Source organism: Streptococcus sp. SR4 (assembly GCF_000517725.1).
Taxonomy (GTDB): Bacteria; Bacillota; Bacilli; order Lactobacillales; family Streptococcaceae; genus Streptococcus; species Streptococcus salivarius_F.
The window spans coordinates 1-95,518 of sequence record NZ_AZYW01000010.1 but is presented as its reverse complement, the minus strand read 5'-3'; the positions used below and the strand labels follow the sequence as shown (position 1 = coordinate 95,518).

At 40.5% G+C, this 95,518-nt stretch carries 76 protein-coding genes and 2 pseudogenes; 73 read left to right on the top strand and 5 right to left on the bottom strand.

Annotation, left to right across the window (positions count from 1 at the left end):
- The first annotated feature begins 204 nt into the window (after positions 1–204).
- Complete coding sequence (locus tag HMPREF1519_RS01915) at positions 205–924, top strand: alpha/beta fold hydrolase (protein ID WP_022495803.1); 720 nt, start codon at positions 205–207, stop codon at positions 922–924.
- Entirely contained in the window at positions 921–3,476 is a 2,556-nt protein-coding gene (mprF, locus tag HMPREF1519_RS01910) for a bifunctional lysylphosphatidylglycerol flippase/synthetase MprF (RefSeq protein WP_037611000.1), read from the top strand. The genes HMPREF1519_RS01915 and mprF overlap by 4 nt, the downstream gene beginning before the upstream one ends.
- Positions 3,477–3,530: 54 nt before the next feature.
- Here mprF and gatD read toward each other — a convergent pair whose 3' ends face one another.
- Positions 3,531–4,319: a lipid II isoglutaminyl synthase subunit GatD gene (gene gatD / locus HMPREF1519_RS01905; RefSeq protein ID WP_022495801.1), complete on the bottom strand. Its 789-nt coding sequence runs from the start codon at positions 4,317–4,319 to the stop codon at positions 3,531–3,533.
- A complete protein-coding gene (gene murT, locus HMPREF1519_RS01900) occupies positions 4,319–5,662 on the bottom strand; it encodes a lipid II isoglutaminyl synthase subunit MurT (RefSeq protein WP_014634270.1) in 1,344 nt (447 codons plus the stop codon). The genes gatD and murT overlap by 1 nt, the downstream gene beginning before the upstream one ends.
- A gap of 101 nt (positions 5,663–5,763) precedes the next feature.
- Between murT and cdaA the strand changes: the two genes are divergently transcribed.
- The 32 genes from cdaA to HMPREF1519_RS10105 all read left to right on the top strand — a co-directional run bounded on the left by cdaA (position 5,764) and on the right by HMPREF1519_RS10105 (position 34,460).
- A complete protein-coding gene (cdaA, locus tag HMPREF1519_RS01895; protein WP_037600527.1) occupies positions 5,764–6,615 on the top strand; it encodes a diadenylate cyclase CdaA in 852 nt (283 codons plus the stop codon).
- Positions 6,612–7,577, top strand: coding sequence for a CdaR family protein (locus HMPREF1519_RS01890; RefSeq protein ID WP_037610998.1), 966 nt, complete (start codon positions 6,612–6,614; stop codon positions 7,575–7,577). Before cdaA ends, HMPREF1519_RS01890 begins: the two co-directional genes overlap by 4 nt.
- Positions 7,578–7,797: 220 nt before the next feature.
- Positions 7,798–9,150, top strand: coding sequence for a phosphoglucosamine mutase (glmM, locus tag HMPREF1519_RS01885; RefSeq protein ID WP_037610996.1), 1,353 nt, complete (start codon positions 7,798–7,800; stop codon positions 9,148–9,150).
- Positions 9,151–9,152: 2 nt separating this feature from the next.
- Complete coding sequence (locus HMPREF1519_RS01880) at positions 9,153–9,593, top strand: GtrA family protein (protein ID WP_013990768.1); 441 nt, start codon at positions 9,153–9,155, stop codon at positions 9,591–9,593.
- A gap of 98 nt (positions 9,594–9,691) precedes the next feature.
- Positions 9,692–10,378, top strand: coding sequence for a tRNA (adenine(22)-N(1))-methyltransferase (locus HMPREF1519_RS01875; RefSeq protein WP_022495796.1), 687 nt, complete (start codon positions 9,692–9,694; stop codon positions 10,376–10,378).
- On the top strand, positions 10,368–11,156 hold the full coding sequence (locus HMPREF1519_RS01870; protein ID WP_022495795.1) for a Nif3-like dinuclear metal center hexameric protein: 789 nt from the start codon (positions 10,368–10,370) through the stop codon (positions 11,154–11,156). Before HMPREF1519_RS01875 ends, HMPREF1519_RS01870 begins: the two co-directional genes overlap by 11 nt.
- Before the next feature lie 12 nt (positions 11,157–11,168).
- Positions 11,169–11,996, top strand: a complete 828-nt coding sequence (locus HMPREF1519_RS01865; protein ID WP_022495794.1) for a ZIP family metal transporter — start codon at positions 11,169–11,171, stop codon at positions 11,994–11,996.
- A gap of 64 nt (positions 11,997–12,060) precedes the next feature.
- Entirely contained in the window at positions 12,061–13,149 is a 1,089-nt protein-coding gene (locus HMPREF1519_RS01860; protein WP_037610993.1) for an NAD(P)/FAD-dependent oxidoreductase, read from the top strand.
- Between the two features lie 186 nt (positions 13,150–13,335).
- Positions 13,336–14,682, top strand: a complete 1,347-nt coding sequence (locus HMPREF1519_RS01855) for an acyl-CoA thioester hydrolase/BAAT C-terminal domain-containing protein (protein WP_022495792.1) — start codon at positions 13,336–13,338, stop codon at positions 14,680–14,682.
- A gap of 211 nt (positions 14,683–14,893) precedes the next feature.
- Positions 14,894–15,763, top strand: coding sequence for a glucose-1-phosphate thymidylyltransferase RfbA (rfbA, locus tag HMPREF1519_RS01850; protein WP_002883992.1), 870 nt, complete (start codon positions 14,894–14,896; stop codon positions 15,761–15,763).
- Positions 15,763–16,356, top strand: a complete 594-nt coding sequence (locus tag HMPREF1519_RS01845; protein ID WP_022495791.1) for a dTDP-4-dehydrorhamnose 3,5-epimerase family protein — start codon at positions 15,763–15,765, stop codon at positions 16,354–16,356. The genes rfbA and HMPREF1519_RS01845 overlap by 1 nt, the downstream gene beginning before the upstream one ends.
- 271 nt (positions 16,357–16,627) lie before the next feature.
- Positions 16,628–17,674, top strand: a complete 1,047-nt coding sequence (rfbB, locus tag HMPREF1519_RS01840) for a dTDP-glucose 4,6-dehydratase (protein WP_002884100.1) — start codon at positions 16,628–16,630, stop codon at positions 17,672–17,674.
- Positions 17,675–17,738: 64 nt separating this feature from the next.
- Positions 17,739–18,827, top strand: a complete 1,089-nt coding sequence (locus HMPREF1519_RS01835; RefSeq protein ID WP_022495734.1) for a hypothetical protein — start codon at positions 17,739–17,741, stop codon at positions 18,825–18,827.
- Positions 18,828–19,040: 213 nt separating this feature from the next.
- On the top strand, positions 19,041–19,781 hold the full coding sequence (locus HMPREF1519_RS01830) for a hypothetical protein (RefSeq protein ID WP_037610991.1): 741 nt from the start codon (positions 19,041–19,043) through the stop codon (positions 19,779–19,781).
- Positions 19,782–19,875: 94 nt separating this feature from the next.
- Entirely contained in the window at positions 19,876–21,012 is a 1,137-nt protein-coding gene (gene hemW / locus HMPREF1519_RS01825; protein WP_037610989.1) for a radical SAM family heme chaperone HemW, read from the top strand.
- Complete coding sequence (locus HMPREF1519_RS01820; protein WP_022495925.1) at positions 21,013–21,756, top strand: acyl-ACP thioesterase domain-containing protein; 744 nt, start codon at positions 21,013–21,015, stop codon at positions 21,754–21,756.
- Position 21,757: 1 nt separating this feature from the next.
- On the top strand, positions 21,758–22,531 hold the full coding sequence (locus HMPREF1519_RS01815; RefSeq protein WP_014634285.1) for a TIGR01457 family HAD-type hydrolase: 774 nt from the start codon (positions 21,758–21,760) through the stop codon (positions 22,529–22,531).
- Positions 22,521–23,165, top strand: coding sequence for a TIGR01906 family membrane protein (locus HMPREF1519_RS01810; protein WP_022495926.1), 645 nt, complete (start codon positions 22,521–22,523; stop codon positions 23,163–23,165). The genes HMPREF1519_RS01815 and HMPREF1519_RS01810 overlap by 11 nt, the downstream gene beginning before the upstream one ends.
- 8 nt (positions 23,166–23,173) lie before the next feature.
- Positions 23,174–23,908: a PHP domain-containing protein gene (locus HMPREF1519_RS01805; RefSeq protein ID WP_037611006.1), complete on the top strand. Its 735-nt coding sequence runs from the start codon at positions 23,174–23,176 to the stop codon at positions 23,906–23,908.
- Between the two features lie 161 nt (positions 23,909–24,069).
- On the top strand, positions 24,070–24,993 hold the full coding sequence (locus tag HMPREF1519_RS01800; RefSeq protein WP_037610986.1) for a phosphodiester glycosidase family protein: 924 nt from the start codon (positions 24,070–24,072) through the stop codon (positions 24,991–24,993).
- Entirely contained in the window at positions 24,974–25,363 is a 390-nt protein-coding gene (locus HMPREF1519_RS01795; protein WP_037610984.1) for a hypothetical protein, read from the top strand. Before HMPREF1519_RS01800 ends, HMPREF1519_RS01795 begins: the two co-directional genes overlap by 20 nt.
- A gap of 749 nt (positions 25,364–26,112) precedes the next feature.
- On the top strand, positions 26,113–27,165 hold the full coding sequence (hisC, locus tag HMPREF1519_RS01790; RefSeq protein ID WP_037610983.1) for a histidinol-phosphate transaminase: 1,053 nt from the start codon (positions 26,113–26,115) through the stop codon (positions 27,163–27,165).
- Entirely contained in the window at positions 27,162–28,142 is a 981-nt protein-coding gene (locus HMPREF1519_RS01785; RefSeq protein ID WP_014634291.1) for an ATP phosphoribosyltransferase regulatory subunit, read from the top strand. Before hisC ends, HMPREF1519_RS01785 begins: the two co-directional genes overlap by 4 nt.
- Positions 28,135–28,785 (top strand): ATP phosphoribosyltransferase, encoded by a 651-nt coding sequence (gene hisG, locus HMPREF1519_RS01780; protein ID WP_014634292.1) that lies wholly within the window; start codon positions 28,135–28,137, stop codon positions 28,783–28,785. Before HMPREF1519_RS01785 ends, hisG begins: the two co-directional genes overlap by 8 nt.
- Complete coding sequence (gene hisD / locus HMPREF1519_RS01775; RefSeq protein ID WP_037610980.1) at positions 28,782–30,065, top strand: histidinol dehydrogenase; 1,284 nt, start codon at positions 28,782–28,784, stop codon at positions 30,063–30,065. The genes hisG and hisD overlap by 4 nt, the downstream gene beginning before the upstream one ends.
- A 19-nt stretch (positions 30,066–30,084) precedes the next feature.
- A complete protein-coding gene (gene hisB / locus HMPREF1519_RS01770; RefSeq protein WP_002888923.1) occupies positions 30,085–30,669 on the top strand; it encodes an imidazoleglycerol-phosphate dehydratase HisB in 585 nt (194 codons plus the stop codon).
- Positions 30,666–31,274 (top strand): imidazole glycerol phosphate synthase subunit HisH, encoded by a 609-nt coding sequence (hisH, locus tag HMPREF1519_RS01765; protein WP_037610978.1) that lies wholly within the window; start codon positions 30,666–30,668, stop codon positions 31,272–31,274. Before hisB ends, hisH begins: the two co-directional genes overlap by 4 nt.
- 48 nt (positions 31,275–31,322) lie before the next feature.
- On the top strand, positions 31,323–32,042 hold the full coding sequence (gene hisA / locus HMPREF1519_RS01760) for a 1-(5-phosphoribosyl)-5-[(5-phosphoribosylamino)methylideneamino]imidazole-4-carboxamide isomerase (protein WP_037610977.1): 720 nt from the start codon (positions 31,323–31,325) through the stop codon (positions 32,040–32,042).
- A gap of 1 nt (position 32,043) precedes the next feature.
- Positions 32,044–32,802 (top strand): imidazole glycerol phosphate synthase subunit HisF, encoded by a 759-nt coding sequence (gene hisF, locus HMPREF1519_RS01755; protein ID WP_037610975.1) that lies wholly within the window; start codon positions 32,044–32,046, stop codon positions 32,800–32,802.
- Positions 32,799–33,137 (top strand): phosphoribosyl-AMP cyclohydrolase, encoded by a 339-nt coding sequence (gene hisI, locus HMPREF1519_RS01750; RefSeq protein ID WP_002888928.1) that lies wholly within the window; start codon positions 32,799–32,801, stop codon positions 33,135–33,137. Before hisF ends, hisI begins: the two co-directional genes overlap by 4 nt.
- 8 nt (positions 33,138–33,145) lie before the next feature.
- Complete coding sequence (hisE, locus tag HMPREF1519_RS01745; protein ID WP_002884043.1) at positions 33,146–33,460, top strand: phosphoribosyl-ATP diphosphatase; 315 nt, start codon at positions 33,146–33,148, stop codon at positions 33,458–33,460.
- A 205-nt stretch (positions 33,461–33,665) separates the two neighbouring features.
- Positions 33,666–34,460, top strand: coding sequence for a hypothetical protein (locus tag HMPREF1519_RS10105; protein ID WP_051413947.1), 795 nt, complete (start codon positions 33,666–33,668; stop codon positions 34,458–34,460).
- 135 nt (positions 34,461–34,595) lie between these two features.
- Here HMPREF1519_RS10105 and HMPREF1519_RS01735 read toward each other — a convergent pair whose 3' ends face one another.
- Together HMPREF1519_RS01735 and HMPREF1519_RS01730 are read right to left on the bottom strand one after the other, a co-directional pair.
- Positions 34,596–35,279 carry a DUF4956 domain-containing protein gene (locus HMPREF1519_RS01735; protein ID WP_002884056.1) on the bottom strand — a complete coding sequence of 228 codons (684 nt, stop codon included), beginning with the start codon at positions 35,277–35,279 and terminating at the stop codon, positions 34,596–34,598.
- On the bottom strand, positions 35,272–36,051 hold the full coding sequence (locus HMPREF1519_RS01730; protein WP_002884127.1) for a polyphosphate polymerase domain-containing protein: 780 nt from the start codon (positions 36,049–36,051) through the stop codon (positions 35,272–35,274). Before HMPREF1519_RS01730 ends, HMPREF1519_RS01735 begins: the two co-directional genes overlap by 8 nt.
- A gap of 434 nt (positions 36,052–36,485) precedes the next feature.
- Between HMPREF1519_RS01730 and HMPREF1519_RS01725 the strand changes: the two genes are divergently transcribed.
- The 29 genes and pseudogenes from HMPREF1519_RS01725 (at position 36,486) to HMPREF1519_RS01590 (ending at position 74,607) form a co-directional block, all read left to right on the top strand.
- A complete protein-coding gene (locus HMPREF1519_RS01725; RefSeq protein ID WP_002884041.1) occupies positions 36,486–37,760 on the top strand; it encodes a carbohydrate-binding domain-containing protein in 1,275 nt (424 codons plus the stop codon).
- Positions 37,761–37,793: 33 nt separating this feature from the next.
- On the top strand, positions 37,794–38,816 hold the full coding sequence (locus tag HMPREF1519_RS01720; protein WP_022495763.1) for a glycosyltransferase family 2 protein: 1,023 nt from the start codon (positions 37,794–37,796) through the stop codon (positions 38,814–38,816).
- 273 nt (positions 38,817–39,089) lie between these two features.
- On the top strand, positions 39,090–43,571 hold the full coding sequence (locus HMPREF1519_RS01715) for a glycoside hydrolase family 70 protein (RefSeq protein ID WP_022495764.1): 4,482 nt from the start codon (positions 39,090–39,092) through the stop codon (positions 43,569–43,571).
- 426 nt (positions 43,572–43,997) lie between these two features.
- Entirely contained in the window at positions 43,998–48,557 is a 4,560-nt protein-coding gene (locus HMPREF1519_RS01710) for a glycoside hydrolase family 70 protein (RefSeq protein WP_037610974.1), read from the top strand.
- Positions 48,558–48,798: 241 nt separating this feature from the next.
- Entirely contained in the window at positions 48,799–53,598 is a 4,800-nt protein-coding gene (locus HMPREF1519_RS01705) for a glycoside hydrolase family 70 protein (protein ID WP_037610972.1), read from the top strand.
- 140 nt (positions 53,599–53,738) lie between these two features.
- A pseudogene (locus tag HMPREF1519_RS01700) lies at positions 53,739–54,908 on the top strand (FtsW/RodA/SpoVE family cell cycle protein); the annotation flags it as partial.
- A gap of 377 nt (positions 54,909–55,285) precedes the next feature.
- Positions 55,286–56,524, top strand: a complete 1,239-nt coding sequence (gene hflX / locus HMPREF1519_RS01695) for a GTPase HflX (protein ID WP_003096966.1) — start codon at positions 55,286–55,288, stop codon at positions 56,522–56,524.
- Complete coding sequence (locus HMPREF1519_RS01690; protein WP_014634309.1) at positions 56,517–57,158, top strand: cystathionine beta-lyase; 642 nt, start codon at positions 56,517–56,519, stop codon at positions 57,156–57,158. Before hflX ends, HMPREF1519_RS01690 begins: the two co-directional genes overlap by 8 nt.
- A 31-nt stretch (positions 57,159–57,189) precedes the next feature.
- Positions 57,190–58,119: a ribonuclease Z gene (gene rnz / locus HMPREF1519_RS01685; protein ID WP_002884122.1), complete on the top strand. Its 930-nt coding sequence runs from the start codon at positions 57,190–57,192 to the stop codon at positions 58,117–58,119.
- Positions 58,119–58,886, top strand: a complete 768-nt coding sequence (locus HMPREF1519_RS01680; RefSeq protein ID WP_022496515.1) for an SDR family NAD(P)-dependent oxidoreductase — start codon at positions 58,119–58,121, stop codon at positions 58,884–58,886. The genes rnz and HMPREF1519_RS01680 overlap by 1 nt, the downstream gene beginning before the upstream one ends.
- Positions 58,887–58,957: 71 nt before the next feature.
- Positions 58,958–59,095: pseudogene (locus tag HMPREF1519_RS10755) on the top strand (class I SAM-dependent methyltransferase); the annotation flags it as partial.
- Between the two features lies 1 nt (position 59,096).
- The gene (locus tag HMPREF1519_RS01675) at positions 59,097–59,501 is read left to right on the top strand and encodes a GNAT family N-acetyltransferase (RefSeq protein ID WP_022496514.1); all 405 of its coding nucleotides are present in this window, start codon (positions 59,097–59,099) and stop codon (positions 59,499–59,501) included.
- A 310-nt stretch (positions 59,502–59,811) separates the two neighbouring features.
- The gene (gene recJ, locus HMPREF1519_RS01670; protein ID WP_037611002.1) at positions 59,812–62,013 is read left to right on the top strand and encodes a single-stranded-DNA-specific exonuclease RecJ; all 2,202 of its coding nucleotides are present in this window, start codon (positions 59,812–59,814) and stop codon (positions 62,011–62,013) included.
- A 118-nt stretch (positions 62,014–62,131) separates the two neighbouring features.
- Complete coding sequence (locus tag HMPREF1519_RS01665) at positions 62,132–62,650, top strand: adenine phosphoribosyltransferase (RefSeq protein ID WP_002884049.1); 519 nt, start codon at positions 62,132–62,134, stop codon at positions 62,648–62,650.
- Positions 62,651–62,822: 172 nt separating this feature from the next.
- Positions 62,823–63,767 (top strand): homoserine O-acetyltransferase MetA, encoded by a 945-nt coding sequence (metA, locus tag HMPREF1519_RS01660; RefSeq protein WP_022496512.1) that lies wholly within the window; start codon positions 62,823–62,825, stop codon positions 63,765–63,767.
- A 72-nt stretch (positions 63,768–63,839) separates the two neighbouring features.
- Positions 63,840–64,538, top strand: coding sequence for a DnaD domain-containing protein (locus HMPREF1519_RS01655; RefSeq protein ID WP_004182658.1), 699 nt, complete (start codon positions 63,840–63,842; stop codon positions 64,536–64,538).
- Complete coding sequence (nth, locus tag HMPREF1519_RS01650; RefSeq protein ID WP_022496511.1) at positions 64,538–65,182, top strand: endonuclease III; 645 nt, start codon at positions 64,538–64,540, stop codon at positions 65,180–65,182. Before HMPREF1519_RS01655 ends, nth begins: the two co-directional genes overlap by 1 nt.
- Before the next feature lie 127 nt (positions 65,183–65,309).
- Positions 65,310–66,071 carry a hypothetical protein gene (locus HMPREF1519_RS01645; RefSeq protein WP_022496510.1) on the top strand — a complete coding sequence of 254 codons (762 nt, stop codon included), beginning with the start codon at positions 65,310–65,312 and terminating at the stop codon, positions 66,069–66,071.
- Between the two features lie 186 nt (positions 66,072–66,257).
- Positions 66,258–67,586, top strand: a complete 1,329-nt coding sequence (xseA, locus tag HMPREF1519_RS01640; RefSeq protein ID WP_022496509.1) for an exodeoxyribonuclease VII large subunit — start codon at positions 66,258–66,260, stop codon at positions 67,584–67,586.
- Positions 67,576–67,791, top strand: coding sequence for an exodeoxyribonuclease VII small subunit (locus tag HMPREF1519_RS01635; RefSeq protein ID WP_002884058.1), 216 nt, complete (start codon positions 67,576–67,578; stop codon positions 67,789–67,791). Before xseA ends, HMPREF1519_RS01635 begins: the two co-directional genes overlap by 11 nt.
- Positions 67,791–68,663, top strand: coding sequence for a polyprenyl synthetase family protein (locus HMPREF1519_RS01630; protein ID WP_022496508.1), 873 nt, complete (start codon positions 67,791–67,793; stop codon positions 68,661–68,663). The genes HMPREF1519_RS01635 and HMPREF1519_RS01630 overlap by 1 nt, the downstream gene beginning before the upstream one ends.
- Positions 68,656–69,483 (top strand): TlyA family RNA methyltransferase, encoded by an 828-nt coding sequence (locus HMPREF1519_RS01625; protein WP_022496507.1) that lies wholly within the window; start codon positions 68,656–68,658, stop codon positions 69,481–69,483. The genes HMPREF1519_RS01630 and HMPREF1519_RS01625 overlap by 8 nt, the downstream gene beginning before the upstream one ends.
- The gene (locus HMPREF1519_RS01620; protein WP_004182652.1) at positions 69,470–69,916 is read left to right on the top strand and encodes an arginine repressor; all 447 of its coding nucleotides are present in this window, start codon (positions 69,470–69,472) and stop codon (positions 69,914–69,916) included. The genes HMPREF1519_RS01625 and HMPREF1519_RS01620 overlap by 14 nt, the downstream gene beginning before the upstream one ends.
- Positions 69,917–69,924: 8 nt before the next feature.
- Positions 69,925–71,595 carry a DNA repair protein RecN gene (gene recN, locus HMPREF1519_RS01615; protein ID WP_022496506.1) on the top strand — a complete coding sequence of 557 codons (1,671 nt, stop codon included), beginning with the start codon at positions 69,925–69,927 and terminating at the stop codon, positions 71,593–71,595.
- Between the two features lie 69 nt (positions 71,596–71,664).
- Positions 71,665–72,501: a DegV family protein gene (locus tag HMPREF1519_RS01610; protein WP_022496505.1), complete on the top strand. Its 837-nt coding sequence runs from the start codon at positions 71,665–71,667 to the stop codon at positions 72,499–72,501.
- Entirely contained in the window at positions 72,494–73,369 is an 876-nt protein-coding gene (locus HMPREF1519_RS01605; RefSeq protein WP_022496504.1) for an SGNH/GDSL hydrolase family protein, read from the top strand. Before HMPREF1519_RS01610 ends, HMPREF1519_RS01605 begins: the two co-directional genes overlap by 8 nt.
- Positions 73,362–73,934 carry a YpmS family protein gene (locus HMPREF1519_RS01600; protein WP_022496503.1) on the top strand — a complete coding sequence of 191 codons (573 nt, stop codon included), beginning with the start codon at positions 73,362–73,364 and terminating at the stop codon, positions 73,932–73,934. Before HMPREF1519_RS01605 ends, HMPREF1519_RS01600 begins: the two co-directional genes overlap by 8 nt.
- Before the next feature lie 137 nt (positions 73,935–74,071).
- A complete protein-coding gene (locus tag HMPREF1519_RS01595) occupies positions 74,072–74,347 on the top strand; it encodes an HU family DNA-binding protein (protein WP_002884048.1) in 276 nt (91 codons plus the stop codon).
- A gap of 59 nt (positions 74,348–74,406) precedes the next feature.
- Positions 74,407–74,607 carry a hypothetical protein gene (locus tag HMPREF1519_RS01590; protein ID WP_002883994.1) on the top strand — a complete coding sequence of 67 codons (201 nt, stop codon included), beginning with the start codon at positions 74,407–74,409 and terminating at the stop codon, positions 74,605–74,607.
- Between the two features lie 61 nt (positions 74,608–74,668).
- On the opposite strand, the gene HMPREF1519_RS01585 is transcribed toward HMPREF1519_RS01590, so the two are convergent.
- A complete protein-coding gene (locus tag HMPREF1519_RS01585; protein WP_022496502.1) occupies positions 74,669–75,604 on the bottom strand; it encodes a dihydroorotate oxidase in 936 nt (311 codons plus the stop codon).
- Between the two features lie 256 nt (positions 75,605–75,860).
- Here HMPREF1519_RS01585 and HMPREF1519_RS01580 point away from each other — a divergent pair, with 256 nt between their 5' ends.
- The 10 genes from HMPREF1519_RS01580 to HMPREF1519_RS01535 all read left to right on the top strand — a co-directional run.
- Positions 75,861–76,553: a phosphoglycerate mutase gene (locus HMPREF1519_RS01580; protein ID WP_002884137.1), complete on the top strand. Its 693-nt coding sequence runs from the start codon at positions 75,861–75,863 to the stop codon at positions 76,551–76,553.
- A 346-nt stretch (positions 76,554–76,899) separates the two neighbouring features.
- Complete coding sequence (locus HMPREF1519_RS01575) at positions 76,900–78,456, top strand: 2-isopropylmalate synthase (protein WP_004182645.1); 1,557 nt, start codon at positions 76,900–76,902, stop codon at positions 78,454–78,456.
- An 18-nt stretch (positions 78,457–78,474) separates the two neighbouring features.
- A complete protein-coding gene (gene leuB / locus HMPREF1519_RS01570; protein WP_037610968.1) occupies positions 78,475–79,512 on the top strand; it encodes a 3-isopropylmalate dehydrogenase in 1,038 nt (345 codons plus the stop codon).
- Positions 79,513–79,516: 4 nt separating this feature from the next.
- Positions 79,517–79,798, top strand: coding sequence for a DUF1294 domain-containing protein (locus tag HMPREF1519_RS01565; protein ID WP_022496500.1), 282 nt, complete (start codon positions 79,517–79,519; stop codon positions 79,796–79,798).
- A 30-nt stretch (positions 79,799–79,828) separates the two neighbouring features.
- Positions 79,829–81,220, top strand: a complete 1,392-nt coding sequence (gene leuC / locus HMPREF1519_RS01560) for a 3-isopropylmalate dehydratase large subunit (protein ID WP_022496499.1) — start codon at positions 79,829–79,831, stop codon at positions 81,218–81,220.
- Between the two features lie 11 nt (positions 81,221–81,231).
- Entirely contained in the window at positions 81,232–81,822 is a 591-nt protein-coding gene (gene leuD / locus HMPREF1519_RS01555; protein ID WP_002884116.1) for a 3-isopropylmalate dehydratase small subunit, read from the top strand.
- 214 nt (positions 81,823–82,036) lie between these two features.
- A complete protein-coding gene (locus tag HMPREF1519_RS01550) occupies positions 82,037–85,147 on the top strand; it encodes a DNA polymerase III subunit alpha (RefSeq protein ID WP_022496498.1) in 3,111 nt (1,036 codons plus the stop codon).
- Between the two features lie 93 nt (positions 85,148–85,240).
- A complete protein-coding gene (pfkA, locus tag HMPREF1519_RS01545; RefSeq protein ID WP_022496497.1) occupies positions 85,241–86,260 on the top strand; it encodes a 6-phosphofructokinase in 1,020 nt (339 codons plus the stop codon).
- 70 nt (positions 86,261–86,330) lie between these two features.
- Positions 86,331–87,833, top strand: coding sequence for a pyruvate kinase (pyk, locus tag HMPREF1519_RS01540; protein ID WP_022496496.1), 1,503 nt, complete (start codon positions 86,331–86,333; stop codon positions 87,831–87,833).
- Between the two features lie 740 nt (positions 87,834–88,573).
- Positions 88,574–95,518: CshA/CshB family fibrillar adhesin-related protein (locus tag HMPREF1519_RS01535; RefSeq protein WP_051413948.1), on the top strand; the 6,945-nt coding region annotated here is incomplete at its 3' end.

Below are 95,518 nucleotides of genomic sequence, written 5' to 3'. Positions count from 1 at the left end.
CCACAATAAGAAGAGAAGCCTGAAAAGGCTTTTTCTTTTTGCAGAAAATGCACAAATATTCTGACTCTTTCCTAGTGGAAGTGTTATAATGGAGTGAAGAGGGTTAGATGGTTTTGGAATGAGATAAGTCCAATTCATCAGCCTCAATGCCTTATAAGACTAATTATCGTATAAGAATGCGTTAGTGAAAAGGTAGGTAATATTATGGAATTCAAAGTGAAAGATGGTCAAATCATCTATTATCGTGATCTCGGTAAAGGCTTTCCAATTGTTTTTTTGCATGGCAATAATTTGTCAGGGAATTACTTTGGTAAGCAAGGAATTCTGTATCGAGACTATCGTTTAATTTTCATTGATAGTCGTAATCACGGCAGGTCCAGTCGTCAGAGTGTCAAGATGACCTTTGAACAGATGGCTGCCGATTTGGAGGAAATTTTGCAATATTTGAATATTAAGAAGGCCTTATTTGTCGGTCATAGTGACGGTGCTAATTTGGCTATGGTTTATGCTAGTCGTTATCCTGACCGGATTGCAGGGCTCTTGCTTAATGCGGGAAATATGACCTTTAATGGGTTGACGAGACGCTCAAGATTCGCGGTCTATATACAATATCTTTGCTTAAAAGCCTTGTCACCATTTTCATCTAAAATGGATATCATGGCTCAGGTAACGGGTCTGATGCTTCATGACTTGCCACTAGATAGGGAACGTCTACATCAGGCTGCCTATCCTGTTTGGGTAGTTATGGGGCAAAGGGATGTTATCAGTATTAGGCATTCTAGAGAGATTTCAGAACTCTTTCCTATTCATAAGCTCTATGTCCAACGTCGAGAAGGACATCGTCTAGCTCAACGTAAATATAAGGTCTTTAATCAAATGATTCGTGAACTTGTGAGAATTAGTCGAAAAGAGGTGGTGGCATGAAGCGTCTTTTAGAGAGACTTCAACCTTTAAAAGCGGCCGTTAAATCCATCTTCTTTATCTCGATTACGGTTCTTGTCGTCATAGAATTGGTTCGTCTAAAACGGACCATCACTTTAGAGTCACTGGAGTCAGCTCTGTCCGGTTTGTCTATTTGGCATCTTGTTTTGATGGCTGTCATCGGACTAGTCGCTGTCTCCCCCATGCTCTTTTATGACATCATACTGAATAAGGAGCTAGAAACGGATTATTCCAAATCCTATATCTTAGAAACAAGTTGGGCTGTCAATACCATTAATAACTTGGCTGGTTTTGCTGGTTTGGTCGATGTGGGTCTGCGATATTCCTTTTATTCTGAGGATGGGCAGGAAAAGACAGGTGTTAAGGCACTTTCTCGTTTATTGCCTTATTTTATGTCGGGTCTATCCCTTTTAAGTGGTTTGGTATTCGCTGTCTTTTGGTTCTTCCCTCTAAGTCCAGACTTAAGAAAATATTGGTTACTCTTATTGGGTATTTTCCTTTATCTGCCTTTTATTTTCTTTGTTTCTAGTCGTGAAAAGTTAACTTATTTTGGTCAAGTACCGTTGAAAACGAGGCTAAGTCTTCTTTTAGCTTCGACAGCTGAATGGGGAACGGCCCTAGGGAGCTTTGTCAGTGTGGCTTATTTAATGGGCTTACATGTTCCACTTTATAATCTGGTTCCACTTTATTTCCTAGCGGTTATTATTGGTATCTTCTCTATGATTCCGGGTGGTATTGGTAGTTTCGATTTGATTGTGATTACCGGTCTGACCTCTATGGGGGTTAGCAATGCTCTTGCGGTTAGTCTGCTCTTGCTCTTTCGTTTAACCTACTACGTTATTCCCTTCATGCTTGGTGTTGTCTTCTTTTTCAAACACATGGGAGGACGTATCAACGAGAAATACTTCAAACTTTCTTCACGAGTATTTGGTGGAAGTCTCCACCGTTTTCTCGTCTATTTGCTACGTTTTTTAGGGATTTTCTTGATTTTGTCTGCCCTAATCCCTGAACGCTTGGCTAATGTCTACTTTATTAGCCGTTTTGATCCTATTCAGGAGCAGTTGATTTGGCAATTCCCAAGTATCCTATTTGGTACCCTATTCATTTTCATGGCTCGTCTCATTAGACGTCGGGTTAAGGGTGCTTTTGTTGCCTCCTTGATAACCTTTGTCTTGGCCTTAATTTATGTCAATCTCAATGGTATTTCTTGGGCTATGTCTTTCCTAATTGTACTCTCTTTGGTGCTTATGTTGGTCATCAGAAAGAGGTTGTATCATCGTTACTTTGTTTATAGTTGGGAAGACAAAACAAAGGATTTCCTTTTCCTAGCCTTTACTATTCTGGTTCTTCTTGTTCTGGGTGGCAGCGGTTTTTGGTCTCATTTATTGCCACCTAAGAACCGGGATGTTCTTGGACATTTTGTTCATATTTGGTTTGATATTTTACTGGCATCAGTTATCATTGCAACCATTGTTTGGGGAGTCTTGAGAATTTTGGCACCCCGCAGGCCTTTTGGTCAAAGCATGGATGATGAGCGCTTTACAGCTCTCCTTGAGAAATACGGAGGTGCATCAGAAAGTGCCTTGGCTTATTTACATGATAAACGCCTCTTTTGGTATCGTGTTGATGGACAAGACCAGGTAGTTTTCCAATTTGCACAAACCAGCAATAAGTGTGTGGTTATGGGAAATCCAATTGGTAATGAAAACTATTACCGTCCAGCTTGGGAATCTTTCTTGAAGACTTTATCGGATTGGAATTTACAAGCCTTGTTTTATGAGGCAGACGAGAGTATTACCCTGATGCTTCATGATTATGGCTTTGATTTTATGAAATTTGGGGAAAACGCCATGGTTGATTTGACGACATTCTCTGTCGATGGTAAGCATGGTAAGAAGTTCCGTAAACCAACCAATCGTGTCGAAAAAGCAGGTTTTCAGTTTAAGTTACTTCAACCTCCATTTTCAGAGACTCAGATGCAAGAAATGAAGGCTGTCTCAGATATTTGGCTTAACGGCCGTAAGGAGAAGGGGTTCTCTCTTGGTTTCTTTGATGAAGCCTATCTGCAGCAAGCACCGATTGCTATTGTGGAGAGTGAGGAAGGAGAAATTGTAGCCTTTGCTAATATCATGCCAACCAAAAACAAACGGGTGGCGACGATTGACCTTATGCGTTATGATTTTGAAAAGGCACCTGAAGGTATCATGGATTACCTCTTTGTCAAACTCTTCCAGTATTTCCAAGCAGAAGGAAAGCAGTACTTCGATATGGGAATGGCTCCACTCGCGAATGTGGGTACTGAAGAAGATAGTTTTTTGGAAGAGAAGGTTGCCAATTTGGTCTATGTCTTTGCGCAGCGTTTTTACTCTTTTAGTGGGCTCCAACGTTATAAGGAGAAGTTCTCTCCAATTTGGTCTCCCAAATACATTGTTTATCCTAAACGTACTTGGCTCTTGTTTGATATGATTGCCATTCTAAGGATTGATAATCGAAAAATTGAAGACAGATTGAAGAAAAGACGACTTTGGAAATAGATATGAAAAAATAGCGAAACCCTTAGGGTTTCGCTATTTTGCTATGTCATAGAATTATTTTTCAAATTCTACTTTTGATTTAGTATCTGCGTATTCTTCAGCGACTTCGCTTGAAAGAATGTCATTGTAACTTGGCAATTTAATGTCTTGGCCATATTTGTTACGAAGGGCAGTAGTGACCAAACGGTAGGCCAGGTTGGCGTTACGAGAAAGAATTGGTCCATGGAAGTAGCTACCATAAACATTTTTATAGTGGACACCCTCAGAACCGTCTTCCTTGTTATTACCATTACCGTAGACCACTTTTCCAAGTGGTTTTTCATCATCAGAGAGGAAGGTACGCCCTTGGTGATTCTCAAAGCCATAGTAAGTTTCATCGAACTCTTCGTTATGGATCTTGATGTCACCAATATAACGATTATTTTCTTGATTAAGGGTGTAGTGGCCCATAACACCGATACCATCAATGCGGACACCATTAGCTTGGATGTAATATTGACCAAGAAGTTGGAAACCACCACAGATGGCAAGAATTACTTTGTTATCTTGGATGAATTGACCAATAGCTTCACGCTTAGTTGGGAGGTCTTTAGCAACGATGGATTGTTCGTAGTCTTGACCACCTCCAAAGAAGACCATGTCGTAGTGGTCCTTGTCGAAGTCATCACCAACTGAAACGATGTCGAAGGTCATCTTAGCACCAAGTTTTTCACCCACGTATTTGATCATAAGAACATTTCCGTTGTCACCGTAGGTATTGAGTAGATTACCATAAAGGTGGGCAACATTTAGGTCATAGGTGTAGTCACGATTTTCTGGAGATTTGAGTGAAGTATAAGTCATTAGTTCATCTCCTTTCCGACAGCATGACGTTGAGCAAGAATATCACGGAATTCAAGCATGGCAGTGTAGGTCGCTAAGATATAGGCATGATCGCAATCTTGTTTTTCAATCAAGGCCATAATATCTTCAAGTTTTTCTGCTTGCGTAATCTTTTCTTCTGGATAGCCGGTTACACGAAGACGGCGGGCGATTTCAGAATGGCGAACACCACCAGCGTTAATCTCAGGGATATCCATCTCGATAATGCTTTCAAAGTTGGCATCCCAAATCCAGCTAGTATCAATACCATCAGCATAATTGGCGTTAAGAAGGACTGACAAGCTAAACGGATAATCTGCAAGTTTAATCATATCGAGAGCTTGGCTGGCTCCTACTGGATTCTTAATTAGTACGAGAGTACATGATTTGTCACCAATCTTAAAGGTTTCTTGGCGACCAAAGACAGCACGACTCTTATCAAAACCAGCTTTGATTTGCTCTGGAGCCACTCCGAAGAATTCAGCGACAGAGACTGCAGCAAGGGCATTGTAGATGTTATAAAGACCACCGACATTAATCTTGTAATCTTGTCCATCAATGACAAATTCAGAAGTAGTGTTAGTGATTTTAGTCAACTCTGTTAGCTTATAGTCTAATTCTGGACGGTGAAAGTCACAGTTGAGGCATACATAGTCACCCAAATTAGCATAAGTATTGAGGCGATACTGAAGAATGCTCTCACATTTAGGGCAGACAATTCCTTCGGTATTATAATGTGCCAGCTCTGGAGCGTGTTTTTCAGTGTCAAAACCATAGAAGCGTACAGGATTGACCACTTCTTTAGAATTAAAGAGAGGACTGTCCCCATTGGCCAAAATAGTGGCCTCAGGTGCCTTAGCAGCACCATCTAAAATCATCTGATAAGTGGTATAGATTTCACCATAGCGGTCCATTTGGTCACGGAAAATATTTGTGAAGACAAAAAGACTTGGAGTGATGTATTCAGTGATTTTTGGAAGGCTAGCCTCGTCAATTTCCAAGACAGCGATTTTCTTACCAGACTTGGCTTTTTTAGCTGTTAGGAAAGTAGAAGTGATTCCTGTGATCATGTTGGCTCCACTAGGGTTGGTCACAATCTCACCAAAAGCTTCTTTAAGAATTCCTACTGTTAAAGCTGTTGTCAGAGTCTTACCATTGGTTCCAGTGACAACGACAATCTCGTAATCCTTGGCTAAAGTGTCTAAAATATCTTTGTCAAATTTAAGGGCGATTTTTCCAGGCAGGGTTGAGCCACGTCCCAATTTTGAAAGGACGAAATGGCTAGCTTTACCCGCCAGAATTCCCATGGTAGTTTTCATAGTCATGAATTTATTTTATCACAAAAAGTAGTGATTGTAGTCTCAAAATAGTTAGAATTCGTGGTATAATAGAAACTGTTTAAAAATTAAAAGAAAGTGTGATATGTATGGGAATACTTTCGTCCATTGATATTGATTTTTGGCGGTCACTCTTTGATAGTCCGCTGAAAGTTATCGTCAATAGTTTGGACATATTGATTGTTGCTTTTTTAATTTATCGCTTTATTAGGGCCCTACGAGGGACAAAAATTATGACCCTTGTTCAAGGGGTTGTCTTATTTATTTTAGTCAAACTGATTTCTGATTTTATAGGCTTCACGACGATTTCTTATTTGATGAATCAGGTTATCAACTATGGGGCCATTGCGGCGGTTGTAATCTTTGCGCCAGAGCTTCGTTCTGCACTTGAAACCTTTGGACGGACACCTCAGCATTTTTTGCAAAATAAAGAGGTTAGCTCAGACGAGAAGTTGGTTCAAGCCTACGTTAAAGCTGTTAAGTACATGAGTCCTCGTAAGATTGGGGCGCTGGTTTCTATTGAACAGACTCAGACCTTACAAGAGCAGATTGCGACTGGAATTCCACTTGATGCGGTGGTGACTGGGGAACTTTTAATTAATATATTCATCCCAAATACACCGCTTCATGATGGGGCAGTTATCATCAGAGATAACAAGGTTGCGACGGCTTGTTCTTATCTGCCATTGACGGAATCTAATAAGATTTCCAAAGAGTTTGGGACTAGACATAGGGCTGCCATTGGTCTTTCAGAACAGACAGATGCACTGACCTTTGTTGTGTCTGAGGAAACTGGTGCGATTTCAATTGCGTACAAGGGAAATTTCATCCATGATCTCTCTGTTCAAGAATTTGAACAAGAGTTGAGTCTTATCTTGTTGAAAGAACAAGAACCACGTCAGTCATTCTTCCAACGTTGGATGGGAGGTAGCAAAAAATGAAGCGTTTCGTAAATTTCTTTAAAGACGATCGTTTATGGCAGATGCTAGTTGCTCTCTTCTTTGCTGTGGTACTCTTTTTCACGGCATGGTCGGGAAATACGCAAAATAAAAACAATAGCTCAAGTGCATCTAATACCTTTACACAAACCGTTGAATCGGTTCCTGTGGATATTAAATATGATAGTGATAAGTACTTTATCAGTGGTTATTCCTATGATGCCGAAGTCTATTTGACAGCGACAACACAGCTGGCTTTAACGACTGAGACAAGTAGTGATACGCGTCACTTTAAATTAGTTGCTGATTTGTCGAATCTGGGTCAAGGAACCAGTCGAGTACCTATTCAGGTTAAGGATCTTCCAGCTGGAATGTCTGCGCAAGTATCGCCATCAACCTTGACGGCGACTATTGGTAAAAAAGCCAGCAAGACCTTTGACGTCGTAGCTAACATCACATCAGATAAGTTAGCAAATGGCTATGAAGTAAAAAAAGTTAGCCTGGATGCAACCAAGGTAGAGGTGACGTCGAGTGAAGATATCATTAACCAGATTGATCATGTTCAAGCAGTATTGGAAGGTGATTCCAACCTGTCTGAAGATTATGATGGGAACTTGGTCCTTCAAGCAGTTTCGACAAATGGAACAGTCCTAGCAAGTTCAATCTCACCAGCTAAGGTGCATGCCAAGATTAGTTTGCGAAAATTAAGCAAATCTGTTCCTGTCAAGGTCGAACTGACTGGAGATAAGGCTAGCAATGTGTCTAGTATCAGCTACAGCTTTAATCGTGGGCATGTGACTATTGTTGGTAGCCAAGAAGCTATAGATAAGATTGATAGCATCACAGTTCCTGTGGACATTAGCCAAGTGACTAAGGACACATCAAAAACAATAGACCTTAAGGCAGAAGGTGTTACGGTTCAGCCTGGCACTGTTAAGGTTAACTTAAAAGTTACGCAAAAATAGGGGAGTTACATTTTTCCTAAATTCATGTATAATGGATGGGATTGAGAGGGACTAATCTCATAAAAATGTAACCAATTAAAAATGTTTAAAATCAAGGGTTGAAAATATTGGCGAAATTTTATAAAGTTAGATTATCTAGATAGATTTCACTAGATTGACTCTTGCTAAACAGCATCACAGTTTAAGGAGGATTTAGTGCTTAAGCACTAATATTAAAATTATGGGTAAATATTTTGGAACAGACGGTGTTCGTGGAGAAGCAAACGTTGAACTTACGCCTGAATTGGCCTTTAAATTAGGTCGTTTTGGTGGTTATGTGCTTAGCCAACACGAGACTGGCCGTCCTAAAGTTTTTGTGGCACGTGATACACGTATCTCTGGTGAGATGTTGGAATCTGCCTTAGTAGCAGGTTTGCTCTCAGTGGGTATTGAAGTCTACAAACTTGGAGTACTTGCAACACCTGGCGTCTCATATTTGGTTCGCACAGAAAATGCAAGTGCCGGTGTTATGATTTCAGCCAGCCATAATCCAGCTCTTGATAATGGTATCAAGTTCTTTGGTGGTGATGGCTTTAAATTGGATGATGCGCGTGAAGCGGAAATTGAAGCCCTTCTCGATGCTTCAGAAGATACACTTCCACGCCCTTCAGCTGAAGGACTTGGAACACTTGTGGATTATCCAGAAGGTCTTCGTAAATACGAAAAATTCTTGGTAGCTACAGGTGTTGACCTTGGTGGCATGAAGGTTGCCTTGGATGCGGCTAATGGTGCGGCTGCGGTATCTGCACGTAACATTTTCCTTGATTTAAACGCAGAAATCGCTGTAATTGGTGACCAACCTGATGGCCTTAACATCAATGCTGGTGTTGGTTCGACACACCCAGAGCAGTTGCAAGCCTTGGTTAAAGAAACTGGCTCAGCTATCGGTCTTGCCTTTGATGGTGATAGTGACCGTCTCATCGCTGTTGATGAAAATGGTGATATTGTTGATGGTGACAAGGTGATGTACATCATCGGTAAACATTTGTCACAAAAAGGCGAGTTGGCTAAAAATACCATTGTGACAACAGTTATGTCAAACCTTGGTTTCCACAAGGCACTTGACCGTGAAGGCATTAACAAGGCAGTGACTGCTGTTGGTGACCGTTATGTTGTCGAAGAAATGCGTAAAAACGACTACAACCTCGGTGGTGAACAGTCTGGACACGTTATTATCATGGATTACAACACAACTGGTGATGGTCAATTGACAGCAATCCAATTGACTAAAGTCATGGTTGAAACAGGTAAGAGCTTGTCTGAATTGGCTTCAGAAGTGACTATCTATCCACAAAAATTGGTTAATATCCGTGTGGAAAATAGTATGAAAGATAAGGCTATGGAAGTTCCTGCAATTGCGGCTATCATTGAAAAAATGGAAGCTGAGATGGCTGGAAATGGCCGTATCTTGGTTCGTCCAAGTGGTACAGAACCTCTCCTTCGTGTTATGGCAGAAGCACCAACAGATGATGAAGTGAACTATTACGTTGATACGATTGCTGATGTTGTTCGTGCAGAAATTGGATTGGACTAAGTATGATAGCTAAACTGAGAGCCTTCATGGCTACCGAAGTTTTCAAGTACCTTTTCTTTGGGGTTTTGGCAACTTTGGTCTATATGGTCAGTCGTACTTTGATTTTTCAGTTTACCCAACAAGGAACACTTTCAGCAGTCTTAGCAAATGCGATTGCCATTATCTTTGCCTTTTTTACAAATGACATGTTTGTCTTCAATCAGGAAAAGACAGGTATGGTCACGCGCTTTGTTAAGTTCGTGGGAGCCCGCCTCTTGACCTTGGTCTTAGATTTGGCTCTGGCCTATTTCTTGGTTGATACCTATCCAGAAATTATTGGTCAATTTGTTGGTCATAGTCATGCTTGGGTAAATGGTATCGAGAGTTTATTCTCTCAGGTCCTTATCATTGTATTGAACTACATTATTTCTAAATTCTTCGTCTTTACAGGCGAGAAAGTATAAACAAAAAGGAAGTTGTTAGGAAATGTGTTAAAACCATTTCTTACCAACCTCCTTTTTTGATATAATTGAAGAGACTTAAAAAAATAGAAAGATGAAACATGTACGTACAATTATCTCAACGCCTCAAGGACGTAGCAACCTACGTTCCGAAAGGCGCAAAACTCTTGGATGTAGGCAGTGATCATGCCTATCTTCCGATTTATTTACTTGAAAAAGGTTTGATTACTTCAGCTATTGCTGGTGAAGTGGTAAAAGGCCCTTATGAATCTGCTCTTGCTAATGTCTCAGCCTCTGGTTTCCAAGATAAAATCGATGTGCGCTTGGCTAATGGCTTGGCTGCCTTCGAACCTGCTGATGAGGTAACAACTATCACGATTTGTGGTATGGGAGGACGTCTTATTGCGGATATCCTAGATGCTGGAAAGGACAAACTAACAGGCGTAGACCGTCTGATTTTACAACCAAATAATCGTGAAGATGATCTCCGTATTTGGTTGATGGAAAATGGTTTTGAGATTATTGCCGAATCCATCATGACTGAAAATGGCAAATACTACGAAATCATGGTGGCAGAAGCTGGACATATGAGCCTTTCAGACAAGGAAGTGCGTTTTGGTCCTCATCTCATGAAAGACCTATCTCAGGTTTTCCAGCTCAAATGGCAGAGAGAAATCAATAAACTAGAGATTGCTTTAGGCTCCATTCCTCTTGCCAATCAGACTGACCGTGCAGCTATTGAAGATAAAATTCAAACCATTAAGGAGGTTTTGAACCATGTTAGCTAGTGAACTTATCAAGACTTATGAAGAATTTTGTCCACAGGAGCTTTCCATGGAAGGTGATGTGGTTGGTTTGCAGATTGGTAGTCTGGACAAGGAAATTCAGAAGGTCATGGTTACCTTGGATGTTCGTGAAAATACAGTAGTTGAAGCTATTGAAAAAGGTGTGGACCTCATCATTGCTAAACATGCTCCAATTTTCCGTCCAGTTAAGGATTTGGTGTCTTCGCCTGACCGAGATATTTTGCTCGACCTGGTTAAGCATGATATTGCAGTCTATGTGAGTCATACTAATATTGATGTTGTTAATGATGGCCTTAATGATTGGTTCTGTGACTTACTTGACATTAAAGACACCACATATTTAACGCAGACTTCTGAAAATCATGGAATCGGTCGAGTGGGTGATATCGTGCCACAGACCATTGAAGAACTTGCTCTTAAAGTAAAAGCAGTTTTTGGTTTGGACAGTGTTCGCTTGGTTCGTTATGACCATGATAATCCTCTTGTTAGCCGTGTGGCTATTTGTGGGGGTAGTGGTCAAGGATTTTACAAGGATGCTTTGAAAAAGGGCGCACAAGTCTTTATCACTGGTGATGTTTACTACCATACAGGGCAAGAAATGATTACTAATGGTCTCTTGGCTATTGACCCTGGGCACCATATTGAAGCCCTCTTTATTTCAAAGATTGCTGAGAAACTCGAGGCTTGGAAACGTGAGCATGATTGGAATGTGATCATACTTGAAAGTCAGTCCTCAACCAATCCTTTTGACCATTTGTAGGAGGATGTGTCTGTGACTTGGCTTTTACATCAAAATGTGGTCTTTTTGGCCTTGCTTGCTGGTCTTTTTACTTGGGGTTGCACCATTGTCGGCTCGGCTATTGTTTTCTTCTTCAAGAATATTAGTCGTAAATTATTAGATATCATGATGGGCTTTGCGGCTGGAGTCATGATTGCGGCCTCTTTTTGGTCACTTTTGGATCCCTCTTTAACTTATGCGACTCAAAATGGCTATGGGAAATGGTCCTGGTTCCCTGCGGCAGCTGGTTTCTTGCTTGGTGGTGTTGCCCTTCGTTTGATTGATGCCGTCGTTCCTCATTTGCATTTAGGAAATGACATCTCAAAAGCAGAAGGGATTCAACCTCGTAAGAAAAAGTTGTCCAAAACAGCCCTACTCTTTTTGGCTATCACCATTCATAATTTTCCAGAGGGATTAGCGGTTGGTGTTACCTTTGGTGCCCTAGCTGGTGGGAATATGACACTTGCAGGTCTTATGGGAGCTATTGGCCTAGCTATAGGTATTGGTTTGCAGAATGTCCCTGAAGGTGCAGCCCTCTCTATTCCTATTCGGGCAGATGGAAAATCTCGTATCAAGGCCTTTTATTGGGGCTCTATGTCAGCCATCGTGGAGCCTATAGGGGCTGTTATGGGAGCTGCTCTTGTTATGTTGATGATGGCGATTATTCCTTATGCTTTGGCTTTTGCGGCTGGTGCCATGATCTTTGTGGTAACGGAGGAATTGATTCCTGAATCACAAACCAATGGAAATACTGACGTCGCCACCTTAGGGCTCATGGTTGGCTTTGTTGTTATGATGGTCATGGACGTGGCCTTAGGTTAAAAATACTAGAGAGCTGTGCCTATTGATATAGGACTCAGCTCTTTTCAAATAGATGGAGTAAAAAATGAAAATTGCAATTGTTGGTGCAGGTATCGTCGGTTCAACGGCTGACTACTACTTATCAAAAGAAAAAGACGTAGAGGTTACAGTATTTGATCATGGTCTTGGGCAAGCAACTAAGGCGGCAGCAGGGATTATCAGCCCCTGGTTTTCCAAGCGTCGTAATAAAGCCTGGTATCGAATGGCCCGTTTGGGAGCCGATTTTTACCAAGATTTAGTTTCAGATCTTGAAAATGATGGTTATGACACGAGCTTCTATGATCAGTCTGGTGTAGCCCTTCTCAAGAAAGATGATAGTAAGTTGGACGGTTTGTATCAGCATGCAGAAACTAGGCTAGAAGAATCACCCATTATTGGTGAACTCTCTATAAAAAATGCTGCCGACCTCCCGGAATTTACTGGATTTGACCGTTATCTCTATGCTTCTGGAGGTGCCAGAGTGGAGGGAGCAGAATTGACAGCGACTTTGATTGAGGCCTCAGGTTTTGAAAAGGTAGAGGGTCTAGTCACACTATCTCCTCTTGATAATGGCACTTACGAGATTAATGGTCAAACTTTTGATAAGGTTATTCTTTCTTGTGGTGCCTGGCTAGGTCAAACACTCGAACCTCTTGGTTTCGAAGTAGACGTTCGCCCCCAAAAGGGGCAATTGCGTGACTATTTCTTTGAGGGCATGGATACTGGTAGATTACCTGTTCTGATGCCAGAGGGCGAATTGGATGTCATTCCTTTTGCTGGTGGAAAGATTTCGGTAGGGGCCAGCCATGAAAATGACCAAGGCTTTGATTTGACAGTTGATGAGACTGTACTTGCAAGTCTGGAGGAAGAGGCTAAGACCTATTTCCCTGACTTAAGTACGGCTAAGTCCATCTCAGAACGTGTGGGAACAAGAGCCTACACGAGTGATTTCTCACCTTTCTTTGGAGAAGTTCCAGAACTTGAGGGTGTCTTTGTCGCCTCAGGTTTAGGATCTTCAGGGCTTACGACGGGGCCACTGATTGGAAAAAATCTGGTTGATTTGGCTATGAACCGACCTGGTAGTTTGGACAGTGCAGACTATCCAGTGGCTCAGTACGTTAAGAAAAAAGACTAATAGTATTAAAGCCCTCCAATATATTGAAATTTATGAATCAGTTAGCTATTTCTCTTTATTGAGGGATGCTAGCTGATTCTTTTTTTATTAGAACTCCTCATATCTATTTTTTATTTAATTAGAAGATGATAAAATAGTAACTGTTCATCGATTGTAGGTGAATACTAATAAAAAAGGGGAGGGACTATGTTCCAAAAAGTTAAAGTTTATGTGACAGTCATTGTTACTTTGCTAGCCATAAATTTAGGCCTATCTGTCAAAGCAGGGGCAGCAGAAGACTTGGCTGTTACAAAGACAAGTATTGTTCTAGAAAGTTATGAGTTTGGACCGGCTGTAACCAAAGTCATTTTTGAATTTAATCAGAAGGTCACGCCAGAGGTTGTCCACAGCTCAACTCAGGTTACAACAGCAGGAGTCAGTCGTCAGGTAACGAACTCTTATGTTTCTGATGATAAGGGGCATGTGGTCTATTATGACAATAGCAAGTACGTGACGCTTGAATTGAGCCTACCATCTTATAATCGCTACAACATGGGTGGGAATGCTGAACCTATGTATTTTAACCTTTCTACTTGGACCAATCAATGGCTGGAAAGTTATATGGTGTCGATGAAAGATTTGTCAGTAGTGGCAGAGGGTAGTAGTCAGTCGCAGATGGTTTCATCTGAGCAAGATGCCATCAACAATCGTTTGATGCCAACGACGGAGGTTTTCGATGAGCGAGGACAGGTAGGTAACATGCAGTATGCGGCTTATAGTGCTCAGACTGGTACGGGGAATAGCACCAAACCATTGTTAGTCTGGTTACACGGCATTGGTGAGAGAGGGACAGACATGAATATTCCGCTTCTTTCAAATGACGTCTATGCGCTTACTCAGCCTGATATTCAAGGCCATTTCTTAACAACTGGTGATCAGGCGCGTGGGGTTAATGTTCTGGCTGTTCAAACACAGACACCTTGGGGGTCAGATAATGCAGCCCAACTCAAAGAGACCATCGATATCTACCTAACTTATCACCCTGAGGTAGATAAGGGACGAATCTATCTTGCGGGAGTTTCAAATGGTGGTGGTATGGTCTTGACCATGGGAGCAACCTATCCAGATTATTTTGCAGCTCTCGTTCCAATTGCAGCGCCATTAACTGTTGACCAATCTGGGATTGATAAACTGAAGAACCAGCCTATGTGGTTGATTCACACAAAGGCAGACGCAACAGTACAACCAGAAAATAGTGTCTTACCTTTATATAAGAGCTTGATTACCTCTGGAGCTACTAACAAGTGGTTCTCATACTTTGAAACAGCTACTGGGACTGATCTTCCTGGCACAGAGTATGATGGTCATTGGGCTTGGATTTATTTCTTCCATGACCAGGTGATTGGCGTTCAGCATCCTGAAAATACGAAAAATTGGGATGGTTATAGTGGTATGGTTGCCACTGATCCAACCAATGGAGGTGGCTCTCGTGCCAGTGTCAATGGACAAACTTATAACAGTATCTTTGACTGGATGAGTGCACAACGACACTAAGAGGATGATAATCACGCTCCCCAAGGGGAATATTGCGAGATATTATCTTCAATCGAAGGGGTTTCAAGTGAAATCCTTTTTTGATTGCATTAAGAAAATGGACACTTGTGATTTTCTTAATGAAAGCTTAAGAACATAGGGTTTACCGTGACAAGAGGGCTGAAAAATGCTAAAATATAGGTAATATATTAGAGAAAAAAGGAGCCTTCTTATGAAAGGTATTATTCTTGCAGGTGGTTCAGGGACGCGTTTGTATCCATTGACACGTGCTGCATCAAAACAACTGATGCCGATTTACGATAAACCAATGATTTACTATCCACTTTCAACGCTTATGTTGGCTGGTATTAAGGAAATCCTCATCATCTCAACGCCACAGGACCTTCCACGTTTTGAAGAGCTCCTTGGTGATGGTTCTGAGTTCGGTATTTCACTTTCTTATGCAGTACAACCAAGTCCAGATGGATTGGCTCAAGCCTTTATCATTGGTGAAGACTTCATTGGTGACGATAGTGTTGCCCTTGTCCTCGGGGACAACATTTTCCATGGCAATGGTCTTTCTGCCATGCTTCAACGTGCTGAAGCTAAGGAAAAAGGTGCCACAGTCTTTGGTTATCAAGTTAAGGACCCAGAACGTTTTGGAGTTGTTGAGTTTGACGACAATATGAATGCTATCTCAATTGAGGAAAAACCTGAGCATCCAAAATCAAACTTTGCTGTAACTGGTCTTTATTTCTATGACAATGATGTTGTGGAAATTGCCAAAAACATCAAGCCAAGCCCTCGTGGCGAACTTGAAATCACGGATGTTAACAAGGCTTACTTAGAACGTGGAGATCTCTCTGTTGAGCTAATGGGACGTGGCTTTGCTTGGTTGGATACAGGCACTCATGAAAGCCTCTTGCAAGCTGCTCAATACATTGAAACAGTTCAACGTTTGCAAAATGTCCAAGTAGCTAACCTTGAAGAGATTGCCTATCGCATGGGTTATATCACTAAAGAACAGGTTCTTGAATTGGCACAACCACTTAAGAAAAACGAATACGGACAATATTTGCTCCGTTTGATTGGAGAAGCATAATGACTGAACAATTTTTTGGTAAAGAACTAGCTGCCCGCAAGATTGATGCTATCCCAGGTCTGCTTGAATTTGATATTCCTGTTCATGGAGATAACCGTGGATGGTTCAAGGAAAACTTCCAAAAGGAAAAGATGTTGCCACTTGGTTTTCCAGAGTCATTCTTTGCAGAAGGAAAATTGCAAAATAACGTTTCTTTCTCACGTAAAAATGTTTTGCGTGGCTTGCATGCTGAACCTTGGGATAAATACATCTCAGTAGCAGATGAAGGAAAGGTTCTTGGAACATGGGTTGACCTTCGTGAAGGCGAAACGTTTGGGAATACTTATCAAACTGTTATTGATGCCTCAAAAGGAATCTTTGTTCCTCGTGGTGTTGCCAATGGTTTCCAAGTTTTGTCTGACAAAGTATCCTACAGCTACCTTGTGAACGACTACTGGGCACTTGAACTCAAACCAAAATACGCTTTTGTCAATTACGCAGACCCAAGCCTTGATATCAAGTGGGAAAACTTGGAAGAAGCAGAAGTCTCAGAAGCAGATAAAAACCACCCATTACTCAAAGACGTTAAACCCCTCAAACCAGAGGATTTGTAAGAATATAGCTCTTAAAACAATTAAGAAAATCATTATATAGTTTTTAGCTTTGTTATAAACGAGCGAAGCGAGCTATATGATTAGCTTTCCGCCGTGAGAAAAGCACCTGAACCATTGTGTTTCAGGTGCTCGGAGGTTTTGAGACATTAGGCTCAAAACTTAGTCATGGAACTTCTTCGAAGTTCGCTGACGTCCGTGCTCACCTAAGGAAAGCTAAAAAAGATTGATTTAAGGAACGATTAAGAAAAAAACAATATTTTTTGGAGATAAAATGACTGAATACAAAAACATCATCGTAACTGGTGGCGCAGGTTTCATCGGTTCAAACTTCGTACACTATGTCTACAACAATCATCCAGACGTGCATGTGACTGTCCTTGACAAACTCACTTACGCTGGTAACCGTGCTAACATTGAAGAAATCCTTGGTGACCGTGTTGAATTGGTTGTTGGTGATATTGCTGACGCTGAATTGGTCGATAAATTGGCTGCTAAGGCTGATGCTATCGTTCACTACGCGGCTGAAAGTCACAATGATAATTCATTGAACGACCCATCACCATTTATCCACACAAACTTTATTGGTACATACACACTTTTGGAAGCTGCTCGTAAATATGATATTCGTTTCCACCACGTTTCAACAGACGAAGTGTATGGTGACCTTCCATTGCGTGAAGATCTCCCTGGACATGGTGAAGGTCCTGGTGAAAAATTCACAGCAGAAACCAAATACAACCCATCATCACCTTATTCATCAACTAAGGCTGCTTCAGACCTTATCGTTAAAGCATGGGTGCGTTCATTTGGTGTTAAGGCAACTATTTCAAACTGCTCAAACAATTATGGACCATACCAACACATCGAAAAATTCATCCCACGTCAAATTACCAATATCTTATCAGGTATTAAACCAAAACTTTATGGTGAAGGTAAAAACGTCCGTGACTGGATTCACACTAACGACCATTCAACTGGTGTTTGGGCTATCCTCACTAAAGGTCGTATCGGTGAAACTTACTTGATTGGTGCTGATGGTGAAAAGAATAACAAGGAAGTGCTTGAGCTTATCCTTGAAAAAATGGGTCAACCAAAAGACGCATACGACCGTGTTACAGACCGTGCTGGTCATGATTTGCGTTACGCGATTGATTCAACAAAATTGCGTGAAGAACTTGGTTGGGAACCACAATTCACAAACTTCGAATCAGGTTTGGAAGAAACGATTAAGTGGTATACAGATCACCAAGATTGGTGGAAAGCTGAAAAAGAAGCTGTTGAAGCTAACTATGCTAAGACTCAAGAAGTGCTTAAATAATTGAAAAATCTATCACTTCCAATCTAGTGATAGATTTTTCTGTTAAGAACTGTTAGGAGAGATGATGAATAGAAAAGAATGGATTGAATATTTTGAAGCGATTAATAATCGTAAGCCCACCATCCAGGAGTGTCAGCAGGCCCTTCTAAATGGTGAATTTGTTATGGAAGGAAAACAAGCTACTTTTTCTAACAATGGAAAGTCTGTGACTGAAGGAGCCATGCCTTTACCAAATCAAATGACTGGTCAAATGGTCAACCCAGCTTATTCACAACAAATGGTCTTTGTTAAGAAGAAAAAGTTTGGCAAGAAGACTTTTATTGGTCTTGGGATTGCTTTATTTCTTGTTGTAGCAACAAGTCTTGGCCTCTTTTTGTTTTCTTCCAAAGGAACAAACTTGGGTGGCTTGTGGGTAAATGGTAATAATGCTGGTTTGGTTTATGAGTTAAGTGGGAAAAAGTCAAAACTTGTTGCAGGCCATAGGGAAGAAGAAATCAAAGAAATCTCTATTGGCCAGAAAGTAAGACAGAAGTTTGAAACAAGCTTAGAGGACGTCAGTGATTCAAAACTAAAAACGATTGCTGATTTTGACAAGAAATACCAATTACAGACAAAAGAGATTATCCTGGTAAAGACGAAAGTGTTTGGATACTATAATCTGATTCAGAAAGATGGGACAAACTTAGTTCTAGATTTATTCTTATCAGACCTCTACTATGGATCAAGAAGTACCAAAGATTTAAAAAAGACATGTCTTTTTCATAAGGCAGCGGTTCCAAAAGCCTTTGTTGGGCAATGGAAAAAATTTGATTCCGATGATGATTCAGAAGGAGAAGGGACTATCTCTGAAAATGGGGTTGTTACTACAGATTCTGATGGTAAAGATATCTTAATTGCTAAGACTTTAAAAGAATATCTGGTGGATCAATCAGGCAGTATAGATAATGATAAGGTGCAAAAAGAGTTTGCTAAAATACAGAAGTCTCTTAAGTCACATGGTTTTCAGGCTAAGAGTGTTAATGACATCTACCACGATGCGAGCAAGTCATACTATTATGTCCTTGTAGATGGTGGTAAGCGCATTATTCTCTTAGAGGATAGCTTTAACCTTCTCTCTTATAAAGGTTATCTTGAAAGAGAAGACACTCGCTAATCACAATATCTCTATCAGATAAGATAAGAAGTACTTAAATAATAGTCAAGAGTCTATCATTCCTCAAGGAGTGATGGACTTTTTTTTTACTAGTAAATACGACATTAACTTATGACAGCGGCACAAATAATTACATAAATGTTACAAAAGTTACAAAAAATACTTGATTTCTGTAACAGAATAGATATAATAGACATATAGAAAAAGAGGTTTATGAAAATGAAAAGAAAAGATATTCGTGTTTGCTCACTTGTTTTGTTATCTGTAGCTGTTTCTGGGGCTCTTATCGGATGTGGTTCTAAGTCAGAAAAAGACACTGCATCATCATCTACAACGTCAACTTCTAAAGTAGTGAAGTCATCAGCAAAGTCAAAAGCAGCTGAAAGAAAATCTGCTAAAAAGGCCAAGACAGAGAATTCAGCTTCAAAGGATTCTCAAGGTCAAGAAGAAGTGAGTGCTCCTGAAGCTAGCTCTTCAAAAAGTCAAGCCACAGCTGGAAATGATGCTCAAGCAGGAACAAGTAGTAGTGCTGCATCTGAATCAAACAAGTCTAGTCAAGCAACAACTAATACTCAAAGTGATGCTCCTGTTCCAGCAGCATTAGTGGGAACTTGGACTGGTACGAGTCCTCAAGCAACAGACATTAGTTTTACAGTTGATGCTGACGGCAACATTACTTCAAAGGCAAATTTCAATGTCGATTACGAACCCTATCGTCAAAGTTCAACAACTGCAAAAGCTGTTCAAATTTCTGGTAATCTCTACGTTTGGGAGGGTGGCGATTTTTCAACCTTGCTTCCTGGTATTACTGGACTAGGGGGAGCTGGTTTCCAAGCTAAGCCTGGTTTTATTCTTGAAAATGGAACCTACACGCCAGTGCAATTCATTTCAGACTTGGGCCCAACCTTTGATTATAGCAACTACAATGCTTTCCCATTCTCATTAACAAAATAATAGGAAGAGGCTATCTGAAGAGGTAGCTTCTTTTTTGCCTCAACTCTTATCATTCATGGTCTCGTTTCTGCTTAAAAAATGGTAGAATAGTTACATGCAAACAAAACCAACGTCAGCCTATGTGCATATTCCATTTTGCACACAAATTTGTTATTATTGTGACTTTTCCAAGGTCTTTATTAAAAATCAGCCCGTTGATGACTACCTACGGGCTTTGATTCGTGAGTGGGAGCTTTTAGATATCAAGGAGCTTCGCACCCTTTATATTGGTGGAGGGACCCCAACAGCTATTTCTGCCGAGCAATTGGACTACCTTTTAAGTCATCTTCAGAAAAACTTGGATTTGTCAAAGCTGGAGGAGTTCACCATTGAGGCCAATCCTGGTGATTTGACGGTTGATAAGATTGAGGTGCTCAAAAAATCTGCTGTTAATCGGGTGTCTTTAGGAGTTCAGACTTTTGATGACAAGCACTTGCGTCAAATTGGCCGCAGTCACAATCAAGCACAGATTTATGAAAGCATTGATAGCTTGAAGTCTGCTGGTTTCCATAATATTTCCATTGACCTCATTTATGCGCTACCTGGTCAAACCATGGATCAGGTCAAAGAAAATGTGAGAAAGGCACTGGAACTGGATATTCCACATCTAAGTCTCTACAGTTTGATCTTGGAACATCACACGGTCTTTATGAATAAGATGCGTCGGGGTAAGCTCAATCTGCCAACTGAGGATTTGGAAGCAGAGATGTTTGACTATATTATCCAAGAGTTGGAAAACAATGGTTTTGAGCATTATGAGATTTCCAACTTTACCAAACCTGGGATGGAGAGTCGTCACAATCTCATGTACTGGAATAATGATGAGTATTATGGTGTTGGTGCTGGAGCCTCTGGTTATGTCAATGGTGTTCGTTATCGCAATAGAGGACCTATCCAGCATTATCTAAAGGCTATAGCTGAGGATGGTCATGCTAGACTTCACGAGGAGCATCTGACTAAGGCGGAGATGATGGAGGAGGAGTTCTTCCTTGGTTTACGTAAAAAGTCAGGTGTGTCTATTAAACGGTTTGAAGAGAAGTTTGGTTTGTCATTTTCGGATACTTATGGAGACATTGTGAAAAAACTACAGGAAGATGGTCTCTTGGTCAAGAATCCAGAGGTGGTTCGTATGACAAAACGAGGACTCTTTCTGGGAGATAGTGTCGCTGAGCAATTTATCTTGGAGGATTAGATGGGATTAAAATTTAGTATTCCTTATCAGATTCCGTTTTATGAGACGGATATCACGCATCAGGTAAAATTACCACACTTACTAGCTTTTTCATTGCAAGTATCTGGTATGCAGTCAGAGTCTCTGGGTAATACGGATAAGGAAGTTTTTGATAAATATGGTCTAGTTTGGATTGTGACAGACTATGCGATTGAGATTGACCGTTTGCCTCGTTACAATGAAAAGGTGACCATTACAACGGAAGCCGTTTCCTATAATAAGATTTTTTGTTACCGTAATTTTTACATCACGGATGAGACTGGTCAACAAATCATGCTCTTTAAGACTACCTTTGCCCTTATGGATTATGAAACGCGTAAGGTAGCCGAAGTGCCAGATGAGGTGGTAGCACCTTATGGGGCTGATAAGACTAAAAAGTTGCTTAGAGGACCTCGTTATAAGGCTTTGGAAAATCCAATTGAGACGCTTTATCGTGTGCGTTATTTTGACCTAGACATGAATAGCCATGTTAATAATAGCAAGTACTTGGAGTGGATGTTGGATGTTTTCGATTTGGACTTTTTGACCAAGTACACACCGGCCCATATTGACCTCAAGTATGTTAAGGAAATTCATCATGGATCAGAAATTTATTCAGGTTACGAGTTTGACCAAGAAAGTTTGAGCAGTCAACACCAGATTTGTGTGGATGGTAATGTTCATGCTCAGGCTATTATCCAATGGAAAGAAATAGGAGACGAGTAGGATGACATATAAAGGTTATTTGATTGATTTAGATGGAACTATTTACAAGGGGAAGGACCGCATTCCTGAGGGAGAAGCCTTCGTTAAGGAGTTGCAGAAGCGTCAGGTTCCCTATCTTTTTGTGACGAATAACAGTATGCGTACACCAGAAATGGTCCAGGAACTTTTGCGTAATCAGTGCGAGTTGGAAACGCCTCTTGAGACCATTTACACAGCTACTTTGGCGACAGTTGACTACATGAACGATATGAATCGTGGCAAGACGGTTTATGTTATCGGTGAGACTGGGCTTAAATCTGCAATTGCGGAAGCGGGATATAAGGTAGATGAGGAAAATCCTGCCTATGTTGTGGTGGGCTTGGATCGTGAAGTCACTTATGAAATGTTGGTAAAAGCAACGCTTGCTATCCACAAAGGGGCTATATTTATTGGAACTAACCCAGATTTGAATATCCCAACAGAACGTGGTCTTCTTCCAGGTGCTGGTTCCCTCTTGGCCCTTATTGAGGCGGCTACCCGTGTGAAACCAATCATTATTGGTAAGCCTAAAGCTATTATCATGAATAAGGCTCTTGAAATCCTTGGGACAGAACGTAGCCAAACTATTGTGGTTGGTGACAATTACTTGACTGATATTACAGCTGGCATTAAAAATGACTTTCCAACACTACTTGTGACAACTGGCTTCACCAAGGCGGAAGAGGTTGCAGGTCTACCTGTCAAACCAGACCACGTACTTGCTAGTCTATCGGAGTGGGATTTTGATGCGAACTAAGATTGAAGCTGTACTGACTCCGATTTGGCTCCTGGCCCTGTCTATCCTAGTGACGATTTATCTGGCATGGGGCTTTTATTATTTTGATATTGATTGGATGCATCTTATGGATTATGTCATTATCGGAAAGACGGAGCTTTGGCATAATTTCAATGTCCTCATGCAGTACTTGACCTTTCCTTGGGTTGGTCATCTGGCCATGCCTGATTTTCCATCGTCGGAGAGTGGGCTAAAGCATTTTCATGATGTCAAGTGGCTCTTTCATTTGGTACAGGGGTTTGTTATTCTACTGGCTTATCCCGCAGCAACTTCTCTCTGGCGAAGTGTGAAGAAGGGCACCTTTGGTCTTTATCGTAGGCTTTATATGAGTCTAGCAATCTTACCAGTCTTTATTGGGGTTGTGGGAGTTTTTCTCGGATTTGATGAGTTTTTTACGCTCTTTCATGAAGCCCTCTTTCCTGGAGATAGCAGTTGGCTCTTTAATCCAATCTTGGATCCGATTATCAATGTTTTACCAGAAGAGTATTTCCTTCAATGTTTTGTGATTTTCTTTATTATTTATGAGGGGTTGATGGTGAGTTTGACCTGGTTGGCCCATAAGCAGCTTACAATGTATTTGAAAAATAAGGAGTAGTTATGTCTATTCGTGATAACCATTTGCATACCCATCATTCCTATGATTCGGATGCGAACTTTACTGACTATTTGACACATTTTGATGGGGAGATTGTAACGACTGAGCATTATGATCTCTCTAATCCTTATACCAAACAGGACGATGTGCCTGAGTACGAGGCCTATAGTCGTGAGATTGAAAGCCTTAACAGTAAGTATGGCAATCGTATTAAACGTGGCATCGAGATTGGTTATTATCAGCCTAGGGAAAAGGATATTTTAGACTTTTTGGATGGTAAGGACTATGATCTCAAACTGCTTTCTGTTCACCATAATGGGGTCAATGATTATCTTGATGATGAGATAGCTGATATGGACAAGGCAAGCATTATTCAAGAGTATCTGGACAAGTTGGAGTACGCTATTGGTCGTGTGGACGCAGATGTTCTGGCCCATTTTGACTATGGTTTCCGACTTTTTGACGTGACTGTTGATGAGCTAAAAGCCTATGAGGAGCAGCTCAAACGCATTTTCCAGAAAATGCTTGCTAATGATTTGGCTTTTGAGCTGAATGCAAAGAGTATGTATCTCTATCATCACGAAGATCTTTATCGTTATGCCTTGGGCCTTGTTAAGGATTTGGGATGTTGCAAGTATTCTATCGGCTCTGATGGTCATAAATTAGAGCATTTCCGTCTGAACTTTGATAAGATTCAGGAGCTCTTGAGAGAATTTGATATTACTGAAGATATGATTATATAGCGAAGATGGCTTCAACTGAAGCTGTCTTTTTCTTAAGGAAAACTTAAAGGAAAAGCGTGGTTGTGGGATTTATAGAAGATTTTAAGCTTTGCTTGTTATGCTAATTTCAATCAAAAGAAACTTATGGTTTCTATCTTATCTTTCACATTTGGAGGTTTTCTATGAAATTTCTCAAAAGGCATGCCTATGCCTTACTCTTTACCCTTTTTCTGATGGGGGCAAATGTCTACTCTCTCTTAAAGGTCTTTGTCATTCCGTCAGCAGTCTCAACGGTTTCAGCCAATACGACTAGCTCAAGCACAGCTTCGTCAACGGCGTCTACCAGCACTGGTAAGGTAACTAAGACAGATACGACCTATAAAGATGACAATATGGATATCAAAATCACGACGGGTAAAACCAGTGATACCACATACTATGTGGCAGATATCCAACTTTCGAGTGCAGATTACCTTAAAACGGCTTTGGCACAAAACACCTATGGCACCAATATTACTGATACCACTTCAAGTATTGCTCAGCAAAACAATGCTATCTTTGCCATCAATGGTGACTACTATGGGGCTAATCAGTCAGGTTATGTGATTAAGAATGGTCAAGTCTATCGTGATACTGATCGAAACAGTGATTACGAGGACCTTGCCGTTTACTCAGATGGTAGCTTCAAGACCTTTAAGGAAAGCGATACAACGGCTCAAAAATTGGTTGATTCAGGTGTGGTGAATACCTTTGCCTTTGGTCCAACCTTGGTTGAAAATGGTAAGGTAGCTGTATCAGAAAATGAAGAGGTTGGTCAAGCCATGGCTGACAATCCACGTACAGCCATCGGAGTTATCGAAGAAAATGACGGCAGTGTGCACTATATTGTCATTGTCTCTGATGGTCGTACCAGTGAGTCGTCAGGATTGACTCTTTATGAAATGGCAGAGTTGATGAAATCTTATGGCGTGACGACAGCCTACAACCTTGACGGTGGTGGCTCATCTACCATGTACTTCAATGGTCAGGTCATTAATAAGCCAACCACAAACGGAAACAAAATTTCAGAAAGGGCGGTGAGCGATATTGTTTACATCGGTTACTAAAAAATCAGCCAGCAAACACTTTTTCACCTACATCGGACTAACCATTTTTAGTCTAGTCTTTACCTTTGTTTATGAGCGCTTTTCTTATGGTGAATCATCCATGTTTATGCGCATGATGTTCTTTGCACCATTGGCTGGAGCATTTATTTATCTACTTACTGGACTGGGAATGTCTTGGGTGAAGAATCGTGCCTCAAAACTTCTCTTTAATTCAGCCATTGCTGTTGTCGCTAGTGCTTGTTTAGTTAAAGGTATTGTTGAAGTCTCAGGCCGTACGACTAGCGTGGATATGCCCTATTGGTATGTGGCAGCTGGACTACTTTGTTTGAGTCTCCTAACGGGATTTATCAGACCTAAAAGACTGGCTTAACAATGAGAGCTTGGAGCTGTGCTTCAGGCTTTTTGTCTTGCTTTGAAAAATTATTTAGGATAAATATACAAATTATAATATGAAGAAATGATTTCAATTTGGGAAATAGTCCAAAGAAATTGTCATAAAAAATAACTGAGCAAGATTTTTTGTGATAGGAATTTAGATAGAACGAGATCTTCTGTAGTGATGAAAGTACTTGAAAAAATAGTGGTTTCCAGTTAAGCTATCACAGTCAGAAGTCTCTTTAGGGATCCACTTGGTTTGTAAAAAGATACCGCATCAACTTTTTATTTATTTGAACTCAATTTCACAGCAGTTTGTTTTGGCTATTAAATATACAAGGAATTCAAGTTTTTATAAAAATATACAAAAAAGACTTGCTTTGTTCTGAATTTTTAGGTAAAATGAACTAAAATCTAAATCGTTGATAGAAAAAGTCAGATCGTTTCACAGAGAATGCGGGAAGCTGAGAACGCATGAGATCAAAGACGACACATTCTTGAGAGCGTATGCGAACTCTGGATGACAGTAGTGTACGACGGGTGGTTCCGTTAGAGACTAGGAGTTACAAGAGAGATTTTGTGACTTCATGAGGAAGAGGGGGCGACCCCTGTTCGAATTAAGGTGGAACCACGTGCCAACGTCCTTGCAAAAGTTGTTTTTGTGAGGGCGTTTTTTGTTACCCTTGCTTTTAGCATTTGTAGCTAGTAGTACAATTGGTCGGAGTTGAACAGAAAGGATAAACTATGGAAATCAAAGGATTACGAAAGATTGAACCCTATGTAGCGGGTAGTCAGCCTGCTGAGAAAAATATCATTAAGTTGAATACTAATGAAAATGCCTATGGACCAAGTCCAGCAGTCCATCAAGCTTTAGCATCCTTTGATGTCTATCAGTTACGCAAGTATTCGACTTTGGATCAAGCAGCTTTACGTCAGGCTTTGTCTGAACAGTTGGGTGTGCCTGCCGATCAAGTGATTATCGGAAATGGCTCAGACGATATCCTGTCAATGGCTTTCCTAGCTTTCTTTAATAGCGAGGAAGAAGTTTTGTTTCCAGATTTGACCTATGGTTTCTACAAGGTTTGGGCAGATTTGTACCACATCCCTTTTAGAGAAGTGCCTTTGAGCTCTTCGTTTGAGATAGCTACTCAAGATTATCTGGAGGAAAATGGTGGGATCGTCCTTACTAATCCGAACGCGCCAACAGGTATTTATAAACCGCTCGATCAAATTGAGGAGATTGTAAAGGCTAACCAGTCGGTTGTTGTGATTATTGACGAAGCCTATATTAACTTTGGTGGGGAGACGGCCTTACCACTCCTAGAAAAGTATGACAATGTGTTTATCACTAGGACCTTTTCTAAGGATGCCTCCCTTGCTGGTCTGCGTGTCGGCTATGGCATCGGAAGTCCTAAACTAATGGCTGTAATCAATGCCGTCAAAAATTCAGTCAATCCCTATAATGTGGATAGCATCGCAGAAGTTTTGGCGACTGCAGCGGTTAAGTCCTGGGACTACTATGAGGACACTTGCGCAAAGATTATGGCAACACGTGACTGGTTTAGCCAAGAATTGCAGGCGATTGGTTTTGATATCCTACCTTCAAAAACTAATTTTGTTTTGGTCAAACCTCACGGAGTGACTGCAGGTCAATTGTTTGACTACCTCCAAAGTAAGAAAATTTATGTCCGTTATTTTCCAAAAGTGGAGCGTATTTCAGATAGACTACGCATTTCTATTGGGACGCAGGATGAGATGGAGCGCGTCTTAATGACAATACAGGAGTTACAAGCATGAAAAAAACGACATTAGCCTTAGGAATGCACGATAAACTTTTCAAACGTGCACGTACTATGTATCAGATTGAACACCGTATCTGTGACTTGTTGATGACAAAGGGCTTTCTTCGAATTGAGACACCAACCTTAGAGCATTTTGAAGTCTTTAGTGATCTTGTGGACAATGGTTACTATAATTTCTTTGATAAAAATGGAGATCTTGTTAGCCTACGTCCTGATATTACCAGCCAAATTGGGCGCGTGATTGCTTCGACTCAAGTTCATACACCGATTAAATTTTCTTACTCCGGAAAAGTCTTTAACTACAATGAGGAGATGCGTGGCTTGTCCAATGAGCATACGCAGGCTGGTGTGGAAATCATTGGTTTTCCAGTTCATCAGGCATTGGAAGAAGCAATAGCTTCTGCTAAAGAGGCTCTAGATGCTGCAGGGGTCAAAAATTACAAGTTTGAATTTTCACATGCCCGCCTCTTGCAACTCATTTTTGAAGAATTAAACCTTCCAGCAGTAAAAGAAGCAGAGTTGGCGGCCTATATCCGTGATAAATCAATCACAGGCCTCAAGGAATTCACCAAAGAAAATCCAAGCCAATATGACAAGGTCTTGGAGCAGTTGCCCTTCCTCTTTGGTGAGACAAAGGCTGTCTTGACCAAGGCGAGACAGTTAACAGACAGTGAAGCTTTTTTGACGGCTTTGGATAGTTTGGAAGTCTTAACCAATCGCCTAGCTGATAGTCTCCCAGAGACGACACTTGATTTAGCGCAGTTGCCAGCAGTGCCTTACTATACAGGCATGATGTTTAAGGTCTTCGGTGACAAGGTACCAGATGCTTTTGTATCAGGTGGCCGTTATGATAAACTATTTGAACGCTTTGGTGCTACCGAGTTAACAGCGGTTGGCTGGGCCATTGATATCGACTCAGTTTATCAAGCAGTACATGACGATGTGGAATTTGGAGGTGACTTGGATGACTAGCAATCAAATCACAATTGCCTTGACCAAGGGACGTATTGAGAAAGATACGGTTACATTACTGGAAAAAGCTGGCTTTGACATGTCTTTCATGGCCGATAAGGGACGTAATTTGATTTTCGAGAGTCCTGACAACCGGTTCCGTTTTCTCTTGGTCAAAGCTCCAGATGTGACTACCTATGTTAGACACGGTGTCGCAGATATTGGGATTGTCGGTAAGGATGTTTTGGTCGAACATCCGACAGGCTATTTGGAAATGTTAGACCTTAATTTTGGTCTTTGTAAATTCTCCGTAGCATCAACAGAAGACTATAATCCTGATGACCATAAGCGTAAACGTATTGCGACCAAGTATCCAACCATTGCGACGGATTATTTTAATCAAAAGGGTGAGGATGTTGAAATTATTTCGATTCAAGGGAGTGTAGAGATTGCCCCTGTTATTGGTCTAGCGGATGCCATTGTTGATATTGTAGAAACAGGGAATACCCTTGTTGCAAATGGCCTAAAAGTTTATGAAGATATTTGCAGGATTTCAGCACGAATGATTGTGAACAAGGCTTCTTTGAAAAACAATAAGGAAGTCCTGCCATTCATTCGTAAGATTGAATCACTTGTAGGAAACGAGGAGGTACCGTTCGAATGAAACGATTAACTGGAACAAATAAAGAAATTGCTGAGCTTCTTTATCAGGAGCAATTGGAACTGTCAAAAGAAAATAGAGATGTTGAAAGCACGGTTCAAGCCATTATTGAAGACGTTAAAAAACGTGGAGACGAGGCCCTTCGTGACTATTCAGCTAAATTTGATAAGGTTGACTTGACTGATTTTGAAGTTGGACAGGACTTGATTGATCAAGCCTTTAAAGAGATTGATTCAGAGGTTTACCAAGCCCTAGTTAATGCTAAAGAAAACATTGAATCTTATCACAAACATCAGTTGGAGACTGGTTTTGAGGACCAACCAAGTGAGGGTGTTATTCGTGGTCAATTGATTCGTCCTATCAATCGTGTGGGTGTTTATGTTCCTGGAGGAACTGCGGCTTATCCGTCATCAGTTCTTATGAATGTTATTCCTGCCAAAATTGCTGGGGTTAAAGAGATTATTATGATTACGCCGCCTCAAGAACACTTTGTTCCTGCGATTCTGGTAGCCGCCAAATTGGCTGGTGTGGATAGCATTTACCAAGTTGGTGGGGCTCAAGGGGTTGCGGCTTTGGCTTTTGGTACAGAAACAATTCCAAAAGTGGACAAGATTACAGGTCCTGGTAATATTTTCGTGGCGACTGCCAAGAAACAAGTTTACGGTATTGTCGGTATTGATATGATTGCAGGACCATCAGAAATTGGTGTAATCGCTGATAGTAGTGCCAATCCAACCTATGTGGCAGCTGACCTCTTGTCTCAAGCAGAGCACGACACACGCGCACGCGCCATTTTGGTAACAGACTCTGAAGTCTTGGCAGATGCGGTTGAAAGTGAGATTGAACGTCAACTCAAGCTTTTGCCACGTGAGGCGATCGCTCGTCCATCTGTCGAAAATAACGGCCGTATTATTATTGCCAATGATACAGATGCCATGTTCGAACTCATGAACTTGGTTGCGCCAGAACATTTGGAAATTGCTATGGACAATGCTTATGATTACTTGAAAAAAGTGGAAAATGCTGGTTCCGTCTTTCTTGGTCACTTTACCAGCGAACCAATTGGCGACTACTATGCAGGTGCCAACCACGTTCTTCCGACGACAGCGACTAGCCGCTTTTCATCAGCTTTAGGCGTGCACGATTTTGTCAAACGTATCCAATATACGCAATATGATAAGGCAGCAGTCAATAAGGCTCAGCACGATATCACAACCTTGGCTTATGCGGAAGGCTTGCAGGCCCACGCCAAGGCAATTGAAGTCAGAAACGACAATAATTGAGAGAGTAGAGGAAGAAGTTATGAGACAAGCAGAAATTGAACGTAATACCTTTGAAACCAAAATTAAGTTAAGCCTCAATTTGGATGCTCAAGAACCAGTAGATATTCAAACAGGTGTCGGATTTTTTGACCACATGTTGACCTTGTTTGCCCGCCACGGTCGTATGTCTTTGGTGGTTAAGGCTGATGGCGACCTTTGGGTTGATAGTCACCACACTGTTGAAGATGTCGGTATTGTCCTTGGTCAAGCTCTTAAAGAGGCCTTGGGCGATAAAGCAGGTATCAACCGTTATGGAACGGCTTTTGTCCCTATGGATGAAACCCTCGGAATGGCAAGTTTAGACTTGTCTGGACGTAGTTTCTTGGTCTTTGATGCTAGTTTTGATAATCCAAAATTGGGTAATTTTGATACAGAACTGGTAGAAGAATTTTTCCAAGCCTTGGCTTTCAATGTTCAGATGAATCTCCATCTCAAGATTCTCCACGGAAAAAACAATCACCACAAGTCAGAAAGTCTTTTCAAGGCAACAGGACGTGCCTTGCGTGAGGCAATCACAATCAATCCTGACATTCACGGCGTAAACTCGACAAAGGGGATGCTATGATTATCGTCATTGATTACGATGCTGGGAATACTGCAAATGTTCTGCGTGCCCTTGAAAAGATTGGTGTGACTGCAGAATTGTCTGCCGATAAAGAAAAAATCCTAGATGCAGATGGGTTGATTTTACCTGGTGTAGGTGCTTATCCAACGGCTATGGCAGAGTTGGAGCGAAGAGGCTTGGTAGCTGTTATCAAAGAGGCTGTCGCACAGGGAGTTCCACTTTTGGGAATTTGCTTAGGCATGCAGATTTTAACAGAAAAAGGACTGGAACATGAAGAAACAGATGGTCTTGGCTTTATTCCAGGTGTCTGCCGTCCTATTCCAGCCAGCAAGGAGCAACCTGTCCCACATATGGGGTGGAATGATTTGGCTGTTAAGCAAGCCAGCCCTTTGACAGATGGTTTAGATGGCCAAGCTGTCTACTTCGTTCACAGTTATTTCACAGATGTCCCTAGCCAATACATTGATGTTACCGCAGATTATAGTATTGAGGTACCAGCCATGATTCATAAAGACAATGTTTATGGGGCCCAATTTCATCCTGAAAAATCAGGGGATATTGGTTTAGGTATTCTTGAAAAATTTGCAGGGTTATGTAAAGCCTAGAAGCTAGTGAGAGCAAAGACTTTTTAGTTAGAAAGGATGGTAGGGGAGATGCAAATTCTACCAGCAATTGATATTAAGGATGGACAGGCTGTTCGTCTCTTTAAAGGAGATTTCAACCAACAGACCGTTGTCAATCCAGATGTTATTGAGCAGGCAAAGACCTTTAAGTATGCGGGCATTCAATTTATTCATGTCGTCGACTTGGACGGTGCCCTTGATGGTCGTGCCACTAACCGTGACTTGATTGCAGAGGTCAAGAAGGTTTCTGGACTTGGCATCGAAGTTGGTGGCGGTATCCGTACCTTGGAGCAGATTCGTGACTATTTGGAAGTTGGCATCGACCGTATCATTATCGGATCAATGGCCGTTAAAAATCCTGACTTCGTTCGAGCAGCTTTAGAGGAATTTGGTGCCGATAAAATTGTCGTAGGTATTGATGCCAAGGCAGGGTTTGTCGCTACCGAAGGTTGGTTGGAAACCAGCAATGTGGACTATATCACCTTGGCCAAGGAAATGGAAAAGATGGGCGTAACCCTCTTTGTCTATACAGATGTTGATCGAGATGGCACACTGACAGGACCCAATCTTGATCACTACAAACGTTTGGTATCTGAACTCACAACCGCCAAAGTCATTGCTTCAGGTGGGATTGCAGAAGTAGCTGACTTAGATCACCTAAAAGAGATTGGTGTGGCAGGAACCATTGTCGGCAAAGCCTACTATAACGGCAATATCACCTTAGACCAGCTCAAGGCTTTCGGAGGTTAATATGCTTAAAAAACGTATTATTCCTTGCTTGGATGTCAAGGATGGTCGTGTCGTTAAGGGGGTTAATTTTGTGAATCTGACAGATGTTGGAGACCCTGTTGATTCTGCGCGTGCTTATTATGAGGCTGGTTGTGATGAACTTGTTTTCTTGGATATCACAGCGACTTCAGACAATCGTGAAACAACGGTTGACATGGTGCGTCGTGTTGCCGATCAGGTCTATATCCCCTTCACAGTTGGTGGTGGTATCCGTTCAGTTGAAGACATGAACAAGATGCTCAAAGCCGGTGCTGACAAGGTTGCGGTCAATTCCTCAGCTCTTGCCAACCCGCAACTAATCGCTGATTGTGCTCAAAAATTTGGGAACCAGTGTGTAGTCGCTGCTATTGATGCCAAAAAGATGGCTGATGGGAGCTGGCATGTCTTTGTGGCGGGTGGCCGTAAGGATACAGGTAGGGACCTCATCCAATGGGCTCAAGAAGTCGTCGCCTTGGGGGCTGGAGAAATTCTCTTAACCAGCATGGACAAGGACGGCACTAAGTCTGGTTTTGATTTGGAAATGCTAAATCGTGTGGCGGAAGTCGTCGATGTTCCTATCATCGCTTCTGGTGGCGCGGGAAATATCGAGGACATTGTAGAGGTCTTTGAAAAGACAACAGCAACTGGTGCACTGGCTGCCTCTATCTTCCACTTTGGTGAGGTAAATATAGGCGAAACCAAACAAGTCTTGGCAAATGCAGGAATTGAGGTGAGACGATGACAGAGGTTAAACTTGATTTTGATAAACAAGGGGGACTTGTACCAGTCATTGTGACCGATTACAAGACGGGGCAGGTGCTCATGTTGGCCTATATGAATGAGGAGTCCTATCAGTTGACACTTGAGACCAAACAAATGCATTACTGGAGCCGTTCTAGAAATGAGCTTTGGCATAAGGGAGCCACATCTGGTCATTTCCAACATGTCAAAAGCATCAAGACAGATTGCGATCAGGACACCCTGCTTATCGCCGTTGAACAAGAAGGAGCAGCCTGTCATACAGGAGCTTACAGCTGTTTCTTTACGGATATATATGATGACAATCAAGATAGATAGGAGTAGCTATGTTAGAAACACTTTATAAGGAAGCCTTAGATCGTAAAAAAAATCCCAAAGAAGGATCTTATACCAATTACCTTTTTGACAAGGGGCTAGACAAGATTCTTAAAAAGGTTGGCGAAGAAGCAACAGAAGTTGTGATCGGAGCCAAAAATGCTGATAAAGAAGAAATTGCCAACGAGACAGCAGACGTCCTCTATCACCTAGCAGTCATGCTCGTTGAAACAGGGGTCAGCCCTGAAGACGTTGAAGCCGTACTTAAAGCACGTCAAGGCAAGCAAAGCAATGTCCATGACCGAAAGGAAGTAACAGATTATTGAGGATTATCTCAACCGATTTGAACCAAGATGAAAAGTCTGAAGTGATGCTTCGGGCTTTTTTGCTAGAGAAATCCTAATCTTCTGCTTTCTAACCAGCATAAGAAAGCGCTTTAAAATACTATAATAGGAGTGAAGAAAGCTCGTTTATTTTGAAAGATTCGGTGTGCTTATTTATACAAATCATTGAGGAAAGGAAGGATGTCCTATGAAGAATAATACTCCTAATATTTTAAAGCTTTCTCGCTTAGCTATTCTCCTCCTTTGTTCTATTCTTTTAGTTCGTTGCACAGTGCTACTTCCAATTACTTACTCAAAAGCTAGGGAAAAAACGCAAAAAATCTTGGCTCATAATGGTTTTAAGGGAAAGGTCCAAGTTAAGCGTATCGAAAAGGTGATTCTAGATAGTGCAGGCATTTATGTCTATTATACCTATTCAGAGGAAACCTACGATAATCAACCCATAGTATTAGATGGAAAAATTACATTTCAACTGGACTGGACAGTTTATAGTGAAGAATATATGACTCCTGGCCTTTACTCGGAAACCTATTTACAACAAAAATCTGTAAAAAAAGAAGAGCAAAAACTCTTTAAAGAGCTTAAAAAGCAATCTTTAGGCTTTGATATCGAAGATTTCTCTTTCAAAGATAATACACTGATAGATCAAGAGGCTTCTGATAATTTAGTGCGCATAGCCAAAGAAAACCGTAAAAATGGCAAGCATGATTTTTATGGGTATTATCAAATTCCTTATCAAACAATGATTGATGAACATATTGTTACTATGTCAATAAGAGTAAGTGATACAGAAAATACCAGTAAGAAAGATTTAGAAGAGGCAGCGAAGAAACTGGATGCTAGCAAGCTACCAGACGGAGAGTACGAATTTTATTATTTCACAACTGATAAAGAAAATTCCGCTTATTATGACAATTCCGGATATATTGGCTATACCTTTAACATACAAGATGGCAAGGTTGTCCAAGATGAAGATGATTAGATGATACTTTGATTCCTGCGATAATCTCGCACTCCATACTGGCGGCATAGAAGTATAGGCTATAGCTAAGTGAAAATGTTAACCTCAAAGCATGCAAAAACATCTCCGAAAATCAGTCGGAGATGTCTTTTTGTCTTACAAATTCTTTTTCTTTTTAGCTTTTTTTGTTAGAGCCAGGTCACAATTTTTAATACTTGAGATAAGGTGATTCGTCAATTGGAAGTCATCCACTTGGGGATTCAAGTCCACTTCGTAGACCAGTTGCATGGTCTCACCCCCACCTGTGGTGTTAAGGGAAATCAGGTCGCATTCGCTTGTGAAATTGAGCAAGGTTTTAGTGATTTTTTGGTCAATCAAGTCTTGGTAAGGGACGTTAATGGTCAGGAGCCTACGACGTTGGTTGTCGGTACGACTTTGACGATTTTCCAAAAGAAGCCAAACAGCCAAAAGGAAGATGGTAAAGAGGACAGCCAGTAAGAGATAGCCTGTCCCAGATGCCAGACCAATAATCATGGCCATAAAGACAGCAATCAGCTCCCTGGAACCACTGGTAGCTGAACGAAAACGAATGAGGCTAAAGGTCCCAGCCACGGCGATAGAGGTCCCCAAACTCCCATTGACAAGGAAGATAACCAGGGTCATCAAACATGGAAGTAGGGTCAAACTAATGACAAATTCTCTGGTGTAGAGGGTTCGGTATTTATAAGTCCAGGTCAAGGCCAAACCTAAAACTAGGCTGACCAGTAAGGCCAGCATGAGTTGAAGAGGACTAGCGGTTGCGGTCGCATCATTAAAGATAGAATTGAAGAGATTAGACATAGGCAGCAGCTCCTTTTTCTTGTGCTGGACGTGGTCCATAGTCTAGACCTTGAGACTTATGATAGGCACAGCTGTATTTTGAGAATTTCTGCTCTTCCAAACCATGTTTGTCTAAGATAGTTTGAAGCCAGTCAGGCTTTTTGCCAGGTGCCTTGATTTCCATGATAATCGTATCTTCATCAAGAAGGGGAAAACCATGATTTCCCTTAAAGAGACTGACGTCTTCATCACGGTAAGTCAAATTTTGGTCAAGGGTAACACGAACTTTATTGTAGGCATAGCCTTCGATAGTCTCTTTTTCTTTCATCGAAAAACGGTCGTAGTAGATATACATACGAGGTTTAAGTCCCTCATCATAGCGTTGACGTAAGTGGTGGATATCCTGTAATAGCTGGCGGTCAGTGATTTGACCATGATTCTTACCGTCTGTCATCAAGTTAGTGATGACAAGCGGAGTTGAAACGAGACGAAACTTATGACCGATTCCTTCATCATCTTTGGCTTTAACCTCTAAAAAGACCTTACTATCAATTTTGGGATTGGCTAGGTAGGTACGCATGCGGATTTTCTCTTGACGGTGATTACCATCTAGGGCATCTTGGATGACGTCAAAATTATCCGTATCAAAGTAAATATTTGAAATGGTAGATGTCGGATAATCATCCTCTACCAAATACTCCTTAAGATCAGTGAGCAGGTCCTCAAGGTTTTCCTTTGAGACCACATATTTTGTTTCAATACGTTTAAAACGTGTTTCCAATTGTTTAACCATGAAAAAACTCCTTTTTTAGATAAGATACAAAGCCGTAAAGCAACTCCCAGGAAAATAGGGGGACCAGCCGAAGGAGTTTATCTCCAAGCAGGGCCCATCTTTTTCCCCCGAGTTGTAGGCGTGTTCAATTAGATAAGATACAAAGCCGTGAAGCAACTCCCAGGAAAATAGGGAATTTGTTGCAGGAACATCTGTTTTCAAACAGTCGACTTATTGTTTTAATTCTTTTTTATAATAGAAAAGTTGATCGCAAATGTACTATTTCTATAAAGCACTTACTTGCTTGCCTATTAGTCTATGGGACTTTTCTGAAAGTTTTCCTAAGCTAAACTTTCACCAAACTTAACTTAAGATAAGTTTTAGTTAACCTTTAGAAATGTTTTAGCTAAGTCCCGTAAACTGTAATCATCCAAACGAACCCGAGAGGAAAAAATATGAAATTAAAAAAACTAAAAAAATGGACGACTTTATTGACCTGTGCGACTGCCCTAACAGTAATGACAGCTTGTAGTCAATCAAGCAGTCAAGCAACTGGGACGATGTCAAGCTCAAAAACAAGTGCTGTAACAGCAACGACTAGTAAGAAAACAAATAAGAACAACAGCAACTATTTTACTTCTAAAGATTCTGATACCTCTTATAATGAAAGCTCAGCTACTAAGATTAAGTTATCAGGCTCATCTGCAGATGTTTCAGGTGATGGTGCAGCCCTATCAGGTTCAACCGTAACCATCTCCAAAGCTGGGACCTACGTCATTTCAGGAAAATCCGACGGTGTGCAAATCAAGGTAGACGCTGGTGATTCAGACGATGTCCATATTGTTTTAGATGGCGTTACCATGACAAATACAAATGCAGCAATCAACGCCACAAAAGCTGGTCATGTCTATCTGACACTTAAAGATGGCACTACAAACACACTTTCTGATTCAAGTTCTAATAGTGATGAAGATGCGGATGCTGTGATTTTCTCTAAAGGAGATTTGACCATTAATGGTTCAGGTACTCTAAACATTGATGCCAAGAAAAACAACGGTATTAAAGCCAATGACAGCCTTCATATGACTGGCGGTACCTATAAGATTTCCTCAGTCGGTGATGCCTTCAATGTCAATGATGAACTCAACATCACAGGAACAACTATGACCATTGAGGCTGAAGAAGATGCTGTTAAGGTCGATAATGATGACGACACCTCAGAAGGTACCATGTATCTGTCTGATAATACCATGACCATTAAGGCTGGTGACGACGGTATTCATGCGTCAGGGGACATGATTATTGATAGTGGTACTTACAAGGTTGAAAAATCAACTGAAGGTATCGAAGGAAAATCTGTGACCATAAATGGTGGAAATATCGATGTCTATGCAACGGACGATGGTGTCAATGCGGCCAATGCTAATGCCAGTCAAAGTGAGATTTTCTTCAAGATGACCGGTGGAACCCTAAATGTTGAGGTTGGCGAGGGCGATACCGACCCAATCGATTCTAACGGCGATATTATTGTATCGGGTGGAACGATCAATTTGACTGGTCAGTCTGGCTTTGACTTTGATGGTTCAGCGACCTATACCGGTGGTGACATTACTATCAATGGTGAGAAACAAACTAAGATTGAAAACTCAATGCCTGGCGGCGGTGGCCCTCAAGGTGGCGGTGGTCCCCAAGGTGGTGGACAACCAGGTGGCTTTGGAGGAGGTCACTAAAGAGTCATAGGATGAAACAGAAAGGAAGTGCCTATGTATATTATTATTCCAGCTTATGAACCAGACAAACGCCTGATTCAGGTGGTTCAAGATATTACCATAAAACTCCCTAAAGCCCGTATTATTGTTGTTAATGATGGGAGTGGCCCAGGCTATAACGACTATTACGACGAAACGGCTTTTATTGGAGCGACTGTCCTTACCCATCCTATCAATAAAGGAAAAGGAGCTGCTCTCAAAACTGCCTTTGCTCACATTCAAGAAGAAGTAGTCAGTCAGCACCTTTCGGCTCAACCTATTGTCACAGTTGACAGTGACGGTCAACATCTGATTAAAGATATTGTCCGTGTGGCCAAGGCAATCGAGGAAAATCCAAGTCATCTTGTCTTGGGTGCGCGTGCCTTTGTTGGTAAGGTGCCAGCACGTAGCCGCTTTGGAAATAAGGTAACTGCTGGACTTTTCCGTCTTGTAACTGGCCAGAAAGTCACAGATACTCAGACAGGGCTTCGAGGCATGTCAACTGACCTGATTCCATGGCTTCTTAATCTGGATGGCAATCGTTTCGAGTACGAGTTTAATATGTTGCTTGAAGCCAAAAAGTCAGGCTACCAAATCTCTGAAGTCCCTATCGAGACCGTTTATCTGGAGGAAAATAAAAGTTCACACTTTCGGCCTATTCGTGATTCCATCCGTATTTACAGCCCTTTTTTAAAGTTCTCTGGCACGGCCGTCTTGGCCTCAGTCATTGATGCAACAGCCTTATTTGTGCTCTTTGCCTTGACGAAGAATCTGCTCCTTTCGGTCGTGCTAGCTCGTGTGATTTCGGCTTCCAGCCAGTGTCTACTGAACGCTAATGTGGTCTTTAATCCGACAAGCTCCCTCTTTAGATCGAGTGTTCGTTACTTTATGTTGGTCCTGGTCCTCCTGGCCTGTAACTATTTCTTACTTAGTAGTCTAGTTGCTATTGGTTTAGGCCTGGTTCTGGCAAAATTGGTGACAGAAACCTTGCTCTTTTTAGTCAGCTACAGGGTCCAACATCACGTCGTTTTTGCTTAATAGCTGACTTGAAAATCGCTAACTGATTGAATAGAGATAGCTTATTTACCTCTCGATTACTTCTAAAAATTTTCCTAAAAAATAGAAAAAGACTACCGTTTTCGACATTCGGTAGTTTTTAATGATTGTCAAAATGTTTTTCAATTTACATTATGATTAAAAATTGAAATGACTTGATAAAGACTCGAAATGGCTGAAAAAAATATGCTATAATGAAATTGTTTGAATTATGTAGATTTCATTCAAACTAGGAAAATGAAAAGAGGACCTAAAATGGGAAAAAAGGTACATTATAAGCTTCACAAAGTTAAGAAGCAGTGGGTGACGATTGCCGTCACTTCGGCAGCACTTGCCTCTATCGTAGGTGGTGCTACAGTTGCCAATCAAAAGGTTTCAGCCGATGAAACAACTCAACCAGTTGCCTCTACGACAGCTGAAAGCGATGTTGTCGTTGAAACGCATGAAGTAGCCGCTCCTGCAGCAACTGCTACGACAGATGCGACAGCAACAACAACTGACAAGGCTGCTGATACTGCAACGGTCGAAACTCCTGCGGCAGTAACCACTGCAGCAGATACAAGTGCTAATACGGTGGCACCAGCAACAACTGATCGTGCAGCAGTAGCAAATGGTGCGACAACAGAAGCACCAGCTGCAACTGCGACTGCGACAGATACAACGCTTACAGTAGCTGAAAAACCAAAATCTGGTGTTACTGAAAAAGAAGAAACAGCAGCACTCTCTTTGGACAACATCAAACAAGTTGATGGTAAATACTATTATGTCAAAGAAGATGGTTCATACAAAACAAACTTTGCTGTTTCAGTTAATGGCCAGTTGCTTTACTTTGGTAAAGATGGTGCTTTGACAAGCACATCAACACACTCGTTCACACCAGGTACAACTAATCTAGTTGATGCTTTCTCTTCACATAACCGTGCTTACGATTCTAAGAAAGAAAGCTTTGAGTTGGTAGATGGTTATTTGACACCAAATAGCTGGTATCGTCCAGTCACTATTTTGGAAAATGGTGAAAAATGGCGTGTATCAACTGAGAAAGACTTTCGTCCACTTTTGATGGCATGGTGGCCTGATGTAGATACACAAGTTGCCTACCTCAATACTTTCTCTAAACACTTTAACCTTAACGCAACTTATTCAACCAGCCAAAGTCAATCTGAATTGAATGCAGCTGCTAAGACAATTCAAATTAAGATTGAACAAGAAATTTCAGCTAAAAAATCAACTGAATGGCTTCGTCAAGCAATTGAGTCTTTTGTAAAAGAACAAGACCAGTGGAATACTACAACTGAAAACTATACCCTTGCTGACCACCTTCAAGGGGGAGCTCTTCTTTATGTCAATAATGACAAGACACCTTGGGCAAATTCTGATTACCGTTTGCTTAACCGTACACCAAGTAACCAAGATGGTTCTCTAAATGGTACAGGAAGATACTTGGGTGGTTATGAATTCCTACTTGCCAATGACGTTGATAACTCAAATCCAGTTGTGCAAGCTGAGCAGTTGAACCAAATTCACTATCTTGTGAACTGGGGATCAATTGTTATGGGTGATAAGGATGCTAACTTTGATGGTATCCGTGTTGATGCAGTTGACAATGTCGATGCTGACCTTCTCCAAGTTTATACAAACTACTTCCGAGCAGCCTTTGGTGTGGATAAATCTGAAGCCAATGCACTCGCTCACATTTCTATCCTTGAAGCTTGGGATTTAAATGATAATGCTTATAATCAAAAACATGATGGTGCAGCCCTTGCCATGGATAATAACCTTCGTTATGCAATTATGGGTGCACTTTATGGATCGGGCTCTTCATTGAAAGATTTGATTACTAGCAGTTTGACAGACCGTACAAATAATAGTAAGTATGGAGATACACAAGCTAACTATATCTTTGCACGTGCTCATGATAACCTTGTTCAAGATATCATTCGTGATATTGTTCAAAAAGAGATCAATCCAAAATCAGATGGTTATACCATGACTGATGCTGAATTGAAACGTGCCTTTGAAATCTATAATGAAGATATGAAGAAGGCAGAAAAACGTTATACTATTAACAATATTCCAGCTGCCTATGCTTTGATTCTTCAAAATATGGAGCAGGTAACTCGTGTTTATTATGGAGATCTCTATACGGATAACGGCCAATATATGGCTACCAAGTCTCCTTACTACGATGCTATCACAACGCTCTTGAAGAACCGTATGAAATATGTTTCAGGTGGACAATCGATGAAAGTCGACACGTTCAATGGAAAAGAAATCTTGTCATCTGTTCGTTACGGTAAAGATATTATGACTGCTGACCAAACTACGGGTGTAGCAGAAACAAGTAAACATTCTGGTATGTTGACACTTATTGCCAATAATCAGGATTTCTCACTGGGTGATGGTACTTTGAAAGTTAACATGGGTAAACTTCATGCTAACCAAGCCTACCGTCCATTACTTCTTGGTACTGATAAGGGAATTGTCACTTACGAAAATGATGCGGCAGCAGCTGGAAAAATTAAATACACTGATGCTGAAGGGAACTTGACTTTCAGTGGAGATGAAATCAAGGGGTATCGAACTGTTGATATGAGAGGTTATCTTGGTGTTTGGGTACCAGTAGGTGCGCCTGATAACCAAGATATCCGTGTTAAAGGTTCAGATAAGAAACTTGAAAAGACATTTTCTGCTACTGAAGCATTGGACTCACAAGTTATCTATGAAGGTTTCTCAAACTTCCAAGATTTTGTTGAAAAAGATAGCCAATATACTAATAAATTGATTGCAGAAAATGCAGAACTCTTCAAGTCATGGGGAATCACATCATTCGAGATGGCTCCTCAATTTGTATCGGCTGATGACCGTACCTTCCTTGATTCTGTTATCCAAAATGGTTATGCCTTTACTGACCGATATGACCTTGCCATGAGCAAGAATAACAAATACGGTTCTAAAGAAGATCTTCGTGATGCACTTAAAGCCCTTCACAAGCAAGGTATTCAAGCAATTGCTGACTGGGTTCCAGATCAACTTTACCAATTGCCAGGACAAGAAGTTGTAACAGCAACACGTGCTAATAGTTATGGTACTCCAAAGGCCAATGCTTATATCAATAACACTTTATATGTTGCAAATTCTAAATCATCAGGTAAGGACTTCCAAGCTCAATATGGTGGTGAGTTCCTTGATGAGCTCCAAAAGAAATATCCACAGTTGTTTGAAGATGTGATGATATCAACTGGTAAGAAGATTGATCCATCTGTTAAAATCAAGCAATGGTCTGCTAAGTACATGAATGGTACTAATATCCTTGGTCGTGGTAGTCGTTATGTTCTCAGTAACGATGCTACTGGTCGCTACTATCAAGTTACTGAGAATGGCATCTTCTTGCCAAAACCTTTGACAGATCAAGGTGGTAAGACAGGTTTCTACTATGATGGTAAGGGTATGGCCTACTTTGATAATAGTGGTTTCCAAGCTAAGAATGCTTTCATTAAATATGCTGGAAATTACTATTACTTCGATAAAGAAGGTTATATGTTAACTGGTCGTCAAGATATCGATGGTAAGACTTATTTCTTCTTGCCAAACGGTATCCAGCTTCGTGATTCTATTTATCAACAGGATGGTAAATATTATTACTTTGGTAGCTTTGGTGAGCAGTACAAAGATGGTTACTTTGTATTCGATGTACCGAAAGAAGGTACTTCAGAAACAGAAGCTAAATTCCGTTATTTCTCACCAACTGGAGAAATGGCTGTTGGCTTGACTCATGCTGGTGGAGGATTGCAATACTTTGATGAAAATGGCTTCCAAGCTAAAGGTACTAAGTATGTTACTCCAGACGGAAAACTCTACTTCTTCGATAAAAATTCAGGTAATGCCTACACAAATCGTTGGGCTGAAATCGATGGTATCTGGTATGAATTCAATGATCAAGGCTATGCACAAGCTAAGAAGGGTGAATTCTACACAACAGATGGCTCAACATGGTTCTACCGTGATGCAGCTGGTAAAAATGTGACAGGTGCTCTTACTTTGGATGGTCACGAATACTACTTCCGTGCAAATGGTGCCCAAGTTAAAGGTGAATTTGTTACTGAAAATGGCAAGATTAGCTACTACACTGTAGATAATGGTTACAAGGTTAAAGACAAGTTCTTCGAAGTAAACGGCAAATGGTACCATGCTGATAAGGATGGTAACCTCGCCACAGGTCGTCAAACAATTGACCACCTTAACTATTACTTCAATGCTGATGGAAGCCAAGTCAAATCTGATTTCTTCACTCTTGATGGTGGTAAGACATGGTACTATGCCAAAGATAATGGTGAAATCGTGACAGGTGCCTATAGCATTGGCGGTAAAAACTATTACTTCAAAGAAGATGGTAGCCAAGTTAAAGGTGACTTTGTTAAGAATGCTGATGGTTCACTTTCTTACTATGATAAAGATTCAGGGGAGCGTCTCAATAACCGTTTCTTGACAACTGGTAACAATGTTTGGTACTACTTCAAAGATGGTAAGGCTGTAACAGGACGCCAAAATATCGATGGTAAAGAGTATTACTTTGATCATTTGGGACGTCAAGTTAAAGGTAGCCCAATCAGCACACCAAAAGGAGTGGAATACTACGAATCAGTTCTTGGAGAACGTGTGACAAACACATGGATCACTTTCCAAGACGGTAAGACTGTCTTCTTCGATGAAAATGGTTATGCTGATTTTGATAAATAATCAATCAATCTAATCTTAATCTGAGAGATTAAGTGAAAAACGATATGATTTGACATGAATTTATAGGTGAAATTTCTTGAAAACGAGAATCGTTTAAAGAAATTTTGCCTTTTTTTGCTCCTTAAAGAAAAAAATCTGACAAATATCAATTTTGAGTCAGAATCGTTGTAAAAGCCATTGTATCAAGGGTTTTAGTGGTTTTTATAGAAAATAGTTTTACTTATCAAATGATATGAAAATGAGAATTGAAAGCCTATGAAATAGGTGTGTTACAAAACTTTTCTAATGTTGCTGTTATGTTACATATAATTTATAAAAAAACAATTAATTCGAGAAATAGTTAGAAAATAATGATATAATGTAATTGTTTGAAATCGGATAGATTTCAGTCTGATTTTGACAAATAAAATCACGGGGAAAATTATAATGGAAAATAAGGTACACTATAAGCTTCATAAAGTTAAGAAGCAATGGGTCACAATTGCAGTTGCCTCTGCAGCACTTGCTACTGTCGTAGGAGGATTGTCTGCAACAACATCTTCAGTTTCAGCGGATGAAACTCAAGATAAGATAGTAACTCAACCAAATTTAGATACAACAGCCGATTTAGTTACTTCTACAGAAGCAACCAAAGAAGTCGATAAACGTACAAATACAAAAGAAGCAGATGTTTTAACGCCTGCTAAAGAAACAAATGCCGTCGAAACAGCAACTACAACGAACACACAAGCAACAGCTGAAGCAGCTACAACAGCAACAACTACTACTGATGTAGCAGTGGCAGCTGTTCCAAATAAAGAAGCAGTTGTAACAACAGATGCACCAGCTGTAACAACTGAAAAAGCAGCAGAACAGCCAGCTACCGTCAAGGCTGAAGTCGTCAATACAGAAGTTAAAGCTCCTCAAGCTGCTTTGAAAGATTCAGAAGTGGAAGCAGCACTTTCTTTGAAAAACATCAAATACACTGATGGTAAATATTACTATGTTAATGAAGATGGTTCACACAAAGAAAACTTTGCCATTACTGTAAATGGTCAATTGCTTTACTTCGGCAAAGATGGCGCCCTTACAAGTTCATCAACACACTCTTTCACACCTGGAACAACAAATATTGTTGATGGTTTCTCAATCAATAACCGTGCCTACGATTCATCTGAAGCAAGTTTTGAATTGATTAATGGTTATTTGACTGCTGATAGCTGGTACCGTCCAGTTTCTATCATCAAAGATGGTGTGACTTGGCAAGCATCAACTGCAGAAGATTTCCGTCCACTTTTGATGGCTTGGTGGCCAAATGTAGATACGCAAGTTAATTACTTGAACTACATGTCTAAAGTCTTCAACTTGGAGGCTAAGTACACAAGCACAGATAAGCAAGCAGACTTAAATCGTGCTGCTAAGGATATCCAAGTTAAGATTGAACAAAAGATTCAGGCTGAAAAATCAACACAATGGTTGCGTGAAACTATCTCTGCCTTTGTTAAGACACAACCACAGTGGAACAAAGAAACTGAAAACTATTCAAAAGGTGGAGGAGAGGATCACCTTCAAGGTGGAGCCCTTCTTTATGTGAATGACTCACGTACACCATGGGCAAATTCTAACTATCGTCTTTTGAACCGTACGGCTACTAACCAGACTGGTACGATTAATAAGTCAGTTCTTGATGAGCAGTCTGACCCAAACCACATGGGTGGCTTCGACTTCTTGCTTGCTAATGACGTAGACTTATCTAACCCAGTTGTTCAAGCGGAACAATTGAACCAAATTCACTACCTTATGAACTGGGGTTCAATTGTTATGGGTGACAAGGATGCTAACTTCGATGGTATCCGTGTCGATGCGGTAGATAATGTCAATGCTGACATGCTTCAACTCTACACAAACTATTTCCGTGAGTACTATGGTGTAAATAAATCTGAGGCGCAAGCTCTTGCTCATATCTCAGTTCTTGAAGCGTGGAGTCTTAACGACAACCATTACAATGACAAGACTGATGGTGCTGCGCTTGCCATGGAAAATAAACAACGTTTGGCCCTCCTTTTCTCATTGGCTAAACCAATTAAGGATCGTACACCAGCTGTAAGTCCTTTGTATAACAATACTTTCAATACGACTCAACGCGATTTTAAGACTGACTGGATTAACAAAGATGGAAGCACTGCCTACAACGAAGACGGTACAGCTAAACAGTCTACAATTGGTAAATACAATGAGAAATACGGAGACGCGTCAGGAAACTACGTCTTTATCCGTGCCCATGATAACAACGTTCAAGATATTATTGCTGAAATCATTAAGAAAGAAATCAATAAAAAATCAGATGGTTTCACTATCTCTGATTCTGAAATGAAGCAAGCATTTGAAATTTACAACAAAGACATGCTCAGCAGCAATAAGAAATATACCTTGAATAACATCCCTGCAGCTTATGCTGTAATGTTGCAGAACATGGAAACGATCACTCGTGTCTACTATGGAGACCTTTATACAGATGACGGTCACTATATGGAAACTAAATCACCATATCACGACACCATCGTTAACTTGATGAAGAACCGTATCAAGTATGTATCTGGTGGACAAGCGCAACGTTCTTACTGGTTGCCAACTGATGGTAAGATGGACAATTCAGATGTTGAACTTTACCGCACAAGTGAAGTCTACACTTCAGTACGTTATGGTAAAGACATCATGACAGCTGACGATACAGAAGGTTCTAAATACAGCCGTACCTCTGGTCAGGTAACTCTTGTAGTGAATAATCCAAAATTGACTTTGCATGAGTCAGCTAAACTTAATGTTGAAATGGGTAAAATCCATGCCAACCAGAAATACCGTGCTTTGATTGTTGGTACAGCTGATGGTATCAAGAACTTTACATCTGATGCAGAGGCAATCGCAGCAGGTTACGTGAAAGAAACAGACAGCAATGGTGTCTTGACTTTCGGCGCTAATGACATCAAGGGTTATGAAACATTTGATATGTCAGGTTTCGTAGCAGTTTGGGTTCCAGTCGGAGCTTCAGATGATCAAGATATCCGTGTAGCACCTTCAACAGAAGCTAAAAAAGAAGGCGAATTGACCCTTAAAGCGACTGAGGCTTATGATTCACAATTGATCTACGAAGGATTCTCAAACTTCCAAACTATCCCGGATGGTTCAGATCCTTCAGTCTATACTAACCGTAAGATTGCTGAAAATGTTGATTTGTTCAAATCATGGGGCGTAACATCATTTGAAATGGCACCACAATTTGTATCTGCCGATGACGGTACCTTCCTTGACTCAGTTATCCAAAATGGTTATGCCTTTGCAGATCGTTATGATCTTGCCATGAGTAAGAACAATAAATATGGTTCTAAAGAAGATCTTCGTGATGCTCTTAAAGCCCTTCACAAAGCGGGTATCCAAGCAATCGCTGACTGGGTTCCAGACCAAATTTACCAATTGCCAGGTAAAGAAGTCGTAACAGCGACTCGTACTGACGGTGCAGGACGTAAGATTGCAGATGCTATCATTGATCACTCACTTTATGTAGCTAACTCTAAGTCATCAGGTAGGGATTACCAAGCTCAATATGGTGGCGAATTCTTAGCTGAACTTAAAGCTAAGTACCCTAAAATGTTTACGGAAAACATGATCTCAACTGGTAAACCAATTGATGATTCTGTTAAATTGAAACAATGGAAGGCTAAATACTTCAACGGAACAAACGTTCTTGACCGCGGTGTTGGCTATGTACTTAGCGATGAAGCAACTGGTAAATATTTCACTGTCACTAAAGAAGGTAACTTCATTCCTCTTCAATTGACAGGAAATGAAAAGGCTGTTACTGGGTTCTCAAATGATGGTAAGGGAATCACTTACTTCGGTACAAGTGGTAATCAAGCTAAATCTGCCTTTGTTACTTTCAATGGAAATACCTATTACTTTGATGCACGTGGTCACATGGTTACAAATGGTGAATACTCACCAAATGGTAAAGATGTTTATCGTTTCTTGCCAAATGGTATCATGTTGAGCAATGCCTTCTATGTTGATGCTAACGGTAATACTTACCTTTATAACTATAAAGGTCAAATGTACAAGGGTGGTTACACTAAATTTGATGTAACTGAAACTGATAAAGATGGTAATGAATCTAAGGTTGTGAAATTCCGTTACTTCACTAATGAAGGTGTCATGGCTAAAGGTCTTACTGTTATCGATGGTTCCACACAATACTTTGGTGAAGATGGTTTCCAAACTAAAGATAAGTTAGCAACCTATAAAGGTAAGACTTATTACTTCGAAGCTCATACTGGTAATGCTATCAAGAACACTTGGAGGAACATCGATGGTAAATGGTACCACTTCGATGAAAATGGTGTTGCCGCTACAGGTGCTCAAGTTATCAATGGTCAAAAACTTTACTTTAATGAAGATGGAAGTCAAGTTAAAGGTGGCGTTGTTAAGAATGCAGATGGTACTTATAGTAAGTACAAAGAAGGTTCTGGAGAATTAGTTACTAACGAATTCTTCACAACTGATGGAAATGTATGGTACTATGCAGGCGCTGACGGTAAGACTGTTACAGGTGCTCAAGTTATCAATGGACAACACCTCTACTTTAAAGAAGATGGAAGCCAAGTTAAAGGTGGCGTTGTTAAGAATGCAGATGGTACCTATAGCAAGTACGATGCTGCAACAGGTGAACGTTTGACTAATGAATTCTTCACAACAGGTGATAACAATTGGTATTATATTGGTTCTAATGGTAAGACAGTAACTGGTGAAGTTAAAATCGGTGCTGATACCTATTACTTCGCTAAAGATGGTAAACAAGTAAAAGGACAAACGGTAACTGCTGGCAATGGTCGTATTAGCTATTACTATGGTGATAGTGGTAAGAAAGCCATCAGCACATGGATAGAAATCCAACCAGGAATCTACGTTTACTTTGATAAGACTGGTATTGCTTACCCACCTAGAGTGTTAAACTAATAGAATAAAATAAAAAGGAGAACTTCGGTTCTCTTTTTTCATGTCTATTTTATATCAGGAAAACCTTTTGGAAATCCCCTTCCAATTCGTTTACATGACAATCATTTAATTTATCATTAAGATGGTAAAAAACTCATTAAAATAAGATCTATCAAGTTTCTTTGGCGCTAAAAAATGATATAATAAGTAAGTCTTTAAGGTGTAGATTTTAAGACAAAAAATATATGGGGAAAAATTGAATATGGAAAATAAAGTACGCTATAAACTGCACAAAGTGAAGAAGCAATGGGTTACTTTAGTGGTTGCTTCAGCAGCCCTGGCTACCATTGTTGGTGCTAGTGTTACCACATCTTCACTTGTTTCAGCAGAAGAAATAAATAACTCCAATGCCTCACCTTCAACAACTACAGTCGGGGAAAATACAAATCCTGTAGTTGAGAAAGAAGTTAGTGCAACAACAGATGTGGCAAGTACTGCAACTGCCACAACGACAGACAATACGACAGTTACTGCTGACAAACCAGCTGAAACGACAGTTCAACCAAATTCAGGAACAACTAGTGACAGAGCTGCAGCAGTAGAGGTTGAAGCAAAACCTGAAACGACTGCCAAGCCAGAAGTAGCAGCTAAACCAGAAACAGCTACATCAGCTGAAGTGGCAACCAATGCTGGACTTGCTACTCCAACGGCTGAAAAGTCTAACGAGCTTTCTGAAGCTGAAATTAAGGCTGCTGTCTCACTCGATAATATTAAAAAAGAAAAAGATGGTAAATATTACTATCTTCTTGAAGATGGCTCACACAAGAAAAACTTTGCCATTACTGTAAATGGTCAGGTCCTTTATTTTGATGAAAATGGTGCCCTTTCAAGCACATCAACGTATTCATTCACACAAGAAACAACAAATCTTGTTACTGATTTTACAAAAAATAATGCTGCCTACGATTCAACAAAAGCAAGCTTTGAACTTGTTGATGGTTATTTGACAGCAGATAGTTGGTACCGTCCAAAAGAAATCCTTGAAGCTGGTACAACTTGGAAAGCGTCAACTGAAAAAGATTTCCGTCCACTTTTGATGTCTTGGTGGCCTGATAAGGATACTCAAGTAGCTTACTTGAACTACATGACTAAGGCACTTAGCAACGGTGAAGAGACAAAAGATGTCTTTACGATTGAAAATTCTCAAGCTAGTTTGAATGCCGCTGCTCAAATCATCCAACGTAAGATTGAAGTTAAGATTGCTGCTAATAAGTCAACAGACTGGTTGCGTCAATCAATCGAGGCCTTTGTTAAAGACCAAGATAAATGGAACATTAATTCTGAATCTCCAGGTAAAGAACATTTCCAAAAAGGTGCTCTCCTCTTTGTTAATAGTGATTTAACGAAGTGGGCTAACTCAGACTACCGTAAACTTGATCAAACAGCGACAAGCCGTTTGCCAAAAGACAAGATTAAGAGTGGTAGCGATGCTGGTTATGAGTTCTTGCTTTCAAGCGATATCGATAACTCAAATCCAATTGTACAAGCTGAAATGCTTAACCAATTGTATTACTTTATGAACTGGGGACAAATCGTCTTTGGTGATAAGGATAAAGATGCCCACTTTGATGGTATCCGTGTCGATGCCGTGGATAATGTTAGCATCGATATGCTTCAATTGGTGTCTTCATACATGAAGGCTGCTTACAAGGTTAATGAGTCTGAAGCGCGTGCACTTGCTAATATCTCAATTCTTGAAGCTTGGTCACAAAATGACCCATATTATGTTGACGAACACAATACAGCTGCCCTTTCTATGGATAATGGTCTCCGTTTGTCTATTGTTCATGGTTTGACTCGTCCGGTAACTAATAAGGGTACTGGTGCACGTAATGCATCAATGAAGGACCTTATTAATGGTGGTTATTTCGGTCTTTCAAACCGTGCGGAAGTTACATCATATGATCAACTTGGTTTTGCAACCTACCTCTTTGTTCGTGCACACGACTCAGAAGTTCAAACGGTTATCGCAGACATCATCAGTAAGAAAATTGATCCTACAACAGATGGTTTCACTTTCACATTAGATCAATTGAAACAGGCTTTCGATATTTATAATGCGGATATGTTGAAAGTTGATAAGGAATATACACACTCAAATATTCCTGCTGCCTATGCTTTGATGCTTCAAACAATGGGTGCAGCAACACGTGTATACTACGGAGACTTGTATACTGATAACGGTCAATACATGGCTAAGAAATCACCATACTTTGACCAAATCACGACACTTCTTAAAGCTCGTTCTAAATATGTAGCCGGTGGACAAACATCTTATATCCATAACCTTGCTGGTGATGGCGTGTCATCTGCTAAAGACAACAAAGAAGTTCTTGTCTCTGTCCGTTATGGTCAAGATTTGATGTCTAAAACAGATACAGAAGGTGGAAAATACGGCCGAAATTCTGGTATGTTGACTCTTATTGCTAATAACCCAGATTTGAAATTAGCTGACGGTGAAACCATTACCGTAAATATGGGAGCTGCCCACAAGAATCAAGCTTATCGTCCACTCTTGCTTGGTACGGAAAAAGGTATTGTGTCATCATTGAATGATTCAGATACTAAGATTGTTAAATACACAGATGCACAAGGAAATCTTGTCTTCACAGCTGATGAAATCAAAGGCTTTAAGACTGTTGATATGAGTGGTTACCTTTCAGTTTGGGTACCAGTAGGTGCGACTGACGATCAAAACGTTCTTGCTAAACCATCAACAAAAGCCTATAAAGAAGGGGATAAGGTTTATAGCTCTTCTGCAGCACTTGAAGCACAAGTGATTTACGAAGGCTTCTCAAACTTCCAAGACTTTGTTAAAGAGGATAGTCAATACACTAACAAATTGATTGCAGCTAACGCAGACCTCTTCAAGTCATGGGGTATTACGTCATTTGAGATTGCACCTCAATATGTCTCATCTAAGGATGGCACTTTCCTTGATTCTATTATTGAAAATGGTTATGCCTTCACAGACCGTTACGACTTTGCCATGAGCAAAAACAATAAATACGGTTCAAAAGAAGATCTTCGTGATGCTCTCAAGGCTCTTCACAAACAAGGTATTCAAGTCATTGCTGACTGGGTTCCAGACCAATTGTATACTCTCCCAGGTAAAGAAGTAGTGACAGCTACTCGTACAGATACGCATGGTAAGGTGCTTGATGATACTAGCTTGGTTAATAAGCTCTATGTGACAAATACCAAGTCATCAGGAAATGATTTCCAAGCACAGTATGGTGGTGCCTTCCTCGACAAACTTCAAAAACTTTATCCAGAAATCTTCAAAGAAGTTATGGAAGCGTCAGGTAAGACAATTGATCCATCTGTCAAGATTAAACAATGGGAAGCTAAGTACTTTAACGGTACAAACATCCAAAAACGTGGTTCTGACTATGTTCTCAGCGATGGTAAATTGTACTTCACCGTTAACGATAAAGGTACCTTCCTTCCAGCAGCCTTGACTGGTGATACAAAAGCTAAGACTGGATTTGCTTATGATGGTAAAGGGGTAACTTATTACACAACATCGGGTACTCAAGCTAAGAGTCAATTTGTGACATATAATGGCAAACAGTACTACTTTAACGATAAGGGTTACCTTGTAACTGGTGAACAAACTATCGACGGTTCAAACTATTTCTTCTTGCCAAATGGTGTTATGTTTACTGATGGTGTTATTAAAAATGCCAAAGGTCAATCAATGGTTTATGGTAAGTCAGGTAAATTGACGACTCAAACTGGTTGGAAAGAAGTTACCGTTAAAGATGATAGTGGTAAGGAAGAGAAATTCTATCAATACTTCTTCAAGGGTGGCATCATGGCTACTGGTTTGACTGAAGTAGAAGGTAAGGAAAAATACTTCTATGACAATGGTTACCAAGCTAAAGGTATCTTCATTCCTACAAAAGATGGACACTTGATGTTCTTCTGTGGTGATTCAGGTGAACGTAAGTACTCAGACTTCTTTGAACAAGATGGTAACTGGTACTACGCTAATGACAAGGGCTATGTTGCCACTGGATTTACTAAGGTAGGTAAACAAAACCTTTACTTCAATGAAAAAGGTGTTCAAGTTAAGAACCGCTTCTTCCAAGTTGGTGATGCTACATACTATGCAAATAACGAAGGTGATGTTCTTCGTGGTGCGCAAACCATCAATGGTGACGAGCTCTACTTTGATGAGTCAGGTAAACAAGTTAAAGGTGAGTTCGTGAACAATCCTGATGGAACGACTTCATACTACGATGCCATTACAGGTGTGAAACTTGTGGATACATCACTAGTAGTTAATGGTCAAACCTTTAATATCGATGCTAAGGGGGTTGTGACTAAGGCACATACACCAGGCTTCTATACTACTGGGGACAACAACTGGTTCTATGCAGATTCACATGGACGTAATGTCACAGGTGCTCAGGTCATCAATGGTCAACATCTCTACTTTGATGCAAATGGTCGTCAAGTTAAGGGTGGCTTCGTAACGAACACTGACGGTAGTCGTTCATTCTACCATTGGAATACTGGTGATAAGATGGTCTCTACCTTCTTCACTACTGGTCATGATAAATGGTATTATGCTGATGATAAGGGTAATGTCGTTACTGGAGCTCAAGTAATCAACGGTCAAAAACTCTTCTTTGGTATTGATGGTAAACAGGTTAAAGGGGCCTTTGCAACAAATGCGAATGGCAGTCGCTCATATTACCATGGAGCTACTGGTGATAAGTTAGTCTCAACCTTCTTTACTACTGGAGATAACAACTGGTATTATGCTGATGCCAAGGGTGAAGTTGCTGTTGGCGAACAGACTATCAACGGCCAAAACCTTTACTTTGACCAAACTGGTAAACAAGTGAAGGGGGCAACAGCTACGAATCCTGACGGCTCAATCTCTTACTATGATGTTCATACAGGGGAAAAGGCTATTAATCGTTGGGTTAAAATTCCTTCAGGCCAATGGGTATACTTCAACGCTCAAGGAAAAGGCTACGTGTCAAATTAAGAGTAATGAATGAAAGAAGTCAATCACTTTTGTGGTTGCTTTTTTCGTAAAAAATTGTCTAACTTTTATACATTCAGGTCATTTGTCTGGCCAAAAAAGTGGTATAATAACTCTTGCTAAATCTTTATTTTGGAGTACACATGGCTAAGTCAAAAAATACTATTGAAAGTCGGATAGATTACTCGATTCTCCTGCCAGTTCTCATATTGCTACTGGTTGGCCTGGTTTCGATATTTATCGCGACAAATTTTGATTACCCAAAGAATCTTGTGCAAGTCATGTCCCAGCAAGTACTATGGATTTTTCTAGGTTCAGTACTTGCTTTTGTTGTCATGTTATTTAATACAGAGTTTCTTTGGAAGGTAACCCCCTGGCTCTATATTTTCGGTCTGGGGCTTATGGTTCTACCTCTCGTTTTCTATTCCCCTGCTTTGGTAGCCTCGACGGGAGCGAAAAACTGGGTAAGTATTGGATCAGTTACTCTTTTCCAACCATCTGAATTTATGAAGATATCCTACATCCTTTTTCTATCGAGAATAGGTGTTTGGGCTAAGCAAGGTAAGGAAGTGACCAACCTTCAGGATGACTGGTTATTGCTCTTCCAATATGTTGCAGTCACGCTCCCTGTTTTAGGTTTACTGGTTCTTCAAGGAGATATGGGGACTGCCTTGGTCTTTCTGGCTATTTTAGCCGGTATCGTAGTGGTTTCGGGGATATCCTGGCGTATTATCTTGCCGGTAGTCCTAGCTTTTGCAGTGGGATTAGGCTTGTTTGTAATGGTATTTACCACAGATTGGGGTAAGGAAGCCATGCTCAAGATGGGGGTGCAAACCTACCAGATTAACCGTATCTCAGCTTGGTTGGATCCTTTCACTTATGCAGATGGTATCGCCTTTCAACAGACACAAGGGATGATTTCGATTGGTACCGGAGGAATCTATGGTAAAGGCTTTAATCATCTGGAGTTGAACGTACCGGTTCGTGAAAGTGACATGATTTTCACAGTCATTGCGGAAGATTTTGGTTTGGTAGGCGGTGGATTGGTTCTTTTAACCTATCTCTTCCTCATTTACCGCATGTTGCGAGTGACGTTTAAGTCTAACAATCGTTTCTATACCTTTATTTCGACGGGCTTTATCATGATGATTGTCTTCCATATTTTTGAAAATATTGGGGCAGCAGTCGGAATTCTTCCTTTGACAGGTATTCCTTTGCCCTTTATTTCTCAAGGGGGATCATCACTCATCTCTAACTTGATTGGTGTTGGTTTGGTGCTTTCAATGGCTTATCAGACTAACCTCAACGAGGAAAATAAAATTCTCCTGGCTATGTCTCGCCGTATGCGTACGTCTGGAACTAGTCAAGTGAAACCTATTTCTAAGAGTAAGTCTAAGAAAAACAAGCCTTCGAAGAGTGTTACTATGGCCACTCAAGAATTGGGCAAGGCTAAAGATAAGGTTGATAAGGCCACTGAGAAAATGCGTCAAACCATTTCTCAAAATACGCCAAGCATTCATCAAGGTAAGCGTCGTAAGGGATCTAAAAAGAAACCGACACGTAAACATTAAGAAGAAGCAAGTTGGTTAATCCAACTTGTTTTTCTTTGAAAAAAATTAAGGTCTGTGACCTTTTCTTTGCCCCTGCCTGTGGTATAATAAAAGTTGACTATTTTGAAAAGGGGTTTGCTATGATAGAGACAGCCAAACAGCAAGAACGTGCTATTTTAGTAGGTGTTGAATTGCAAGAAACAGAGCATTTTGACATGTCAATGGAGGAACTGGCCAGTCTTGCCAAAACTGCAGGAGCAGAGGTTGTAGCTAGCTATACCCAAAAACGTGAACGCTATGATAGTAAGTCTTTCGTAGGTTCAGGAAAATTAGAAGAAATCAAGGCCATGGTGGATGCGGATGAGATTACTACAGTCATTGTTAATAACCGTTTAACGCCTCGTCAAAATACAAATCTTGAAGCAGCATTTGGCGTAAAAGTTATTGATCGTATGCAATTAATTTTGGATATCTTTGCCATGAGGGCTAGAAGCCATGAAGGGAAACTTCAGGTTCACCTAGCTCAACTAAAATACATGTTGCCCCGTTTAGCTGGTCAAGGGATTATGCTCAGCCGTCAAGCAGGGGGAATTGGTAGCCGTGGACCTGGTGAAAGTCAATTGGAGCTTAATCGTCGTTCGATTCGTAACCAGATTGCTGATATTGAACGCCAGTTAAAAATTGTTGAGAAGAACCGAGAAACCATTCGCGAAAAGCGTGTTGATTCAAGTACCTTTAAAATTGGTTTGATTGGTTATACTAATGCTGGGAAATCAACGATCATGAACCTTATGACGGATGATAAGCAATATGAGGCTAATGAACTTTTTGCGACCTTGGATGCAACGACTAAGAAAATTTACTTAAAGGATCAGTTTCAAGTGACCTTGACAGATACGGTTGGTTTTATCCAGGACTTGCCAACAGAATTGGTTGCTGCCTTTAAGTCAACACTTGAAGAAAGTCGTAATGTGGACCTTCTTTTGCATGTCATTGATGCGAGTGATCCTAATCACGAAGAGCATGAAAAGGTGGTCTTAGACATTCTCAAAGACTTAGACATGACTGATATCCCTCGTCTAGCAATTTACAATAAGATGGATGTAGCTGATAATCTAGTAGCCACAGTCTTTCCTAATGTTCGCCTCTCAGCACGTGACAAGGGAAGTCGTGAGGCCCTCAGAAGACTCTTGATTGACGAAATTCAACAGATTTTTGAACCTTTTAGTATTAAGGTTCATCAGGATCAAGCGTATAAACTTTATCAGTTGAGTCAATTAGCCTTGCTAGATAGCTATACTTTTGAGACAGAAGTAGAAGAAATTACAGGTTATATTTCACCGAAAAATAAATGGAAATTGGAAGAATTTTATGACTGATTATATGGATTTAGCTTTAAAATATGGTGGTTTTACAAGTTTAGATAAGGTCTATTTGAAAAATACCTTGTCAGACCTTTCGGACAGTCAAAAATTGGCCTTCATTACGCCACCACCAAGCGTGATTAATGCTTATTTTGCAGAGATTTACCAAAAACAATCTCCTGAAGCAGCGACGGATTACTACTTGGACCTTTCAAAAGAGTTGAACCTCTTTAACCCTGCACCATCTTTTGATGAGCGCAAGCCATTTATTCGCCTCAATTTGTCAGGAAAATCCTATGGATTTTGCTATGAAAATGCTGATGATGTGGCTTTAGTCTTTGCCGAGCATTTAGAGGTTCCAACGGCCAGTATTTTGTTTGAGCTTGCTCAAGTTTTTCCGCAGTATAAGGTTTATCTTGAAGGCACTCAAATTAAGATGACCAAGGTTGATTTTGACGAAGAAGTATTGGAAGAATTAACACCTGAGACCCAGTTACTTAGTCGTGTAACTAAGTTGAAGGGGAATGTCATTAAGTTGGCTAGCTTCAATCAAGATGAATTAGTGGAACTTTTGTCTCAATATAAAGGGCAAACCGTTTATTATGGCTTTGCTCAGCGTGAATGCCTGGCTTATATTGTCCAGAAATAAGAAGAACGATAGATAGAAAGTATAGGAAGTCATGGAATTACAATTTTTAGGGACGGGTGCCGGGCAGCCCTCCAAGGCCCGTAATGTGTCGAGTTTGGTTCTGAAGTTACTCGATGAAATCAATGAGGTCTGGATGTTTGACTGTGGAGAAGGTACCCAACGTCAGATTTTAGAAACAACAATCAAACCTCGTAAAGTTAAAAAAATCTTTATCACACATATGCATGGAGACCATATCTTTGGCCTACCTGGTTTCTTGGCTAGCCGTTCCTTCCAATCGAGTGAAGAACAAACTGACCTTGAAGTTTATGGTCCAGTCGGTATTAAACAATATGTCATGACCAGTCTTCGTACCTCTGGAACACGCCTCCCTTACCATGTGCATTTTAAGGAAATTGATGAGCATAAGCTAGGCTTGGTTATGGAAAATGACAAGTTCGCTGTTTATGCAGATAAGTTGGATCATACCATTTTTTGTATTGGTTACCGTGTGGTTCAAAAGGATCTCGAAGGAACCTTGGATGCTGAGGCCCTTAAAGCAGCAGGTGTGCCGTTTGGTCCTCTTTTTGGTCAAATTAAGAATGGCCAAGATGTGGTTCTTGAAGATGGAACTAAAATCATTGCCAAGGACTTTATTTCCGCACCTAAGAAAGGTAAGGTTATCACTATCTTAGGTGATACTCGTAAGACGAATGCCAGTGTTCGTCTTGGCTTGGGAGCAGATGTCTTGGTCCACGAGTCCACTTATGGTAAGGGTGACGAAAAAATTGCCAAGAGCCATGGTCACTCAACCAACATGCAAGCAGCACAGGTTGCTAAAGATGCGTCAGCTAAACGCCTTCTTCTAAATCACGTATCAGCTCGTTTCTTGGGGCGTGATATCGGTAAGATGGCAGCAGATGCCAAAACGATTTTCGAAAACACCCACATCGTTCGTGACCTAGAAGAGGTAGAGATTTAATGGCTAAACAACGTATTATCGCTATTACTGGTGCTTCAGGAGGGCTTGCACAAGAAATTGTCAAGCAGCTCTCACCCAGTGATGGCATTATCCTCTTAGGAAGAGACAAGGATAAACTTGAGAAATGTTATCGCCATGTTGAAAATAAAACTTGCCTTGCCATTGACCTTAGAGATGACAATGCCATTAAAGAAATGGTCGATTATCTCTATCAACGATTTGGACGTATTGATGTCTTTATCAATAATGCTGGTTTCGGTGAATTCAAGTCTTATGATCATTACACTAGCCAAGAGGTACGTGATATGTTTGATATCAATACCTTTGCGACGATGACCTTTTCACGTCTGATGGCTGAGAAAATGGTCGAGCAAGGCCATGGTCATATCATCAATATCGCCAGTATGGCGGGAAAAATTGCGACAGCCAACTCAAGTGTCTATGCAGCGACAAAGTTTGCGGTAATTGGCTTCTCAGATGCCCTGCGTCTAGAGCTGACTGATAAAGGGGTCTATGTGACAACGGTCAATCCTGGTCCAATTGAGACAAGCTTCTTTGACCAAGCAGATCCCTCTGGAGCCTATCTTGAGAGTGTTAAAAAGTTTGTCCTCAGTCCTAAATACGTGGCTAAAAAGATTGTTCGTATTCTGGGTAAAAACAAACGTGAAGTCAATCTACCACGACTCTTATCAGTTGCCCACAAAGGCTATACGCTATTTCCACGCATCTCGGACAAACTAGCTACCAATGTGTTTAACTACAAATAGGAGGATACTAGATGGCAGTCAATATTCAAGTCTATTTAGAAACCATCCGGAAACCCGGAGGACAGGTATAATACGCCTTGCAGGATAATCGCTTCAAAGACCAAGAGGGATGGCGAGAGGCTATGCTCAAGATGGAGCTGGCGGTCTGCCAAGAGTCCCCTTATCGGGATATCGCCTTCTTCCAGCATTATAGGTTAAAAAGGAGTTAAGATGTTAGATTATAAACAAGAAATTCCAGCGATGACAGACCTACTCGCACTGTACAGTTCAGTCGGTTGGACCAATTATACTAATAATCCAACCATGTTGGAAGAAGCCGTCAAAGCCAGTCTCTGGCAGTTGGCAGTCTATGATAAGGAGGAGTTAGTAGCCTACATTCGCTTGGTAGGAGATGGCCACTCTGTCATTTTTGTACAGGACCTCTTGGTGCGACCAGATTACCAACGCCAAGGCATCGGAACGAAACTCTTAGAAGAAGCTTTAGGGACTTTCCCCAATGTCTATCAACGACTCCTTGTCACTGAACGTAGCGAGAAAAATTTGGCCTTTTACCAATCCTTGGGCTTTGTCGAACTTTCAGAGCAAGCTTGTACAGGGATGATTTATAAATATTGATGTAAAGGATTTCCAAATAGGGAATCTTTTTCTTGTTTTTCCTAATATTACTTGAAAATGATAGTAGAATAGGGTTAGATAACGTAAAGAGGAGAAGGGAATATCTGAGAAAATACAAGTCAAAAAGGGAGCAATATCCAGACTATTATTTTGTCTAGAAAAGCAGGGCTTTATTGGAAATGTAGCACGAGTCGAAGCACCTTCCGATGTTTTCCATTCTCTTTTTAGGAAACTTAGGTTTCTATCCACTATGATAAATTTATTCATGTTATAATAGGGAGACTAGATGACAGGGAGAAAATATAAAAACATGATTACATCAACGTATGATTGGAAAATAAACACAAAAGAGCCAGATGCTGGCTTTTTTAAACTTGCCAAAGAACATGGACTGGCAGAAACAGCAGCCAAGATTGCTTATGAACGTGGCGTGACGACAGCAGAAGCCCTTGAAGACTTTCTTAAGGCTGATTTATCACATCTTCATGATCCTTATCTTCTTCATGATATGGACAAGGCAGTAGCTAGAATTCGTCAGGCCATTGAAAATTACGAGCAAATCTTAGTCTATGGAGATTATGATGCGGATGGGATGACGTCGGCATCGATTGTCAAGGAAGCCCTTGAAATGATGGGCGCTGAAGCTCGAGTTTATTTGCCTAACCGCTTTACAGATGGTTATGGGCCAAATGAAAGTGTCTACAAGTATTTCATTGAGCAGGAAGGCATTTCACTCATTGTTACAGTGGATAATGGGGTTGCGGGAAATGAAGCTATTGCTTATGCGCAAGAGCAAGGTGTGGACGTTATCGTTACAGACCACCATAGTATGCCGGCACAGCTTCCAGATGCCTACGCCATTGTCCATCCAGAGCATCCAGATGCCGATTATCCTTTTAAGTATTTGGCAGGATGTGGTGTAGCTTTCAAATTGGCAACTGCCCTCCTTGAAACTATTCCTACAGAGATGTTGGACTTGGTAGCCATTGGTACCATTGCTGATATGGTTAGCTTAACGGATGAAAATCGTATTATGGTCAAGGTCGGCCTGGAAATTCTCAAGACTACTGAGCGTATCGGGCTTCAAGAATTGCTCCGCATTTCAGATGTAGACCCAACAACGATTTCCGAAGAAACGGTAGGCTTCAAACTGGCTCCTCAACTCAATGCCTTGGGTCGCTTAGATGACCCAAATCCAGCCATTGAACTGCTGACCGGATTTGACGATGAGGAAGCTCAAGCCATTGCTCTGGAAATCAATGCTAAAAATGAAGAACGTAAGGAAGTTGTTCAAAAAATCTTTGATGAAGCTATGACCATGGTAGACTTGGACAAACCAGTTCAGGTTTTGGCCAAGGAAGGTTGGCATCCTGGCGTTCTAGGTATTGTGGCTGGGCGCATCATGGAACAAATCAGCCAGACAGTAGTGGTTTTAAATATTGAAGATGGCTTGGCTAAGGGTTCGGCCCGTAGTTTGGAATCAATCAATATCTTCCATGCCCTTGATGACCACCGAGATATCTTTACTGCATTTGGAGGACATGCTGGAGCGGCGGGGATGACCCTTCCAGAGGAAAATCTTGGTCAACTCTCAGATATTTTGTGTAGTTATGTCTACGATAATGACATTGATACAAGCGCCAAAAATACACTTAATTTAGACGAGGAGCTTCAACTCAGCGAGCTTAGCTTGGATACTATTAAGAGTCTAGAAAAACTAGCACCTTTTGGTATGGATAATAAAAAGCCAGTCTTTTGGCTACATGATATTACCGTTACTCAAGCTAGGACAATGGGACAAAATGGGGCCCATCTTAAGTTTAAGGTTAAGCAAGGTAAGGATAGCTTTGACGTTGTCGCTTTTAATAAAGGTAATCTACTTCAAGAATTCCAACAGGCTCAGGGTTTGGAATTGGCAGTGACCTTGTCTGTTAATGTTTGGAATGGTCAGACAACGCTACAGCTCATGCTAGAAGATGCGCGTGTGGATGGTGTTCAATTATTTGATTTCCGCTCAAAAAATATGGCACTGCCTGAAGGCGTACCATCGGTAGAAGAAGCAGCAGACACAGAGCCTGCGGTTGTCCTCAACACCCTACCTGAATCAGCGACAGAATTAAAAGAGTGGTTTGAAGGTAAAGATTTTCAGGCTATCTATTTTAAAAATAGCATTAAGGAAGCCTATTATCTGACAGGTTATGGAACAAGAGAGCAATTTGCAAGGCTCTATAAAACCATTTACCAATTCCCAGAATTCGATGTTCGCTATAAATTGGATGAACTCAGTCATTACCTTAAAATCGACAAGATTCTCCTGATTAAGATGATTCAAATCTTTGATGAATTAGATTTTGTGACGATTGATAATGGTGTTATGACAGTCAATAAAGAAGCTGAAAAACGTGAGATTGAGGACAGTCAGATTTTCCAAGATCTGAAACGACTAGTTAAGTTCCAAGAACTCATGGCTCTGGGAACACCACAGGAAATTTATGATTGGCTGTATAAGTAGGGGAGTCTGAATCCAAAGGATTCGTCTCGAAATGAGGGTTAGCATTTTCTAAATTTACTATTTCATGCTATAATGATATGTAAATATTTTTTTGGCGAAAAGCCTATAGGAAGAACAAATGAAATTAGAAGATTATATTGCATCTATTGAAAACTACCCGAAAGAAGGGGTTACTTTCCGTGATATTAGTCCTTTGATGGCTGATGGAAATGCTTATAGCTATGCTATCCGTGAAATCGTTCAGTATGCGACTGATAAGAAGATTGACATGATTGTTGGTCCTGAAGCGCGTGGTTTCATCGTTGGTTGTCCAGTTGCTTTTGAACTTGGTATTGGTTTTGCTCCTGTTCGTAAACCTGGTAAATTGCCACGTGAAGTGATTTCAGCCAATTACGAAAAAGAGTATGGTGTTGATACACTTTGTATGCATGCCGATGCAATCAAGCCAGGCCAACGTGTACTTATCGTTGATGACCTCTTGGCAACTGGTGGTACCGTTAAAGCTACAATTGAAATGATTGAGCGCCTAGGTGGTGTCGTTGCTGGTTGTGCCTTCTTGATTGAGCTTGATGGTCTTAATGGACGTGATGCTATCGAAGGTTACGATACTAAAGTATTGATGAACTTCCCAGGATAAATCTATCTACGAACTAACAAAAGGCCTTAGGGCCTTTTTAACTCTTTTAAAACAAAGGTGGCCTCTAAATATAGTTTAAAGCTATAGCTAACTAGAGAAAATATATATTTGATAACAATACCTCCCCGGTTTATAATATGAAGATAGAATAAATAAGGATGGAGATATTGTTATGCCTATAAAACTTGATAATAAGTTACCAGCTCTTGATGTATTGCGTTCGGAAAATGTCTTCATCATGGATGAGAACAGAGCTAGTAGCCAGGATATTCGACCAATGGAGGTCTTAATCCTTAACCTTATGCCTACTAAAGAAGTTACGGAAACTCAAATACTACGTCTTTTGGCCAATACGCCACTTCAAATTAACGTCGAGTTTCTTTATATGGCTAGTCATAAGTCAAAAAATACCCATGCTGAACATATGGAAACTTTTTATAAGACTTTTGATGAAATTAAGCATAAGTATTATGATGGTCTCATTGTAACAGGAGCTCCTGTTGAGCAAATGCCTTTTGAAGAAGTTGATTATTGGCAAGAATTGACACAGGTTTTTGACTGGTCTAAAAAGCATGTCTATTCAACCCTTCATCTGTGTTGGGGAGCTCAAGCAGGTCTCTATTATAAGCATGGTGTCGACAAGGTCCCATTGTCAGAGAAATTATCTGGTATCTATAAACAAACGGTTGACATGCCTGAAAACTTCCTTATGAATGGCTTTGATGATAGCTTTGTGTCACCACACTCACGCTATACTGAGGTTACGCTCGAGGATATTAAAGACAAGACGGATTTAGATATTGTTGTGTCAGGACCAGAGGTCGGTTTATCCATCTTAGCAAGTAAGAACCTTCGTGAAGTATATAGTTTCGGTCATTTTGAATACGACCGTGATACTCTGGCCAGAGAATACCGAAGAGATTTGGATGCAGGGATTAATCCAGACGTACCGGCAAACTATTTCCCAGAGGATGATCCAAGTCAGGAGCCTAAACTTCGTTGGAATCTTGCGGCATCTGCCTTCTTTAGCAATTGGATTAACTATGCGGTATATCAAGAAACACCTTATCGTTTAGAAGAGTTGGAAGACGATTTTTCATTCTACGGTTATTTGTAGTAGACAATCTCAAAAGACTTATGTGAGCGCATAAAGACTTTTTGGGGTGTCTGGCTATTCTGAAAGGTAAATATGAGTTTTTTTGAACAGTATCGATCAGGCAATCTGGTCCTTCCTAATGCTTTATTTTTCCACTTTAAGGATATTTTTCCATCTGCGGATGACTTTCTAGTTTGGCAGTTTCTCTATCTACAAACGACAACTCAGATTGGAGAAGTGGCTTCAAGCCAGATAGCGCAAGCAACTGGAAAAACACCAACTGAGGTTAATAAAAGTATTACGACATTGACTGAGGCTGGACTCCTTGATTTCACGACTATTAAGGTTAATAATGAAATTGAGATGGTTGTAGATGCTTCACCTGCCTTGGCAGTTTTGGATAAGTTAGTGAGCAATGAAAAGACAACGACGGGGCCTGTAGTAGGTCAGCCTACAAATACACAACTCATCAAGCAGTTAACAGATGAGTTAGAACAAGCTTTGGGAATCTTGAATCCTATGGTTATCGAAGATTTAAACAAGGAAATCCAAGAAGAGCACACTGATCCTGAACTTATCCGTGAGGCTTTGAAAGAAGCAGTATTTAACCGCAAGACAAATTGGAATTACATCAAAGGGGTTTTGCGTAACTGGAAATTGAGTGGTATTACGACGAAAATTCAAGTTGAAGAGCGTCGTTTGGAGCATCAAGGTAAGAAGCACCATCACCAAGTTTCGGATGACTTCAAAACAGGTATGGATGCAGCCCGTCAATTATGGGGTGGCCAATAATGTTAGGAAGAAAACGTGTTAATGAGGCTCTAGCTCTCATGGGGGAGATGTTTCCCAATGCTCATGGAGAGTTGGAGTGGGAAACTCCTTTCCAACTATTAGTTGCTGTTATTTTATCGGCACAGACAACTGATAAGGCTGTTAACAAGATTACACCAGGCTTGTGGGCGCGTTATCCAGAAATTGAGGATTTGGCTTCGGCTAATCTTGATGATGTTGAAATGTGTTTGCGAACAATCGGTCTTTATAAGAATAAGGCAAAGAACATCATCAAGACTGCTAGAGATGTTTTAATGAATTTTGATGGACAGGTTCCGAAAACGCATAAGGAATTGGAAAGTCTACCTGGTGTGGGACGAAAAACAGCTAACGTAGTATTGGCTGAAGTCTATGGAATCCCTTCTATTGCTGTAGATACGCATGTCTCACGTGTATCTAAAAGGCTAAATATCGTGGCAGAGGATGCTAGTGTAGAGGAAATCGAAGCGGAACTGATGAAGAAAATCCCAAAGAGGGATTGGATTATCAGTCATCACCGTATGATTTTCTTTGGGCGTTATCATTGCCTAGCTAAGAATCCTAAGTGCCAGACATGTCCTCTTCAAAGTTATTGTAAGTATTATAAAGAAACAACCAAGAAATAAGCTGGAGAATGTGACTTTCTTCGGCTTTTTACGGCTGTAAGAATTTGTTACAAACTAGTAACTTGACAAAAGTCTCAGGCTTTAAGAAAATAGAAGAAACGATTTAGAAGCAGGAGCGATATAGTGAATGGCTGAATTCAGTAATGAAGAGTATCTGAGAGCCTTAGCTGATAATGGTGATAGAGAAGCAGCCAAAGAATATGAGCAAGCTTTGGATAATCGTATTTTTCAGTTGCAGATTTCATTGGCTCAAACGAGTGATCCGCAGGGTCGTAGGGAAGTGCAAAAACTCTTGGAACAAGAGGAAAAGAAAAAAAGGGACTACTTTCAAGAAAAAGAGGAAAAAGCTGTGAGCGAATTTAGACGTCGTAAAAATGAAACTACAAAGGGAAGAAAAGTTTCGAGTTTTGATAAACTCAAAGATCCTAATATTATTAGATGGGTAATTGGAGTTGTTGCAGTACTTGCAGTGGTTATTCCTGTGGTTACCTTGATGTGGTATAGTAATAACCAAAAAGAGAGTGTAACAAATCCATGGAAAAACGGTCAGTTGGCTAAAAGCAAGGAAGCAGCTGCAGCATCATCTGATAACCAATCCTCTCAAGTTGATACCTCATCTTTGTCTGACCAACAGTTAGAAGACTGGGTTGTTTCTACCTATGCTAAAGAACAAGGGTCAACAGGAGAAAATTATAAAAACTTAGGTTGGAATGTCTATTCATGGACGGATGATGATGATAACCTAGTTTATGCTCAACTTTATGATGCCTATGGTAATGATGTTCTTCTTTTCCGTGTGGACAAGAAGGGACAACTCGAAGCCTATGGTGGTATTGATGGTTCAAGCGATTCTTGGGACGTTGTTTCAAAAAAATATACAACCGATTAATGAAACCATATAAAACACCTGACAATGGTGGTTGAGACTGTCTTTTGACAGTCTTTTTTGGTATAATTTTAAGTAATCGTGTATACAATTAAAAAGCCGACTGAGAAGATTTGGGGATGATAGTTCTGCAGAACTTTTTTAATGTCTTCAGGTTTTCAAGGATAGCTTAAATAAAGGAGAGTTGTCGTGTCAGACTATTTATCGGTCACATCCTTAACCAAATATTTGAAAATGAAATTTGACCGTGATCCTTATTTAGAGAGGGTATATTTGACGGGGCAGGTTTCCAATTTTCGTCGACGTCCGAGTCACCAATATTTTTCACTTAAGGATGAAGGAGCTGTTATTCAGGCGACGATTTGGGCTGGGGTTTTCAAAAAGCTTGGTTTTGAACTCGAAGAAGGGATGAAGATCAATGTCGTTGGTCGGGTCCAGATTTATGAGCCTAGTGGTTCTTATTCCATTATTATCGAGAAGGCTGAGCCAGATGGTATTGGGGCTTTGGCCATCCAGTTTGAACAGCTTCGTAAAAAATTGACTGCAGAAGGCTACTTTGATGATCGTCATAAGCAAGCTCTGCCTAATTTTGTCAAAAAAATTGGGGTTGTCACTAGTCCTAGTGGTGCGGTTATTCGAGATATTATTACGACCGTTAGTCGTCGTTTTCCTGGGGTAGAAATCTTACTTTTCCCTACCAAGGTTCAAGGTGAAGGAGCTGCACAGGAAATTGCTGAAAATATCCAAAAAGCCAATCAAAGGGATGACCTAGATTTACTTATCGTTGGTCGTGGTGGAGGTTCTATTGAAGACCTCTGGGCTTTTAACGAGGAAATTGTGGTTCAGTCGATTTTTGAGAGTCGCCTACCTGTGATTTCAAGCGTTGGTCACGAAACAGATACGACTTTGGCTGACTTTGTTGCAGATCGTAGAGCTGCTACGCCTACAGCAGCGGCAGAACTTGCGACTCCGGTATCAAAGGCTGATACCTTGGTTTGGATTCGTGAAAGACAAAATAGAGCTTATCAAGCCTGTTTGAGACGTATACAATATAACCAGGAACGCTTGGCCAAATTGTCACAATCTGTTGTCTTTAGGCAACCTGAACGCCTTTACGATGGTTATCTACAAAAGTTGGATCGACTAACAACAAGGCTTGAAACCTTCATGAGTCAAGATTTCGCACGCAAACAAAAAGAAGCAGAGCTTTTGAGACAACGATTACAAGGCTTAAATCTTCTGACTAGTGTTCAGAACTACCAAGACCGTCGAGAGTCTTTGAAACGTTTATTGGTGACTACAACCAAGAATACCATTAATGGTAAGCGTGTGAGATTAGAAAAGGCACAGGATGCCTTATTGTCTCTAGATACTAGTCGTATTGTTGCAAGGGGCTATGCCATTGTCAAGAAAGATGATAAACCTTTAACAAGTACCAAGAATATTACCGAAGGTGATCAATTAACCGTCCAAATGAGAGATGGAGAACTAGAAGTAGAGGTGAAAAATGTCAACTAAAAAAACATTTGAGGAAAATTTACAGGACTTAGAAGCTATCGTCACTAAGCTCGAAACTGGTGATGTTGCTCTTGAGGATGCTATTGCTGAGTTCCAAAAAGGTATGGCCTTGTCTAAAGATTTGCAGAAGACCCTGGAAGATGCCGAAAAAACACTAGTTAAGGTCATGCAAGCAGATGGTACAGAAACGGAAATGGATGCCTAATGAGCAAGCTAAATAAAATTGATGCGGCTATCCGTGATTACTACCAAAAAAAGAATATTCCTGTATCAAGTGATTTAATCACTGCCATCCTTTATTCAGTTGATAGTGGAGGCAAGCGCATTCGTCCACTGATTTTCTTAGATTTACTTGAAGGATTTGGTTTAGAGCTTACTCCTAGTCATTTCGATGTCGCAGCGAGTCTTGAAATGATTCATACCGGAAGTCTTATTCACGATGATCTGCCGGCCATGGATGATGATGATTACCGTCGAGGACGTTTAACCAACCATAAGAAATTCGATGAAGCAACGGCAATCTTGGCTGGAGATTCTCTCTTTTTGGATCCATTTGACCTCCTGGCTCAAACAGACTTTTCCGCAGAAATTCGAGTTCAATTGATTCAAGCATTGTCTCATTCCTCAGGAACCTTCGGTATGGTAGGTGGACAGATGTTGGATATGAAGGGTGAAGGTCAGGAACTTGATTTATCGCAACTGGCTAAGATTCATGAGCATAAGACAGGTAAGCTTTTAACCTTTCCTTTTGTGGCGGCTGGTATTGTTGCTCAAAAAGATCAACAGGTCTTGGAAAATCTTCAAGAAGCTGGTCGCTTGATTGGTCTTGCCTTTCAAGTACGCGATGATATTTTGGATGTGACTGCTGATTTCGAAGAACTTGGGAAGACACCTGGAAAAGATGTAGTTGCTGGAAAATCAACCTATCCGGCTCTGCTTGGTCTGGAAAAATCACATGATATCCTCGAGGAATCACTTGATAAAGCTGAAGCAATTTTCCAAAATCTAGCTGAGACTCAAAGTTTCAAGAAAGACAGTATTATAGAAATCATAGAAAGGTTACGACTCCATGCCTAAGGAAAGAGTAGACGTCTTGGCTTATAAACAAGGCCTTTTTGAAACACGAGAACAAGCTAAACGTGGCGTTATGGCTGGTTTAGTTGTTAATGTTATCAATGGTGAACGTTACGATAAACCTGGTGAAAAAATCGACGACGGTACAGAGTTGAAGCTTAAAGGAGAAAAACTCAAGTATGTGAGCCGTGGAGGACTTAAACTTGAAAAAGCTTTGGAAGTATTCAATCTGTCAGTTGAAGGCATGACGACCATCGATATCGGAGCTTCAACAGGTGGGTTTACCGATGTTATGCTTCAAAATGGGGCCAAACTGGTTTATGCTGTGGATGTCGGTACCAATCAGTTGGTTTGGAAATTGCGTCAAGATGAGCGTGTTCGTTCCATGGAGCAATATAATTTCCGTTATGCTGAACCTATTGATTTTACAGAAGGACTACCGTCTTTTGCATCAATTGATGTCAGCTTCATCTCTCTTAATCTGATTCTGCCGGCCTTGGCTAAGATATTGGTTGATGGAGGGCAAGTAGTTGCTCTTGTGAAACCACAATTTGAGGCGGGCCGTGAACAAATTGGGAAAAACGGGATTGTCCGTGAGAGCAGTGTCCATGAAAAAGTGTTAGAAACAGTGACAGCTTTTGCGGTTGACTATGGCTTTTCAGTTAAGGGACTGGACTTTTCACCTATCCAAGGTGGTCATGGTAACATTGAGTTTCTCGCACACTTGGAGAAGACAAGTTCTCCTCAAAATGATGCTCAAACCTCTATTAAGGACGTTGTAGCACAAGCACATAAGGAGTTTAAAAAGAATGAAGAAGAATGATCGTTTGGAGTTAATCCGAAAGATTGTCCAAGAAAATAAAATTACGACTCAGGGAGAATTGGTAAAATTACTCCAAAATGAGGGATTAAAGGCTACTCAGGCGACAGTATCGCGTGATATCAATGAAATTGGTATTACCAAGGTACCAACTGAAGACGGTTCATACATCTATGGGCTCTCAACTGCTCCTAGACGAGTGGGTGGAACTTCTGTTGTGACCCGTCGCTTGTTGCGTGTTGATCGTCAACATGCCTTTATGAATATCGTTGTTCAACCTGGGACAAGCCGTCTCATCAAGAAGATTCTTTTGGATGAGTACAAGCATTTGATTTTTAGTGTCATTGCTGACGATGATACCCTCTTTTTAGTGGCTCAGTCAGAGTTAGCAGCCATCGAACTACAGGGGCAAATCATTAAGTGGGTTGAAGAATAGGAGGGCCTATGCTTCTCGAAATTACGATAAAGAATTTCGCAATTATTGAAGAGATTTCTCTAAACTTTGAGAATGGTATGACCGTCCTTACTGGTGAAACAGGTGCTGGTAAGTCCATTATTATAGATGCCATGAATCTTATGTTGGGCGCACGTGCTTCTAGCGAAGTCGTCCGTCATTCAGCATCTAAGGCTGAGATTCAGGGCTTCTTTTCAATCGAACAAAATCCTGCCTTGGTTAGTATCTTGGAAGATAATGGGATTCCTGTTGAGGATGAATTGATTATCCGTCGTGAAATCTTCCAAAATGGTAGAAGTGTTAGTCGTATCAATGGACAGATGGTCAATTTAACAACGCTTAAAGCTGTTGGGCACTTCTTGGTAGATATTCATGGACAGCATGATCAGGAAGAGCTTATGAAACCTGCTCTGCATATTACCATGCTTGATGCCTTTGGTGACAAGGAATTTTTCCAAACTAAGAAAGAATATCAAGAGTATTTTGACCGCTATCGTGAGTTAAGAAAAGCTGTTCTTGAAAAGCAGAAAAATGAGCAGGAGCATAAGGCTCGAATTGAAATGCTAGCTTTTCAGATTGCAGAAATTGAAGCAGTCTCTCTAAAATCAGGAGAAGATTTGGCATTGATGAAGGAGCGAGACAAGCTTCTTAACCATAAGCAGATTGCGGATACCTTAACCAATGCCTATGTCATGTTGGATAACGAAGAATTTTCAAGCCTTTCAAATGTCCGTTCGGCCATGAATGATCTCCAGTCTCTTGAAGAATATGACTCTGATTACAAAGAACTTTCTGGAAATCTATCAGAAGCCTATTATGTTTTAGAAGATGTCACTAAGCAACTAGGTGACCTTTTGGATAATTTGGACTTTGATGCTGGGCGTTTGCAAGAGATTGAACACCGCTTAGATACGATTAATGCAATTACTCGTAAATATGGTGGAACTGTTGATGACGTCTTGGATTATCTGGAAAATTCAAGTAAAGAGTACAATCTTCTGACTGGCAATTCCAGTTCGTCAGATGCCATGGAACAAGAGCTTAAGCAACTTGAAAAAGATCTGCTAGCGTCTGCAGAGACACTACAAACGGCACGCCATCAAATAGCTAAGGCTCTTGAAGCTGAAATTAAGAACGAGTTATGCGACCTTTACATGGATAAGGCTGATTTTAAAGTTACCTTTACTAAAGGGAAATTTAACCGTGATGGCAATGAGCAGGTTGAGTTTTACATCTCAACCAATCCAGGTGAAGGCTTTAAACCGCTTGTTAAGGTTGCTTCAGGAGGAGAATTATCTCGACTCATGTTAGCGATTAAGTCAGCCTTTGCCCGCAAAGAAGACAAAACAAGTATTGTCTTTGATGAGGTTGATACTGGCGTTTCAGGTCGTGTTGCCCAAGCCATCGCTCAGAAAATTCATAAGATTGGGAGTCATGGTCAGGTCTTGGCCATCAGTCACCTTCCACAAGTTATTGCCATTGCTGATTATCAGTTCTTTATTTCTAAGGAAAGCGATAATGAGACGACTGTCTCTCGTGTTCGTCTCTTGACACCTGAGGAAAGGGTGCAAGAAATTGCTAAGATGTTAGCAGGTGATAATGTGACAGAGGCTGCCTTGAGCCAAGCAAGAGCCTTGTTAAAGGTGGATGACTCTCTTTAGAAAAAGACTTGGGAAAAGTTTTCCAGTCATGCTATAATAGAATAAAAATTTGTGTTAAGCGAGAAAAATATGAGTAAAATCAGAATTGTAACCGATTCGTCAATCACGATTGAACCAGAATTGGTTGAAAAATATAATATCACTGTTGTTCCATTGTCGGTTATGGTGGACGGTGTCATCTATTCAGATAGTGATCTTCGAGAAGAAGGCCGTTTCTTGGATATGATGAAGCATAGTAAAGAGTTACCAAAGACTAGCCAACCACCAGTAGGTTTGTTTGCTGAGACATATGAAAAGCTTGTCAAAGAAGGTGCAGAACAGATTGTGGCTATCCACATCATGCACACCCTCTCTGGGACATGTGAAGCCTCACGTCAAGGGGCTAGCCTTTCAGGAGCAGATGTAACCGTCATCGATTCAGGCTTTACGGATCAGTGCCTCAAGTTTCAGGTTGTTGAAGCAGCTAAACTAGCTGAAGCCGGAGCAAGTCTTGATGAGATTGTAGCACATGTGGAAGAAGTAAAAAGTAAATCTGAACTTCATATCGGTGTGTCTACCCTTGAGAATCTTGTCAAAGGTGGCCGTATCGGACGTGTAACAGGTCTATTATCTTCATTGCTCAATATCCGTGTCATTATGGAGTTGAAAGACTATCAGTTGAATACCATTGCGAAGGGTCGTGGTGCTAAGACGTTCACGAAATGGTTGGATTCTTATATTGATAGCATCAAGGACCGCAAAGTGGCAGAGATTGGTATTTCTTATGCAGGGACACCTGATTTTGCACATGAAATGGCTGAAAAACTTGGGGTTTTGGGCGCTCCAATTTCAATCCTTGAGACTGGTTCCATCATTCAAACGCACACTGGTGAAGGCGCCTTTGCCGTAATGGTTCGTTATGAATAAGTGGAAAGAATCAGAATTAGTTAGAAGCCTCCTAGGCTTCTTCTTGCTTTTTCTTTTATTTGTCGGTCTCTTCATTTTTGTAGTTCCTAGTACGCATCAGTCATCAAAAATTGCAGAAAAAATCAAATCTATTAAAAATGAAAAGGTCACCTATGTTGCTATCGGTGATTCCCTTACGCAAGGTGTAGGTGATAGTAGTAATCAAGGGGGCTTCGTTCCTGTTTTGTCTCAGGCCTTAGAGTCAGATTTTGACTGGCAAGTGACCTCTCGCAACTATGGTATCGCAGGGAATACGAGCAATCAAATTCTCAAGAGAATGCAAGAAAAAAAGGATATTCAAAGAGATCTCAAGAAGGCTAAAGTGATGACTCTGACAGTTGGTGGTAATGATGTGATCCATGTCATTAAGGACAATATCACTAATCTTAATGTAGACACCTTCACTAAGCCAGCTCAGGCCTATCAAAAGAGATTGGGACAGATTATTGAGCTAGCTCGTAAGGATAATAAAACATTGCCAATTTATATTGTTGGTATTTACAATCCTTTTTATCTTAATTTTCCAGAGATGACAGAAATGCAAACTATTGTAGATAATTGGAACCAATCTACTGAAGAAGTGTGCAAGAAGTACGATAATGTCTATTTTGTTCCTGTAAATGATTTGCTTTATAAGGGAATTGACGGTAAGGGCGGTGTTACAAGCTCTGATGATTCGTCTCAGTCTAGTAAATCTTCTCAAGATAGCCTGAATGATGCTCTTTTTGAGGATGATCATTTTCATCCAAATAATACAGGTTATCAAATTATGTCAGATGCCATTTTGAAACGTATTAACCAAACAAAGAAGGAGTGGTCAGGTGAGTAAGATATGGAAGTGGTTATTTTTAGGACTCTTGGCCTTAAATCTAGCCTTAGTAAGTGTTGTGGCCTATAGAATCATGACTCTAGTGGAGACGACGAGTTCTGTATCCCTACCTAAGGGAGCAACTAAAATTGGTAAGTATAGTATGACTAGGGAGGAGCTTGACGCTGCTCTTACAGGCTTTGCCCAAGATTATTCGACCGATAAGATGCGTTTCAAGGTCAAGGTTACCAGTTCTAAAATTGTTTTCGAAAGTAGCTATAAGGTTTTAGGTCATCCTGTTCCTCTTTATGTCTACTTTACGCCGGTTGTTAGTGAATCAGGAGCAATTGTACTTCATGTTTCTGAGCTTTCAGCTGGAACCTTGAAACTGCCTGTTTCGGATGTCCTTAAGATGATTAAACGTTCAACTAACCTTCCTGATTACATCGCCATCGATAGTAAGAAGGGAAAGGTTACCCTAAATATTCAGTCTATGAAGAATGAGAAGGGGATAACAGCACGTGCTCAAAGCCTTGATTTGGTTAATGACCGTATCGAATTTGACATCTATAAGACAATAAATTAAAAAGCCTTTACTTTTTGCAAAAAAGCGATTAAATTAGCGTTTATTACTTGACCTCATAGGCCTTTTAGGATAAGATAATACTTGTTCAAGCGCTAAAAAAAACTATTCGCTTAGAAATAAATTGGAGGATTGTTACAATGGCTAACAAACAAGATTTGATCGCTAAAGTTGCAGAAGCAACTGAGCTTACTAAAAAAGATTCAGCAGCAGCTGTAGATGCAGTTTTCGCTTCTATCGAAGAATTCCTTGCTGCAGGTGAAAAAGTACAATTGATCGGTTTCGGTAACTTTGAAGTACGCGAACGCGCTGCTCGTCAAGGTCGTAACCCACAAACTGGTGAAGCTATCTCAATCGCAGCTTCTAAAGTTCCTGCATTTAAAGCTGGTAAAGCTCTTAAAGACGCAGTTAAATAATGTAAAAACCCCTAAGTTTTTAGGGGTTTTGATTTATACGAAATAAGTTAAGGAAATCTATGAAAACCATAACAGTGGTATTGATTTTTCTTTTGGTTTTTACTGTTATTAAACTATCAGGTATTGTTGCTATTAGCAAACTGATGAAGCCAAGTGAAAAACAAATCGAAGAAGCTCGTCAGAAACGTCTTCAAGCTGAGAAAGAGGGCAAGGATCCTTTTGAAGACTGGGATGAACGTGACGATGATGGTCTTGTCTAATAAGAGAATCCTCATCAAATAATAAAAAAGTTTGGAAGACCTTCCAAACTTTTTTTGTAGACTAGTCAATGTAGTGAAGTTTTCCTCGGAAGTCTTCAAGAGTTTCGTAACCTTTTTCTTCCATGATTTCTTTAAGTTCTTTAGTAATACGGTCAAAAACAGCGACACCTTCTTTTTGAAGGGCAGTACCCACTTGTACCATACTTGCACCACAAAGGATGTGTTCAAAGGCATCACGACCAGATTTGACACCACCAGTACCAATAATTTGGATTTCAGGTTTCAGACGTTGGTAGAAAGCGTGAACGTTTGCCAAGGCAGTAGGTTTGATGTAGTCACCACCGATACCACCAAAACCATTCTTAGGTTTGATGACAACAGACTCATCTTCGATGTAAAGGCCGTTACCAATTGAGTTTACACAGTTAACAAAGACAAGTGGAAATTGGTTGAACACTGCAGCAGCCTGGTCAAAGTGCACAATATCAAAGTATGGTGGTAATTTCACACCAAGAGGTTTTGTAAAGTAAGAGAAGACTTCAGTAAGGATCTCGGTTGTTGTTTCAAAATCGTAAGCGATTTGAGGTTTTCCTGGAACGTTAGGACATGAAAGGTTGAGTTCAACCAGCCCCTCGTAGTCGCTATCTTGAACTTTTTTAAGAATAGTATGCGTTTCCTCAGGTGAGAGACCAACAAGTGAAAGAAAATGATTTTTTGTATTGGGTTGCTTTTGCAATTCAATGACATAGTCAAGGTAGTATTCAAAACCGTTATTTGGCAAGCCCATTGAGTTGATTGACCCAAGAGGGACATTAACATAACGTGGTTCAGGATTACCAGGGCGGGCTTCAAGTGTCCCTGTTTTTGTGACGAATGAACCTGCAGCTGAAGCCTCGACCTCTGCCAATTCTCCCTTAGTCATACAATGAACACCCGCAGCATTCATAAGACAGTTAGAAAATGTAAACTGACCAACTTTTGTAGCAGTAGAAACCATAAGATCCTCCTTTAAAGATAACAATGTAAAATGTTACTAATTCATCTCATTTTAGCATGAATGAAGGCCTAAAACAAGGAAATAATGGATATGCAAAAGCATCTAAAGTGAATTTCTAATACCTTCGCTTTTGAGACTGACAGGATGTAATAGAATTTTACAGAATTTTTTGGATTATGCTAGCTTTTTCAAGGTTTTTTGGGTAGAATAGAGGGAGTAAATGGGTTTAACCCAAAATAAAAAGGAGACATAACTAATGGTAAAATTGGTTTTCGCTCGCCACGGTGAGTCTGAATGGAACAAAGCTAACCTTTTCACAGGTTGGGCTGACGTAGATCTTTCTGAAAAAGGTACTCAACAAGCTATCGACGCTGGTAAATTGATCAAAGAAGCTGGTATCGAATTTGATCAAGCATACACTTCAGTATTGAAACGTGCGATCAAAACAACTAACTTGGCTCTTGAAGCATCTGACCAACTTTGGGTTCCAGTTGAAAAATCATGGCGCTTGAACGAACGTCACTACGGTGGTTTGACTGGTAAAAACAAAGCAGAAGCTGCTGAACAATTTGGTGATGAGCAAGTTCACATCTGGCGTCGTTCATACGATGTTTTGCCTCCAGCAATGGATCGTGATGATGAGCACTCAGCACACACTGACCGTCGTTATGCTTCACTTGACGACTCAGTAATTCCAGATGCTGAAAACTTGAAAGTTACTTTGGAACGTGCCCTTCCATTCTGGGAAGATAAAATCGCTCCAGCACTTAAAGATGGTAAAAACGTATTCGTAGGTGCACACGGTAACTCAATCCGTGCCCTTGTTAAACACATCAAACAATTGTCAGACGACGAAATCATGGATGTTGAAATTCCAAACTTCCCACCATTGGTATTCGAATTTGACGAAAAATTGAACGTTGTTAACGAATACTACCTCGGAAAATAAGCTGAGATAAGTAGTTATCAATAATAAAGAAAAAGTTGGTTTAAGCCAGCTTTTTTCTTTTCCTGAAAAAAATTGTAAATAGTGGTCAGAAAAGTCAGTCAATTCAGTAATTTTTCCTTGACTTTCAAGTTGGAAAGATGTATCATATTAACCAAGATACATCGAAAGGAAATGAGTCAAATGACATTCGCAACTACAACTGTTTTGCTATTGCGTAATGAGGGCTAGTGCAAAAGCATTAGTCCTGTTTGGCTTACCAAGCGGGAGGTAAAAACATCTCGCTTGGGTTTCCGAGTGAGATGTTTTTTTACTACTATCGTTTTTACTTTTAGAAAGAGGATTGTCTATGCGTAAAGTTGAATTTTTTGATACAAGTCTTCGTGATGGGGAACAAACACCTGGTGTTAACTTTTCAATCAAAGAAAAAGTTGCCATTGCTAAGCAACTAGAAAAATGGGGAATTTCTGTAATTGAAGCTGGTTTCCCTGCAGCTAGCCCAGATTCATTTGAAGCAGTAAAACAAATTGCAGAAGCTATGACAACAACTTCTGTTACTGGCTTGGCTCGCTCAGTAAAATCTGATATTGATGCTTGTTATGAGGCTTTGAAAGATGCTAAGTATCCACAAATTCATGTCTTTATCGCAACAAGTCCGATTCATCGTGAGTTTAAATTGAAGAAATCAAAAGAAGAAATTCTTGAAGCTGTAAAAGAACATGTGTCATATGCACGTTCAAAATTTGAAGTTGTTGAGTTTTCTCCTGAAGATGCTACTCGTACTGAGCTTGATTTCTTGACTGAAGTTGTTCAAACAGCAGTTGATGCTGGTGCATCATATATTAATATTCCTGACACAGTAGGATTTACGACTCCAGAAGAGTTTGCACGTATTTTTGATCATTTGACTGAAAATATTAAATCAGACCATAAAGTTGTCTTTGGTGTTCACTGTCACGATGACCTCGGTATGGCAACTGCAAATACTTTGACAGCAATTAAACATGGTGCTGGACGTGTTCAGGGAACAGTCAATGGTATTGGTGAGCGTGCGGGTAATGTTGCTCTTGAAGAAGTAGCTGTTGCTTTGAAAATTCGTGAAGACTTCTTCCAAGCAACAAGTGATATTGTTCTTAATGAAACAATGAATACATCAGAGCTTGTTTCTCGCTTCTCAGGTATTCCAGTTCCTAAAAATAAAGCTGTTGTTGGTGGAAATGCTTTCTCTCATGAATCAGGTATCCACCAAGATGGTGTTCTTAAGAACCCACAAACTTATGAAATCTTCACACCAGAATTGGTAGGTGTGAAGAGTAACAGTCTTCCTCTTGGTAAATTGTCAGGACGTCATGCCTTTGTTGAAAAATTGAAAGAACTTGAGCTTGACTTTGTTGAAGAAGATATCAAACCACTCTTTGCCAAATTTAAAGTCTTGGCTGGGAAAAAACATGATATCACAGATGCAGACATTCGTGCACTTGTTGCTGGTACTAGTGTAGATAATCCAGAAGGTTTCCACTTCGAAGATCTTCGCTTGACTACTAATGCTGATGAAACAATCACTGCTACAGTAAGCTTGGCTAATGAAGACGGTGAATCTGTAGAATTTTTGGCCAATGGTCAAGGGTCAGTTGAAGCTATCTTCAATGCTATTGACAAATTCTTCAACCAAACAGTTCGCTTGACTTCTTATAATATTGACGCTGTAACTGATGGTATTGATGCGCAAGCGCGTGTACTTGTAACTGTTGAAAATGTAGATACAGATACTATTTTCAATGCATCTGGTTTGGACTTTGATGTCTTGAAAGCATCAGCAATTGCCTATATCAATGCTAATACATTGGTTCAAAAAGAAAATGCCGGTGAGATGGCACGTAAGGTTTCTTATCGTGACCTTCCATAAGCCAAAGAGGAGTTAAACATGACAAAGAAAATCGTAACACTTTCAGGTGATGGAATTGGACCTGAGATTATGGCAGCGGGTCTTGAAGTTCTTGAAAAAGTAGCTTCAAAAATTGGATTTGATTATGACATCGATGCCAAACCATTTGGTGGTGCTGGTATTGATGCTGAAGGTCATCCACTTCCTAAGTCAACTTTGGATGCTGCTAAATCAGCAGATGCTATCCTCTTGGCTGCAATTGGTGGACCAAAATATGACAATGCGCCAGTTCGTCCTGAACAAGGACTTTTGGCCATTCGTAAAGAGCTAAATCTCTTTGCTAATATCCGTCCTGTCCGCATCTTTGATGCTTTGAAACACTTGTCACCTCTTAAACCAGAGCGTATCGAGGGCGTAGATTTTGTCGTTGTTCGTGAGCTTACAGGTGGGATTTACTTTGGTGAGCATATTATCGAAGAAGATAAGGCTCGTGATATCAATGATTATTCAGCAGATGAGATTCGTCGTATCATGCGTCGTGCTTTCAAGATTGCCCAAGGTCGTGGCAAAAAGGTCACTAGCATTGATAAACAAAATGTTTTGGCAACTTCTAAATTGTGGCGTAAGATTGCTGATGAAGTTTCTTTGGAGTTTCCAGATGTAACTCTTGAACACCAACTCGTTGATAGTGCCGCAATGATTATGATTACCAACCCAGCTCGTTTTGATGTGGTTGTGACAGAAAATCTTTTTGGAGATATCTTGTCTGATGAATCAAGTGTCCTTCCAGGAACTTTAGGCGTTATGCCATCTGCCAGTCATTCTGAAAATGGTCCTAGTCTTTATGAACCTATCCATGGTTCAGCACCAGACATTGCCGGTCAAGGTATTGCCAACCCAATTTCAATGATTTTATCAGTAGCTATGATGTTGCGTGAAAGTTTCAATGAAACTGAAGGGGCTGAATTGATTGAAAATGCTGTTGATAAGACCTTGAACCAAGGCATCTTGACACGTGATTTGGGTGGTCAGGCTTCGACTGCTGAAATGACAGCAGCTATTATTAGCAATCTCTAAACTCATGACACTAAAACTAGTGTTACTCAGTGTTTTGTTGGTATGGAATCTCCTTGTTTTATGTGCTTATGGACTTGATAAAAGCAAGGCTATTCGACATAAGAGACGGATTTCTGAGAAGGCATTATTATTGCAGACTCTGATTTTCGGTGGTATTGGTGCTTTTCTAGGTGGAAAACTTTTTAGACATAAAATTAACAAATGGTATTTTAAGCTATGTTGGCTTATGGGAATTGTTATTGATGTCGTTATTTTATACCTTATTCTAACAAGACTTTCGGATTAGCTAATCCTTAGATTATATTTGGAGTATTTTATGAGCGGAAAATCAATTTTTGATAAACTTTGGGAACGCCACGTCGTTACTGGAAACGAGGGCGAACCACAATTGATGTATGTGGATCAGCATTATATTCACGAGGTTACAAGTCCACAGGCCTTTCAAGGACTTCGTGATGCTGGACGTAAAGTTCGTCGCCCAGATCTAACTTTTGGTACGACAGACCACAACGTTCCTACAGTTGATATTTTTAACATTCGTGACCTTATTTCTAAAAACCAAATTGATACTTTGGCGAAAAACGTCGAAGAATTTGGTATTGATGCGGCTACCCACGGTACTGCTCGTCAGGGGATTGTCCATATGGTTGGTCCTGAAACAGGTCGTAGTCAACCCGGAAAATTTGTAGTTTGTGGGGATAGTCATACGGCTACGCACGGTGCCTTTGGTGCCATTGCCTTTGGTATTGGTACATCTGAGGTGGAACATGTCTTTGCGACACAATGTTTGTGGCAAGTAAAACCTAAGAAAATGAAGGTTGAATTTGTTGGTAAACCACAGCCAGGTGTTTATTCAAAAGACTTTATTCTTGCACTTATTGCACGCTATGGCGTTGATGCTGGTGTAGGATACGCGGTTGAATATTGTGGTGAAGCTATTGATGCCCTTTCAATGGATGAACGCATGACTATCTGTAACATGTCTATTGAATTTGGTGCTAAGATGGGTCTTATGAATCCAGACCAAAAAACTTATGATTATGTTGAAGGGCGTCCTTGCGCACCTAAGGGTGAGAAGTTTGAAGAAGCAGTAGCTGACTGGAAAACCTTGGTCTCAGATCCAGATGCTGAATACGATAAAGTAATCACTATTGATGTTTCAGAATTGGCACCTATGGTTACATGGGGAACTAACCCTGAAATGGGTGTTGAGTTTGATCAACCATTCCCAGAAATCAAAGACTTTAATGATGAACGTGCTTACGAGTATATGGATGTTAAGCCTGGCGAATATGCTAAAGATATCGATCTTGGCTATGTCTTTATTGGTTCTTGTACTAACGCACGTCTTAGCGACCTTGAGTTAGCTGCTAAATTCGTTAAAGGAAAACATATCGCACCAACATTGACAGCTATTGTTGTTCCAGGTTCACGTCCAGTTAAGAAAGAAGCTGAACGTCTTGGTTTGGATAAAATTTTCTTGGATGCAGGATTTGAATGGCGTGATCCAGGTTGCTCAATGTGTCTTGGTATGAACCCAGACCATGTTCCAGAAGGCGTTCACTGTGCATCTACAAGTAACCGTAACTTTGAGGGACGTCAAGGATATGGAGCTCGTACTCACCTTTGTAGTCCAGCAATGGCAGCAGCTGCGGCAATCGCTGGTAAATTTGTAGATGTACGCTATATGCCAGAAGTTCAAGCATAAGGGAGAAGATAATGGAAAAATTTACCGTCTATACAGGGAAATCAGTACCTTTGATGAATGATAACATCGATACGGACCAACTCATTCCCAAACAATTCTTGAAAGCTGTTGATAAAAAAGGCTTCGGTAAGAATTTGATGTTTGAATGGCGTTATCTTAATGATGACTACGAAGAAAATCCTGATTTCGTCTTCAATAAACCTGAGTATCGCGATGCGACTATTTTGGTTACTGGTGATAACTTTGGTTCAGGATCATCTCGTGAACACGCTGCGTGGGCATTGGAAGACTATGGTTTCCGCTGTGTTATCGCTGGATCATTTTCAGATATCCACTATAACAACGAATTGAAGAATGGTATGTTGCCAATCGTTCAACCCTTGGAAGTACGTCAAAAATTGGCTGCTCTTCCTGCAGGTGAGGAAATCACGATTGACCTTCCAAACCAAGTCATTAAATCTTCAGCAGGAGAGTTTCCATTTGATATCGATCATGAGTGGAAACGTAAATTGGTTGAAGGGCTTGATGATATTGGAATCACTCTTCAATATGAAGATTTGATTGCTGCCTATGAAAAACAACGCCCATCATATTGGCAATAAGGGACTAAGTTGTTTTTCTAAACTTTGATATTCAATCTTGCTATCAAAAGCAATGATGTGTTAGTAAAAAAATAATGATCACTTAAAAGAATGGGATAAGGACAATGTCTAAAATGTTGTTCTATCTCATTCTTTTTGTTTGAAACAGTTAATATGGTAGAGGCGTTTTTACTAGTAGCGTATGCTATAATAGAAAGATAGAAAGGAGGCCTTCATGTTTGCACAATTGGATACAAAATCCGTCTATAGTTTCATGGATAGTGTCGTAGATTTGAACAGCTACGTTGCGCGTGCCAAAGAGCTTGGCTATCAAGCCCTTGGTTTGATGGATCGTGACAATCTCTATGCTGCTTATCATTTTGCCCAGCTTGCAAGTAGAAACGGTTTACGTCCTTTGATTGGTATGGAAGCTAATCTATTTTACGAGGGAAGAAAAATTCCTTTTCGCCTGTTAGCTAAAAATAATCAGGGCTATAAAAATTTGATGAAGTTGGCAACAGAGCTCTCCTCAGGACAGCGTGAATTTACAGCTTTTTCGGACTATCTAAATGCTATTGCTCTCATCCTTCCGAGTGAAGACTGGGAGCCAGGGATGACTCTTGGTTCAGAGGTTTTCATTGGGGTAAGGCCAGAAGATGCGGGTAAAGAGTTTGATTATCCTGTAGTTCCCTTACATACAGTGCGTTACTTTGAGAATTCAGACCGCTCGACGATTCAGATGTTGCATGCCATCTCGCAAAACGTTTCCTTGTCAGAGGCCTCTATTTGTCCTATGAATCAGCTTCTTTTCTCGCCTCAAGAAATCGAAAGTGCGTATAGTGATATTCCAGAGGCTTTGAACAATTTGGGGCAACTTGTTTCAGACATTACTTATCAATTTGATACGGATTTGAAGCTTCCACGTTTTAATCGAGATATGCCTGCTGTTGACCAATTACGTCAATTAGCTCAATCTGGATTGGAGTCTAAAAAGTTAACATCACCAGTTTATCAGGAACGTTTAGACAAAGAATTGTCTATCATTCATCAGATGGGCTTTGATGATTATTTCTTGATTGTCTGGGACTTGTTACGCTTTGGGCGTAGCCGTGGTTATTATATGGGAATGGGACGTGGATCTGCTGCAGGAAGCTTGGTGGCCTATGTTCTTGACATTACTGGAATTGATCCCGTTAAAAATGACTTGCTTTTCGAGCGTTTCCTAAATGAAGAGCGTTATAGCATGCCTGATATTGATATCGACTTGCCTGATATCTATCGAAGCGAGTTTCTTCATTATGTTAGGGACCGTTATGGTAGTAAGCACTCTGCTCAGATTGTTACCTTTTCAACCTTTGGAGCCAAGCAGGCTATTCGAGATGTTTTTAAACGTTTTGGTGCTAAGGAATTTGAACTGTCCCAACTAAGTAAAAAGATTTCTTTTCGTGATAACTTGACCTCTGTCTATGAGAAGAATATGTCATTCAGACAGCTGATTAATCAGAGACAGGAATTTCAGAGGGCATTTGAAATTGCTAAGGCTATTGAAGGCCAGCCAAGACAAACCTCAATTCATGCTGCCGGTATAGTGATGAGTGATGATGACCTGACTAATCATATTCCTCTAAAAGCTGGTGAGGATATGATGGTTACTCAGTACGATGCCTCCGCAGTTGAGGCCAATGGCTTGCTTAAGATGGATTTCTTGGGTCTCCGTAATTTGACCTTTGTTCAAAAAATGAAAGAGAAGCTAGAAGAAGAGCAGGGCATCACTATTGATATCAAATCCATTGACTTGGAAGATCCACAGACCCTAGCACTTTTTGCCAGTGGTAAGACAAAGGGAATTTTTCAGTTTGAGCAGGCAGGTGCCATAAACCTCCTTAAACGAATTAAACCTGCTAAGTTCGAAGAAGTCGTAGCGACAACCTCACTTAACCGTCCTGGAGCCAGCGATTATACAGATAATTTCATTGCTCGTAAGTATGGTAAGGAAAAAGTAGATCTCATTGATCCAGTAGTTGCACCAATCCTTGAGCCTACTTATGGCATCATGCTCTATCAGGAGCAGGTTATGCAGATTGCCCAAGTATTTGCGGGCTTTACACTTGGAAAAGCCGATTTGCTTCGTCGAGCGATGTCTAAAAAAGATGCCAATGAAATGTCCAAGATGTCCGAACAATTCATGGAAGGAAGTCGTCAGTTAGGACGTGACCCACAGATTGCTGAAAGACTCTTTAGTATGATGGCTAAGTTTGCGGGTTATGGCTTTAATAGAAGTCATGCCTATGCCTACTCAGCTTTGGCCTTTCAGTTAGCCTATTTCAAAACGCACTACCCACAGATATTCTATGACGTTATGTTGAATTATTCGTCTAGTGATTACATTAAGGATGCAATTGAAAATGGCTTCTCCCTAGCTAGACTCGATATTAATAGGATTCCCTATCTGGACAAGATTTCAGATGGCAAGATCGTATTAGGCCTTAAGACTATCAAAGGCTTGCCAAGAGATTTTTCCCTTTGGATTATTGAGGATCGCAAACAAAATGGCAAATACATTTCTATAGAAGACTTTTTGACACGTATTCCTAGTAAATATCAGAAAGTCGATATTTTGACACCTCTTATTCAAATTGGTTTGTTTGATATTTTTGAACCAAACCGTCAGAAAATCATTGGCAATTTAAACAACCTCTTTACTTTTGTCAATGAGTTAGGAAGTTTGTTTGCAGAGTCCTCTTATTCTTGGGTTGATTATGAAGACTATAGCCAGACGGATCGTTATAATTTAGAACAGGAGTTACTAGGAGTTGGGCTTAGTCCTCATCCTTTACACCTAGCTCAAAAAATGGCCTCTCGTCCCTATCAACCAATTTCTGATTTGACGGTTAATACTAAGGCGACGGTTTTGGTTCAGCTAGAGTCCGTTCGAATTATCAGAACTAAAAAAGGTGATCAGATGGCCTTTCTGAACGTAACTGATGGGATCAATAAACTTGATGTTACTCTATTCCCAGAAACTTATTTCTATCATAAGGATAAATTAAGTGAAGGTGGTCTCTTTTATCTTGATGGGCGGACCCAGGAGCGTGATGGACGCATTCAGTTAATTTTGTCCAACATGGAGGAAGCTAGTACGGAGCGTTTCTGGATTTTACTTGAGAATCATGATCAGGACTTAGACGTTTCTCAAATCTTAGCTAAGTATCCTGGAAACATCCCTGTAATTATTCGTTATCAAGGAAGTAAGGAAACCATCGTTAGTCAAAGATATAGAGTATCCAAGAACGAGGAACTTAATCAGGAATTAGCACCTTATGTGTTGAAAACGGTTTTACGATAAAAAAAAACAATAAATCTTTTCAAATTTAAAGCCATTTAGAATTCTTTATGTTATAATGAAAATGTTAAATATATAAAAGGAGTATCAGGAATAATGAAACGTATTGCTGTTTTGACTAGTGGTGGAGATGCCCCTGGTATGAACGCTGCCGCTCGCGCAGTTGTTCTCAAAGCAATTTCTGAAGGAATTGAAGTATTCGGCATTAACCGTGGATACGCTGGTATGGTTGAAGGAGATATCTTCCAACTTGATGCCAAAGGCGTAGACAACATCCTCAGCCGTGGTGGTACTTTCCTTCAGTCTGCTCGCTATCCTGAGTTTGCCCAACTTGAGGGTCAACTTAAAGGTATTGAGCAACTAAAAAAACATGGAATCGAAGGTGTAGTAGTTATTGGTGGAGATGGTTCTTACCATGGTGCTATGCGTTTGACTGAACATGGTTTCCCAGCTGTTGGTCTTCCAGGAACTATCGATAACGATATCGTTGGTACAGACTATACAATTGGTTTTGATACTGCTGTTGCAACTGCAACAGAAGCTATCGATAAAATTCAAGACACTGCTTTCAGTCACGGACGTACTTTTGTCGTTGAAGTTATGGGACGTCACGCTGGTGATATCGCTCTTTGGGCTGGTATCGCTTCTGGTGCAGACCAAATTATCGTACCTGAAGAAGAGTACGACATCAACGAAGTTGTCCGTAAAGTTAAAGAAGGTTACGAATCAGGTGTTAAAACTCACCACGTAATCGTACTTGCTGAAGGTGTTATGGGTGCTGAAGAATTTGCAGCTAAAATGAAAGAAGCTGGAGATACTTCAGATCTTCGTGCAACAAACATTGGACACGTGGTTCGTGGTGGTTCGCCAACTGCGCGTGACCGTGTTCTTGCTTCATGGATGGGTGCACATGCGGTTGACCTCCTTAAACAAGGTATTGGTGGTGTAGCTGTTGGTATCCACAATGAAGAGCTTGTTGAAAGCCCAATCCTTGGTACAGCAGAAGAAGGCGCTTTGTTCAGTCTTACTGAAGACGGTAAAATTATCGTTAACAATCCACACAAAGCTCGTCTTGACTTTGCAGACCTTAACCGTTCATTGTCTAACTTGAGCTAATCTCAGTTACTCAAATTATTGTTAATCCGTCGCTAAGGCGACAAAAAATATAAGGGAGTTTTTATTTATCATGAATAAACGTGTAAAAATCGTTGCAACACTTGGTCCTGCGGTTGAAATCCGTGGCGGCAAAAAATTTGGTGAAGATGGTTACTGGGGTGAAAAACTTGACCGTGAAGCATCTGCTAAAAACATTGCTCAATTGATCAAGGAAGGTGCCAACGTTTTCCGTTTCAACTTCTCACATGGTGACCACGCTGAACAAGGTGAACGTATGGATGTCGTTCGTATGGCAGAAGACCTTGCTGGTCAAAAAGTAGGTTTCCTTCTTGATACAAAAGGACCTGAAATGCGTACTGAATTGTTCGAAGGTGATGCTAAAGAGTATGCATACAAAACTGGTGAACAAATTCGTGTTGCTACTAAACAAGGTATCAAATCAACTCGCGACGTTATCGCTTTGAACGTTGCAGGTGCACTTGACGTTTTTGACGATGTAGAAGTTGGTAAACAAGTTCTTATCGATGATGGTAAACTTGGTCTTCGTGTTGTAGACAAAGATGCTGAAAAACGTGAATTCATCGTTGAAGTTGAAAATGATGGTATCATCGCTAAACAAAAAGGTGTAAACATCCCTTACACTAAAATTCCTTTCCCAGCACTTGCTGAACGTGATAACGCTGATATCCGTTTTGGTCTTGAACAAGGTCTTAACTTTATCGCTATCTCATTCGTACGTACTGCAAAAGACGTACAAGAAGTTCGTGCTATCTGTGAAGAAACTGGTAACGGTCATGTTCAATTGTTGGCTAAAATCGAAAACCAACAAGGTATCGATAACATCGATGAAATCATCGAAGCTGCTGACGGTATCATGATCGCTCGTGGTGACATGGGTATCGAAGTACCATTCGAAATGGTTCCAGTTTACCAAAAAATGATCATCACTAAAGTAAACGCTGCTGGTAAAGTTGTTGTTACAGCTACTAACATGCTTGAAACAATGACAGAAAAACCACGTGCAACTCGTTCTGAAGTATCTGACGTATTTAACGCAGTTATCGATGGTACAGATGCTACAATGCTTTCTGGTGAGTCTGCAAATGGTAAATACCCAGTTGAATCAGTTCGTACAATGGCTACAATTGATAAAAACGCTCAAACTCTTCTTAAAGAGTATGGTCGTCTTGATTCATCAACATTTGACCGTTCAACTAAGACTGAAGTAGTTGCGTCTGCAGTTAAAGATGCTACTAACTCAATGGATATCAAACTTGTTGTTGCTCTTACTGAATCAGGTAACACTGCTCGTTTGATTTCTAAATACCGTCCAGAAGCTGATATCTTGGCTGTAACATTCGATGAAATTACTCAAAAATCATTGATGCTTAACTGGGGTGTTATTCCGGTAGTTACTGAAAAACCAAGCTCAACTGATGATATGTTTGATGTTGCTGAAAAAGTTGCATTGGAATCAGGTCTTGTAGAATCTGGTGACAACATTGTTATCGTTGCTGGTGTTCCAGTAGGTACAGGTGGTACAAACACTATGCGTATCCGCACAGTAAAATAATTTAAGTATAACTTAAATAGAAAGAAGATCCTTGGGATCTTCTTTTTTTGCTCTATAATCTTTTTAGTGGTTTAGCTATTGAAGTGATTATAGAGTTTTTTTCATAGGTAGGTAAATTAATCGGATAATAATAAGAAATGAAGAAGTGGCGAATTAATATTTATTACATTTGGCATTTTAAACAGATTTTGTCCTAAATGTCTTACAAAACGAGAATCTGTGTCATAGGCCTAGAAGATTTTAGAGAAGAGGGAAATTATCTTTTCTAAGAGTTTTGTTTTTCTTGAAAACTACGAGTTACAGAAAGGCGTTAAATAGGCTTTTAAACTATAGTTAGGTCAATTGTAAACGTTATTTTTTTAGATAGACTTCTTAAATAACTATCAATTTATATTTAAATAATGACTTACTAATTTAAAATATCTAATGAATTGTTAATTCTGAAAATCGATTTTTTGAAAAAAATGAAATCATAAGTTTCTTTTTACTGACAATTCTAAAAATAAATAATTATAAAACCTTTCATTAAAATACTTATAATTAAGTAATATATATACAATTATTTTGTTTTTTACTTGATTTTATTTAAGTAAATTTTTTAAAATATTTGAAAATATGAGCAAAACTTTTCACAAATATTAGGAATTTTGTTAGAATGTTTAACGATTAGTATTTTTAAATACTTTTAATCTCATTGAGGGGTGAGATACCTAATTGTTTAAGTGTGGAGGATTACCAAAGTGGGTAAAGATTTATTTAATGATCGTATAAGTCGATTTTCGATTCGTAAGTTGAATGTAGGCGTTTGTTCGGTCTTGCTTGGAACACTTGTTATGGTTGGTACTGCTAGTCAAGTATCTGCCGATGAAACAGCTAACCAAGTGCAAGCAGGAGATGTAACAAGCACTACTGCAACAGTGAGTGAAGAGTCATCTTCACAGACTGCTGTTGCTGCTCAAGCTTCAACGGAAGTCGCAAATATTTTATCTAGTACTGAGACTAATAGTCAGTCTCAAACTGTTTCAAATGCTAGCTTAGCTAATTCTGAAACGTCGACAACACAAGCTTCTAGTGAAACAACATCTCAAGCAGCTTCGTCAACGTCAGCAAGTACGGCAGCATCTACCACTAGTGTTGCTAGTTCTACAAGTGTAGACAATACTGCGGGAGTTTCAACGACAGCATCTGTTACATCAGCATCTTCTGAGACACCTGCTTCAGAAACAGCATCTGAAGCACAAGGTGTGGACGTTCAAGCAGAAGCTTCTACAACGAATGCTCTTTCAAGTGGTGCCGAAGCGTCTGCTGTAGAGCAACCTGTTGTAACAGCAGAAACTTCTGGTCGACGTCGTACACGTCGTGCATTAGGTGATCCTAATGACGAAAGCTTGATTGGGGATGATGTTGAAGATGCAACTTCAACTCCAAAAGTTGAAAAACCAGGCTTTACAACAAATGTTGATGCCAAATCTATGGCTAGCCAAATCTCATGGTTGGACTTTGGAGATGTAGCTAACTGGACAGGAACTACTACAGTACTAGTTCCTAAAAGTGAAGTTAAACCAACTGAGAACTTAGAAGAAAAATTGGCTCTTCAAGTTGGGTCTACCTATACCAAGGAAATTATGCCTGGTTATGTAGTTACTGTAAAAGTCAAATCCTTGAAACCTTTCCAAGCGACTGAAATCTATAAGAAACGGATGGAAAATCAAGGGGCTACAGAAGCTGAAAAAGCAACCTATGATCCAAATGCAAAAAATGGTTATGTAAGTGGAGTCACTTCAAATGCTGCTAGGCAAGCTTTTAACAATGGTGAAGAGGCCAAAATCGTCGCTGATGCCCAAAATAATTGGACTGAAATCAGATTTGAGAATATTGATACGAAAACCAAGAAGACTACCATAAGTTCAGCTTTGAATGGTGGAAATATTGGAGTTCAGTTTGAAATCTCTGCAACCTTCCGTGGTAAGACAGTTAAGCCAGCTATTGTTATGGCTGATGGGGAGTCTGCTAACCCAGGTGAATTAGTTATGTTTACTACCAATGGAGAAGGTTGGCAGCATATTGGAGAATGGAAAAAGTTTACCAGACCAACTACTTCTGTAACATATTCACCACAAGATACTGAAAATCTTTTTGGACCTAATCCTAAATTTAATAATACCAACTTAAACCAACTTCGTAGATCTACTCAAGTTGGACCAGAAAAGAAACCAGTAGCTTGGAAGTATTTTGGAAATCCTGACAAAGTTACAGGTGGTCTAGGAACCGGTATCTTTGGACCAAACATTTCTGAAGGTAATTATACTGTTCCAATCGTTATGACGCGTGGTGCCTCTGAAGTTGGACTTTATGTCGCTTCAGGTGGTAAACAGTCAGCAATGCTAGGATTCTTCCCAATTGATGAAGGGGACGCTCCTGAGTCATACGGAAAAGCTATGCATACCATTGCAACTGTAGATGGTATAACTGGTGCTAAAGTAAATCAACCATATATTGGTAATGTGAGCCCAGATATGGATGAGAATACTGTTCTTGACTGGTTCGGTGATGATAAGGCAACTACGGCCGATGAAGGAATTGACCAATTGCTTCCAGATGAGCTTAAAGGTACAACCAATGAGATGATCAAGATGGATCGTACACGCCCAGGTAACTACAAGCTGTCAATAGAAGCCCATACAGATGGAGCTTCAGAAGCTTATATCTACGGTTGGATAGACTTTAACCAAAATGGTACCTTTGATGAAGATGAACGCTCTGATCTTGCAAGAATCACAAATGACGGTACAGTTGAGTTGACTTTTGCAAATAGCAAGACTTATATCGACCCTAGCGTTAAAGAACTAGGTGCTCGTGTTCGTATTGCCAAGAAAGCTAACGAGATTGAGAGCCCAACTGGTATGGCCCTCTCAGGGGAAGTGGAAGACTTCAGAACTCAAATTACGCACCCACCAAAAGGGGAATTCAAGGAAACAAGTGGTCCTCAAGGGGCGAAGCAAACTGCAACTGTAACCTTTACAGCACGTGGAGAACACAAGTATGAGCTTAATTCTAGTGCCGTTATTGACGAAACGGTAGAACCATACATCGTTGATAAAGATGGCAACCGTGCTACTCTTGATGGGGACGGTTACTATGTCGTTCCAGGACAAGGTAAGTACAAGATTACTGCCAACGGTAAAGATGTCGATGTTGAATTTATTCCTGAAGATAACTTCCTTGGAACAGCTGATGGTATTTCTATCCGTCGTTCAGATAACAACGGTTATGATACTGGTTGGTCAACAAAATTCCCAGATCAAGAAGCAAACATTAATGGTCAGTTGAATACCATGGATGGTCAATACGTTCCAACAGTCACTCCAATTGAAATCGAAGGAGTTGACAAAACTTCGACGGATGTTCAAGGGGCGACTCAAAAAGAAACTCCGACCTTTAACACAACTGAGACTAACTCAAATGGTGACAAGATTGCAATCACTCCAAGTGCAGAATATCCTGCTAAGTTGGTGGATCCTGCCACAGGTCTCACTACTGATGCGCCATCTGTAACAGTTGAAGGGGAAGGAACTTATACGATTAATCCTTCAACGGGTGAAGTAACCTTCACTCCAGATCCAAGCTTTACTGGTACAGCAAAAGGTGTGGAAGTTACATTGTCAGCGCCAGTTGGTAGAAACAAAGATGGTAAGATCCAACAGGATTACATCAAGACTGCAACAGCTAAGTACACACCAACAGTCACACCAATCACAGTGACTCCTACAGACAAGGTTTCTGCGGATGTTCAAAACGTTCCTCAAACCCAAACACCAACCTTTGATTTGAGTAATGATAAGACTGCTGAAATCACAAGCAAGAAATTGGTGGATCCAGCAACTGGTCAACCAACTGATGAAACAACTGTAACAGTAGCAGGAGAAGGTAGCTATACTATCGACCCAACGACTGGAGCAGTAACATTTACGCCAGAAAAAGACTTTGTTGGTACTGCAAAAGGAGTAACTGTTCAGGCAACAGCTACTATTACAAATGCTAACGGTAAGACTGCAACCATTACTTCAGATGCGACCTACACACCAACTGTTGTAGCTGCTGTTCCAACAGCTCAACCAGCTACATCTAAAGATGTTCAAGGTGCAACGCAAACAGGGACACCAACCTTTGCAGGAACTACTGTCCAAGTAAACGGTGAAGATAAAGCTATTACAATCAAAGATAATAGCTACACGCTTTTGGATAATGATGGCAATGAAGTGACAAGTACACCAGCTTATGCTGCTGATGGTACAACTGAAATCGGTACTTACTCTATCGATTCAGCTACTGGTCAAGTCACTTTCACACCGACTGATAAATCATACACAGGTGTGGTAACTCCAGCCAAGGTTCAAGCGGAAAGTTCAAACGGTATCAAGGTGGATACAACATACACACCTGAAATCGTTCCAGTAACACCGACAGCAACACCAGCTGAAACAGAAGATATCCAAGGTGCAACGCAAACTGGTAAACCTGAATTTAAGGGCGGAACTGTAACAGTAGATGGCGTTGAGAAAACAGTAGCGATTAATGAAGCTGTTCCAGCGACCTTCGATGATGGTTCAACGACTAAGACAGTAGACGGCGTTGGTACTTACACAGTAGCAGCAGACGGAACAGTTACATTCGTACCTGAAAAATCATTCGTTGGAACTGCACCAGCAGTGACGGTTGTTCGTGAAGATAAGAACGGAACCAAAGCCTCTGCAACTTATACACCAACTGTGACTCCAGTAACTCCAACGGCAACACCAGTTGAAACTACAGATATCCAAGGTGCTACACAAACTGGTAAACCTGTATTTACTGAGGGTAATAGCCGTGTGCCGATGAATGATGATGTTGCTGCAACATTTGACGATGGCTCAACGACTAAGACTGTTGACGGCGTTGGTACTTACACAGTGGCAGCAGACGGAACCGTAACCTTCGTTCCTGAGAAATCATTTACTGGAACAGCACCAGCAGTGACGGTTGTTCGTGAAGACATGAACGGTACTAAAGCTTCTGCGACATATACACCAACAGTAACCCCAGTAACACCGACTGCAGAAGATACAACATCTACAGGTAAACAAGGACAAACCCAAACAGGTAAGCCTAAATTTACTGAAGGCAACAGCCGTGTGCCAATGAATGATGACGTTCCAGCTACTTTTGATGATGGTTCAACTACCAAGACAGTCGATGGCGTTGGTACTTACACGGTGGCTTCAGACGGTACAGTTACATTCGTCCCTGAAAAATCATTCACAGGTAAAGCACCAGCCGTAACAGTTGTTCGTGAAGATAAGAACGGAACAAAAGCTTCTGCAACTTACACACCAACTGTAACTCCAGTAACTCCAACTGCAACACCTGCTGAATCTACTGGACCTCAAGGTTTGGTTCAAACAGGTACAGTAACCTTCACTGAAGGTGATGAAGTAGCACCAATCGACAAGGATACCATTACTCTTCTTGATGAAAATGGTCAACCAGCAACATCTGTAGTTGCTAAGTCACCAGAAGGTAAAGAAATTGGTACCTTCACCGTTGATAAAGATACAGGTGTTGTGACCTTCACACCAACGGATAAATCTTATTCCGGCGATGTTGTCCCAGTTAAGGTTCAAGCTGCGGATACTAACGGTACAACAGTAGAAACAACTTACACACCTAAGATTACTCCAGTTGTTCCAACATCTGAAGATGCTACATCAACTGATATCCAAGGTCAAACTCAAACAGGTAAACCAACCTTCACGGAAGGCAATCCAAATGTTCCAATTGATGAGGATACACCAGCTACCTTCGAAGATGGTTCAACGACTAAGACAGTAGATGGAGAAGGTACATACACTGTTTCTCCAGATGGAACCGTAACTTTCGTCCCAGAAAAATCATTCACTGGAACTGCTTCAGGCGTAACAGTGAAACGTGTTGATAAGAACGGTACTGAAATCACAGCTAAATACACACCAACTGTGACACCAGTAACCCCAACAGCTGCACCAGCTGAATCAACAGACATCCAAGGGGCAACCCAAACAGGCAAACCTGAATTCACTGAAGGCGATAGCCGTGTGCCTATGAACGACGCTGTTCCAGCAACATTTGATGATGGATCAACTACGAAGACTGTAGATGGTGTTGGTACTTACACAGTGGCAGCAGACGGTACAGTAACCTTTGTACCAGAAAAATCATTTGTTGGAACTGCACCTGCTGTAACTGTTGTTCGTGAAGATAAGAACGGAACCAAAGCTTCTGCGACTTACACACCAACAGTTACACCGGTAACACCAACTGCGACACCAGCTGAAACAACAGGTGTTCAAGGTGCAACCCAATCTGGCAAACCAACCTTCACTGAAGGTAATAACCGTGTACCAATGAATGATGACGTTCCAGCAACCTTCGATGATGGATCTACTTCTAAGACTGTTGATGGCGTTGGTACTTATACAGTAGCTGCAGACGGAACTGTAACATTTGTTCCAGAACCAAGCTTTACTGGTACTGCACCAGCTGTAACAGTAGTTCGTGAAGATAAGAACGGAACTAAAGCATCTGCAACTTACACACCAACTGTTAATCCAGTCACTCTTACTCCAACAAATAAAGTTTCTGAAGACATTCAAAATATTCCTCAAACTGAAACTCCAACATTTGCTTTGAGTGATGATGAGACTGCTCAAATTACAAGTAAGAAATTGATTGACCCTGCAACAGGTCAACCAACAGATGAAACAACTGTAACAGTAGCAGGTGAAGGTACTTACACAATCGATCCTACTACCGGAGCAGTAACCTTTACTCCTGAAAAAGACTTTGTCGGAACTGCAACTGGCGTGAAAATTCAAGCAATAGCGACGATTACAAATGAAGATGGTAAGACTTCAACCATCACTTCAGATGCAAGTTACACACCAACAGTTGTAGCAGCTGTTCCAACAGCTAAACCAGCTACATCTAAAGATATCCAAGGTGCGACACAAACTGGAACACCAACCTTTGAAGGTGCAACTGTTCAAGTAAATGGTCAAGATAAAGCTATTACAATAAAAGATAATAGCTACACACTTTTGGACAAAGATGGAAATGAAGTGGCGACTACGCCAGCCTATGCTGAAGATGGTACAACTAAAATCGGTACGTACTCAATTGATCCAGCAACTGGACAAGTAACCTTCACACCAACTGACAAATCTTATACAGGTAAAGTAACGCCTGTTAAGGTTCAAGCTGAAAGCTCAAACGGCATCAAGGTGGATACAACCTACACACCTGAAATTGTTCCAGTAACTCCAACAGCTACACCAGCTGAAACAACGGATATTCAAGGTGCTACTCAAACAGGTAAACCTGAATTCAAGGGTGGAACAGTAACAGTTGATGGCGTTGAGAAAACAGTAGCTATCAATGAAAACGTTCCAGCAACGTTTGACGATGGCTCAACGACTAAGACTGTTGACGGCGTTGGTACTTACACAGTGGCAGCAGACGGAACCGTAACTTTCGTCCCAGAGAAATCATTTACTGGAACAGCACCAGCTGTAACTGTTGTTCGTGAAGATAAGAACGGAACCAAAGCTTCAGCGACTTACACACCAACTGTGACACCAGTAACACCGACTGCGGAAGATACAACATCTACT

Coding starts and splice junctions, on each gene's coding strand:
- leuC (WP_022496499.1), top strand. CDS start 79,829: ATGAGCGGAAAATCAATTTTTGATAAACTTTGGGAACGCCACGTCGTT.
- mprF (WP_037611000.1), top strand. CDS start 921: ATGAAGCGTCTTTTAGAGAGACTTCAACCTTTAAAAGCGGCCGTTAAA.
- hisA (WP_037610977.1), top strand. CDS start 31,323: ATGCAAATTCTACCAGCAATTGATATTAAGGATGGACAGGCTGTTCGT.
- HMPREF1519_RS01725 (WP_002884041.1), top strand. CDS start 36,486: ATGAAATTAAAAAAACTAAAAAAATGGACGACTTTATTGACCTGTGCG.
- HMPREF1519_RS01655 (WP_004182658.1), top strand. CDS start 63,840: ATGAGTTTTTTTGAACAGTATCGATCAGGCAATCTGGTCCTTCCTAAT.
- HMPREF1519_RS01820 (WP_022495925.1), top strand. CDS start 21,013: ATGGGATTAAAATTTAGTATTCCTTATCAGATTCCGTTTTATGAGACG.
- HMPREF1519_RS01585 (WP_022496502.1), bottom strand. CDS start 75,604: ATGGTTTCTACTGCTACAAAAGTTGGTCAGTTTACATTTTCTAACTGT.
- HMPREF1519_RS01645 (WP_022496510.1), top strand. CDS start 65,310: ATGGCTGAATTCAGTAATGAAGAGTATCTGAGAGCCTTAGCTGATAAT.
- HMPREF1519_RS01830 (WP_037610991.1), top strand. CDS start 19,041: ATGAAAATGAAAAGAAAAGATATTCGTGTTTGCTCACTTGTTTTGTTA.
- HMPREF1519_RS01595 (WP_002884048.1), top strand. CDS start 74,072: ATGGCTAACAAACAAGATTTGATCGCTAAAGTTGCAGAAGCAACTGAG.
- HMPREF1519_RS01845 (WP_022495791.1), top strand. CDS start 15,763: ATGACTGAACAATTTTTTGGTAAAGAACTAGCTGCCCGCAAGATTGAT.
- glmM (WP_037610996.1), top strand. CDS start 7,798: ATGGGTAAATATTTTGGAACAGACGGTGTTCGTGGAGAAGCAAACGTT.
- HMPREF1519_RS01605 (WP_022496504.1), top strand. CDS start 72,494: ATGAATAAGTGGAAAGAATCAGAATTAGTTAGAAGCCTCCTAGGCTTC.
- HMPREF1519_RS01730 (WP_002884127.1), bottom strand. CDS start 36,051: ATGGTTAAACAATTGGAAACACGTTTTAAACGTATTGAAACAAAATAT.
- hisG (WP_014634292.1), top strand. CDS start 28,135: ATGACTAGCAATCAAATCACAATTGCCTTGACCAAGGGACGTATTGAG.
- HMPREF1519_RS01880 (WP_013990768.1), top strand. CDS start 9,153: ATGATAGCTAAACTGAGAGCCTTCATGGCTACCGAAGTTTTCAAGTAC.
- leuD (WP_002884116.1), top strand. CDS start 81,232: ATGGAAAAATTTACCGTCTATACAGGGAAATCAGTACCTTTGATGAAT.
- hisD (WP_037610980.1), top strand. CDS start 28,782: ATGAAACGATTAACTGGAACAAATAAAGAAATTGCTGAGCTTCTTTAT.
- HMPREF1519_RS01815 (WP_014634285.1), top strand. CDS start 21,758: ATGACATATAAAGGTTATTTGATTGATTTAGATGGAACTATTTACAAG.
- HMPREF1519_RS01715 (WP_022495764.1), top strand. CDS start 39,090: ATGGGAAAAAAGGTACATTATAAGCTTCACAAAGTTAAGAAGCAGTGG.
- nth (WP_022496511.1), top strand. CDS start 64,538: ATGTTAGGAAGAAAACGTGTTAATGAGGCTCTAGCTCTCATGGGGGAG.
- rfbB (WP_002884100.1), top strand. CDS start 16,628: ATGACTGAATACAAAAACATCATCGTAACTGGTGGCGCAGGTTTCATC.
- HMPREF1519_RS01690 (WP_014634309.1), top strand. CDS start 56,517: ATGACTGATTATATGGATTTAGCTTTAAAATATGGTGGTTTTACAAGT.
- hisC (WP_037610983.1), top strand. CDS start 26,113: ATGGAAATCAAAGGATTACGAAAGATTGAACCCTATGTAGCGGGTAGT.
- HMPREF1519_RS01665 (WP_002884049.1), top strand. CDS start 62,132: ATGAAATTAGAAGATTATATTGCATCTATTGAAAACTACCCGAAAGAA.
- HMPREF1519_RS01875 (WP_022495796.1), top strand. CDS start 9,692: ATGTACGTACAATTATCTCAACGCCTCAAGGACGTAGCAACCTACGTT.
- HMPREF1519_RS01630 (WP_022496508.1), top strand. CDS start 67,791: ATGAGCAAGCTAAATAAAATTGATGCGGCTATCCGTGATTACTACCAA.
- HMPREF1519_RS01810 (WP_022495926.1), top strand. CDS start 22,521: ATGCGAACTAAGATTGAAGCTGTACTGACTCCGATTTGGCTCCTGGCC.
- HMPREF1519_RS01870 (WP_022495795.1), top strand. CDS start 10,368: ATGTTAGCTAGTGAACTTATCAAGACTTATGAAGAATTTTGTCCACAG.
- HMPREF1519_RS01680 (WP_022496515.1), top strand. CDS start 58,119: ATGGCTAAACAACGTATTATCGCTATTACTGGTGCTTCAGGAGGGCTT.
- rnz (WP_002884122.1), top strand. CDS start 57,190: ATGGAATTACAATTTTTAGGGACGGGTGCCGGGCAGCCCTCCAAGGCC.
- HMPREF1519_RS01565 (WP_022496500.1), top strand. CDS start 79,517: ATGACACTAAAACTAGTGTTACTCAGTGTTTTGTTGGTATGGAATCTC.
- pyk (WP_022496496.1), top strand. CDS start 86,331: ATGAATAAACGTGTAAAAATCGTTGCAACACTTGGTCCTGCGGTTGAA.
- recJ (WP_037611002.1), top strand. CDS start 59,812: ATGATTACATCAACGTATGATTGGAAAATAAACACAAAAGAGCCAGAT.
- HMPREF1519_RS01575 (WP_004182645.1), top strand. CDS start 76,900: ATGCGTAAAGTTGAATTTTTTGATACAAGTCTTCGTGATGGGGAACAA.
- HMPREF1519_RS01705 (WP_037610972.1), top strand. CDS start 48,799: ATGGAAAATAAAGTACGCTATAAACTGCACAAAGTGAAGAAGCAATGG.
- gatD (WP_022495801.1), bottom strand. CDS start 4,319: ATGACTTATACTTCACTCAAATCTCCAGAAAATCGTGACTACACCTAT.
- HMPREF1519_RS01610 (WP_022496505.1), top strand. CDS start 71,665: ATGAGTAAAATCAGAATTGTAACCGATTCGTCAATCACGATTGAACCA.
- HMPREF1519_RS01580 (WP_002884137.1), top strand. CDS start 75,861: ATGGTAAAATTGGTTTTCGCTCGCCACGGTGAGTCTGAATGGAACAAA.
- hemW (WP_037610989.1), top strand. CDS start 19,876: ATGCAAACAAAACCAACGTCAGCCTATGTGCATATTCCATTTTGCACA.
- hisI (WP_002888928.1), top strand. CDS start 32,799: ATGACAGAGGTTAAACTTGATTTTGATAAACAAGGGGGACTTGTACCA.
- HMPREF1519_RS10105 (WP_051413947.1), top strand. CDS start 33,666: ATGAAGAATAATACTCCTAATATTTTAAAGCTTTCTCGCTTAGCTATT.
- HMPREF1519_RS01675 (WP_022496514.1), top strand. CDS start 59,097: ATGTTAGATTATAAACAAGAAATTCCAGCGATGACAGACCTACTCGCA.
- metA (WP_022496512.1), top strand. CDS start 62,823: ATGCCTATAAAACTTGATAATAAGTTACCAGCTCTTGATGTATTGCGT.
- hisB (WP_002888923.1), top strand. CDS start 30,085: ATGAGACAAGCAGAAATTGAACGTAATACCTTTGAAACCAAAATTAAG.
- hisH (WP_037610978.1), top strand. CDS start 30,666: ATGATTATCGTCATTGATTACGATGCTGGGAATACTGCAAATGTTCTG.
- HMPREF1519_RS01835 (WP_022495734.1), top strand. CDS start 17,739: ATGAATAGAAAAGAATGGATTGAATATTTTGAAGCGATTAATAATCGT.
- HMPREF1519_RS01890 (WP_037610998.1), top strand. CDS start 6,612: ATGAAGCGTTTCGTAAATTTCTTTAAAGACGATCGTTTATGGCAGATG.
- hisF (WP_037610975.1), top strand. CDS start 32,044: ATGCTTAAAAAACGTATTATTCCTTGCTTGGATGTCAAGGATGGTCGT.
- HMPREF1519_RS01620 (WP_004182652.1), top strand. CDS start 69,470: ATGAAGAAGAATGATCGTTTGGAGTTAATCCGAAAGATTGTCCAAGAA.
- HMPREF1519_RS01625 (WP_022496507.1), top strand. CDS start 68,656: ATGCCTAAGGAAAGAGTAGACGTCTTGGCTTATAAACAAGGCCTTTTT.
- HMPREF1519_RS01860 (WP_037610993.1), top strand. CDS start 12,061: ATGAAAATTGCAATTGTTGGTGCAGGTATCGTCGGTTCAACGGCTGAC.
- rfbA (WP_002883992.1), top strand. CDS start 14,894: ATGAAAGGTATTATTCTTGCAGGTGGTTCAGGGACGCGTTTGTATCCA.
- hflX (WP_003096966.1), top strand. CDS start 55,286: ATGATAGAGACAGCCAAACAGCAAGAACGTGCTATTTTAGTAGGTGTT.
- HMPREF1519_RS01785 (WP_014634291.1), top strand. CDS start 27,162: ATGAAAAAAACGACATTAGCCTTAGGAATGCACGATAAACTTTTCAAA.
- HMPREF1519_RS01800 (WP_037610986.1), top strand. CDS start 24,070: ATGAAATTTCTCAAAAGGCATGCCTATGCCTTACTCTTTACCCTTTTT.
- HMPREF1519_RS01915 (WP_022495803.1), top strand. CDS start 205: ATGGAATTCAAAGTGAAAGATGGTCAAATCATCTATTATCGTGATCTC.
- HMPREF1519_RS01590 (WP_002883994.1), top strand. CDS start 74,407: ATGAAAACCATAACAGTGGTATTGATTTTTCTTTTGGTTTTTACTGTT.
- HMPREF1519_RS01635 (WP_002884058.1), top strand. CDS start 67,576: ATGTCAACTAAAAAAACATTTGAGGAAAATTTACAGGACTTAGAAGCT.
- HMPREF1519_RS01550 (WP_022496498.1), top strand. CDS start 82,037: ATGTTTGCACAATTGGATACAAAATCCGTCTATAGTTTCATGGATAGT.
- pfkA (WP_022496497.1), top strand. CDS start 85,241: ATGAAACGTATTGCTGTTTTGACTAGTGGTGGAGATGCCCCTGGTATG.
- leuB (WP_037610968.1), top strand. CDS start 78,475: ATGACAAAGAAAATCGTAACACTTTCAGGTGATGGAATTGGACCTGAG.
- recN (WP_022496506.1), top strand. CDS start 69,925: ATGCTTCTCGAAATTACGATAAAGAATTTCGCAATTATTGAAGAGATT.
- HMPREF1519_RS01710 (WP_037610974.1), top strand. CDS start 43,998: ATGGAAAATAAGGTACACTATAAGCTTCATAAAGTTAAGAAGCAATGG.
- HMPREF1519_RS01855 (WP_022495792.1), top strand. CDS start 13,336: ATGTTCCAAAAAGTTAAAGTTTATGTGACAGTCATTGTTACTTTGCTA.
- HMPREF1519_RS01720 (WP_022495763.1), top strand. CDS start 37,794: ATGTATATTATTATTCCAGCTTATGAACCAGACAAACGCCTGATTCAG.
- cdaA (WP_037600527.1), top strand. CDS start 5,764: ATGGGAATACTTTCGTCCATTGATATTGATTTTTGGCGGTCACTCTTT.
- murT (WP_014634270.1), bottom strand. CDS start 5,662: ATGACTATGAAAACTACCATGGGAATTCTGGCGGGTAAAGCTAGCCAT.
- hisE (WP_002884043.1), top strand. CDS start 33,146: ATGTTAGAAACACTTTATAAGGAAGCCTTAGATCGTAAAAAAAATCCC.
- HMPREF1519_RS01735 (WP_002884056.1), bottom strand. CDS start 35,279: ATGTCTAATCTCTTCAATTCTATCTTTAATGATGCGACCGCAACCGCT.